Consider the following 115343-nt stretch of genomic DNA (forward strand, 5'->3'; position numbering starts at 1 on the left):
GCGTTTCAGTCCGAGAAATATAAGCGTAAGTATAGTATGAAACTTATACATTCTTATATTTTGAAAAATAAAAAACCGCCTCTTCGTCAAATGAACGATCATTTGACGAAGGACGGTTTTTTTTGCACTCGCCTTTATTCAGCTGCTGTTATTCCTGTGCGCTAACCTTGGCCTCTCTGCCGCTGGCATTCTTTTCTACCGTCCATTCCTCAGGCGACATGCCGCGCTGCTGGACCTGATCCACGATCTTCTCTAGCCTCCGCAGATGGTAGGCATATTCGAAAATAGCCGACGCAACGAACACAAGGCGCTTATGCTCGTCCCTCCCCTCGCGGAAATAATCCGTCAGGTCGGTAATGAGGCGGGCTTCACGCTCCTCCTCCGGCTCGAAGCTCAGGTTCGGCTTCATCTTGCCTTCGATTTTCAGCAAAATCGATTCGTGGTATTTGGTCAGCTCCTCAATCTGGTGATCGAAGCGCTGCGCCCATTTCCCAGCCTCGGCAGCGGCAAAATAATGCTCCTCCACAGCCTCAAGCAGATCAACGCCCTTTTGCAGCGCCTTGATTGTCTGCTTGGAGACGAGCAACTGCCTAGCATGGCTTTTTTTAGCCTGGGCAAGCACCTTGCGCTCTTCCTCAAACAGGGTGTAGCGATCCTCCAGCTTACGCACCGACACATGCAAGGTTTCCTTCTCCTGCCGGAACACGCTCTCCTTCATTTCGTTGGAAACGGCGGTTCGCAGCAGCAAAGACATTTGCCCGTAGGCGAGATGCACCTGTTCCGTGAATTGCTTGCGCGGGCGTGGAGGAAATACGAGAACATTAATCGTAAAAGCGGCCCCCATACCCGTAAGGACCATTAAAAATCGCTGCAGCGCCACGTCTAATCCTTGTCCATGCGCTTCCATAATAGCAATGACCATAACAAGGGTCACTCCGATGGTCGTTTCCATTTTCAACCGGATACAAATAAGGATAACGGCGATACAGACGAGGCCCACCGCAATCGGCGTATGACCAAATACCTTCATCGCAGCAAGGGCAATTCCTGCGCCAAGCAGGTTCGTCTGAATTTGATCGAGAATTTGCTGCCAGGAACGGTAGATGGAAGGCTGAATCGTCAAAATAGCAGCTACTGCCGTAATAAGGCTGGACGGAAAACCGAAAAACTGGCTCAGAAAAATCGCCAGCGTAACGGACAATCCGGTCTTCAGCACGCGGGCTCCAATATTCATTTGCTGCGCGCCTCCTCCAGCTGCAGCTCCGTATCCGCAACCTGCACCCCATTCACCCATAGCGTAATGCGGTGAAGTCCCGAGTAATGCTTGCGTGTCGTCAAGTCGGCGAAGCGGTGCACACGCGACAGCGTCACTTCCGCTCCTCCGCCATACTCGCGGTCAGACAGCAGGAAACGCTTCTGCGAAGGCTTGCCCGAAGCTTTAATAAAATCAATGCCGTATTCGATTCGCAGCTTGAGCGCATCTCCATCCCGCAGCTTCATTACGCAGCTTAACCGCGCTTCGTCGCCTATATGCAGGGCCCCAGGCACTGCCCGAAGCTCGGCATGCACCGTCAATGAAGCGCCACTCCCGCCAGCTTCGCCTTCTGCGGCGGCATAGCCGAACAGCTCCATCAGCGCTGGATTCGCCTGCTTCACCAGCGTGCGGCAGCCGCGCCTAATAATCCAGTCTGTCAGCGGATTATTGCCGGACCACTGCTGGGCGAGCGCCACGACCACATCGGGATGGTCTTTAGCGATATCATTGAGATTGTTTGCCACGCTTTTGCGGACATAGAGCGAAGGATCGGCTTTCAGCTTGTCCAGCAGCGGAAGAATCGGCTGTGGATTGCGCTTGAACATCGGCAGCGCCTGCGCCCAAGGCAGACGCGGGCGCGTCCCTTCACTCGCCAGTCGGCGTACATGCTCATCCTCATCATCAGCCCATATCAGCATTTGCCGCATCATGCGCTCAGGCTCAGCAAGCAGAAAGGGGCGTACGGCAAACTCCCCCGTCGAATAACGGGTGAACCGCGCCAGCGCCTGCATCGAACGGTCAAAATGCTGCGGTGCCATACCGTACACTTCCACAAAATCCGGGAAGAAAATATAAGGCAAACCACGGCACTGCGAGTCGATCTGCATCAGCACCTCAAGCGCGGCCTCGTAATCGCTCGGCAAGAAATCGCCAAGTGCTTCGGTAATCCGCCTTGAGCGCGCCTTGAGCGCCAGCTCCTCCCATTCTCCAGCCCTTACTGCCGCCGTAAAGCCTGCCAAATCAAAAGTCGGCAAAGCCGTGCGCACCAGCGCTCCAAAATCTTCTATGAATAAGCCATCGTATAAGGCTTTTAGCGGTTCTGCCATCGTAAGCTCCTCCAGTATAATCAATCATGCTCCATCTATTATGCCATAACCCGCAACCGGAAGTAATAGCAACAAATCAAACCGCCGTGCCTATCGTTATATTGAAAAACAGCCCGACCGCCGCGTCATAAACTCGCGGCGGGCAGGCTGCTGATATTTGCTTTGGCGCTTCTGGCCTCAGCACCTCAGATTCGGCGCTTCTAGGCTAAGCATGCCGGGCGATTATGTTTTCGAGCTGGCTCGCAATCGCTTGCGTCCCGGCTTGCAGATGCTCCTGCGTAAAAGCGACGCGGACGAACGTTTCATCCGTATTCATCGCTTCAGCGAAGAAGCCGCCAAGACCGCGCGCTTTGCGGTCAATTTGCAGCAGCAGCTCGATCTGTTGAGCCTCCGGATAAAGAATAACCTCCAGCTCGTCAAGCTTGCCGCGGAACTGCCCTCCGGTTGGAACAAATTCCAGCTCCTGCACGAAAGGCAGCGAGCGTCCCAGCCTTGAAGCGTATTCGCAATCTGCTTCACGCAGACGGAAGCCAAGCTGCTGAACTGCTTCCAGCACCAGGCCCATCGCTGCATTTGGCACGACCTCGATGCGATCGTTATCGCCAGGATCGATGGCACCGCGAATGTCCAGCTCGGTTCTCACCCATATTGGCGTTTTCCCTAATGTGAGCGGAGTTTGAAAAGGCAGTTGGAAGGAAAACGGCACTTCGCGATTTTCTCCGGCTTTCAGCTCAAATGGCTGGCTGACCGGATATTTTCCAATAACACAGTTATGTCTGTGCTTCTGGTCATTGCTCTCACGGATGTATTCGGTCATTACAGACAGCTCGATCTTCTCAATGCGCTGCTCCACGCTTCCGCCGCGAATTTGTACGACGCCGCGTACTTCCTCACCTGGCGAATAACGGGATTTTTCCAGCAAAGTATCAATTTTTGCCGAGCCAATGCCAATGCTTGCTAATAACCGATTAAACATAAGGACACCTCACCGAATAATTTTTTTGTAGCTATTCGGTTGTACGTCGAGCCTTCTCCTTGCGTTGCAAAAAATGTGCGGTTTCATATTCATGTATTTTCTTCCGGGTCTTTGCGATAGGGAAGCTGAATAATAAAGGTCGTTCCTTTCCCCATAATACTGTCCGCCTTGATGCTGCCGAGATGGTTGTCGACGATTTTGTAGGTAACCATGAGGCCAAGCCCCGTCCCTCTATCCTTCGTCGTATAAAAGGGCTGGCCGATCTTGGAAAGCTGCTCCTTCGCAATGCCGGGACCTTCATCCTGAATGCGAATGACGATTCGCGACTTTTGCGCAAGCTCTAGCGTAATGAGAATGAGACCGCCGCCAGCCATTGCCTCGATTGCATTTTTGATAACATTGATAAACACCTGCTTGATTTGATTTTCCACGCCGAAGACGTATAGCGGCTCCGCAGCCATATTCAGCCGAATTTCGATATTGTGCATAATGGCCTGCGTCTCCAGCAGCGTCACCGATTCCGCCATAATCGGGCGCACATCCCTGTAGCACAGCTGATAAACCTGCGGCTTCGACAGCATCAGCAGCTCGCTCACGATGGATTCAATTCGTATCAGCTCGGATTTCATAATTTCATAATAATGATTGTTGCTGCGCCCAGAAGCAATGAGCTGGAGAAACCCTTTCAGCGAAGTGAGCGGATTACGAATTTCATGGGCAATTCCCGCAGCCAGCTGGCCTGCGATGTACAGCTTCTCAGAATTGATCAGCAGCTCCTCATTTTTTTTGCGCTCCGAAATATCGCGGATAATGACTTGATAGGCTAGGCTGCCCGTATGGCTTGTACTTGTTCGTACCAATTCCGTATGCAGCAGCTTGCCATGCACAGTTCTCCAGTCCAATTCGACAGGCTTTTGGCGCAGCAAATCCTCGTTCTCCTCATCGCCCAGCAATTGGCGAATTTCCTCATGATGCTTCTCGTGAAGAAAATCGTAGATCGACTCGCCGATCAATTCATGCTCGCTGTCTGCCTCAAACATCCGTAAACCGGAAGGATTGAAATATTGCCATTTTCCCTCTTTAATAATCGCAATCGTATCGAGGGAGTTTTCGACCAGCAGCTTGTAATTGGCATCGACCATACTGTACTTGCGGCTGAACATCCAGGTGGATAGGCAGAAGCTGAATATGAGCATTGTGGCAATGCCCAGCAGAAACGACATGAGCATCATGGAATCGTTCATGCTGTCGGTCGTATAGACATTCACATACTCCACCTTCATTGCCTGCATGCCTATCGTGTGCATAATAATCATCGACAGACCGAGAATAAGGCAGCTAATCAGCTTGCCATCCTTTCCTCTGCTTTCATACAAATTAAAGGCGACCAGCGCTCCTAGAAAAGCAGCTATGATCGATACCATGAACAAATAATGATCCAGCTCATAGCTTTTCACCGGACTACCCAGCAGATTTAAATAGTGCAGCGTCGTTGAGCCAACAGCTAGCAGCAGGCTGCTTAACACCTTCCTTATAGATCTGGGCCAGCCACTTTCGTAAATGGATATTGAAGCATAGGTAAGAGCCATGCAGCACAACAAAGTGTAGAGCATAGTCCAATCCAAAACTAATGGATACGTCGATCCGAATATGGCCAGCACATGCATCGTCCAAACACCTAGCCCAAATACGAAAGAACTGCCGAACTTGCGGCTGAATGCTACTATTTTGCTGCCTGATGGCGGGTAGCCAATCATGCTGAACAGCGTAAAACAGGCAAAGCAAACAATCATAAATGAAAACAGTGTAAAAAAGGGATTCCCTATAACGAATTGGTGATTCATAAAACTCCTCAAATATCCATTAATTTACTCACAATACTGAAATTCGACAATATCCAATAAAATCCTCTCTTTTTACATATCTTTTTTCACAAAAAAAGCAGAAAATGATGCAAAATGGCGAATAAGTGTCGCTCCTAGACTAGGGTTCCACTACCATTTTCAGAAATGCACATCGTACCGAAGCTGATTCCTGTAACCAAAATGACAAGGAAAATTGTTATTTTATGTAATTTTAGGATTATCTTTTTATGCGACTGCTTTAGGAATGGTGTTTCTGGCTTGTTTTATATACAATAAAGAGCAATCAGCGCTTTTGCATGGCTGCATTTGTTGCGCTCGCTTATGCCATGTTTTCGGGCAAGCTCATTTTATAAAGGAGAGATTTTGATGAAAATCGTACAGGAATTTAAAGAGTTTGCGATTAAAGGCAACGTCATCGACCTCGCAGTCGGTGTCATTATTGGCGGAGCCTTTGGCAAAATTGTCACCTCGCTTGTGAACGACATTATTATGCCGCCGATTGGACGGGTTTTGGGCGGAGTCAATTTTAAGGACTTATTCATTAACCTCGATCCCAAGCATACAGAGGAATTGAAAGCTGTCGGTACCGTTGTCCGCTCGCTCGACGATGCATCGAAAAATGGCATTGCCGTTATCGCCTACGGCCAGTTTATTAATGTGATGCTGGACTTCTTCATCGTAGCTGCCTGTATTTTCTTCCTCGTTAAAGGCATTAATATGCTGCGCCGCAGCAAAGCAGAGGAGGCTCCCGCCGAAGCTGCTCCTACGGAAAAGGACTGCCCTTACTGCTTGTCCAGCATTCCGCTGAAAGCGACTCGCTGCAAGCACTGCACGTCCCAGCTTGAAGCTGTGGATACGGGACGCTCTCACTAAGGAGCTGCGATTAATTAAACGGTACTTTATTTCGTCGCAGTCTCTAAACGCGCAAACTGCCCTATTTTTTTATACAAAGGAGTTCGTGCAATGATAGAGGAATATTTTGACATTTATGACGAGCAGATGAATCCAATCGGGACAGCTACACGCTCGGAGACGCATGCCAAGGGCTACTGGCACCGCTCCTTCCACTGCTGGCTCACACGCAAGGAGGAAGACCGCCGCTACGTTCGGTTTCAATTGCGCCAGTCCAGCAAGGATACTTATCCGGACTGCTACGACATTACCGTCGCCGGCCATCTCTCGGTAGGCGAAACGATGCGCGACGCCGCACGCGAGCTGCAGGAGGAGATTGGCGTAACCGCCAGCTTTGGCGACCTGATCCCGCTTGGGCAGCTGCGTGAGGATACCGTAGGAACGGCTGGCGGCGTCAGTTTCATCGACCGCGAGGTCAGCGATGTGTTTGGCTTCGTCTGTTCCTTGCCGCTGATGGAATTACAGCTGCAAGCCGAAGAGGTGGCCGGCGTGTACGAGGCCGACCTGGAAGAGCTGCTCCAGCTGTTCGAGCACGAGCGGACGGAGCTGATCGTATCAGGGGTGGCTGTAAGCCCGGACGGCAGGCAGACGCCTTCCGTAAAGAGCGTGCGGGTAGAGCAGTTCGTACCGCGCAAAGCGGAATATTACGCAAGCGTAATGCGCGCCTTGCGCGATTGCACGTAGCAGCTGAAGCGGCCCCGCCAGTGGAGCGCTGCTGCGGCACAGGGCGGCTTTGACTTTGAATCTGGCCTTGGCTTTGCCTTTGGCCTTTAGCGTCAGCGCGCTGGCCCCAGGCATTTTCCCAGTTGCGATACCACTGGTCGATTAGCCCGTGAATTTGATAAAACGTCGTATGGCGCGGTGCCAAATCGAAATCATTGATTTCCGGCTCATTCATCAGCTGGGCCGAAATCATATGCATACAGCCATGAATGCCGCTGGATTCGATGTAGCTGCCCAGCTCATCCAGTGTATTAAAGGAGCGCGGATTATTTCGAATGCGATTTTCCGCAGCCGGATTATAGCAAGGAGCGCGGCGTATAGCCTCCGGAATTTCCGGCCACGGCGCAATCAGCCTGCTGTCATAGCCTTGGCTGTTATACCAGCTGTACACGCGGTTAATATAGTCACGGTGAAAACGCAAAAACTGATCACCGAATCCGCGAGGCGGAATGGTGCCGGGCGTTACATGATGCGTATGGTGCCATACAGCATGCTCCTGAAGCAAAGGTGCGGGGAAATTCGGAATTAGCGGCATCGTTCGTCCCCTCCATTATGATCGTTGTCCATGCTCGTTTTGTCTGCCTAACCTTGCTGTCCTATCGTATGCCGATTCGCGCAGCACGGTGACAGAATAGAGCATAACAAGCACCGCCAAGCCCTCGGAGGGCCTGGCGGTGCTTGTTTATTCTGGCATCTAATCGCGGGCTAGTAGCGGTTATTGTTTTCTCTTTTGATACAAATATCAAACGATATTGTAACCTCGTGGTCTCTGCCGAACGAGCAGCAGATTCTAACGCAATCGGAACGCTGCGTGCAGAAGAAGTGAACGACTTTACAATCGCAGCCGATAATGTTTTGAACGGCCCGGGCATCATGGCAGCGGATCGCTTTTACCAGCTTTTCGGCAACCTCTTCATTTTCCAGTCGTTTGAAAATTTTGCTTAATACTTTGCCAGCATCCTGTACCCCTTCAACTGCCGGATCTCTGCGATGACAACCATTGCTTCTGTTTTCATTTGCTGACTCTTGGCGTTGACAGGAGCAAGAAGAAGTACGAGCCCGTTTCGATTGGCGCGACGCTGATTTAATGTTTTTCACCTGGAATTTCGATTTAACTGACATTATATATGCCACCTCTCTCATGGTTTCTGATATATCATATGCAAATAGAGTAGAGAGGTATGGACATGTATGCTATGACAAGCGCATATCTGAGATTCCTTGATTTCCGCATAGGCAAGCGATTGACGGGGCATATTAAATGGCATCACTGGAAATGGAGGAAAACTTATGTTTATTCAAAAAACCATATGCGTCACAACGCTCTGCCTAGCACTAGGTGGCGCTTCCCTCCCTATGGCACATGCTGCTGTAAAATCGATCCCCACTACGGAGATCAAGCTGGACCTCATGAATAGCAAAGGTGCGGTCATTGGCAAAGCAAGCCTGCAGGAGCAAGCTGACGGTGTACATATTCGCCTTGCGGCGGAGCAGCTCGCACCCGGCATGCACGGCATCCATTTTCACGAAACCGGGAAATGCGAGGCTCCCGAGTTTACGTCGGCGGGGGCTCACTTCAATCCGCTAAGCAAGCAGCACGGGTTCAGCAATCCCAAAGGCTTCCACTCTGGCGATTTGCCCAATATTCAAGTAGACGCTACCGGAAAAATCGAAGCTGAGATCATTTCAAAAAATGTGACGCTCGCCAAGGACGCACCTAACTCGCTGATTAAATCAGGCGGCGCCGCTCTAGTTATTCACGAGAAAGCAGATGATTACGTCACCGATCCATCCGGCAACTCGGGTGCTCGCATCGCCTGCGGTGTGATTAAATAGCGGCATAAGGACGCTTGGTAAAGAACGAATCTATAAGAAACAGCGAAGCAAGTTGAGAAACGATGCGACAGCCCCATAAAAATAGCGCGGGCTCTGGTTTTTCAGAGTACCGCGCTTTTTAATTTCTGCAATGTTGAATAAACCCTGCCATACTTGGATAAGAATAATTACTACTTTCAGTTTTGTTTCAGTTTAATTTCAGTTCACTTGTAGTTTATTTAATTTTTCTATTAAAATAGGAGATGAGGTGATGTATGTGATTACGTATGAGGATCGCAAGCTCGTAGAGGAAGAGATTTTTCGCGACATTAAAAATAATCCCCAATATGGTTTAGCTGCTTTCAAACTAATTTATAACCTATTATATCGAATCAGCCCGGCCGATTTTCTAGAGCACCGCTTTGGCCGGCTAATCGCACTACAATCTGAAACTGAAATTTTCCACAATGAGCTATCTGAAGAAATGCCTCAGCTGCTTAACTTGGCCTTTCAATATGCTAGCGAATCTGACAAACCAACTTATTATACAACAGGACAAATGAGCCTATACTTTGGCGTCTCCACTACCACAATAAATAACTGGCTTCGTGACAAACGCATTACTTATCAAGGAATGGATGACAAGCCAACTTTCAAACAAGCCCGCATTCCAAATACAGCTATTTACAAAGCTCTAAATGGACAAGAAACGCTTATTCGCGACATTGTTCAAGATTTTGAGCAACAAAAATCTATCCCTTCCGATTTTGATGAAGTAGAACGAATAAAAGATTTAGTTAAATTTATTTTTGCATTTGAAGAAAAATACGGTGGCAAATACAATGAAGTGTTGAATCGCCTAGGTGATCCGATTACATCTTCAGACTGGAAATGGCGTCGTGATGCGAATGAGTGGCTGTATGTCATGAAGGAAATTGCTGGTGAACGGTAGGCCCCAAAGTAATTTGGATCGTATTAAGCGCGAACTGGGCCACGGGATTTTTAGCGAAATACGAGAGACGGATCGTTCCGGTATTCCTTCCAATTTATATGTTCAGAGAGTAACCATTACCTTCAGCGATTACTCAAAACTTTACGTAACATAGCACACCAATAAAGCTGGAAATATTGAAAAATATTATTACGACTGGGAAGATGCAGAAGGTCAGTTAAAAGCGCAATATCACAGCGAATCTCATGATAGAGATGAACGATATCAAACTAAAACGGAGCCTTATCATATTCACCCGCCAAAGGAACCATCACGTCCTTCTCTCCATTCTTGATTGTCTTACCCACTTCTTTTTTTAGCATCATCCCTTCCTCTCCCGCATATAGCTTAACTTAGGATGAAACTCCCTGCTGGCATACTGCGGGGCAAAGGAGCGATGTTCATATGACAGAGCAAGCAAAGGCAGCGGAGCAAGCGGCAGCTGTGCTGTATCAGGCAGAGCCCGCGCATACGGCTATGGTTCAACAAGTACGGGAGCAGATTCACCGTTTGTGCCACGGACATATGCACCGGCCCGTGCGTGTGCACACGATGGATGGCCAAGTGTACGAAGGCTATATTGCACATGTCGACCGCTGCCTGCTGTATTTGCATTGTACTGTGCAGGACCCGCGCGCCTTCATTCCTCCACAGAATGCCATTCTTCCACTCGTTCTCTACGAGCTGCTTGTCATTACCCTGCTTTACACGTAAAATGCTGTTCTTCTCCCGTTCATAACCCCATGCTATAATAGTCACAGCTTAGGGGGATGAATATGCAAATTATCGCAATGGTTACGATGCTGCTTGATCATATTGGCTTGATCTGGTTTCCCCAAGATGATACTTGGCGAATCATCGGCAGGCTTGCCATGCCGCTTTATGCTTATGCGTTAGTCATTGGGTATTTCCGCACGAAAAACATCAATCAATACTTGTGGCGTATGACCGCCATTGCCGCTTTATCGCAAATCCCATATTCCCTGGCCTTCGGCACTTGGGAAATCAACACGGTGGGCACTCTGCTCGTCTGTCTTGTCTCCCTCAAGCTTCTGGACCAATTGAAGTCGAGACCTGCCCTCCAAGTGTCTCTGGCTGCCTTTCTACTGCTGCTGCTTGAAGTCGTTCCGTGCAGCTACGGCGCCTATTTGCTAGTGCTCGTCCTCATCTACCGCTATGTCCCGAAACACGGTATGGCCCCGGCTCACCTGCTGCTCAACATCTTTTATTTATTCTATATGGGCTGGACCATTCAGTTGTTCAGCGTTGTCGCAACCCTGCTGCTTGTGTACTCGCCAAGCATGCTGCAAGCGGCTGATTCCATCAAAGTTCCTCGCAGTCTCTGGCGCAGCTTCTACCCATTGCATCTTGCCATTATTGCAGCCCTACAGTATGTAATCCTAGCTGGAAAGTAGCAGTTTTTCAGCTTACACTATATGTTAGAAATATATAAGCAAATTAAACAATATTCTTACGGCTGTTTCATAAGCGGCTAAAACGTTTAGGATAGAATAGGAAAAAACGATCGGAGGTGGACAAGGTCATGATGAAAATCATTACCTTCAAAAGTCGTTCTGTACCTGTTTATTATACTAACGAACAAGCCGCGTCAGTTGAGCAGCTTCATCATAAACTGCGTGAAATGGAACTCAATTTCGACTTTCGAAAAAAATGGAAACGGATCTCTAAGGTTGAAGTCGTACGTGAGGTTGCTATTTTTCAATACAGCGATGGTACTAAACTTTATCTGGAAGTTAGCTAAACACCCTCTGGCCCCCACTGGACTTAAAGGAACAACATCCCCAACCTAAACAAGCGTAAGCGACTTCTTCGCCTTGAAGCGAAAAAATGGCTGCGCGATGTAACCAAAGCATTTGCGGATTGCATCACTCATTTAATCCTATATTTCAGAAAAGCCTCCTACCGCTGCGACAGTGGATTTGGAGGCTTTAGTGCGTTTATTAGCATGTTCTCTCAACCCATATAGGAAAAAAGAGCCTGCCCTATCGCTCTCGCTCGGGCAAGCTTTATATTAGAAGCCTATGCGCCTGTTCGTTCAGGCTTGCGAATCATAGTTAAATCCAGCATATCTGGTCGTGCGGGCTGGCCCAGCAAATACCCTTGCATGTAATCACAGCCCCAGCCTCGCAGTAGCTCGTACTGCTTCACATATTCAACCCCTTCAGCAATGACACAAATGCCCAGCTTATGCAGGAGCCCAATCATCGCCTCCACGATATGATGTTCAACGCCTTCCTTATCTATCTCTCTAACAAAGGATCGGTCCAGCTTAAGGGCATGGATTGGCAGATGCTGCAAACTCGCCAGCGACGAATGCATAGAACCGAAATCATCCAGCGCAATAAATACACCGCTCGCATGCAGCCTAGTCAAAGCTTTAATGGATCGCTCGCAATTCGCATAATTATAGCCTGCTTTAATTTCCAGCTGTAGACACTGTGGCGGTATTCCTGCCTCCTCCAGCGTGTTGAGCACCATGTCAGCATAAGCGTACTCTGCAAGCTCTGTCGGCGAAATATTGACGGACATAATCAGTGCAGCTTGGTCCGGCAGGGTACCCAGCATGCGGCAGGCCTGCTTGATTACCCATGCGCCAATTGGCATAATCATGCCGTTTTTCTCGGCAAAGGGAATAAATTCAGCTGGCTGAATGCTGCCAAGCTCCGGGTGATTCCACCGCAGCAGCACTTCGAAGCCCCGCAGCTTGCCCGTCTCCACTTGATAGATGGGCTGGTAGTTTAAATGAAATTGCCCTTTATACAGCGCCGTCCGAATGGCGGTCTCCAGCTCCAAATGCCGGTTGATTTGCTCTGTTGCCGCCCGCAAATAATAGGAAATCTGCCCCTCTCCCTTTAAAACGCCGCTATACAGAGCCGTCTCCGCATGACAAATGAGCTGTTCGCTTGTCGCTCCATCCTGCGGGAACAGGCTCACGCCAATACTGGCCGTTAAATGAAATCGATCGGAACCAAAACCTACGGGGTGTTGCACCGTTGTTTTGAAACGTTCAAGCATGCTGTATCCATCCGCTTGACCGGCATCCAGCACTGCTGCAACCAGAAAAGTACTGTCATTCAATTGCCAGATGGCAGACCTGTCCGCTCCAGCCTCCACCAGCCGCTCCTCAATCAGCTGCATCACCTCGCAGCCATAGTCCATCCCTCTAGCTCCGATAATGCGATAAAAATGGTCAAGCTGCACCAGTACTGCAGCAAGCCCCTTGCTTGCATTCTGCACTTTCAGCAGCATATGGCCTAGCTCGCGGCAGGCATTCAGCTTTGCAGGCAATAATGCAATGACTTGTTCCCTCATATTTCCCATCCTTCGATCCAATAGTAAGTTAAATCTATATTCTCATACAATAATTAGGAAATAACGGCAATTACCTTTAGATAGTTGTTAGAATGTCATTTTCCATACAAAAAAAACCGTCTGGATAAGCCAGACGGTTCCTAATAAATGCATGCTATTATTTCTCCTGGCTGACTGAGGAATTCTGGGCTGTGTACTTGTAACCGAAGCCCCAAACGGTTCGAATGAGACGAGGCTCCTTTGGGTTCTGCTCGATTTTTTTCCGCAGATTCACAATGTGTACATCAATCGCACGGTCGGTGACAAAGGAATCAAAGCCGCGAATGGCATTAATGAGCTCTTCCCTGCTGAATACCTTGCCAGGATACGCCAAAAATAGCTTCATAATTTCATATTCCGAGAACGTTGTTTCTACCAGCATCCCTCTGACTAGCAGCAATCTCCGCTCAAAATCAAGCTGAATCGGGTTCCGCTCCTCTTCGCCTTGCTCTTGCTCCGTCTCCACTCCGGCCGGCTTAATGTTAGCTCTGCGAATCAACGCCTCGACTCTCGCTGTCATCTCGTGCATGCTGAATGGCTTGCACATATAATCGTCTGCACCAGACTTCAACGCCAGCACACGTTCTGACACCTCGTTTTTCATGGATAAAATCATAATAGGCACATTCGAACGCTCGCGAATCAATGCACATATCTCCATCCCATCCATATCCGGGAGCATAAGATCCAGCAAAACCAAATCAGGTTCGAATTCCGAAATAATACGCAAGCCGTCATTTGCCAATCCTGCTTGTTTGACAGAATAGCCTTCCTCTGACAAATACATAGACAGCATATCACTCATCATGACGTCATCTTCTATAACTATTACTTTATACATTGGCGTCACCCCTTATTGGGATTGAAGATTTCTGTCGAATTAAGTCTGTCCTCTTACTATACAATATAGCTATGACCGACTACAATAATTTGTTAGAGAATTGTTAGGGTTTTTTGTCGAACTTTTGTCACTTGTTTTTCTCCAAACATCTGAGCAAATGTATCAATTCTTCTTCCAGCTTTGCAAGCCTCAGGCTCCATTCCTCCTCGTCTATATCCTCCTGATTGAAGATCAGCTCCAGCTCCGTCGCTGCATTCGCCAGTTGATAAGCGGATAAATGGCTCGCCGCTCCCCTAAGCGTATGCACGAGACGCTTGGCGGTAACGAGATCCCTCTCTGTCATTGAAGCGATTAATCTGTCGATAAATGAAGGATAATCGGCCTGAAATTGTTCTAACATATGCATCAATATCGGAAGCTTGCCATTCACTCTGGCGAGCGCCTCCGGCAAATCCACACCCGGAATGACCGGCAGCGAGGAATAGGCTGCCTGTTCATATTGCGGCTGCACATGGGGCTCATCCTCCCATAACGTTGGTACCGGCAATATGCCCGTCTGATTCAACCAGTGCGAGAGTACGGAATAAAGAAAGCCGGCGCTGATTGGCTTCGTTATAATATCATCCATGCCAAGCTGCCTGTATTGCTCATGATCGGCACGCAGCACATTGGCGGTAACCGCAATAATCGGCAGCCCGTCATATTTGGGATTAGCCCGAATAAACCGCGTCGCCTCCATGCCATCCATTTCCGGCATATGAATATCCATGAGAATGAGATGCCATTCCTCCCGCTCCAGCATATCCAGCACCTCATGTCCATTTTCGGCAAGACCGACCTCGTAGCCCCGTTCCTTTAACATTTCCAGAGCGACGATTTGATTAATTTTATTATCTTCGGCAAGCAAGATTTTAGCATTGCGCTCTTCAAGCTGTACAACTGCCACTTCGCTCATCGCCCTATTCCAAGGAGGAATAAAGGAACGCTCCGTTAACATCCCTCTCAGGCCGTTAAGCATAGCTAAACGGGTTACTGGCTTTGTAAGCAGGGCAAGCGGACGATCCTTTTCTGGCATTTGCAGCATTTCGTCCCGACCGAATGAAGTGGTCAGCACGGCCGTCTTTACGCCAGCCGCTTCAGCTTCCTGATGGAAATCGAGCCAGGTTTCCGCGCCGTACATATCGGGCATCTCCATATCGAGCAAAATCAGCTTCGGCATCGCTCCGGCACCGATACGGCGCAGCCGTTCCCGCGCCGTCTTCCAAGAAGCGAAGGGAACCGGGGCCATTTGGAATGATTCCAGCCTTTCACACCAATGATGGCGCATCATCTGGCTGTCCTCGACGATCCACACTGGCTGTCCAATCATTTCCTCGCCTAGCTCCATGCTGTAAGGCGGGGCTTCTTCGAGCATAGGGAATGTAATAACGAAGCTGAATTTGCTGCCGCGTCCGACCTTGCTTTCCGCGACGAGATTGCCGCCCATCAGCGTGACGAGCTTTTGAGAGATGACAAGGCCAAGGCCTGTGCCCCCATATTTCCTCGTCGTAGATCCATCCGCCTGGCTGAATGGCTGGAACAGCCTGCCGAGCTGCTCCTCGCTCATGCCGATGCCTGTATCCTCAACGACAAAACGCAGCTGCACTTCCGCATCGCGTAGCTCTACCACTTCGAGACGCAGACTGACATGGCCTTTCTTCGTAAATTTAATCGCATTGATGCATAAATTCAGCAGCACCTGTTCGAGCCGCAACAAATCTCCAAGCAGCGTGCTAGGCAAATTGTAAGCTGTATGGATTAAAAATTCGAACTGCTCCTTGCCGCCCATAAAGACGCTGAGCTGATCCGCTACCCGGCCAAGCAGCTCCTCCGGATGGAAGGCGAGCAGTTCAACCTCGACCTTCTCAGCCTCTACTTTGGAGAAATCAAGAATGTCATTAATGATGCGCAGCAAAGATTCCGATGACGTGCTGATTTTGTCCACATAGTCCTTCTGCGAATAGGATAATCCCGTGCGTTTGAGTAGTTGGGTCAACCCGATGATGCCGTTCAGCGGCGTACGAATTTCATGGCTCATGAGGGCAAGGAATCTGCCCTTGGCCGCATTCGCCTCCGCCGCATCCTGCGACGCCTGAAGCAGCTCCTCCTGAATGATTTTTTGCTCCGATATGTCCCGCGCAATGCAGGAGAAGTAGTCCTCTCCTGTTCTGCGATTATGATGGGAAACGAGCACAAGCGATACATGCTTCAATTGCTTGTTCTTCGTCAAAATTTCGACATTGCCTTCCCAATACCCGTACTGCTTGGCCAGCTCTGAGCCATTCATGAGATAAAAGAACATTTCACTGCTCAGATGCCCACTCAGCGAAGAAAGATCCATTTCCTCCTCATGGATTCCGAGCATCTCCTTGCCCGCCTGATTAATGTAGATCATTTCGCCCTGGGAATCGACCGAAGCGATTAAATCCTTGGCAGAGCCAACGATATCAAGCAGTCGATTGCGCGATTTCTCCACTTGCAGCTTATCGGTTATATCCAGAACCATGCCAACAGCTCCGGTAAATTTGCCATTTGCATCCCGCAGGCCATTCGTGCTGAGCAGGATGGGAATGCGTTTGCCATTTTTTGAAATAAAGGTCCATTCCCGCTCGTAGGAAAACTGGTCATTGCGCAGCTCCTTGAGCACGTCAATCCCCGGTATCACTTCACGGCCCAATTTCTCCCCAAGCTCCTCTGCTGCTATGCGGATTTCCTCCATGTCCATGAACAGCAGCGGCGTCGCATGCCCCGATACTTCTTCTGTCTTGTAGCCAATCATTTCCTCGGCCTTCTTATTGAGATATGAAATACGGTACTGCTCGTCGAGGACAACAAAGGAATATTGATTTTGATTAATAACTGCCTCCAGCCGCTCAAACATTCCTCTTAAACGCACGACCATGCCGTTCACAGATCGCGACAGCTTTCCTACCTCGTCTCCTGGCATTTCTGACAGATGCTCTGCATTAAATTGGCCAGCGGCAGCCTGCTCGGTGACGATTAATATATTTTTCAATCGATTTACAATATTGGCAAAAAACAGATAGCACAGCAGCACGATGACAAGCTCTGAGCCTACAAGCGTCAGCAGCGTACTAAGCAACACCGGCAGCGTCCCGATCTCTAAATCCGACATCGGCATTTCCAGCATGAAATGCCAGGCGGCGATACCTTCTACCTTAGAGTGGAATACGGCGTATTCTTTCATATTAGACGATAAAATTTCCATGCCGGCCTGTTCAGAAAGCAGCTTCTGATTTACCTGTATTTCCTGTAAAGCTCCGTTCATCATTGCTGTCTTCGGCAATACGCCTTCTTCCGAGCAGAATAAAACGACGCCTTCCTCATTATATAGCCAGAAGGTAGCTTCATCCGGCTTGTCCATTTGCAAATAAGGAATAATCATATCCATATCAATGGATGCGTATACGATTCCGGTAATTTGATTGTCCTCATTGTAGACTGGAACAGCCATGACAAATTGTTCTTTAAGCGAAAAGCTCGCTTTGAAAGGGTCGCTAATTAGCACCTTCCCTTTAATGGCTGTCTGGAAGAAGGAATGCTGCTTAAAATTGAGTGCTACGCCATCCGTACGAATCGCCATGCCGTCCTTGTCCACAAAGCCAAGGGAACGAAAGGCAAAGCCTGCCCGCACTAGCTCACGGTTGAAATAGCTGAGCTTCTCTTCATCTTTTCCAAAACGCACGACATCGGTTCGGCTAATGACCAGCACTTCTGCCCGCCTGATTGCAAGCCAAGCTGACAAATTATTCGCACTGCTGTTTAATTGGCTTAATGTTTTCTCAGTAGCAGAATCGATCATTCCCTGCCTTAAGCCCATATAGTTAATAATGCCGGCAAACAGCAGTGGAATGAAGGTAATTAATACAATAACCAGCAGTCCCTTGACCCTTAGAGACATGTTGCTCAAGCGGCTCACTTCCCATCCGACAATGTTTGTCATTTGTCCCGTTTATTATACAGCCTTAACGAAAGCGAGAGAAGCAAAAACGCCAAGGCGCAGGGCCTTGGCGTTCGAAAAAAACAATTGCGATTTGGAATGGTTCATCATCACTGAATTAGCTTGTCTTAACCCTTTAAAATCGATTCAATACGAGCCAGCTCATCGCTAGAGAAATCAAGCGTACTGAGCGCTGCAACGTTATCATCAATTTGCTCCACACGGCTTGCGCCGATCAGCGCCGATGTTACACGGCCCCCGCGCAGTACCCATGCGAGCGCCATCTGCGCAAGCGTCTGCCCGCGCTCCGCAGCATGAGCGTTAAGCAGCTTGATTTTTTCAAGCTTTGCTTCCGTAATTTGATCGGATTGCAGAAATACGCTTGGTCCAGCTGCGCGGGAATCCTGAGGGATGCCGTTTAAATAACGGCTCGTCAAGAGTCCGCCTGCTAGCGGCGAGAACACGATGGAGCCGATGCCTTCCGCATCGAGAACATCCTGCAGACCATCCTCGATCCAGCGATTGAACATCGAATAAGAAGGCTGATGAATGAGGCATGGCGTGCCAAGACGCTGCAAAATAAGGGAAGCCTCAGCCGTCTGCTCCGCACTATAGTTGGACAAGCCAACATAGAGCGCCTTGCCTTGGCGAACGATATGGTCAAGCGCAGCCATCGTTTCCTCAAGCGGCGTATTCGGATCTGGACGATGGTGATAAAAAATGTCTACGTACTCCAGTCCCATACGCTTAAGGCTTTGATCGAGGCTGGCCACTAAATACTTACGCGAGCCCCACTCGCCGTATGGGCCTTTCCACATATAATATCCGGCTTTTGTGGAAATAATAAGCTCATCGCGGTAAGCAGCCAAATCCTGCTTGAGCAGTTGGCCAAACGTCTCCTCTGCGGAGCCGGCAGGCGGCCCATAATTGTTAGCGAGGTCAAAATGGGTAATGCCTAAATCGAAAGCGCGGCGAACCATCGCCCGTCCATTTTCTAGACGATCCGTACCGCCAAAGTTGTGCCAGAGGCCCAGTGATACCGCTGGAAGCAGCAGTCCGCTGCGGCCAGTACGATTGTATTTCATCCCATCATAGCGGGAATTTGCAGGCAAATACGTCATCGATTAACATCCTCTCTACTATTTAAATGAAAAGTCGCGAAACTTCTTTTTTATTTCAGATTCATATAAAGCGCTTGCTTCTTCCATTGTACACCGCTTGGTCGAACGGTGCAAAAAAAGCCGACCGTGTTCCAATCCCTTTATTTTTATTTAAGATTAAGGTTTTTTAACCTAAGTTTTGTTATAGTAGGTTAGACAAGCGTAAACGGTTACGGTGAGCTGACCCTGATCACTGCAACGTTTCGCGAACCCATTATAAAAAGCGTGTACGATGATGAAGGGAGTTTGAAGAATGGATAACCAAGAATCGCAGCGTAAAGAAGAAGAATTAAAAAATGCTGCGGAGCAAGAAACCAACACACACGAGGACAATCAACATACGACTGAACCAACAACAGCTTCACCATATGCAGCAGGAGGGGCGCCTTTGGGTGGATCAAATCCCCCGCCTCGTAAAAGCGGCAATACAGCATGGATTGCGCTTTCGGCTGTTTTGGCTATTTTGCTAGTAATCGTCGCTATTAAACCGGTATTCGGCGGTGGCAGCAATGCAGCCGTTGCAACGGTTAACAAAGTGGACATTACGAAAGAGGATCTTTACGAAGAAATGCTGAAATCAGGCGGCAAAACGACGCTCGACAATCTGATTACGCAGCAGCTGATTACGCAAGAAGCGAAAGCTTCCAATGTTACAATTACAGAAGCAGATATCGATGAAGAAATTAATACGCTAAAAGCAAGCTTCGGCACGGACGAGCAATTCAATGCTGCGTTGGCACAATACGGTGTAACGCTGGAGAGCCTGCGTAAAGATGCTGAGACGCAAGTGAAAATCCGCAAGCTGCTTGAGCCATCCATTACCATTACCGATGATCAAATTAAAGAAGCTTATGAGCAAAACAAAGCTTCCTATGGCACAGGTGAAGAGATTAAAGCTTCGCACATTCTGGTAGCTACGCAAGAAGAAGCAGACGCTATTTTGAAAGAATTGAAAGATGGCGGCGACTTCGCAACGTTGGCGAAAGAAAAATCGACCGATACAGGCACGAAAGACAACGGTGGCGATCTTGGTTTCTTCGGCAAAGGCGTCATGGACCCTGCTTTCGAGGAAGCAGCCTTCGCACTCGAAGTAGATCAAATCAGCGATGTCGTTAAATCGAGCTTCGGTTTCCATATTATTAAGAAAACCGGCTTTAAAGCGGCTACTTCCCCAACTTTCGAAGAGAAGAAGGAAGAAATCCGCAAGCAGCTGCTGAATCAGCAAATTCAAGAGAAATCAGCTACTTGGATTCAAGAGATTCGCGATAAAGCAACGATTACCAATACGCTTGAAGAGAAAACAGATGAAACGGAAACAGACGCAAGCGCTAATCCGGATGCAGCTGTTTCTCCAGAAGCTAGCGCAGCACAATAAGCCCAACCGAATAAGGTTAACATGCTTATGAACGGGCTTATGAATCAACAAAAAGATCGCTATCCGCCAGGCTTAATGCCTTGGGGACAGCGATCTTTTTGGTTTTCAGCCATTATTATACAAGCTGCTTAGCTGAATAGCACAAGCACAGGCATAGGCACAAGCTCATGCACCCGTTTAGCTTTGCAAGGCTGCCCCTTTGCTCACGGTCACTTCCTTGCCGCTAGCCTTCAGCCGCTCTACCACTTTATTGAGTGCCAGCTGCGCTGTATGATCCCATATGCGCGACTGGCTAAGGTCGATATGAATTTCATCGGCTTTGCAGTCCAGCTCAATAAGCTCTTCCAGACCAGAGGAGGAAGCGAAAAACAGCTGTCCATGCACTCGATAAGTCCGCTTGCTGCCTTCCCATTCGCTATGAATGTGCAGCTTGCGGGACACCGACACAACGAACCAGACGAAGCTGATAAGTACGCCAACCAGCACGCCAGCAGCCAAATCGTGCGTGAACAGTACGGCGGCTACCGTCGCCACCATCACGACCGTTTCGGCAAGCGGCACACTGCGCGGCTTGAACACCGAGCGCCAGTCGAAGATGGCGATACAGACCATAATCATAATGCCGACAAGAGCCGCCATCGGCACCTGCGCCAGCAAATCGCCAAACAGAACGGCGAGCAGCAAGAGGAACAAAGCGGAAACGAGCGTAGACAGCCTATGCTTCCCGCCCATTTTCACATTGAGCACCGATTCCGCGACGAGCGCACAGCCCGCCATGCCGCCGAAAAATCCCGCAACAACATTTGCAACGCCTTGTCCGCGCATTTCCTTATTTTTGTCCGTACGCTCACCAGTCATCTCATCGAGCAAATTATGCGTCAGCATCGTCTCCGTATATCCAACGACTGCCAGCGACAAAGAATAAGGAAAAATGATCGCAAGCGTCTCCCAGCTAAGCGGAATATTAGGCAGCAGAAACGCTGGCAGCGATGCGTCGATTGCACCAACTCGGGTAACTCCGTCCATGCCAAACACCCAAACGGCTAAGGTCAGCACAACAACGGCCACCAGCGGGGAAGGAATCGCCTTGAAGTAACGTGGTAGAAAATAAATAATGGCCAGCGTCGCCGCCACTAACGCATACATCAGCCAGGACTCGCCCTGAAAATACCGCAGCTGCGAAATGAGGATGAGGATCGCCAGCGCATTAATAAACCCCGTCAGCACGCCCTGCGGCACGTACCTCATTAGCTTGCCTAGCTTAAATACACCCATTAAATATTGCAAAATTCCCGTCAAAATCGTTGCTGCGAACAAATACTCAATGCCATGCTCCTTTACGAGCGTCAGCATCAGCACCGCCATCGAGCCTGCCGCTGCAGAAATCATCCCCGGACGACCGCCAAGAAACGTCGTAACGAGCAGGATACAAATTGAAGCATAAATACCGACAACGGGCGGCACTCCCGCCATAAATGAAAAAGCCAGTGAATCCGGCACCAGCGCGAGCGTAGCCGTCATTCCAGCCAGTACATTCACCCGCACATCCGTCATCCACTGCCGTTTCCAAGATAAACGACTCATACCCATTTCACCTAATACCCTTCGCCTTTACCGCCACTCGCGATGGCGATGCTTGCGCTTGCCCCAATGCGAGTAGCACCAGCAGCGAGCATTTTCAGTGCGGTTTCCAAATCGCGTACGCCTCCGGAAGCTTTGACACCCATGTCCGGCCCTACTGTACGGCGCATTAGCGCGATATCTTCCTCTGTGGCGCCGCCTTTACCGAAGCCCGTCGAAGTTTTAACAAAATCAGCGCCAGCCTCCTTGCAAATTTCGCAAGCCCGCACCTTTTCCGCATCCGTCAGCAAGCCTGTTTCCAAAATGACTTTAACGATCGCCTTGCCCTTGCAAGCTGCCACAACCGCTTCGACATCACGCTTCACGCCTGCTTCATCACCTGATTTCAGCAGCCCAATGTTCAGCACCATGTCCACCTCTGTGGCACCGCAGGCAATGGCGTCTTCCGCTTCCGCTGCCTTCGCCCTTGAAGTCGTTGCGCCAAGCGGGAAGCCCGCTACCGTCGTAATGCCGACGCCAGAGCCTGCCAGCTGTTCAGCTGCAAGAGCGACCCAGCCTGCATTCACGCATACGGTGGCAAAATGATACGTCTTGGCTTCGGCACAAAGCTGAATAATTTCCGCTTTTGTCGCGTCTGCCTTTAGCATTGTGTGATCAATAACTCCAGCTACATTCGCTGCATTCGTACTGCCCATTAACAAATCCCTCCACCTATCATCTCTCTAGCCCATCCCGTTCACGCTTCCGGCTTGTAATCCAGCAAATGCTTCGCCGTAATGTGATCGGTAATCAACGTATTCGCATATTGTCCAGCAAGCGCGCCATATACTGCTTCGACTTTGCTTGGGCCGCCAGCTACTAGTACTGACCATTCCTTGCGTTTCAGCTCGCCCAAATCAATGCCAATCGTGCGCAGGTCCAGCTCTTCGCTGACCAACTGCCCGTCGATATCTATGAATCTTGAGCAAATATCCCCTACGCCGCGCGAGAAAATAATGCCCAAATCCTCATCGGAAAAATAATTCGCCCGCATCAGCACCGAATCCTCGGTTGGCGCCCCTACGGTCACAACTGCGATATTCGCTTTTTTGCCCATATCAAGAATTTTGCGTATATGACGATCCGCTTCAATCGCATGCTTCACGACCGCATGGTCAACAATAGCTGGAAGCGGAATCAAATAGGGCGACGTCTGATAAGCTTTAGCGAACAGCTGCGCGATTTCGTGTGCATACGTATCGGTCTCGGAATGGCTGACACCGCCGTTGAGCTGAACTACCTTGACCTTCTTCGCATGCTTGTTCGGCAGCCTAGTTGCTACTTCATACAGCGTCGTGCCCCAGGTTACGGCTATCGTATCGCCATCCTGCACCGTTTCATTTAGAAACGCAGCGGCAGCTTCACCAATGACACGCTTGGCCATCGCATCCTCATATTTAGGCACCGTAGCTACAATAGCGCGCTTCAAGCCGAAGCGCTCCTGCAATTGCCGTTCGCGCTCCGCGTTGTCGGCTGCCGGGTCCATAATTTTGATCTGTACGATACCGTCAACCTTCGCCTGCTGCAAAAAACGCGAAACGGTTGGACGTGACACGCCAAGCTTCTTGGCAATTTCCTGCTGATTGTAGTCAAGCTCATAATACATCCGCGCTGCTTCAATCATTTTCATCTTTTTGTCGCTGAGTTCCTCCATCAGGCATCTCCTTTGGTGAGTCGCTCTTCCACATTTATCTATCTTGAGAATATGTTCAAAGAAAAATAAGCAATATTTCAGTTTCATTATATAAGGAAAAAAGCAAAACAACAACTACAGCTTTTGGACAGGATTTTCATGTCATCATGTGGAATACGTATAAGGCGCGACCATAAACGACATTCTGATGGGAGGTATCACCTGCTATGTTGAACAAGTTTAAGTGGTTCACATCTATTCTTTTGACCGCGGCTCTGCTTATAGGCGCTGCAAGCGTCTCGGCGGCTGCATCCACCCAAGAGAAGGCCGGCAAGCATATTACGCTGCTGCACACCAATGATATGCATGCCAGAGCAGTCGAATCCGAAAGCAATGGTGAACTCGGCTTTGCACGGCTTGCCGGAATCATCGACAGCTACAGGGCCAGCAATCCGAATACGCTCCTGCTTGATGGCGGCGATGCCATTCACGGCACTACCTTCGCAACCCTCGTAGAAGGCGAAAGCGTCGTGCGCGTCATGAACGCAATGGGCTACGATGCGGCCGTCCCCGGAAATCATGAATTTAATTATGGCTACAACCGCCTCGTGGAACTTGAACCCCAAATGGAATATCCGCTTCTGAGCGCCAACATTAGAGTAAAGAAAGACGATTCGCCGCTGTTTCATCCTTATGTTATTAAAGAGGTGGACGGCGTAAAAATCGGTATTTTCGGCCTGACTACACCTGAAACCGCCTACAAGACGCATCCGAAAAATGTGGACGGGCTTGTGTTCACCGACCCAGCCGAGGAGGCGAAGGCTATTGTCGCCGAGCTGAAGGATCAGGTAGACGTCATTGTTGCATTAGGACATATCGGACAGGATGAATCCAGCGCCGATACAAGCCTTGGCATCGCCAAAGAAGTCGCTGGCATTGATGTTTTTATTGATGGACACAGCCATACGGTGCTGCAAAAAGGGCTTGAAGCAGGCCAGGGCACGCTTATTGCCAGCGCTGGCGAATATACCAAATACATTGGCGTCGTCGATCTATGGATCGATCAAGGCAAGGTAGTCAGCAAGGAAGCCAAGCTGATTGATTACAAAGCCGCTGCTGCGATTGCACCCGACAAAAAAATCGCCGAGCTGGTCGATTCCATCGTCGCTGAACAGCAGGAAGTTCTCTCAAGCAAGATTGGCGAAACGGCCGTGAAGCTTGATGGCGAGCGGGAGCAGGTTCGCGCAGGAGAAACAAATCTGGGCAATCTGATTGCCGACAGTCTGCGTTCAATCACGAAGGCCGATATCGCCATAATGAATGGCGGCGGTATTCGCGCTTCTATTGATGTAGGAACGATCACGCTAGGCGAGATTATTACGGTGCTGCCTTTCGGTAATCAAATCGTGACGCTTAACGTAACAGGCGCCGATATTAAAGCCGCGTTGGAAAATGGCGTGTCGGATTATCCGAATCCGAAGGGCGCTTTTCCGCAAGTATCCGGCATCGCCTTCAAAATCGATACCGCCAAGGCAAAAGGCTTGCGCGTTCATTCCGTTAACGTAGGCGGCGCTCCTCTTGATGCGAAAAAACTATACACGCTTGCGACAAATGATTTTATGGCCGCAGGCGGGGATGAATACACGATGTTCGCTAGCTATCCCCAGGCCGGCATGTTTGGCGCGCTGGACGAAGCGCTAACGAGCTATTTGAGAGAGCTTGGGACAGCGGCAAGCCCCGCTGCTCAGGGCCGCATTACGGAGGGTGCTACTCCGTCTGCCCCGTCTGGCGGGACGAAGCCAAAGCCTGAAGTCATTCAACCCGCCCCATCGTCTACGGCGCCAAGCACCACTCAGGAGGAGCCTGCGACGGCTGCCGACTATGCCCATTACACCGTGAAAAAAGGCGATACGCTCTGGTCGATTGCGAAGCGCTATAACACGACGTGGCAAGCTATTCGCGACGTAAACCAAATTAAAAATCCCGACCGCATCTACATCGGACAGCAGCTCAAAATTCCGGTATAGCAGCAAAACAGCCCTCCGCCATTATAAATGGTGAAGGGCTGTTTCCGTTATAGCTTTGACATGTCAATGCTAGGCTTGTATGGGCTTTCTCATGGACTTGCGGCGCAGCCTGCGCTCAAAACCGACATAAAGCACAATGTAGAGGACGAAAAATCCGCCGGACAGCAAATACATCGTCGAATAATTCGTCACAGCGGCTACGGCTCCCAGCAAAATAGAACCGCTTCCGATACCGATATCAAAAGCATTGTAATAGGTCGCCGTCGCTACGCCTCTGCGCTCTGGCTCTACGAGATCGATAACCCAAGCCTGAAGCGCTGGGAATAGGGCGCCAAAGCCAAAGCCATAAAACAGCCCCGACAGCAGCAGCATCACTGTAGAATGCGTAAAATAAAGCATGACGCTAGCAATAATGCATAGTATGGCAGCAGGTAGCAGCACCCACATGCGTCCTTTGCGATCAAACAACGGGCCGCTAATAAAGCGGATCAGAAACTCGCTAATGGCCACGACAAGGAAGAAAATGCCAACACTGCCTAGGCCTTGCTCTTTGCCAAACAAGGCGATAAAGCTGAGCACCGTGCCGAAGGGGATGCCGATAAGCAAGCCAAGCAGCGAAGGCATGAATGCCTTGCGCTCCACGACGCTGTCCATCCAGTTTCCCGTTTCTATTACAGGAGCTGCGGCTGGCACTTTTTTCTCCACACGCGGAAAGCGCACAAAGCAGGTACTGATCAAGCTAAGCAGCATAACGACTGCTCCAATTAAAAACAGCGCCTTAAAGCCATATTCCGTCATGATCCAAATGCCAAAAAAGGGACCTAAAGCGAATGAAATCGAATTCCCTGTTGCAAAAAAGCCCATGCCCTCTCCTCTTCGAGAGGCTGGCACTAAATCGGATGCCGCTGTGCCAAACAGCGTCGTTGCAATACCAAATCCGACGCCGTGCACGACGCGCAGCACCAGCAGCACAGCAAGCGTCGCAGCTAAATAATAGCCGGTAAGCGCGATAAGACTTATAGCTACTCCGAGAAGCAGCAGCTTCTTTTGGCCCAGCCGCTTAATGCCATAGCCTGTTCCAAGCCGGGAAAGGACGGCCGTAAACGTAAATAAGCCCATAATCAGGCCAATTTGCGTTTGGCTGCCCCCCTGCTCCGCGGCAAACACAGGAAGTGTCGGCAGCAGCATTTCAAGGGCCATAAACAACAGCAGATTAGAGCCCATTAATAAAATGAAATTTTTCGACCATAGCGCCTCGCGCATTTGTCTCGCTCCTTTATGTTGACTGGCTAAGTATGTGACGTTCCGATCCACTTACGATTGGTTCATCATATAGCAGTTTCCCGGCCCTGTCTACGATGATAATTGCGGCTTTCAACTTTCTATTGCGGTCTTCTGCATGTGTGATAACCTGTAGAAGAGGTTGGTCTTCAGAAATCTCATTTTCCACTTGAAGTGAGGAGCCTGTCTATGAAACAAATGATAAGCGATGAACAGCCTGATGTAATTATTTTCAAAAAATTTCTTGTTCAGCTTATCCGTAATTATCTGTTTGGCGGGTCTGTCGCTGTACTTGGGGTTGGAAGCATTCTGATTTTTTCAACCTTGCAGCTGACCAGCATTGAATTTTTTCGGCTGGCGCTTCTGCTTATCGTTTCGCTGCTCATCATGTTCAGCTGTGAATGGCTGGCTTTCAAGCGGCACATTAAGCCTATTCGCGTTATTTTTTACATAGAAGCTACTTCTGCCCAGCTCCGAGAGGCCTATCTGCAAGTACATAACTTTCCGCTCCTATCGGTTAAGCGAACCGTCGGCCCCCACTTTCTAGGTCTGGCGATTCCCGTGGGCAGTCTCACTTATATAGGTATAAAGCTGCAATGGATCGTATTTCCTTACTACTATATTGCAATAGGTGCGGCATGTGCGGTGCTTATTGCGGCGATGCATGCCATGCTTGAGTTTTTTCTGACAACTAGGGCGATCCCACCGCTCATTACGCATATACGCGCGCTGCATATTAAACGGTTTAACGCTGATTTGACGCTCGAGGGGCAGGTTTTGATGACGATCAGGCGCAAGTTTTTGCTCAGCGCTTTTATTATTGGGACGCTTCCGATGCTTATGTTCAGCCTCGCAACGCAAATTCGCATAGAGGGTTTCGCCAGTACCGACTCCACTTCCGCCGCCTATTGGCAATGGGCCATCATCATTCTCGTAATTGGCATTTTATTTTCCTGGCTTAGCGCATCGCTGCTCGCCAAAGATATTCAGTCGCCCATTGAGACGCTCCAGCAGGCGATGGTCAGCGTTCAAGAGGGCAACCTCGACCATAAGGCCGAGGATATTTATTCGGATGAATTTTCTAAGCTCGTTGCAGGCTTTAATCATATGGTCGATGGATTGAAGGAACGTGAGAAGCGCAATGCCCAGCTGCTGCAAAGCTATTTCATTACACTCGCTGCGGCGCTTGAAGCCCGCGACCACTATACTGCAGGACATTCGGAGCGCGTAGCTGAATATTCCGTCCTCATCGGGCAGCTCGCTGGCTGGGACGATTCCGTACTGGATACGATTCGCAAATCGGCGCTGCTCCATGATATTGGCAAAATCGGTGTCCGCGACGCCGTGCTGCTGAAGGACGGCAAGCTGACCGATGAGGAATTCGACCAGATTAAGCAGCATCCGATTTTAGGCGAAAATATTTTGCGGCGCATTGAGCCGGCTGACGCAATGGAGCATCTGCTTCCGGGCGTGCGCTCCCATCATGAGCGCTTTGATGGCAAAGGCTATCCCGACGGGCTGACAGGCGAAAATATTCCGCTGCTCGGCAAGGTTATTGCCATCGCCGATGCCTTCGATGCGATGACCTCTGATCGCCCCTACCGCAAGGGCATGACCGTGAGCAAAGCGCTCAGCATTTTGGAGGAAGGCAAGGGAACCCAGTGGGACCCTGAACTTGCCGAGCTGTTCATCCGCTGGCATAGGAAGCAGGAGCAGCAAGCTTCTGAGGATACGCGTGCAGAGGCATGAGCGGGCTATTCCGCTTGCTTCAGGACATCCAGCTTATAATAAAAAAGGGGCTGTCTAATTAGTCCCCAAAATAAAAAGGTTGGGCGAGAAAACGTACAGTTTTCTGTCCAACCTTTTTGTGTAGCTGTTTTCTTAGAAAAGTGGAGAGGCGGATGCCCACCACCTTCAGAAGGTTATGGGCTAAAGCCACAAGAAGCGACGAAACGAGCGGTTGCCCTTGATGTGACCCAATACGCTCTCCACCTCGACTTTGCACCGAGCTATCCAATACCCCATAATCGGCCTCGGATCGTCCGGTGTGCTCGGACATCTCTTAGGGGCCGGATATATGCTAATTGCCAGAAGTGCGTTGCAATTGCAATCTTAAAGTTTTCTTTACATTTCACAAATGGGCAAATCAACCCTGCTAAGATAGAATCACTATGGTATTTAGTATCACTTTTTCGTAAGGTGTTACGAATGCAACAGCATTCACTTTTAAGAATCCCTATTTTGAAGCAGTGGTGTAGAATGATGTCGAAAGTAGTCGCAACTTGTGCAGTTTTGCTTTAGTTGTGAACGCCCAATCGTAATGGAGGAGAAGCAGTTGAGACAGATCAGAAGCATTCTAATATCCTTTTTCGTTGTTTGCCTGGCATTCACGGTCGGAGTACCTGTCAGTGAGGCTGCCGGCAGGGGACAGATAGGCTTCGTCAGCGACATAACGGGAAGCCCCGGAGATACAATCACGGTGAAACTTTATGTGGATCTGACCGCCGTGAACAACGCATATGTGGATTTCCAACCACTTCCTGAACTTGAGGGATGGGGCACCACTTTTTTTGACCATAGCTTTGGAGAAAATTGGGTTCAAGTCGGCAATCAGAACCGCTTTGTCATCGATTGGAACTTGAAAATAGCGGAAGATGCCGTGCCGGGCGTATACCACATTTCCATAAACAGGGAATTGACATTTTACGAAGTGGATTATCAAACTTCGACGAACTATGATACGGATAATAAAACGATCACGGTTCTCGGATATACGGTAGCGCCCATTGACAACCAGACGTTAAGTCCGCTGATCCAAGGGTATGATGCCGGGTCTCAGGAAACGCGAACGATTGAGACGCAACGTACGGGCAGCGGGAATCTCGCTAATTTGCAAGCACAGCTTAGCGGTGCGAATGCAAACAATTTCGTTTTGACGCAGCCGCAGCCGAATATGTTGAATACCGTAGAGGAAGGCACTTCCTTCACCGTCAAAGCAAAAGACGGCCTCACGCCGGGCACGTATACGGCGACGGTCAACGTATCAGCCAACAAGATGGCGGCGGGAGCAACATTTACGGTGACGCAGGTCGTGTACCAGCGTCTGTCGATTACTAGTCATCCGCAGAGCATACTCGCGAAAGTAGGCGACAGCGCAAGCTTCGGCGTGACGGCGACAGGCGGAAACCTTGTCTATCAATGGCAGGAGGATATAGGGGAAGGCTTCACGAACATGGCGGGTCAGAACGGAGCGACGTTGAATCTGTCGGCGGTAACCGGCGATATGTCGGGACGCCAGTATCGCGCCGTGGTCGCTAGCGGCGCCGGGCAAACCGACACGTCGAACGCTGCGCAGCTCACTGTGAAGAACGTGCCGGGCACGCCCGAGCTTGTAGCTTCGGAATCCGACGCCAAAGTTACGTTGACCTGGACGCCGTCAAGCGGCGCGTCCGTTTACAAAGTATACAAAAGCGAGACGGCAGGCAACTTTGCCGGGGCGGAAGAACGCACAGTAGCAGCTAATGTATACGAGTACGAGTGGTCGGGATTGACGAACGGAGCGACGTACTACTTCAAGGTGAAAGCCGAGAACGAGGTCGGAGACAGCGCGTCGAACGAGAAGAGCGCAACACCGCAGGTTGCAGCGCCTGGAGTACCGGTGCCGGGGCCAGCTACACCGGGAGATGCCCGAATAAGCCTAACGTGGAATCCGGTGATCGGTTCCACGGGGTACAAAATATTCAAAAGCACGACCTCTGGCGTTTATGGATCAGAGGAAGTCTCGGTAAGCGATTCGGTATATGGCTATGATGTAACCGGATTAACGAACGGCACAACGTACTATTTTGTGATCAAAGCGACGAACCCGGGAGGAGACAGTACTGCGTCCAATGAAGTGAGCGCAACGCCGCGAACGGTTCCATCGGCTCCAACGAGCGTAACTGCGGTAGCTGGCAATGGACAAGCGTCGGTAAGCTTCACTGCCCCGGCGAATGGCGGAAGCGACATTACTTCCTACAAAGTTACGGCTATGCCGGGAACGATAACCGTAACAGGGACGGGGAGCCCGATCACGGTAACAGGGCTATCCAACGGAGTTACGTATACGTTTACGGTGCAAGCTGTCAATAGCACGGGCAGCAGCGTGGCCTCCGACGCCTCTAATTCCGTAACGCCGAGAAAGCCGTCCAGCAGCAGTAATACATCGACGCCATCTTCAACGCCTGCGACACCTGATCCGGTATCGACACCTGGTTCTCCAGAGCCTACGGTTGATGTATTTAACAGTAGCATTGTGAATGAAACCAATTTAGTAAAGACGATTGAAGCCAAAGTAGCGGAAGCGAAGAATGCAAACGCTACAATTGATTTTGCTGACACGCAAGGGCACTGGGCTGAAAAGACGATCGATGTTTTCATCAAATTGCAACTGATTAAAGGCTACGAAGAGGGTACGTTTAGGCCGAATAGTCCGATCACACGCGCTGAGTTTGCAACGATTCTGAATCGCGTGTTCGATATCCAAGGTGGCAGCCATACGAGTATTGTAATGAAGGATATTGGTGATAGCTGGACGAAAGAAGCGATTGAGAACCTTGTAGCGGCAGGGGTAATCAAAGGCTACAAGGACGGTATGTTCAAGCCGGATAACACGATTACACGTGAAGAAATGGTTGTCATGCTGTCCCGCATTGTAAACCTTAACGACCTGGCGAAGGACCGGGCAAAAGGCAATTTCAATGATCTGAATGGTTCTTATGCAGCTAGCGAAATCAAAGCAGAAGCGCAAGCAGGTATCGTTAGCGGTAAAGGGGATGGGAAATTCGAACCCAAGAGCAATGCCACACGTGCAGAAGCGTTGCAGATCATCTTGAATGTGCTGGAGCTTAACCCACAGTTGAAGAAGTTGTTGGATTCACTTAGCTAGTATCTGTGAAGGACGCCAATCGGGGCGTCCTTCATTTCGTTGTAAACGTTCAAATAGCTTATAGCTATGAGTAGTCATCCCTTGACCTTCAATCTCTTTAAGGTGGCAGGCATCCGCCTCGCTACCTTTCTGCACAAGCACTCGCACAAAAAAAGTTGGACGGAAAACATTACGTTTTTCCGCCCAACTCTTTATTTAGGGACTTATTGGACAGCCCCTTTTAAAAAATCGTTTGAAAGTTTGGATTAACGTTTAATTAATTGGAAATCATCATAATGGAACCCCGGAGAAACAATACAGGAGAACAGCGATGGCTCATCGCCAATCGGCTGCGACATTTGCCACTCGCCTGCTGGCACTACCGCTTGCGGCTGCTGGCCGTTCAGCACATCGCCGCCTACAATAATTTCCTTTCTGAGCGTTGGATCGTCTGCAGTGCCGCCTAGGGAGAGCGTAATTGGGCCGCCCGAATGCCAAATCCACAGCTCATCAGATAGTACTTTATGCCAATCCGACATCTCATGCGGGTGCAATAAAAAATAAATCGAGGACGCTGCGGCACGCGGTCCAGAATAAGCTTCACCAAGCAGCTCCTGCGGAATTTGGAAGGAAGCCTTCCACAATTCTTTATACCAACCGCCCTCTACATGCGGTTTTAAGCCCAATGCTTCAACTAACGGCGAAATCGCCTTATTCGCTTCACTCATCATTCAATCTCCTTCCAACTGGAAAAAATGCTTATTTCATTTAATTCCCCCCAGTGTATCCTTCACTAGGGACAACGTCAATACCTTTCGCAGCAGCCTTGTGACATTCGGCCTACAATCATTTATAATAGTAATAAGAGACAGGGGGTGAACAGATGAACAACCATGTTTTGCAGCAGTTGGCAAGGCAAAGCCGGCTAGTGAAAGGCCTGATCATATTAGCCTTGCTATGCACAGCCATACTATTTGCTTATCAAGCGGAGGACTTGCCCGAACTGAAATCTCCCTCCGATCAATTAACGATTGCAACAGGCGATCATCATGGTGTGGCGATCCGATATCATTCCGGTATTTTGAAGCAGCTTTCCCAGACAACGCTTATAGGCATCACCCTCATTTTAGGCTTGCTCGCATGCCGAAAGCAGCGGCTGATCCCACTATCCATTCGCCGTGCCTTTATACCGCAGCAAATAAAGGATTTATTTTTGATGCCTGTTAAATTCACCGGAAGCTTTATATAGTCGATTGCCAGCATTATACGTATCCGTCCTATCACGATAACCACACAAACTCACGATATAGGAGCTGGCGAAAATGAATATTAGAGAATCGGATTTACCAGGCATTGGACGTAAGTATCAAATGGAGACGAGAGGCGGCGACAAGCTCGTTGTCGTCATCCATGATGACGGAAGAAGAGAAATGTACCATTTTGAATATGATGATCCGGATGACAGCATTTCCATGGTATCTATGGATGACGAGGAGGCCCGTCAGGTTGCTGCCATTATTGGAGGAATGACCTATACGCCGAAGGCGCTTGAGACGATTGAAGTCGCGCTCGACGATTTGACCATTGAGTGGTATAAAGTCGAAGCCGGCGCAAGCTGCGTAGGCAAAACGATCGGGGGTTCGGATATCCGCAAGCGGACGGGGACGACGATTATCGCCGCGATTGACAAAGATGGCAAGCATATTAATCCGGGTCCGGATTATATTTTCAAAGCCGACTCTACACTGATTGTTGCAGGTGAACGCCCGCATCTTAAGACGCTTAAGCAATTGCTCGTGAATGGGAGCCGTTAATTATGGATCATCTGGTGCTGGAGATTGGTCTCGCCGTCACTTTGATTGCCCTAGTCGGCTTATTAGCAAATAAAGTAAAATTTTCAGTCATTCCGTTTTATATTTTGATCGGGATGGCTGTGGGGCCGCATGCTCCAAAATTCGGCATTTTCGATTTCCGCTTTATCGAAAGCGCCCCCTTCATTGAATTTCTCGGCCGATTAGGCGTATTGTTCCTGCTCTTCTATCTCGGTCTGGAATTTTCGGTCGGACGTCTGATGAAATCAGGTAAAAACATCGCTGTAGGCGGTACCATTTATATTGTTATCAATTTCACGCTTGGACTTGTTTATGGCTTCTCCCTAGGCTTCCCGCTTGAGGAAACGCTCATAATGGCCGGTATTACAACGATCTCTTCAAGCGCCATCGTTGCGAAGGTGCTCGTGGACTTGAAGCGAACCGCGAATCGTGAAACCGAGATGATTCTAGGCATTATTATGTTCGAGGATGTTTTCCTCGCTGTGTATATTTCCATCCTCTCCGGGCTTGTACTCAGCGGCTCCAGCTCGGTTGGCGGTGTACTCCTCTCCGCATCCTATGCGCTTGGATTTATGCTCCTTGTACTCGTAGTTGGTCGCAAAGCTGTTCCTCTGTTGAACAAAATATTAAATATCCGCTCGAATGAGTTGTTTCTTCTGTTGATCTTTGGCGCGTTGTTTCTCGTTGCAGGCTTTTCCGAAACGATTCACGTCGCTGAAGCAATCGGCGCCCTTCTCGTGGGACTAGTACTTGCCGAAACCGCTCATATGAAACGGATCGAGCATCTGATCTTGCCTTTCCGTGATTTCTTCGGCGCAATATTCTTCTTCAGCTTCGGTCTGACGATTGATCCAACAGCGCTCGGAGGCGCAGTATGGTTATCGCTAGGTGCTGTTGCCCTTACGCTATTCGGGAACGTGCTCGCAGGCATGCTGGCGGGCAAAAGCGCAGGGCTATCGCCTAAAGCTTCTGCGAATATTGGACTGACGATCGTCTCGCGTGGCGAGTTTTCGATTATTATGGCGAATCTCGGCAAAGCCGGAGGATTAATGGAATTGCTTCAGCCCTTTGCTGCCTTATATGTACTGCTGCTTGCGATTTTGGGGCCATTGCTCACTAAGGAATCCAAGCTCATTTACAACGGCATGAACAAAGTATTCCGCTTTGACCGCAAGAAGGCTAAAGACAAAGAACCACTCAAAGAGCCGGACGTGTCCAATTAAACGACTTGTCTGCCTATGCAGCCTAAAAATTTAACAAGCCTGCCTCAACCGACGAAGTGTTATTTTCGCGGGTCAAGGCAGGCTTGCTTTTTTGTATAGTCGGGTTATTTAGCTTGGCACTCTAGTCGATGCCGTCTTTAAAGTTTTTGCTCCAGTTTTTATCGCCTTTGTGAACGTAGTCCTCCACTGTCTTATGCAAGGTGTTCACAAGCTCTTCCTTGATCTTGGCAATCGTTTCGTAAAAGACAACTTCCTCTGCGCCCGAAATTCTCACTCCGGCCACTGCCTGTGTGGCAGCGAAACGGCGGTGCTCCGACTCAAAGTTTTCCAACGCCTGAAGGGCATGCTCTACATAATGGGATAATTCCTGATGTTCCTTCGGAAGTTGAGCTTTAAGCTCTTGAATGCGTGTTTTTAATGGCATTAAAATCACCTCAGCGTTAGTATTTACCTCTGTATCATTACTATAACCGATTTTTATGCTTTGGGCATCCCAAAATATGCTAATCAGCGATTATGCGCCAGTTCATGACGGGTTAACTTGTACCATTACCTGCTTGCCGCTTACTTGAATGCCTGTCTGCGGCTTGCCTTGCTCTGCCAGATCAGCTAGCAGGCGCTCCAGCAGCGCCTTGCCAGCAGTCCCCTGCTTGCCTCCTTGAACGCGAACGACGAGCTGCACCGCATGACCCGACTCCAGCAGCTTCACTGCCTGGCGCTGCTTCGTGTCATAATCATGCTGTTCAATATCAATGCCAAGGCGCAGCTCCTTCACCTTCACTGGCTGGCCTTGCGCCTTCTCCTGCCGCTTGGCCTGGCTGGCCTCCTGCTTCGCAGTACCGCGTCCCATCAGCTTGCAGGGCGGCGGACTGCTCATAATGGACAAGCATACGAGATCTGCCTTGTGCTGCTTCGCCAGCGCGAGTGCCTCGGCGCGGGAAACGACGCCAAGCGGCTCGCCGTTTAGGCCAGTCAGCTCCACCTCAGAGGCTTTGATTTTCTCATTCATCAGCATCGTAACAACCTTCTTTCTGCTGCTTTGTTCTATTCTAGTCGCCCAGCTAATCGCAGCTCATGATGCAGCTATTCGCGCTGCTACTCTTGATGCTGCTGAATCAAATCCATCTTCATCTGCCACGTTTTCTCGCTTAGATGAATCGGATAAAATTCCGGGTTCAGCTTGCGCTTCACTTCCGGCAGAAAGCTGCTCAGCTGCTCCTGATGGAACTGCCTAACCTGCGCAAGGGACGGCAGCTCATAAACGAGGCTGCCCTTGTCGAAAATACATTTCAGCAGCGGAACAGCCTCATAGCCGTTCACGTATTTGTACAAATACGGGTGCAGCGGATCAAACAGCTTAAGCCTGCTGCCGTCCGGCTTCTCTTCCTCGCCGCATAATGCAATATAATCGGCACGCGCCTTCCCCGTATTCAGGTTGCGGATACGGAACACATCTTTGCGCCCCGGCGTCGTCACCTTCTCGGGGTTCGCAGACAGCTTGATGACGGGCACGTAACGCCCGTCCTTCCAGCGTGCGGTCAGCTTGTACACGCCGCCCAGCGAAGGCTGGTCCGCAGCGGTAATCAGCTGCGTGCCCACACCCCACGTATCAATGCGCGCCCCCTGCGCCTTGAGGTTAAAGATCAGCGTCTCATCGAGATCATTCGATGCGACGATTTTCACATGCGGCAGCCCCGCAGCATCCAACTGCTTTCGCGCCTCCTTGGACAATAGCGCGAGGTCGCCGCTGTCGAGGCGAATCGCGCTGAGCTGCTTGCCTTGGCTCTCGAGCCAGCGAGCCGTCTTAATCGCATTCGGCACGCCGCTTTCCAGCGTATCGTACGTATCGACGAGCAGCGTCACCTGATCCGGCAGCGCCTCGGCATATTTCATGAATGCTTCTTCCTCGGTATCATGCCCCTGCACCCAGGAGTGGGCATGAGTCCCTTTAGCCGGGATCCCGAACAGCATTCCCGCGCGCATATTGGACGTCGCATGGAAGCCGGCGATATAAGCGGCACGCGCGCCCCATACGGCGGCATCCGCCTCCTGCGCCCGCCTTGTCCCAAACTCCAGCAGCGTATCGCCGTCCGCAACCTGCACAATACGCGAGGCTTTCGTCGCAATCAGCGTCTGGTAATTCATAAAGTTCAGCAGCGCCGTCTCAATAAGCTGCGATTCAAATATCGTACCCTCTACGCGAATCAGCGGCTCATTAGCGAATACGATCGTGCCTTCCTCCATCGCATACATGCTGCCTTTGAAGCGGAACTGCCGCAGCCGTTCTAGAAAAGCCGGCTCGTACTGCTCCTCCTGCTCAGCCAAATAGGCAAGCTCCTCTTCGCCAAAGCACAGCTCTTCCATATATTTCACAATGCGTTCAAGTCCCGCAAATACAGCATATCCATTGCCAAAAGGCAGCTTGCGGAAATACGCCTCGAATACCGCTGGCGTATCTGCCGTTCCATTTTTCCAATGCGCATACATCATGTTGATCTGATATTTATCCGTATGCAGCGTTAAGTTTGCGCTATTCACAGACACAAGTCACTCCGTTCTAAATGATGTCTGACAGGGGCTGAGAAGAAGGATTGTCCAGGCCTGATGAACAGCGGCGCTGCCAAGGTGAAACGGCTGTCGCCGTTCTCTAGCGGAGCAGCGCGTTTCAGTCCGAGAAATATAGTGAAAGGATGGCGAAATCATATCCTTTCCTATATTTCAAGGTGAAACGGCTGTCGCCGTTCTCTGGCGGAGCAGCGCGTTTCAGTCCGAGAAATATAGTGAAAGGATGGGAAGAACATATCCTTTCACTATATTTTAATTTAACGCGACCTTCCTTTTCTGAAAAACAGCTTCACCATTGCCAGCAGAAGCAGGCACACCGCAATTCCGATGCACGCTCCTGTAAAATCAACGACCACATCCATACGGTTGCCCGTCCGGTTCAGGCTGGTTAATTGGTTGCGCTCATCAAGCGCCGCCAGGCTCACCGCCGCAAGAAGCGACAGAATCGCCGGTGCAAGCAAACGGCCCTTCATGACGACGCGCAGCAGCATAAACCAGATTGCTCCTAGCATAGCATAAACGAACAGATGGGCGCTCTTGCGAAAAATAAATTCGACAAAATGATACGGGTTCGATTTGGCCTCGATCGTCTTGCCTAAATACGTAATCGACAAATCAGGCAACAGCCGGATCAGCTGCTCCTGCCCAATCCACGCTTGCAGCTTCGGCTTAATCGTCTGCTGGTCGAAGGACTGTGAGGAGAGATGAAACACAAACAAAATCCAAGCGGCCAAAATAACAAGCCATATCCCTATTATATAACGGTTGCTCCTAGTTACCACCTTGATCAGCTCCTATCCCTTCATTCCGCTCTTTCGAAACAAATTGTTTCATTTTTGATCCTAATTGTATCAAATTTTCATTCCCAGCTACAACTTGCTAACACGGCACCTTGCAAGCAAAAACGACTTTGTCGTCCTTCTGGGACGAGCGAAGAGCTTTGCCCTAGAATTCTAAGCGGATATAAGGATGAAACTTATATCCGCTTAGAATTTAAAAAATAAACGAAAAGCCCCCGACAGTGGACCCGGGGACCTTTCATCGACTAGCTATAAAACGTTCAAAGCGACCTGCCCGCTTTAGAATGAGCTGCTTATTGTATACAGGGTATTACGCCAACGATTCAGCATAGGAAAGCACAGTCGCCAAATCCTTCTCAAATGCGGCGCGGTACTCTGCAATAACAGCTGTGCTGTGCCCGTTGGCCGTCAGCCTCGCTTCCGTATCCGCTAATATCGCTTCAAAATCGCTTTTAATTCGGGCAACCTCCGTCTGGGCTTGCAGCTTCACCTGCTCCTTAGTCGCTTCATCCCGCGCTGCCACAAATGTCATATACAAATTCGTCAGCGTCGAGGTAGCTTCGGTTTTGAGCGTATCAAGCTTGGCTTCCGCCTCGCTTGTAATGACCTCATACGCCAGCTTCGGCGTATTGTCGACTATTCCGCCGCCGGTCACAGGCTGGCCGCTTCCGCCTGTGCCTGGTTGGCTGCCTTCTGTGGTACCCGGTTGAGTATCGCCGCTGCCCGCCGAGCCTTCGCCGCTTCCTTCACTGCCGCCAGCTTCGGCCTGCTCCTGCTGATACGCAGCTGTTTCGCCTGTTACAGCGCCTGTCTTGCTGTCCCATTTAATCGCAGCACCGGATGCTTCCGCCATAAAACGGAGCGGCACATAGATCGAGCCTTTATAATAATAAGCGGACTGATTCTCGGGCAAAGCCTGCTCCTTCCCTTCAAACACGAAGGAAGCCTGCACCGCTGTAAGCCGAATCGAAACTGGTGTAGCAGCAGCCACAGCAGCTTCCTCTCCAGCAGCAATCACGCCAGCGAGCTGCTCTTTCAATGCCGCCGCTTCTTCCGCCGTTGGTACAGCTACCGTAACCGTCGCTGTCTCGCTATTCCATTTCACCGTCTTCTGTAGTGCAAAGGAGACGAATCGAACGGGCACATAAGTCCGGCTCTGAAATTCAAACACATACTGCCCGCTTGGCAGCTCAAGCTCCTCCCCGTCAAAAGCCAGACTGACTGAAAGCGGCTTTGCAACAATTGCTTTATTGGAACTGGAACCGCTCTGTGCTAAGGCCGTGTAAGGCAGCATAAGGCAAAGCATAAGGCCGAGAAGCATAACAGATTTAAATGTTTTCATAGGTTAGTCGTTCACTCCATTCCTCGCCAGGCTCCCTCGCTTGGAAATGGCTTAGCCAACAGCAAGCGAAAGGGAAACCGTGCTTTTCCTAAAATCATCGCTTATATCAGAGGCAGCAGCAAGGGCCTCGACTCTTATATTCAAAATCGGGTTTTGTTTGCATCCACCCCTCATTCGATTGAATTCGACAATATTCTTGCGTCCTATTGCATTTGGCCCCTATTGTCCTGGTTCCTCGCGGCCCACAGCAAGGCTTTGTGAAAAATGGAAAGTCTCTTGCGGCAAATTTTGCGCGTGGTACAATAACCTTATTATGTAATTCACATGAAAAGATAAGGCGGGATGTTGTATGTCATATTTATCGCTGAACAGCTGGAGCCTGCATAGACTGCTTGGCCCGCTTCATTGGACGTCTTGGGACGCTGAGACGCAAACCCATCAAACGACGGATCATGAGCAGCCCTTAGAGCTGACGCTGCTGGAGCTGCCAGCTGTCGCAGCAGCCAAAGGCTACCAAGCCATCGAGGTATGCCATTTCCATTTTCCATCTACGGATGCAGCCTATTTGCAGCAGCTAAAAGATTCTTTTTCGGCTGCATGTCTATCCTTTGACACACTGCTCGTCGATTATGGCGATCTTACATCTCCCGAGGCGGAACGGCGAGAAGCTGACTATCAGCTGATGCAGCAATGGATTGACGTAGCGGCAGCTTGCGGCGCCAAGCAGGTGCGCATTATCGCCGGGGAAGCGGAGCCAACTGATCACGCGGCCATTCGCCAGTCTGCCGAAGCTTTGGCTAAGCTGGTAGACTATGGCGCTTCGCGCAGGGTGAAGGTCGTAACCGAAAACTTTAAATTGCTGACGAGTATAGGTGACAGCTGTATGGAGCTGCTGGAGCAGGCAGGAGATTCGCTTGATTTGATTACCGATTTCGGAAATTTCAGCGGGCCAGCCAAATATGAGGATATTGGTCGCACAGCTCTGCGCAGCGTTTCGATCCATGTGAAAGCGATGAATAATGAGCATGGCCATCCCGATCAAGCCGAGCTTCGCCGCTGCCTCGATCAGGTACAAGCCTCCGGATTTGACGGCGCTTATGTACTCGTCTACGATGGGCCGGGAGATATGTGGGAGGGGCTCGAGCGAGTGAAAGCGGTTGTGCAGCCTTATATCGCCTAGTCATTCGTTATAGAGCGCTAGCGAGTAGGCGAACGGCTGCTCGCACATAGAGAAGCCTTCCCCTACCGTCATCCAAACGGTCGAGAAAGGCTTCTTTTGGCTTGATTGCCCATCAACGCTGCATTCGTTCTGCCGAGACGCTTTTCTTTTTGCAAAGCTCTTAATTAACGCTCTACAGGAATGCTGACGTTCACCGTTAGCGCAATGAATGTCGCCTTGGTGTGGTTCTTATTCATCATTTTTTTTGAAATTCCCGTTTCCAAAAAACTCTTGAATTCGGGTTTTCAATTCCTCGTTGTGGATGTAATAATGCCCGCCCTGCGAATTCGGAGTGAATCCCAGCTTGCTCTCGTGACCTTCCCGTAAAGATACCGCGTACAGGAAGCCGCTCCTGTCTTCTTGGTTCGGATCAGGCTCGAATTTCATGTTTTTCAACTGATCGATCCACTCTTGGATCTGTTTTTTGTTAGAGAACAATTTCCGCTCGCCCGAGCTGCCGTCAGTAATTTCAATGGAATCCACATTCGCAATATCCCCTGGGTAGAGTTCTTGCAATGTCTTTGTGGTCAGCTTCTCAGCTTGAGGTTCGCTGCAAGCTATGATCGCAAGCCCCATGAGTAGCACCAGTAAAACGCACCATATTATCCTCATGTTCCTCCCCCTTGTTTGTAGCATAGACGTACCAAAAGCAACTTATGTTGCTCTCAACATAACTGCCGCACATTGGATAAGTTGGTAATTAACTGATTGGGCAATGGATTGACGCTGCGGGAAGCTAGTCGTTTCGACCAAATGGACTCATTACTGCATGTACAGTAAATTGCTTTAAACAAATAGCTCCGGATCAATAATTCTACCTGGGCATTGTCCTGCTCCTTCTTTTCTCTAGCTTCATAAAACCTTCTCCCCTTCTCCAATCAACGCTAGCAGGCCTAATAATGGACTTGAATCCAACATGTCTGAGCGATAAATAAATTCGACAGGCAGCTCCCGGTAAGCCTCCGGCAGTCGATGGGAAGAGACTACTCCCTCCCTTTCCGCCTTGGCAATTGAGGATTTCGGCAGCAAAGAGATGCCAAAGCCTGCCGATACGCCCTTCACGATTAAATCCAATGTCCCGAACTCACGGATTTCATAGGAGGTTAGCCCGCTTGCGTGTAAAAAATGCTCCGCTCTGGCACGATGCGTGCAGCCTACGTCAAAAAAAAGCATCGGCTTAGCCAGCAGATCGCCCATATTGTCTCCGCCAGCTTCCGATATGAGCACCAGCTCCTCAGAAAATGCCCGTACATTGCTGATTCCCCGCTCCTCGATCGGACCATATACAAAGGCGCCATCAAGCTCCCCCTTCACAACCCTTTGCACGAGCGAATGGGTACCGCCTGTAGCTAGCGATAGCTGGACGTCAGGAAATTCAGACTGATAGCGGGTAAGCAGCGGAAGCAAATGAGTGGCTGCGGTCGTCTCAATCGAACCGATTCGCAGCGGTCCCGCTGGCTGCTCAGCATATTTGGTTGTACGAGCCGCTTCATCCAGCAAGGCCAAGATACGGTCTGCGTATTGCAGCAGATTTTCTCCCGCCTCCGTTAACGTCATCCCTCGATTGGAGCGGACGAATAGCGGGAGCCCCAGCTCCGACTCTAAATATTGTATTCGGGTCGTAACATTGGACTGCACATAATTCAGCGCCTCAGCCGCCTTCGTCGCACTGCCCTCGTGGGCAACCGCACGGAATATTCGCAAATCCCCGCTCTCCATCTCACCAACTCTTTTCCACTATGATTATTTATGATAGCGACTATCTAATTCAATCATTTTACCTAATGGTTTTCACTGTGTACAATGCGGTTAGCTAAGTATTTCATCAACCATTAATGGCAGGAGGACCTAAAATGAAGGCAATTTTACATAAGAATGCAAGTGGCTTAGAGGGGTTGAATTATGAAGAAGGGGCAGATTTGCTGCCCGGTGTGGGCGAGGTCAAAATAAGACTGAAGGCAGCCGGGATCAATCATCGGGATTTATTCCTAATGGATGTGCGAACTGCTGCCGATGCTCCGCTTATTCTCGGCTCGGACGGAGCTGGGATCGTGGAAGCGATTGGAACGAATGCCGGATTCTCCAAGCTTGGCGACGAGGTCATTATACATCCCTGCTTAGGATGGGAAAAAACAGCCGAGGTCCCTGCGGTGCCCGCCATATTAGGCGGCCCGACGAGCGGGACATTTGCCCAATCGGTCATTGTCCCTGCAGCAAATGTTTTCCCCAAGCCAGCTTATTTAAGCTGGGAAGAAGCAGGCGTGCTGCCCTTATCCGCCTTGACCGCCTACAGGGCGCTGTTCACTAAAGGGCAATTGCAGCGGGGCGAGCATGTTTTGATTCTCGGCATTGGCGGCGGGGTCGCTACCTTCGCCATGCTGATGGCATTAGCAGCTGGAGCAACGGTAAGTGCAACTTCCCGCAGCAAAGCCAAGCAGCAGGCAGCAATCGCCCAAGGGGCAAGCATCGCATTGGACAGCCATAGCGATTGGCGCAGCAGCTTGGGCCCGCATGCCGTTGATTTGATTCTGGACAGCATTGGACCGGCAACCTTCGGACAATATTTCGAGGTTATTAAGCCGAATGGACGCATCGTCACCTTCGGCGCCAGCTCCGGTGATGAAATCACGATACCGATCCGGGCGTTATTTTTCCCTCAGGTCAGTGTGATCGGCACTTCCATGGGCAGCCGCGAGGAATTCGCCGCTATGCTGGCATTTATGGAGCAGCACCAACTGCACCCTGTCATCGATCGCGTGTACGGGCTCCCTCAAATCAAAGAGGCCTTTAAACGTATGAAACGCGGCGAACAGTATGGCAACATCGGAATTAGCATGGCCCAGGGGCCACATGATCCTTCTTAAGCTTCATCACATACTTCTCCAGCTGGAGGGTGAGGCTCCTAAGCTCATGCTCCTGCTGAAGCAAACCAAGCAGCGCCTGAATAATGACCACTTTTGGCTGGTCACGTGCAAATTCCTCAGCAAGCGCCTCGGTCGCATCGACGAGTTGGGTCCGTCTGGAGCCTGTAATCGCCAGCTCCTTAATAACAGCGAGCAAGGCGTCCAGCAATTGGCTGCGCTTCTCTTCCATCGATATCTGTTTGCACTTCATTCCTTGGCTTATCCGATCGAACATCAATACGTCCGTTAAAATGGGCTTCTCCTGCTTGGCCAAAATATTTGCAGCCATCTCCTCCATCCGTTCTAAAACAAATAGGGTGATATCCCGGATGCGGATCGGTCTATTTTCAAAAATCATCAGGAAGTTAAACTCTTTAATGATCCCGCCATATACCGTCACCATATCCCAAATATGAGGCGTTATTTGTTCACCAAGCAGGCGAATCAGGCTGTTTTTATGAAGGTCGTACATCATCGTTCTCATTTGGATGAAAAAAGGGGCTAGCTCCTTTTTCGTTTTAATTAATTCCTTAATTTCCTGCATAATAAACTTATTGATCACAAAAAACTCCAGCGTCACTTCCGTTTCCCGCACAAAAACTTCACGAGGCGAGAGCCCCTCTTCCTTATGAATCCCTGCAAGCTGATCATCCAGCAGCTGCTGCCGACTTTTGTGAACTTCCTTGAATAGTTCTTCCTTCGACTGAAAATATTTATATAAGGAGCCTTTGGCGATTCCGCAATCATCGGAAATATCCTGAATCGATGTTGCCGCATAGCCCTTCTCCATAAAATGGCGGACGGCAGACTCAATAATTCTGTCTCTAATCAGGCTCAATAAAATCCCTTCTTTCAAAATCATTTGACTTTCAGCAAAAAATCGATAAAATAAAGCCTAGCGTGACCGACCAGTTTTACAAAGAAACCACTAGTCAAGTTTACGAAATCTACTCCTCCTTCGTCAAGGAGCAGCTCGCTAGGCTGACTGGTTCTTTGAGCTCAGATCGGTATACAAAACCCAAGAGAGGGCGAGGAGCCTACACATGTCTACACCAAATGCTTCACAGTTAGCCTCAGAACCGGAATTTTCCATCAAATCGATTTTGGCGCCGCTTCTGGCCGTCATTATTGGCATGATGATGGTTATTCTGGACAGTACCGTCGTCAATGTCGCTGTTCCTAACCTGCAAGAATATTTCGACAGCTCGCTCAAAACGATCCAGTGGACAATCACTGGCTATACGCTGGCTCTATCCGCTGTTATCCCGCTTGCCGGATGGATGACCGATAAATTTGGGGCAAAACGAATATTTCTTATTACTATCGCGCTGTTCACACTGGGCTCCATCCTATGTGCATTGGCGCAAACGCCTGAGCAGCTTGTTTTGTTTCGAATCATTCAAGGCGTTGGCGGCGGCATGGTCTCCCCTATCGGTATGGCCATGATCTTTAAAATGGCGCCACAGAGCAAACGCGGCGCTGTTATGGGGATGCTCGGAATTCCAATGCTGCTAGCCCCTGCCATTGGCCCGATATTATCCGGCTGGCTGATCGGCTTTGCGTCATGGCACTGGATTTTTCTAATCAATCTACCAATCGGTATTGCCGCTTTAATTGTTGGTAATAAATTCCTGCCGAATCTTGAACGTCAAAAAGCTCCTGCACTCGATATTTTGGGGATGATTCTTGCTCCTATCGCATTCGCTATGCTAGCATTCGGCGTCAGCGAAGGGGGAACAGACTGGGGCTCCACCCGAACCTTAACCGGATTAATCGTAGGGGGATCGGCTCTCATTCTGTTTATTATTGTTGAGCTATTACAAAAACAACCGCTGCTGGAGCTGCGCGTGTTCCGCTCCTCTGATTTTACTCGCAGTATTATTTTATCATGGATTTCACAAATTGCCTTGTTCGGATCGATGCTGATGATTCCTTTGTACCTACAAAATGTCCGCGGGTTCTCTGCGCTTGAGAGCGGACTGACTACCTTGCCGATGGCCATCTGCTCGATGATCTTTATGCCGATTAGCGGTAAGCTGTTCGACAAGTTGGGCGCTCGCCCGTTAGCTTTAACGGGACTATCCATCATTACAATCGCTTTGTTCTCCCTATCCCAAATTGGGGCGGATACCCCAATCGGTCTCGTTATGATCCCTATTGGCATGATGGGAGCGGGGATGGGCTTATCCATGATGCCGCTTAACACCCATGTGTTGAACTCTGCGCCGCGCAGACTCGTCAGCCGTGTAACGCCTTTGACATCAGCTAGCCAGCAGGTCGTTACATCCTTTGCCATTGCTGGTCTGACAGGCTATTTTTCGTCACAGATCACGGTCCATATGTCCGAGACAGGCGCTAGCAGCAACATGCTGGATAATATGTCACTCGCCTTTGGCGATACCTTCTTCCTATCAGCGGGCATTGCAGTAGCAGGAGTATTATTAAGTATCATCCTGCGCAAGCCGAAGCTGAGGGATGATCACGAGCAAGAAGAGGATGCACCGGACCCTGCGATGATGATGGGTCATTAGTTTTCACTACCTGATCCTTAATAAAAAAAGACATAGGCATCTAAACATTCTTGATTATCAAACAGACGCCTATGTCTTTTATTTATCACGTTGTAAGTCCTATATGACTAGACCTCTTTAACTACGCCTTCCGTCCTTCTCCGATAAATAAATTCCACAATGAATATAACCGTACAATCTTTCTAATCAGCCCATTTCGTTTGAAATTTCTGAAATAGCTTTTTACGGGCACGTGCAAGTTTTTGGCTAACCGCTTTTTCTGAAAGACTAAGTCTACTAGCTAATTCTTTATAGGACAATTCTTCTATGTAAAACAATTTAATCATTATTTGATAATTAGGATTCAGCTCAGCAATCGACTGATGCAATAAGTCATCTCTGAACCTATTCTCAACATTCTTGCTTACACTTATCTGGTCTGTAGTTAATTTCAAAACATTTTTAACACTATTAACGACAGGACAGTTCGCTACAAAATGGATTTTCGAGTTTTTTCTTAGGTAGTCCAAAGCCATATTTCGTGCAACCTTTCTCATCCAGGCTTGTAAATTTGTAATGTTTCCTTTTTGAACAGTTTCTAGAATTTTCAAAAAAGCCTCTTGAATAATGTCCTCTGCAGTGGCGTGATCATTCAAAATGAGGACGATATCTCTATATATTAGTTTATAAAAAGAACGATAAATTAGTTGTTGAGACCGCGGTGATAGGGTTCCAAATTCTTGACTAATCAAGCAGAGCCATTCCTTCATAATCGCATCCCATTCTTTTTTTGTGTTCATATAAAAGTATAATATCCCTAATTTGTAAATAAAAATACTATATGTAAATATTAAACTTTAAATAGATTGAAGTAAAGAAAACCAACCTTTTTAAAGTATGATTCAAACTAAACAATACTCCGAAATCCAGAGCAAAATAACAACAATAGTGAATAGACTTTTCCACAGATACGCCACTACCAAAAACCGAAGCTTTCAATATGTAATCATTACCATATAAGACTAATAATAAATCAAACCAGAACTATCACCTAAAAACCACATTAAAAAATAAATAATGTAATTTTTGAAAAAAAGCGTTAGATGAGCACCGGATTATCCGTCTATATAAATAGAAGTACTTAAACAGGTTTCAGTCTTCAAGATAAAGAAAGGAGAACTTTATTTTGATTAGTGTAATAGATATAAAAATAAGGGAGTGAGCTGTTCAATTATGACTAGTAAAAAAATGATATCAAAAATTAGTGTTTCAGTAGTTTCTTTCAGTTTATTATTTTCCACCAATGCATTCGCTGATTCCACGTCATGGTCAAATACCAATTCGACAAATTGGGATAAACCTTATTCCGGTACTTTTAAAGCAGAAAAAATTTCTTCTTCTCTTGCTTATAACCAGCTTGATTTTTGGTGGTCTTCCACACAAGTAAGCAATTTTCAAACTTTAACTAAAAATTACCCTACCTTTGATTTTAGAGATAACGGCAGAAGTTCTCTTGACTCAGGTGGTGGAGCTTCTACTAATTTACCAAATCCTAAATTCGATTTCGAAGATGACAATGGGGACGGTAAAGTTGATGAGATTGAAGTGGTTGCTCGTGGAAAAGATGATATTATAGCTTATCAAGATTATAATTTTTATGCATCTTGGTCAAGATCAGGCACAACCAATGCATACATGATAGCGTATTCATCACAGAGCATGGCTCCATTTTTGGGAACAGATTACAATACTGTTCCAGGCTCATCCGACTCACTTGGAGGCCACTACTGGAATACAATAAATACAATGTCTTTTCTATCAAAACCTGCTTTCCTAACTTGGGAAGAAAAGCAACAGATTGTAGCTCAGTTGGGCACAATTGATAGCAATCCTGCAGTAGATTACACATATACCGAGTTGCAAACCCCAGATGATTTGGCTCAATATGTTGGTGATGCAAATCGTACACTATCGTCTACTTTATCGGGACAAGAGTATGATTTCACAATTACATTTGAGAGTGCTTTAACCTTTGATGAAGTAGACTCCTTGGCTACTCTGTATAACTTGGATTCTTCCGTTTTTTATGCTCGCGCTTTCAATGATAGCGGTGAAAGGGTAACTGTCGCATTGAACGGTCTTAATCAAGAAGTGCTGGACTCTATCCTATCCGAGCAAAATCTTCAACTTTCTGGATTCATTGAAATTGATGGTCAATCTACAAGCGATGTGCTAAAAGAAATCAAGCAGCAAGAAGAAAATATTTTTGCTATTGAAGTAGCGACAGAAAACTTTCAATCAAACGGATTATACTGGAAATTAGAGGATATCGGTCAGTAAGGACAGAAGTTTTATACTCCTTGATGTAAATGTTCTAAGAAACATTTAAAAGATGACCCTTTAGTAAAAGGGGTCATCTTTTAAATTTTCATTACCATAACTTATGGTTATAATATTAATTGATATCATTTATCTTAAACGTTCAAATGAGTAAATACTAACTATAACTCCCCAAAAACCTAAAACTAACAGAATTAGATGCAGAGAAAAACCGAGTATATTAGACCAAGAAAAGGCAGTTATACTAACCAGTATCCACCAAAAAAGCGGTATGAACTGAGCTAAAATTAACAATACAGTAGCAAGTAATAGAACACTTAATACTATACGTTTTAAAATCAGAGTTTTTGATAATCTCAATAAAAAAGAGCTCATAAATAATAAAATGCCACCTGTAATAGCATATAACGCCCATAATTCCGCTGCTCTTTGTCCTTCTACTAGTTCAGGACCTAAGCTAATTGGTAAGGGAATACGAAATAACGAAGGCAAATATAATATTCCTACAATAACCGATAAGGCAGCAGCAGCCCTAATAAGCGCTGTATTGCTAAACTTCATTAACACCACAGTGTACCCACTCCTTCGTAACAGTGTATTTATTATTTATAGACGTAGCATCAGAAATAAAAGTTACTTTGAATCTACTTTTGTGTTCTGGGTCATTATGCTAGTAGTAAATCGTTATACCTTTCATGTACTTGAATATTAATCTTTAAATATCAACTCCTTATTTTGTCTGTTGGATTTTGAGGACATATTTCTGGCAAGGGTTTATTCGTCTGCTGCCCTACCCCATTTTCACATTTATATCTTTTTTTAGCAACATTTGGTTTGTTTTGGCGTACAAAACGAGGAAATGATCTTTAGAGAAATTGCTCTAGGAGGGATCATGATGAGATCCAAACTTTTCTTTACAATCTTACTACTCTGTCTTCTGCTTGTTGGGTGTGGTGCTGCAAATTCTGAAAAAGGGGATTATATTTTTGAAAAGAAAGTAGATGTGAATAAATCTAATACGATAGCCGTTGTACAGAACATTACCAAGAAGGAGGCATCTAATAGAACACTTTCAGAATTTTTGGAAAATGATGATCTAAATGATGTAATCTATTATGTAATAGAAGATAAAAAATTATTTGATGAACTTGTATTGGGAGAACGTGTTAAAGTTACTGCTCCTTACATGACATTTTCTTCTCCACCACATGCTATTGCTCAAAAAGTTGAAAGATACAATTAAGAAATTGAATATAAATTTGAAGGAGACAGGAAAATGAAGCGAAGTTTAACCGTATACCTATTATGTATACTAGCATTAGTATTATTAACAGGCACAGTTTATTCTGCAACAGACGAAAAACTATTTGACACCGTTAAAGAAGAAAACTTAACTGGAGATATTAAAATTAATCTTGGTCCTCCTCCATTGAATGCTATAACATCGCATATTCCATTTGAAGAGAGTAATGCTGAGAAGACACAAAGGGATGAAGATCATGGATTAATAGCTGTATATTTACAAAATCACTATAGTGAAATTTATGGTGGAACCTACACTTCTGTTGAAGGGCAAAAGTACTTCCTTTTGAAAGAGGTCACTCCGGAATTAGAAAGGGTAATAAAAGAAATCAGTAATTACCCTGATTCTTTTATTTTAAAAAAAGTAAGATATTCAGAGAATCAATTAGAGGCTGCAAAAAAACAGCTTTCCAGTTCGGCTAAAATAATGAATCTTCAAGGTGTTGGTTTAGATATAGAAAACAACCAAATTATTGCTATTACTACTAATACCCTTGAAGAAACACAAAAAGTTGCTTTGGATGAAGAAATAGACTCTAACATTATTCACTGGAAAGTAAACAAGGAAAGCGCTGTATATGAGCCATTAGCCTATCATTTGTACCCTGGTGAACAAATTGACATGCAGTCTACCCAGAGTACGGGAGTATGCTCTCTCTCATTTAATGGAAGAGCCAACTCTAAAGATGTTGGCGTAACAGCCGGACACTGTGGGAACCGTACTTGGTATGATCTGTCAGATGGAAATACTGCTATCGGTAAAATGAGCAATGCTGTTTTTTCAGACAACTCATTATTCGATGCTGGTTACATTGAATATGCTAGCGGAGTAACCCCAAGTTACTATCTTAATGGCAACACCATGACAATCGGAGCAACGGACTACTCCGGTGTTCACCGTGAAGTAGGTGATTATATATATATTCATGCTCGATCTGGTGGAGGAGATAGCTATGGTAAACTGAGGGTGCAGATAGTAGGATATGACTTACTTCAGGGGCCAACTGACATGGTCTTAACTGAAAATAACACTTCTCTGATAAATGGCGATAGCGGTGGTTTGGTATATTCCTTAGCATACAAAGGCACAAAAAACTATGCGCGAATTGAAGGCGTGTTTGGCGGAAGATACAAAGAAACACCTTCCAGCACTGCTTATCTAACATTCTCTAAGTACAGTCGTGTATTTGATGGACTTGGTATGTCAGGCGTTTACACAGATCCAACATTCAACTAGTTTCATTAAATATAAATGTAAAGAGAAGTCCAACATGTTTAAAAACAATGGATTTCTCTTTTTATTTGAAGCATAGTCTTTTGTCCAGCCATCCTCAGTTCGTTCTAACATTTCTATATATTAATATGTTACCCAAAACTATAAGGCATGGAAAATAGGTCAATCCTTCTGTTTGGCTCTCGTCCAAATAAAAGGCAAGATGACTTTTTGCTCCGAGAAGGGTACAATAAAGGGAAGTAAGCTAATATCAATTATTGATTAACAGACAAAAGGAGCGTTAACAATGACACAATATCGTGAAATAGATTCAGCAGAGCAATGGGATGCCGCTTTGGAGGGCTCCAAGGATCGTGCTCTGGTTGTTTTCAAACATAGTACAACTTGCCCAGTCAGCGCGAACGCGCACCGCGAATTTACAACTTATCTGGAAGCTAATCCGCGTCAGGATACCGATTATGTCCTTGTAAAGGTCATCGAATCCCGCCCTGTATCGAACAAAATCGCTGAAGACACGTCGGTTAAGCACGAGTCGCCGCAAATTATTTTCATCCAAAACCAAGAGAAGGTTTGGAGCGCTACACACTGGGCGATCACATCCGAGCATATTACGGCTGTTCTTGACTAATTGGATTGTAAATGCAACACAGATATCAACTGTTTTGCAAAAACTTAAAACCCGAGCCGCTTGTTTCCGCAAGCGGCTCGGGTTTTTTGAATCTAAATTAATTGAACAGGCTTCGCTTTCGTTCAAGTGACTGACAAAAAAGACGGTGTTCCGGTCGCTATCGACCTGGAACACCGTCTTCATTTACTGCCTAGCAGGCTTTGATGTTATTCGTATAATACGGAAAGCACCTTGGAAATTACGACTGCCGATTGTGCCCGAGTTGCCGTCGCCTGTGGCGCGAAAGCACCATTGCCCATGCCGGAAATCAGCCCAAGCTGCTTGATCGCAGCTACTGCTTCCTGCGCATAATCGGAGATTTGCTCGGCATCTGTGAATGAGGAGGATGCATTCGCAGGCTGCGCTGCTCCTGCATCAGCTGCGAATCCGCTTTGCTTCGCAGCGCGGTACAGCATAACCGCCATTTCTTCACGTGTAATGGAAGCATGGATGCCGAAGGAGCCATCCGCTCTGCCATTAATAATGCCGTTCTGCTCTGCGGCAAGAACTGACTGCTCATACCAGCTGCCAGCCTTGATGTCACTCAGCTTCGTTGTAGCGCCGTCTGTGCTCTTAAGGCCGAAGGCCTGAACGAGCATATGCACAAATTGCGTCCGGGTTACGCTGCCGGCAGGCTGGAATTTGCCTGCCGCTGTACCTTGAACGATGCCTTTGGCCGCAAGGCCTTCAATTGCAATCTTCGCCCATGGATACTGCGCGATATCGTCAAACGAAACATTTGCATAAGCCGCTGCATAACGACTGAAATGCGCCGCCTTGAATACGATCACTTGCTCCGACTCGCGGTACACACCGCTATGGACGGCTTCTACAGTGCCGTTGCTGTTCAAATAATAAACGACTGCCTGATGCGGCTGCTCGCCTGCTTTCAGTGTATAGGGCAAGGATACTTCAACTTGCCCTTCACTCCATGCGATCTGCTTGCCATCATGGACAAGCGTCAAATCATAAACCTGATTCGCGCCAACTTGCGCGCGCTCCTCAGCTGTAAGGGCAGCCGAGTCTACTTTCTCGGCTGTGAAGGCCAGCGTTGCAGCGGTGTTTTGCGCCGCTGCTCCGGCAAGGGCTTCGACGGAGACGCTGATGCGTACGCCGCCCAGCCATACATGCAGCACCGGAACGTTGTGATCGGTCAGCTCTTTAATTGCAGCCGCTGGCAGCTGTACGACTGCCTGCTGTGCTGCAGCTGCTGGAACGACGCGAATCGTGACGTCGTTCCCGCTTGCCTGCGTCGCCGCCTTGCCCAGCTCGCTGGCGGTGACAGTCGCGACCAGCTTGCCGGAAGCATCCGGCACGCCGCTTGCGATCGTAATCACAGCAGCCGATGGCGCTGCTGTTGGTTGTGGGCTAGCCGCCCCAGTACCCGACCCCGACGAGGTGCCCGGTGTTGACGCCGGAGATGCCGTTGGCGCCGGCGTCCCTGGTGTTGGCGACACCGGAGATGCTGTCGGTGTCGGTATCTCTGGCGATGGTGTCACCGGAGGTACCGTCGGTGTCGGCTCCCCTGGCGTTGGTGTCGGTGTTGGCGTCGGCACCTCTGGTTCCGTCGCCACTTCCAGCTCTGCAACCGCAGCTGTCACTGCTGCTGCGCTTGCAGCTACCTGCGCCTGATCGGCTTCCTGATCCGCGCTTACCCGCTGCGCAGCAGCCAATGCTTCAGCAAGCACAGACCAGCTTGCCGACGTGTATTCGCTTTGCGTCAAGCCAGCCGCTTCAGCGACTGCAGCATGCAGCTCGGCCTTATCGGCCAGAGCAAGCCCGAATGCCTTGAAGTCCATCATGCCGACCCAGCCTTGACCCTCAGTAATCGTCAGCTTGAGATATCGGCCCGTGTTGTTATCCGTCAGCTTGTGGCTGTCTGAAGGCATCGCCAGCGTTTTCGTATCCGCTGCGGTGCGGAACGTTACACCATCATCGGAAATTTCCACCTTGTAATGGACAACTCCCGCCCATTTGTTGAGCACTACTTTTTTTACCAGCGAGGCTTGGCCCAGATCGACCATCCACCAGCTGTCCACTCCTTTATCTGTACCCCATGATGTGCCTTCATTTTGATCGACTGCACCTTCTGGAGCATTGGTCTTGCCGCCGCCGCTACCTGCGTTGCTGGAAGAAGTCGCTGCTTTAAACGCTGCGATATCCTGCAATGGTTTAAGCTCTTGAATCGCTGCAGCAAGTGCTTCCGTCGCAGCCACAACCGCCGTTTGAACGGCCTGGCCATCGCTGTTTACCGCCTTCGCATTCCCTAATGCAGCTTGCAGCAATGCCCATCCGGCCGCATAATATTCCGCGCCGTCGAGCTGCTCAGCCGATACGATGGTAGTGACCAGTGTGCCTTTATCCACGTTAGACAAACCATTCAGCGCTGCCTGCAAGCCGGCAACCGCCTGATTGACGATCGTTTGTGTTGCTCTTGCATCACCAGACGCCGTCCGTGCGACAGCAAGCGCATTTTGCAGCGCCTGCCAGCTTTTTACTGACCAGTCCGCCTCTTGCTTCGTTTCGGCATCAGCAATCAGCTGTGTCAGCGCCGCTTTATCCGCCGCTATCACTTCAAGCCCAGCGACTACGGACGCCAGCTGTGCCTCAGCCGCGTCCACTTCAGCTTGCGTTACGCCTTGAGCCGTATACGCTTGATCATGAACGAGCTGCGCCTGATTGATAGCAGGTGCAAGCTGCGGCCAGCTCTGCGGCGTAAAATCCTCCTCGACGAGCGACTTGGCTTCAGCAATTGCTGCCGCCAAATGCTGACGATCTGCCGGAGCTGCCGTTAAGCCATGCTTATACACGTTCAAGGAATCCAGCGCATAGCCCTTGTATGCATATCCGCCGTTAGCTGGATATTCATCATAATCAAACATCGCATGATTTTCCCATGCGTCGCCCTCAGACGCAATCCAGCCTACATTCGATGGAATCCATGCCGGCTCCCAATAGAAAAATCCAGCTCCCTTGTTATTCTCCACATTGGAGATCAAATCCATAATCGTTTGAATCGCGTCATATTGACCTTGAACGGTTGCGTCCCATGTTGCCCCGCCTGTTTTCAGCTTTTGGTCGGAGCTGATAATATTTTCATGGGCATCGCCATTTTTATAAGAGAACGGATATGAGGTTTCAGCAATAACCACTTCTTTGCCGTAACGCAATGCCATATCGTCCATGTTGATTTTCACTGCTTCCAGCGTACCATGCCAGAACGGATAATAAGATAATCCGATAATATCGTAATCGACTCTACCGTTGATCCCGTCAAAGAAATAGCGGAAGGTCGCATTTTTTCCGCCTTCAGCAAGATGAATCATAATTTGCACATCATCGCCGCCAGGTATCGCGCGGACAGCGGATGAACCACTGTTCAGCAGCAGCGACTGATCGTCAAAATTAACCGAACCGCCTTTGCCCGTGAGCACACCACTGTTAATTTCATTACCAATCTGCACCATGTCAGGCATCGCATTTTCCGCCTGCAATTCGGAAATGACCTCATACGTGTAGTCATATACCGCCTGGCCCAGCTCAGGCATCGTCAGGTTTTTCCATGCCGCAGGGCGAACCTGCTGGCCCGGATGCGCCCAGTCATCCGAATAGTGGAAATCGACGAGCAGCTTAAGCCCCTTCGCCTTTACTCGCTTGGCGAGTCTCAGCACATCAGCCTTATCATTGTAGCCGCCTGAGTTTTGCGGATCATTCCATACCCGCAGCCGCACGTAGTTGACGCCGCGGTCTTTGAGAATGTCCAGCAGGTCGCGCTCCACCCCATTGCTGTCGTAATATTTGCCGCCGTTGTCCTCAATCGCGGTCAGCGTCGAAATATCAACCCCGCGAATAAAATCATCGCGGTAGCCAAGCACCGTTACTGACGCTTTCGGCTGCAAGGTTGCGCCCGCTACCGTTCCTGCTACTTCAAAGCTGCCTGCACCCGTATAGCTCTGTGGGTCAATAGCGTCCCATGCCACATCGACCAGCCCAAAGCTGCCATCCGCATAAGCGGCATTCACCTGTGCCGGAAGGCTCGGAGCGGTTCCGCTGTAGGTTTCTAAATTTACCGCGTCATAGCCGGTAATGTCCGCTGGATTTTTAACAATTTCCTTCTCTCCTACCTTTACTTCTTTAATACCCGGCCACCAGCCGCTTCCCGCATAAAAGGAAATCGTGACGCGCACATAACGCATGCTGTCCGCCTCGAAAGCAAGGCTTGCCGTCTGCTGCTTTGCCGCGTTAGCGGATTTATCGGCAGCGATCGTCCAGTTCGTATCGTCCGGCGATACCTCTACGATATACTTGACGATTTCATCATCCTTCCAAGTGATTTCCACACCAGAAAGATCAAATTCGCTGCCCAAATCCACCTTGAGCCAGTGTGTCGGATTAACAGCGCTTGCTGCGCTCCATGCTGTATCCGGATTGCCATCAACCGCGTTTTCCTTCGGCTGGCCCCACTGTGGATCTATATATTCTTGGCTTGCTGTAACGATTTTGCCAAGCGCCAAATTTGCTGCTGCTGCCTTTACGGCTGCTTGCGGCCAGGCCATTTGCGTCATAAAAAGCGCTACGACCAGCACGAGGCTGATGTACCCTTTCCCCTTTTTCATGTAAACCTCTCCCTTGATTATATTGTTTCTCCATGCTTCTTCTAATTGTAAGCGATTTTATGAAAAGCGATATACATACCAAAAGCAACATTCCAGCATTTTATACAACCTGTTTGACGCCGCACATTCCGAATATTGGGAGCGCTATCATTCATAGGGTTTTCATAAGCAATACCTGCGCAAGCAGACGCTTTAAAAACGAACTAGTAGAAAAATTCTGAAATAACGTGCTTAAGCCCCATCACGGGGATTTAACAAGAATTCCAGCTAATCGCTTGTTATTCGCAAGCCGATGTTTTATATTGACATAATAGAATGTCAAAAATAAAAGAGGTGGTCGGACGAGATGACTCCACGCACGAAGGAACAAAACGATGAGATCCGGCTGCGGCGTCTGGCGCAAATCCGGAGTGCTGCTGCCGATGTGTTTTTGAACAAAGGGCCTTTACTGGAAATCCGCGATGTGGCCGCGCAGGCAGGACTCGGCTATGGCACGGTATACCATTATTACAGCAATAAGGGCGATTTGCTCCAAGATCTGCTATGGGACGCATTGGAACGGGCCGGGGGATGGCTCGAGACGCCGCTAGAGGCTTCGCTGGAGCTTCCTCGCGCTTCGACTTTGGAGGAGGCGCCGGCGGGCGGGCGTTTAGGCTTGGCTGCTGCGGCGGACACCAGGAATTCGGCTGCCGCGGATTCCCGAAGCGGCAGCCACGAAACGGCCGCTGCCACAGAGCCTGGCCCTGTCGCCGCCGCCAGTGTTCGGCTGCTGCAGCTTTGGGCGGAGGACCACGCCCATTACCTGCTGTATAAGCTGGCCGGTGAGGGCTTTGCCTCGATGCCTGAAGCGCGCTCGGCCACGCTCTCGGCCGCCTTTCGCCGGGAGGTGCTCGCGCCGCTGGCCGCGCTGCTGGAAACTGGGCGTGCGACGGACGGGGCTGCCACTTCTGCTGGGAACGCAGCGGAGCCGCCTTATGGGCTACAGCACGCGGAAATGCTGCTGGCCGCCTTGGTCGGCTGCGCCTCACTTTCGCTTCGCCGCGGAAAGCTGCACGAGGAGGCGAGGGATATCGTCCGGTTTTTAAAATTATAGAATGGATAAGGAGCGAATAAACAAAGATGATCATTTTAAAATCACCTAGAGAAATCGAAGAGATGAAGCCGGCGAGCCAAATCGTTGCGGCCTGCTACCGCGAGGTGGCCAAGCTAATCGAGCCTGGGATCACCACCCGGGAAATCAATGACTTTGTTGCCAGACACATCACCAAGCTGGGCGGCAAGCAGTTTACGAAAGGGTATAACGGTTACCCCGCCGAAACCTGCATTTCGGTCAACGATGTGGTGGCCCACGGCATTCCTTCGAGCCAGGTGCTTATGGACGGCGACTTGCTGAAGCTCGACATCGTCGTGGAATACGGCGGATGGTTCGGCGATTCGTGCTGGTGCTATGCGGTGGGCAATATCAGGCCCGAGGCGCAAAAAATAATGAAGGTGGCAAAGGAATGCTTGGACCTGGGGATAGCCCGGGCGCTCCCTGGGGGCCGGCTCGGCGACATAACGTCGGCGATTCAACAGCATGCGGAAGCGAATGGGTTTTCGGTCGTACGCGATCTGCTGGCGCACGGGATCGGGCGGAGCCTGCACGAGGAGCCGAGCTACGAGCATATCGGCGTAGCCGGTAAAGGCATTCGGTTAAAGGAAGGCATGGTGTTTACGATTGAACCGATGATCAACGAAGGAACGTTCCGCATCAAGATCGATGAGGATCGGTGGACGGCGAGAACGGCCGACGGCAAGCTGTCAGCGCAATATGAGCATACGATCGCAGTCACGCAAGACGGACCGCTGATTTTAACGGCTCAGTAAAATATAGAAGCAAGCGGAAACGGCTGAAGCCGTCCTCTGGCGGCAAAGCTTCCGTTTCGCGTAGAAATATAGAGAAAGGATGGCGTTACGATATACTTTCCTATATTTCAAAAAAAGGCTGCTCTCCGTTTCCGGAAAGCAGCCTCCTGTACATCTTCTAAAACCCGCAAGATCGCCTTGGTCACGCTATTCTTTTACCGAGCCTACGACGAGGCCCTTAACGAAAAACTTTTGCAGAAACGGATAAATAATCAGGACAGGCAGCGCACCGATAAAAATTTGTGCTGCACTAACCGTCTTTTGCGAGATCAAGGCAAGTGATACCGGATCAAGGCTCATCGAGCTCATGTCGCGCGAAATAATGACCGTTTGCAGAAAGGTCGCCAGTGGATATTGGTGAACACCCTCTGTGTATAGCAGGCCGTCGAACCATGAATTCCAGTGGAACACGATGCTGAACAAACTGAGCGTTGCAATTGCTGGCTTCGATACGGGCAGGAAGATCGTGAACAGCACCCGGAAGTGCCCTGCTCCATCGATCATCGCCGCCTCCTCCAGCTCCTTCGGAATGCCCCGGAAGAAGTTCATCATCAGGATCGTTAAATAAATATTAACCGCTCCGGGAAGCACCAGTGCCCAGAAGGAGCCCATCAGGTTCAAATTCTGGATCATCATATAGAAGGGAACAAGCCCGCCATTAAAGACCATCGCGAAGACGAAAATCCAGGAGTAGTACGAACGTGCCTTAAAGCTCGTGCTTTCTCTGGAAAGCGGGTAGGCTGCCATAAAAGCCAGCAGCAGCGTAAGCGCCGTACCAATGGAGGTCCGCATGATCGATATCCAGATCGAGTTTAGAAAGATCGGGTTGTCGATCGTTTTGCGATAAGCCTCCAAAGTGAAATCTACTGGCCACAAATTAACGATATTGGCATCGGCCGCGGACTTCGCGCTGAATGAAATCGCCAGTACATGAACAAGCGGGATAATGCACAGGAGCGAGATAAACAGCAGCCCTGTATTATTGAGTATTGAAAATATGCGATATGACAGTGTTTTATGATACATTCTAGGCTCGCTCCATTCTTAGAAAATTCGATAGTTTGCCAATTTATAAGCCATGCGGTATGAGACGAATATCAAGATCATGCTAATAATGGATTTGAATAATCCGACCGCTGTTCCAAAGCCCATTTCCCCGCTGATAATCGCTGTGCGATAAACGAACGTATCAATAATGTCGCCTTTATCGTAGACAAGCGGATTATAAAGGTTGAAAATTTGGTCAAAGCCCGCATTCAAAATGTTGCCGAGTGCCAGTGTACCTACAACAATCGCCATCGGTACCATCGAAGGCATCGTAATGTGAAGCGTCTGCTTCCAGCGGCTTGCGCCGTCCACTTCAGCTGCCTCGTACAGCGAGGGGTTAATGTTCGATAGAGCTGCCAGAAAGACAATGGTTCCGTATCCGAACTCTTTCCACACCTCGGAAACAATAACCGTAAAGCGGAACCAGTTGCCTTCTCCAAGGAAGAAGATAGGCCCGATCCCGACCATGCCCAGAAGCCGGTTTACAAAACCGCCATCGCTAGACAGGATGTCGATCAAAATACCACCCAGTATGACCCATGACAGGAAGTGGGGCAAATAAACCATCGTTTGCACATAACGCTTGAAAAGCTCCTTGCGCACCTCATTTAAGAAAAGAGCAAAGATGAATGGAGCTGCGAGGTTAAAAATAATTTTCAAAACCGCAATGACCAGCGTGTTCCAAATAACCTCCAAGCTGTCCTCCCGCTCGAACATATAGCGAAAATTATCGAGACCGATCCATTCCGAGCCTGTAATGCCCAGCCGGGGCTTAAAGTCTTGGAAGGCCATGACAATGCCGGCCATTGGCAAATAGCTGAACAAAATCAGAAAAACAAGAGATGGCAAAATCATGAGATGGAACGGCCAGTGGCGCTTTAGCTGCCTCATATTGTAGTATCCTCCTGAACGCATTTGTATGAATTACTTCAATTATAGCAACGGCCCAAACCGCCTGAACACATGACGGAACCAACATTGATGGCACTATTGCAACTACTTTTCTCAGGAGCCTCTCAAAAAAACAAAAGCAGCCTGCCGGGGGCAGACTGCTTTGCTGACTTGCACTATTTTACAGATGCATACCAATCATTTACTTCTTTCGTAATTTGCTCGCCGCCGGATTTCTTCCAGTTGGCAACGAACGTATCGAATGCGTCAATCGGCTTCGTGCCGTAAATAATTTCGTTAAACGTTTGAAGCTCGATTTTTTTCAGATAATCCATTTTGGACTTCATTGTCGGCGTTGTAGGGCCAGTAAACATGTTCATAAGCGCAACATCCTTCTGGGACATGAGCACCTTCGCCGCCTCTGGCGTTTGCTTGCCGAAGCTGTTGGCAATATCTTTTTCCAGCTTCGTCTCCGGCTCCTTGCCATCTGCCAAAGCCAGCAAAGCTGTCATTTGCGCATCTGGAATACGGGCTCCATCGCGAACGAGGAAATAACGAACAATGTTGATATAGCCTCCAGGGATATCATCTTGATAAAGCGTGTTGCCATTGGCATCAACATCATAGTCATAGCCTTTGAACATACCAACCTCAAGCGAGCTGCCCTTCGCAGGGTTTGCGAAGTTGTCAAACATCCAGTTCTCATAAGTGAACAAAGCCTCAGGATGCTTAATATCTTTGTTGATCAAAATAACAGCGCTGGAAAATGGCGTGCCATGGCTTGTTGCTTTGCCATCAGGACCTTTTGGCAGTGCGATCGGTGTCCATTTTGCTGTTGGCACGTTTTTCGCTGTATCGGCAAGCGGCCAGCCGCTCATCCAGTAAGGTCCAGGGATAATACCCGCTGTTCCTGCAACTGCTGGCTCAGCCGTCTTGTTCTCATCCCATAGCGCAGCTTCTTTTGGAATAAAGCCTTTTTTGCTCCACTCCGAAAGCTTCTCCAGGCCCTGCTTCATGCCTGTATTAATAGAGCCATATTCAAGATTTCCGTCAGTTCCAACATTCCACTGCTCTGGCATCGCGCCATAAGCACCAAAAATCCATGATGGGTCGCCCATCCAACTGCTCAGCTTCGTTTTGAAGCCAATGCTAAGCGGCGTTACTTTATCCGGAGCCAAACCGTCCGGATTGTTGTTTTTGAAAGCTTCCATCACGGTTTCCAGCTCGGCAATCGTAGTTGGAACCTTCATATTCAGCTTGTCCAGCCAATCCTGGCGGATCCAAAGCAAGTAATCGTTGTTATAAGCATAATCTAGTACGGGAATACCCATTTTTTTGCCGTCGCGAATATAGGGATTCCATACGTTAGGATCAAGCTCCATCGCTTTTTTCCAAGTGTCATTTGCGTATTTGTCAAACAGGTCACCAGCTTCACCGAAATAACCGGAATCGACCAAATCAGCAACCAGCTGCGGATCATTATTGCCTACAACCAGCACGTCAGGCATATCCTGTCCTGAAGACATCGCCAGGCGCAGCTTTGTAGCTAAAGCATTGTTTGTATCCGTTACCGACCATAGCGATTTAATCTCGATGCCGAATTGCTCCTTGGCCCATTTTGTCGCTACATTGTTCTCAATCGTTTCACCATTTTTATATTTCACCTCAGGAGCTACGCCCCATACGGTCGTCAATGTGACAGGCGGATCATATTTCTCTTTATATTCATTTCCTGTTGAAGCTCCTGCGTTCGTGCTCTCGCCCGTGCCTGTGTTATCCTTGCCGCATGCTGCGAGCAGGCTGACAACGAGAATGAGGCTTAATACGAGCAGCAGCTGCTTTTTGTAAGCGCTAATCATTTTTGTTTTTCCCCCTCCAACTGTGTGGTGCAATTGTTTATGACTTAATTATAGGAGCATTGCTGGGGAAGTCATATGACAATAACCGAACATTTCTGCACCTTTGGCAACCTGTTCGCCATTCGCTATTGGTCGCGGAACTCCTGTGGCGTCATGCCGTAATGCTTGCGGAAAATTTTGCTAAAATATTGCGGATTTTGATAACCTAGCTCCGACGTAATCTCATAAATTTTCTTATTGGTCTGCTTCAGCAAATAATGCGCCCGCTCCATCCGCATCCGGGTAATATAGTCACTGATACTCTCGCCAGTCTGTGCTTTATAAATTTTGGACAAATAAACGGGGTGCAAAAACACCTTGTCAGCAATCGTCTTCACCGACGTATCATGACCAAGACTTGCGGACACAAGCTCCTGCACCTGCTTGACCAGACTGCTCTTGGCGTATTCCTCGGTGCTAGACAGCTCCGTGCGCAGCCGCTCCAGCATATCTGTCGACCAATTCCGCAGCTTGTCCAGCGAATGAATAACCGTATGGTCGAGCAGCATATCAAAGCCTGCGTGATCGATCTCATAAATAAATTGTCCCTGTTTATGGGCCGTATACATAAAGGCATTCGTAATGGAGAGAAACACCTCATACAGATGCTCCCGCGAAAACTTCACCTGCTCCAAATTGCCAAACACCTCATCGATCTTGAGCAGTGCCGTGTCCCATTGTTTGGACTCCAGTAAATGAATAAGCGTAGGCGGCTTATACAGCGCCTCCATCAGATTCACTCGCGTCTCCGGCTCCGCCTGATGATTTTCCAAGTAGACGGCAATGCCCGATTCATGAATTGCGCTCGACAAATAGACGCTCATTCCTGTCCGGTAGGCATTCGCCATGCCACTCGGAAAGGAGAACCAGTCGGAAATAATAAGCGATACTTCCGATCGGAGAAAATGGGAGATTTGCCGCCTAAAGACGTCCACCGCCTGCTCCAGCATCGCCCTCCGCTGTCCTTTGTAATCCGGCGAAAATTCCAGCAGCCGCTGCTGCTCCTCATTTGGCTGCGCAACGAAGATGAGGCAATTATGCGGCGCTTTGCCATACCATACGTTCATATGCTCGGCGAACACTTCCTCGCCAATATTGCCGACCGCATATTCCATCAGCTCCATGCTGCTGCGATTGCTTTCATCATAAGGATTGCTGTATTGAATCAGCAAAATGACCGAAGGAGCATCTAGCCGCAGCGGAATTTCATATTGCGCCAGCTTTGCGCCAATCGTCGTATCTGACAGCTGGCGACCCAGCAGCAGATCATGCAGCAAATTCCGGCGCAGCAGCCCATATTCCGATTTCATATTGTACACGAGCTGATGGTATTGCTCCGCCTGCTCCCACTCCACCTTCAGCTCCTCGATCGTATTCATCAGGCTGCGCACAAATTCCTTATCGTCCACCGGCTTCAAAATATAATCCGACGCCTGAAGCTGCAGCGCTTTTTTCGCATATTGGAAATCCGAGTAGCCGGTCATTAAAATACAGCGCAAATCCGGCCAAAGCTTCTTCGCCTGCTCGATCAGCTGCAAGCCGTCCATCCCCGGCATACGAATGTCGGTGACCAAAATATCAATGTCACCCGCCTCCATAATAGCCAGCGCCTCGGCAGCAGACTCGGCCCGGTACACCTTGCTGACGCCAAGCTCATCCCACGGAATGGTCTTCTCTAAGCTCAGCGTCACATAGGCCTCATCATCTACAAGCAGCAATTCAATCATTAGGATGCCCCTTTCCTGTCGTTGTCTGTTCGATCTGTTTCTCGCGGGTCACATTCCAGCGAATCTGCACCTTCAAGCCGCCTAGCGTCGAAGGCGACAGCACGATGCCTGAGCATGCTCCAAAACGCAAATGCAAGCGCTGATGGACGTTCCAAAGGCCGCAGCCCATCTCCTGCTCCATGGGCCGCGTCAATTGATACTGCAAGGAAAACAGCCGTTCAGGGTCAAGCCCTACGCCATCATCCTCCACCGTAATGGCAGCAAACTCGCCGTCAAATTCACCCGATATGCGAATACGCCCTGCATTTGGGGATTGCTCGATGCCATGGATGACCGCATTTTCCACCAATGGCTGAATGACGAGCGGCGGAATTTGAAAACGCAGCAAATGCTCCGGAATGTCCAGCTCATAAGACAGCCGACTCATTCGCATCTGCTGAATATCCAAGTAATTGCGGACAAAATCGATTTCCTCCCGCGCATCGACCAAATCCCGCTCCTGCCGGGTCGTATAGCGGTAGTAATTCGATAGGTTCTGACTCATCGCAATGACTGACTGATAGTTTTCCAGCTTCGCCATGCTCGAAATAAAGGAAAAGCAGTTATAGAAAAAATGCGGATTGATTTGCGATTGCAGCTGCTTGAGCCTCGCTTCGCGCACATGAATTTTTTCCAAATAAACATTTTCGAACAAATCTTGAATTTGCTGAACCATTAGATTAAAACGGATAAACACAAACTTGAATTCATTGTTGCCGCGCCCTTTCGGTGTAAGCCGGACGCCGTAATCGCCGTTTTTCAGCTTCTGGAAGCTGACAACGAGCTGCTTTATCGGCACCTGTACCTGCGCATAAAGCATATACGCGATCAAACAGCTCATCAATAGCAGCAAACCAACCGAATAATAAAATAAACGGTTCGTTTGGTTGATCGGCTGGAGCACATCCGATAAGGGGATATAATCAATCAAATCCCAGCCTATCGTTTCCGAACGGACAATATTGACCAGATAGCGCTCCTCATTTACTTTAACGGTATGACTGCCACTGGTCAGAGAGCCGCTCTCATCCAATTGGGCGATGAGCCGATTGCCAAGCTGCTGGTCAGCGGTACGATTGTATATCGTGCCCCATTCTTCATTGTAATAAAAAGGATCACGCCTGCCATCGCGCTTGAACTGATCAAGCATGCCCTGAATATTCGAGCTGTCAAAGCTGACCTCGATGAGCAGTCCCGTATCTGTAGCCTGGGATAAATTATTATAGGGCAGCGCCGTCATCAGCGAGAAACGGAAGCCCTCATCGCCAAGCGGCTTTACCTGCCAGCCGTGTTTCAGACGGGCGGCCAGCGTCTCTTTATTATAGGGCACGGCATCATTCACCGTGATGACGCGTGCCAGCGTAGGCGAATAAATCGCCAGATTGCTTTTCCAATTGGAGGAGCTTTCCTGAATGCTCAGCTTAGTCTGAATGCGCTTGACCATCGTAATAGCAGGAAGATCAAGATTATCCAGTTCAATGTAATAGTCGCGCAAATTCGCAATATCCGGGTCTTGAATGAGCAAATTTGGCCATAGCCCCAGCAGATCAATCGAGGAATTGACCTGATTTTGAAAAAAAACGAGCTGATTTGTATTCGAGCGGTTTAGCTCGGAATCTAGAACTTCTGTACTAATATGATTGGAATAGGAGTACAGTCCTATGATCGGCAGCAGCATAATAATGAACAACCCAACGATTTTGGAAAATAAATTTACTTTAGGCATCCGTACACCTGGCTTTCCTCTAATCAAAATGCTGCATTCAGTATAATGTCCCTCTCGAATTGGAGCAATGCCTGACCGAACCGAAGCAAAGAAAATATTCGGCTGGCCTGTCATTATATGTCGAAAATCTCACATAAAAATGATAAACTACTTAATAGAATTTCAACGAGAAGAGGTTTAGCATGTACAGCGCAATAAAACGCAAAAAAGGCTTTACTCTGGCATCCATCATCTCCTGCATCGTGCTTTTGTCCGTCCTCATTACCATCGTCATCAATGTCATTATCGCTTTCAAGTCCCAGAGGGAATCTCTATATCATAATACACTAGAATTAAATCGCATTACGGCCGGCGATCTTAGCAAGACGACACAATCACTGGTTGTCTCTATGAAGCATAGCCTTCAAATCGCAGCGAATTATTTATCGGGCGCCGACCTTGAAAGCAGCGCTGTGCTGGAGCAGCTTGATTTTTTCATGGGAACCAACCATTACTTCAACTCGATTGCTATTGTGGATGCTGAAGGCGTCATCGTCTCCAGCTCCCCTAATAATTTGGGCATAATCGGCCACAAGCTGTCAACCGAGGAATCGAAGCTTGCGCTCAAAGCGCAGACGCCGCATATTTCCAAGCCTTATATTTCTTCGACAAATCGGATGATCGTGCTGGTCAGCCACCCGATTTTCAGCCGGGAAGGCGCCTATCGGGGATATGTGGCGGGAACGATTTATTTGCAGCATGAAAATATTTTCCGTGAAATTCTTGGCGTGCAAAACGAGAACAACAGCGGCTCTTATTTTTACGTCGTGGATGGGGATGGCAATATGATCTATCACCCTCATATGGAGGATCATCCGGCAAATGTAAGCATGAATCCCGTTGTACAGCAGCTAATGCAGGGAAAAAGCGGGGAACAGCAGGTCGTCAACAGCCAAGGCGTCGACTTTCTTGCAGGTTATTCCGTTGTACCTGAAACCAATTGGGGAATTGTTTCCCAGACGCCGGTTAGCTACGTTGAAAGTAAAAGCTGGGATCTCATTACGGACATGCTGAAGGTTTCGGCGCCGTTCGTGCTCCTGCTGCTTATTTTAACCATGTGGCTGTCGCGCACGCTTTCCTCTCCACTGTACCGGCTGGCGAATTATGCGGCGCAGCTGACCAAGATGGATGATATCCCGGACACGCTGCCTTCGCGCGTTTACTGGAACTATGAGGCGAATCAGCTAAATGCTACCGTTGCACTAGCATTTCATGAGATGAAGCGGAGAAATGAAGCGTTGTTCCAAGAATCGCAAACGGATGCCCTCACAGGACTTCCGAACCGCCGGACGCTCAAACTGATTACCGAGGATTTAGAGCTCAGACAAATCCCATTCTCTGTCATTATGCTGGATTTGGATCATTTCAAGTCGGTTAATGACGAATTCGGGCATCCTAAGGGCGATGAAGTACTGCGCCTGCTTGCAGCAAAGATGGTGGAGCTCAAACGCGAGGGCGATTACTGCTTCCGTTACGGAGGCGAGGAGTTTACAATTGTCCTGCCGCACACGTCGGAGGAAGAGGCCTTTGACGTGGCCGAACAGCTGCGAATACAGATGGAGCAGGCGATTACGCCAATCGGCAGGCAGGTCACCCTGTCACTCGGCATTGCTTCCAATACAACCCGTTTAAAGGATACGAACGATTTATTCAAGCAAGCTGACGATGCATTGTATGCAGCCAAGCATAGCGGCCGCAATCAAACGATTTTGCATAGTCAGATTTCGGAGTAGCCGCTTAGGAAATAACTGGAATGGAGTAGTGTTCCATCGAAAATAGGTTTACAATGGAAATAACGATGGAACCTACAGGATGTGACTGCACATGGATTTTTCTTGGAAAAGAAACTTATATGTATTGTGGATTGGCGTGTTTTTTACGAGTACGGCTTTCACCACCTCCATTCCTTTTATTCCGCTGTTTCTCTCAACCGAGCTCGGTATAGACCAGCATCTGGAGGCTTGGTCCGGTATTTCATTCGGCATTACCTTTCTGGCAAGCGCGCTTATTGCACCTTATTGGGGCTCGCTCGCCGATAAATATGGCCGCAGGCCCATGCTCATTCGCTCAGGGTTCAGCCTAGCTGTCCTTTACATGTTGACCTACTTTATTTATGACCCGTATTTGTTCGTCGTGCTTCGGATTTTCCAAGGCCTGCTTGCCGGCTTTGTTCCAGCGGCGATTGCACTTGTCGCTACCAACACGCCGGAGCAGAAAACCGGCTATGCCCTTGGCATTATGGCGACAGCCGGTGCGACAGGCGGTATTATCGGCCCCGTCATTGGCGGGGTCGTCAGTCATTACATCGGCAATCGCGAAGCATTCCTTTTCTCGGGAGGCATCGTTCTTATTGCCGCGCTTATTGCCGTCTTCTTCGTGCGTGAAAAGAATTTCAACCGCTCGGCCGCCCGCTCCTCCATCAAAGAGGACTTGAAGCTTGCGCTGTCCAACCGCTCCTTCACCACGCTGCTGATTTTGGCCGCTCTGGCAACGTTCTCGGTTATGATTCTGGAGCCGCTGCTCACCGTCTACGTCATGCAGCTTGGCGTCAGCGGCAGTGAAGCCGCCCTGCAGTCAGGCATTGTCTTCTCGGCGGTCGGGATTGCCACGCTCATTGCCGCACCGCAGTGGGGAAAAATAGGTTCAAGGATCGGTTTTTCCAAGGTGTTGTTTATTGGACTTCTCGGCGGCGGGATCGGCAATTGCTTGCAATTTTTCGTCAATGATTACGTAGAGTTTGGTGCACTGCGATTCGTCTATGGGCTGTTTTTCGCCAGCGTTTACCCTGCTATTAATGCCTTGATCGTCAAGGTAACGGACAGCAGCTTTAGAGGACGAGCCTTCAGCCTTAACCAGTCAGGCACCATGTTCGCCACGATGCTCGCTCCCGTCATTGGCGGTGTGCTAGGAGGCATCATCCCGATTCGCTGGGTGTTCATCATCAATGGGCTTATGCTGATCGCAGCTGCCCTGTTTCTGAAAACCCATGCGCTTGGCGGCTCCGCAAGGAATGCAGCAGCAGACACAGGCAAGCAGCCTGCCCGTCCATAACCAAAAGCCCCGCTCCCGCTGACAAGGCTAGGCCTTCGGTCAGTAGGGGCTGGGCTTTTGTTGCTAAATCACTATATGACTCGACGAGCGGTTACATATGTTTTATCCCATGTGCTTCCTGAAAAAGTAGAAATCGTTACGCCGATTCCTTTCCGATACGTATGCAGCAGCTTGCCATTGCCCATATAAATGGAGACGTGGTTAATGACGCCGTCCCTATTCGTATCGGAGAAAATCAGATCTCCAGCCTTCAAATTGCTTTTAGATACATATTTGCCGGCTTTGGATTGGCTCACCGAGGAGCGTGGCAGCGTAATGCCGTTCTTCTTGAAAACATATTGTGTGAAGGATGAGCAGTCGAACGAGCTGGTGCTGCCCGTCGTTGCCCCAAATTTATAATTAACGCCCAGAAATTTCTGTCCCGTTGCAATGACGCTGCTGGCTGTAGAAGACGTTGCGGCCTCTACCTTTGCTGCTGGTACAGCCAAACTGCCGGTCAAAGCGACGGATAGGCTTAGCGTGACACTAAGTAACGTTTTGCCTAGCAGGGTTTTGCCCATAAGGGTTTTCTTCGTGCTGTTCATGATGTTCATGATGTATCCTCCTTGGTAAAAATAGATGCGGTATAATTCCTGCTAATACCATACCACAGCTATTTCCCCCACCAATTACCAATGAGAGGACAACCCTTACATGCGCCTTGACCCTATCCATTTCATTAAAAATCCATTTTAATTATGAAAGCACTCTTGCTTGACTTTTATTATAAAGGGGCAATTTGCCAAGAAGCTCATGCTCCGCCTGCTAAACCTTCATCTCAGAATGCTGAATCTGCGACTTTTCTATCTGAATCGTCGTATGCGAAATGCCAAACTGCTGCTCGATTCTCCCAAGTGCCTGCTGCAGAATATGCTGGCTGTCACGGTCATCCTCCACTAGCAAATGGCAGCTCAGCGAGTCAAGTCCTGATGTTATCGTCCAAATATGCAAATCATGCACATCTATAACGCCTTCGATATCCGCAAGCACCCGCTTCACCTTCTCGTGATCAATGGAAGGTGGTGTGCCTTCCATGAGAATATGCAGAGTTTGTTTAATAATATTCCAGGCACTGCGCAAAATAAGCACCGACACAATCACTGATATAATCGGATCGGCAATATTCCAATCAAACAAGTAGATGAGCAGTCCAGCAAGCACAGCCCCGACCGAGCCCAGCGCATCGCCCAAAACATGCAAATAGGCGCTGCGTACATTCAAGTTATTATGGACATCGCCTTTTCGCATTAAAGCCCATGCACTGGCCAAATTCGCCAGCAGGCCAACAAGCGCAATGAGCATCATGGAGCCGCTGGCCACAGCAGGAGGATCGAACAAGCGATGGTAGGCCTCCCATACAATAAACCCGGCTATGACGAACAAGGCGATGCCGTTGAACAGCGCGGCCAATATTTCAAAGCGGTAAAAGCCGTAGGTTTTCGTTTTGGAAGCAGGCTTGCTGGCGAACCAGACGGCGACAAGGCTAAGGATAAGCGCACTCACGTCGCTCAGCATATGGCCAGAGTCAGCAAGCAGTGCGAGACTGCCCGTCAATAAGCCGCCGAAAAATTCAAGAAACATAATTCCGACTGTAATCGACAGTGCAATGATCAAGCCGACCTTATTGCCATTGACATCAAAATGATGGTGGCCGCCCGGCCCATGTGAATGATCGTGCCCATCGCCATGACTGTGGCCATGGGCGTGATTATGATCATGGTGGTCACCTTCGCTGTGGCTATGCCCATGGTGATCAGTCTGGTCATGACTGTGCTCCTGACTGTGCCCCTTGCTGTGCTCATGATCGCATTTTTGACTGTCCTGCCGTCCAGCTGCCTGCTGTTGCTTTTTCTTTGTATCCATATCCTCTACCTCCTGCTGCTATTAAAAGCGAAGCCATTCGCTTTTTCAAATAAACTAACATATGAGCATGTATTCATATATTATATAATGAACCAGCTGGACACTTTTGTCAACTAGCGTACTGCCTTATTTTTCTCCACTCTTGCTCAAAGCATTCCTTTCCCTGCGCACCACGCTTCCAATAAAAAAACGAGTGTGCGCAGCCCAGCTTTTTCAAGCTTAGACGCGCACACCCGGGCTACCTATTTATTGCAAGGAAACAACGTCGCCTTCCTTCAAGCCTTCCAGCACTTCCACCTTATCTCCGGCTGACATTCCGACCTTGATGTCCTGACGCTCATATTGGCCTGCGCCTTTTTCCAGCATGACATAAGACGAAGCCTGATCGCTCATAATAGCAATGGACGGGAGGGCCAATGCGTTCTCCTTACGGCTCGTCTCAATGTCGCCAGTAAGCGACAGTCCTGCGATTAAATATTCGCTTGGCTCAAGCGAAATCACAACCTCGAATTGCGCAGCTTGATTGAGGCTGTTTTGATCGGTGCCGGTTTTCGCAAATTTGGATACCCGCAGCACTTTGCCGTCAAGCACAATATCCTTCATCGCTGTCATCTTCACTTTGACCTGCATGTCCGACTTGATACGGAACACATCCTGCTCCCCGACAAGGGCAGTGAATTGCAGCTTGTTCAAATCTACAATTTTGCCGATCAACTGGTTGTCGCCAACAGCTTGCAGCTGCTTAGCCGCTTGATCAAATAGAAAAATGCCATCGCCCGGCGAACGATACTGGGCTTCATTCAGCTTCAGCCGCTTTTGCGTCAGCGCTTTGCGCCCAATCGATTCCTTCACATCGTTCAGCTCCTGCGTCAAACGGGCCATTTCCTTGGCAGCCAGCGCCTTCTTGCGCTCAACCTCCGTTGCCTCAAGCATGCCAAGCTCATCTTCCGTATTCGTTACAAAAGCTTGCAGCTGCGCCTCTAGATCAGCCTTATGAAGCTCAGCTTCCTCCTGCGTAATCTGATTTTGCAGCTCGGTCTGGTCAAGCGTGAACAATACCTCGCCCTTTTTTACCTGCTGTCCGTCCTTTACCTTCCACTGCGTCACCTTGGAGCTGAAAGGCGCATAGACCGACGTTTCCTGCTCATATAGCGACTTGCCCTTAACCTGAATCGTATTGACGAGCGTCCCCTTGGTCACCTGAAATGTAATGGCCTGTGAATCGCCCGACATATCGACCATCTCCGGCGGCTTCGACATGGAGTAAAGCACCACGCTTATTCCGATTAATACAATCCCGATGATGATCCATTTAATCTTTTTCTTCATCTCTTGTTCTCCCCCTGGTTGCTCGCTGGCTCAGACTTGCCCTGACCATAGCGCATGGCCTTCTCTAATCTCTCTTGATTGCGGTCAATGCATCGGTACGCGAAGCGCTGACTGCCGGATATATCCCCGATATAATGCCCGTCATCACGGCAAACGCCAATCCGATCGGAATAGCGGTCAACGGAATAAAGATAGACATATTTTCCTCGCCGGTAGACATCGATAAAATAAGGGCATTAATTCCCCATACGATCCAGTATGAAAATAAAACGCCGAGCAGACCGCCCAGCAATCCAAGCAGGGCTGCCTCTACAATAAACATATTGCGGATTTGCGCCAGATTGGCACCGAGCACCTTCATAATGCCGATTTGACGGCGCCGTTGGTATGTGGACATCGTCATCGCTACAATAATGGAAATCGAAGCGATTATGAGAATGAATACGCCTGCGCCTACTGCGATGCTTTTGAACACAGCGAATTGCTCTTCAAGGCGCTCCTTTTGCAAAAGATTGGATTGGGTGTTCAAGGTGAGCTTCTTAATTTGCTCCTCCACCTGCTTCACATTTTCCTCCGCATCCACCTTGACCGTAACTTGATTATAGGTATCGTTAGCCGTCGCCTCACCGCTGCTTTGCATCAGCTGCTCTCGCAGCTTGTTCGCCGTTTCAATTGAAACGTAAATTTTGCGGTCATTGGCAATTTGCATATCTGATACACCTTTAGGCTTCTTCAATACCCCTACAACTCGAAGGCCCTCGCTTATCTTTTGCTTGTTATCCTGATCGTAGTTCACCAGCTGAATCTGATTCTGGTACAAGGCGGATGGTGTAGTCATCATCGTATTGTATTGCTCTTGCAGTGCTGGATCGCTTGGATTAAGATTCATGGCTTCAAACAATTTATTCTGCTCTTCCTGATTCATTAGTCCAAGCGTCGTACCGTAGCTTAATACGACAGAGTTTGGAGCATCTGACGCCGAGCCCTGCCAATACGTATTGCCGAAGGCTTCCAGACTGTTTAGATCCGTTCCAATAATTTCGGCATACGCCTGTTTATCGTCCGAGGTCGTCATTTGCATGTAGTTAAGCTGCTGCATAGCCGCTACGGCCTTGACATGCTTAATATTGCGCATAATTTCGACCTTTTGATCAGAAAGCTTGCCCCGATTTTTCACTTCATCGCTTGCCGTGCTTTGGCTTCCGGGACCGGCGGATGCGCCATTATCCGGCATAACCGTAATTTCATCCATTTTCAAATAGCTCGTGAGCTGGGTTTCGACAATTTTCTGCGTAGATTCCCCAATGCTCATCGCCAAAATAATAGCGGCACAGCCAATCGACAGGCCGGCTGCACACAGCATGGTAACTACTTTACGGCGTCTGACCTGATCCCATGACAGCCTCGTAAGATCGCTTACTCTCAATGGACAGCCTCCTCTACCGGAAGCTTCTCTAACTCGACAGCAGGCGACGATTTTTCCAGCAGCCCATCGCGAAGCGTAATAATGTGCTGGGTCTGCTGTGCAACCTCGCGCTCATGCGTAACGATAATAAAGGTCGTGTTCATCGTCTTGTTCAAATGCTTGAGAATGGCCAAAATCTCCTCTTCCGTCTTCGTATCCAAATTCCCCGTAGGCTCATCAGCGAAAATGACCGATGGCTCTGTAATGAGCGAGCGCGCAATACTGACACGCTGCTGCTGTCCGCCCGACAGCTGGGAAGGAAACATTTCCCCTTTATCCGGTATGCCGACCTGTTCCAGCAGCTTTAACGCCTTCTGCTTGCGTATTGAAGGGCGCGTCGATTGAAACACGAGCGGTAGCTCGATATTTTCACGAACCGTCAAGTTCGGAATGAGCTCATACGCTTGAAAAATAAACCCGATATGCTCACGGCGAAACTCCGCCAGCTTGTTTTCATTCATATTTACGATATTGTGATCAGCAATGTAAATACTGCCCTCCGTCGGCTTCATCAGTCCCGCCATCAAATTCAGCAGCGTCGACTTTCCCGAGCCTGAGCTGCCCAGCAGCGCAACCATATCCCCTTTATTTACGCGAAAATCGATCTGTTGAAGAACGCGCGTCGTCTCATTTCCGTTCTTAAATGCATGGGACAAGCCCTCTACACGAAGCAATTGCTCCACTCCCCTTGTCTCTCTAACTCTATCAAGCGTAAACGGCTGTCGCCCTCTTCTGGTGGCAAAGCTACCGTTTCGCGATGAAATATAGAGAAAGGATGAAAAACCATATACTTTCCTATATTTCAAGCGTAAACGGCTGTCGCCCTCTTCTGACGGCAAAGTTACCGTTTCGAGGGTGAAATATAAGCCCATTGTAAACGTGAAACTTATAAATGCTTATATTTAAAAACCTGCTGATGGCTACTATTTCTGCACACAACACAGCCAAAGCAATTATCGCTTCAACTGGTATATTCCATAATTATCCTCGCTTTTCAATCGTACTATAACTACTGCAAAAGAACAATACAACTGCCGCTGCTCCCTGTTTCCCCTAAATTCCCGATCAAATTACAACGAGGTCGGTGGACTTCAGATTTCAACAGTTTGATCTTTTTGTACGCGAAGAAGTCCATGTCGGTAAGCAAATTCTTTGTACATCCGAGATGTTACTAGGCAGAACTACCCACTTCGAAAATCGTACCAACGGATTGTGGTCTTCCACAATCCGAAAAAAGGCGATCGACAAAAGTTACTTATAGTGCTCGGTAAAGCATTGCTTTAAGTCCGCCGCGCTTCACGAGGCGATCAAGTGGGCCAATTGCTTCGATGGAGTCAATCCACCGGTTAGTGGATCCAGTTTCCCGACGTAAATTCGACGGCTGCGCGATTGCCAAGGTATATAAACAAAAAACCGCACCGTTACAAGGATTTTATACGATCCTCGTTAAAATTTCACAGTAATGTAGGATTAATCATCATAAGGAAAATATGTATACTTTTTTCATGTATATTTGCAATCAAAAAAAGCTGCTCCCCGGTCGAAAAACCGAAGGAGCAGCTTATTTTCAACCATTCACCGCGCCACCAATGAAAGTTTACGCGGCAGGAGTCAGCGTCTTACCTGAATCCGAAATTATCTGATCCTCAAAGAACACCTATCACAAATTCATGTATGTATTCATAGGACTAACCTACTATTGAAATATTTTCCATGGTAAATTATAATTGCAATGTAATTGAAATCAAATTAAATAATGTAATTGAAATCAAATTAAAAGTAGTTTTCGGAAATAGTCAGAAGATTAAATCGCGATGAAGGTTGTTTCTATTTTTTGTAGTTTGAGTTCATTAATGGGAATTTCTGCGGTGCGCAGGCACTGTTAATTTTCAGGCTCCTCCACCAAGCCGTGCAATCGAGTATAAGCATAACTAGCAAATTTAAAAAATACAGCCGAAATTAAATAAATATAGAACATGACATATTCTATTCGGAGTCAACCTTGGTATATTTTCGGTTTGGGAGTAGCCCGAAGAAGCACAAACTAGTACTTTCGGCAAAATAGTTCAATAAGGCTTACGAATTACTGCACTTGTGTATCAATCAATTGTGATTCGTTGAATGCCTTGTTTTTTTTCGCACAAATCTGACAACGAGTATGGAAGAAGCTGCGAACCATTATGGGTCGTTTGCGAAATCATGAAAATCACAAACAGTTACATGGCTTTTTTAGGCATATCACGGCGGCGATCTAATATTCCCAACTTATAAGGAGCGATCATTCATGCAAAATCAACTGTTTGAACTGGATTTTAAAGTACAAAGCTTTAATAGCGATGTTGTTGACCCGGATACGATTAGAACTGTTTTATGCTGGGTGACAAAAGTAACGTGTAAGGCATCATGCGGATGTGGCTTTACACAATATTGCACCCCAGGTTGCCCATTCTAATATCAGTAACACAGCTACCAGTTCGTAAGTAATAAAACGCCGTGATATGTCTAAAAAAGCCATGTAGCCATTTCAATTGGAGGATAGAGACAAATGCAAAAAGATTCAAGAGACAAATACGTACCTTTAGATTTGTTTATGATTAGAACTCCGCTTTTTCCAGTAGATCATATTAAAGCCTACTTTAATAGTGAACAAGACATTGCTCAGAACCTTGAGGAAATCTTGAACTGTCCTGAAATTGTTGAGGCTATTGCCATCGCAAGCCCTTCGCTATATAAAAGTTTATTGAAACCGGATAAGAATGACAGGCAACAACAACAAATGATAGGAAGCTTATTCAAATATATGAATCGCATGTCTACCAGAGCGACTCCATTCGGGCTATTCTCTGGAGTAGACATTGGAGTTTTTGGAAGCGAGAATGCTATTCAAGTAGGTACTGTTGAACAACATGTTAAACGAGCTAGACCGGATATGCAGTGGCTATTAAGAATTATTAAAAATATAGAAGAAGATCATAATATTGTCAAGGAGCTGGACGTCAGATTCAACCAAACGGCCTATAAAATTGGCGATCGAATTAAAATTCCTTTTATCACTTCATATGGAGATTATACAGATAGCAATAAGGATTTCACATATGCCTCCGTTAATTGGAATGAAATTGTGGATTTTGTCTCGAAGCAGACATATGAGCCTATTAATATGACGGAATTGAATCAAATTATTCATAATCGTTATAACCAAGTAGACAGAAAGACAGTCGAAAATTTCACATTCGGTTTATTCAAGAACGAGTTTCTGTTAAGCACGCTTCGGCCGCCGTTAACGGATGAGAATGCCTTTGACTATTTGATCGAGAAAATTAGACGCATAACAGAGCTTCATCTCTTATACGAAAGGTTACTAGTTATAAGACAGTCCATTCATTCATACAATCAGCAAAAAATTGGAGAGGGTTTGTCGATCTACGAGACGACGGTTACCTTGATGAATCAATTGGCGGAAGTGAAAACGCCTTTGCAAATCGATCTGAAATCATCCCTCAATCATAATATGTTAAATGAAAGTATAAAGGGTGAGTTATCTCAGGCAGCGGATATTTTGCTCAAGCTTTCGCCCCAAACGTCATGGTATAAGCATCTTAGCAAATATCACGAGGAGTTTATAGAGGCTTATGGGGTAGCCAGAGAGGTACCTTTGTGCGAACTGTTGGATGAGGATATCGGTTTGGGGGCACCTCCAACTTATGAAAATCCGAAAAGCGACTATGTACTGCATAATGACTATGAAGAGGAAATCGTTTACTCTAGGAAGCTGATGAATTATGCGCAGGAAGCAATCTTGAAGAGAGAAGAGCTTCAATTAACGGATGCTATTGTTGATGACCTCAAAGTTAGTTACGAGGATGATTTTCTATCGCCTCCGGATTCAATGGAATTATATTTCTCCATAATCAGCCCAGAACAAGATGCTTCAGATTATGAGCTTATAATGGGTCCGAACCCTGGTTCCGCCGGAGCAGGTAAAAGCTTTGGAAGGTTTCTGGATATGATAGACCCTGCTGTAACGGACCAAATTAAAAAAAGTGTAAAAGAGCATCCCAATAAAATATTTGCAGAGGTTGTATATTTGCCTAGGCATTCTAAGGCAATTAATGTGGTCATGACAAGGAATCTAACCAAACATCAAATTGTCATCGGAACTAGCAGCAATAATCGATTTGAGGAAATTTCGTTAGACGATCTGGTCGTAGGCAGTTACGGATACAGGTTCTATCTTAAATCAAAGAAATTGAACAAAGAGATCGTTCCTGTAACGAATCATATGCTTAACTTCACCAGCGGCACTCCTAACCTATACAGGTTTTTATGTGAGCTGGGAATATCGCAGTATAAAAATTGGCGCGGCTTCTATTGGGGCATGTTATCTCGGCAGCCTTATTTGCCGAGGGTAAGATACGGAAAAATCGTATTTTCTCCTGCGACTTGGAATGTTGATCGTAAGATCATAGCTTTTGCTTCCAATCATACAGAACAGGATAAAGTGACCCTGCTTAGACAGTGGAGAGAGCAATATCAAGTACCTCAGTTTATATACTTAACAGAAGCAGACAATCGAATTATGTATGACTTATCCAGCGAATTCCATTTAAAGCAATTGGTTGGCGAAGTGAGTAAACTGCCTGAAAACGGTTACCTTGTCTTGACGGAAATCGAATCTAAATTTAGTAACTTTATTACTAAGTCCGAAGATGGAAGGCCCTATTATATGGAAGCAGTATTCCCTTTAAGTAGGAAAATCCACATAAATGCTCAAGACAAGTATATTCAAAATGAAAAGGAAGCCTTACAGGCTTATTCAACCGTAACGGATACAATAAGAGTATACCCGCCCGGCAGCGAGTGGATGTACTTCAAAATTTACGGCGTGAAAAGCAGAGCGGATGAGTGGGTAGGAACTGAGTTACTGAAATTTATTGATGAAATGCAGGGAGTAGCCTTTGACTCTTTCTTCTTTATGCGATATGCAGATCCACGCGCTCATGTACGTCTTCGATTCAAAGGAAAACAGGAGCTTCTAATAAATAAATTATTTCCAGCCTTTCACGACTGGATAGAAAACTTGCGCTCCAGGGGGATAGCAACTAAATATTCTTTGGATAGCTATGAGCCTGAGATCGAAAGATACGGCGGACCATTTCTTGTTAGCAGAGCTGAAGAACTGTTTTCTGCAGATAGCCGGTTTGTTGCCAATTGCATAAATCACGCTCAGAAAAAAGATACTATTCTATCCATTGAGAATATCGGAGTCATTAATGTAATCAGTTATGTTGCTGCATTTTATCCCCATTTTGAAGATCAATTGAACTGGCTGAATCGTATGACTTCAATTAAGAAGTATACGAAAGAGTTCAGGGAACAGCGCTCCTTTTATATGAAAATGGGCAACGACTCGGACAATTGGCGTAACTTGCGCACCCTAAATGAAGGCGAATTTTTGTATGAGCAGATCCGGCATCGTTCTATAGAGATGAAAGCTTATATAGAGGAAATGAGAAATGCTAAGACATTATATAATAAGCCAGATCAAATACTGTCCAGTTTCATTCACCTTAGCTTGAATAGATTGATAGGTATTAACCAGAGCTTGGAGGAAAAAATCATGACTTTTGCCTGCCATACTCTACATAATCTAAGCTATATCAAGAAAGAGAAGGGCTTAAAAATTCATGTTGAAATTTAAAGATGCCAATTTGCAGATGAATATAAACCAAATCGACAAAATCGAAACAATTATTAACCATTTAAAGCAAACATATGGAAACGTTGACAAGGTTATGGACTTTTATGAGGAGCAAAGATTTAGTCAAGCGGATCTTTGCTCACTTGCTGTCGGACTGCCAGGGTTAATTATATTAACGGTGGAGTTAGGCAAGCTGTTTCCTGAAGAGAACTGGCAGGAAGTCGGGCACGAATATGTGCGCAGGCTGCAAACATTGATTAACGATGGCAATGTTTATTCTTTATCATTATGGTCGGGACTTACAGGCATCGCTGTAAGCACGGAATTGTTGGCATGTACAAATAAAAAATATTTGAAGATGAAGGAAGCACTGCACAGTTTTATTTTATTCAATCTGCCGCAAGAGATTGAACGGGCAACCGAAAATTTACACGGTAACGTAGATATGCTGGACTACGACTGCATGGAGGGTCTAGCAGGAATTGGGCGATACTTGCTTCAGTTTGACGATGAAGAGAGTGTTTCCAGTACGAAGGCTATCTTAGACTATCTAGTTGCATTGAGCAGTGAATACGATAGGCACGGAGAATTTGTTCCAAGCTGGTATATCCCCCAATCCAATCAATTTCTAGAAGCGGAGAAGGTAAAGTATGAACAAGGGAACTTCAACTTGGGCATTTCCCATGGGATTGCAGGACCGCTTTCGTTGCTAAGCTCTGCCTATACAAAAGGGATTAGAGTCGAGGGGCAGCTTGAGGCTATTGAAAATATAGTTGCCTTTTTTAAACGGTGGGTACAGCACGACGATTATGGAATTGTATGGCCTGATCGAATATCGTTGGAAGAGTACACTGCGGGTACTAAGAGCGGAGTGACAGTTAATAACGAATCCTGGTGTTACGGCATTCCCGGGATTAGTCACGCTTTATCTTTGGCAGCAAACGCACTCAACGATGTCTCTTGCGAGAATTTGGACATCCGTGCTTGTAATGAAATGATGAAGCGGCCAATTGACATTTGGTCTATTAAGTCGCCAACGTTCTGTCATGGATTTGCTGGGTTATTATATCTGTTGCATAAGTTTCATCTTAAGCATAGTGCGGATTGGGACAGGAAACCGCTCTATGACACGTTGGAAGCTATACTGGGTGAGTACGATCCAGAGTTAGCTTTTGGATTTCACGATTATGACCATGGACCGATGCAGAATCCAGGGCTTCTTGTCGGGACAGCAGGAATTGTACTCGTGCTGATAAGCATATTGAAACATCAGGATTATGAGTGGGACTATATATTCCTTATTTCATAACGGATAAAGAGGGTGAAAAATTGGACGGAAATATTAATTACAAGACGATACTGCATACGTTTTCTTATTGGCCCAAATTATTAATTCTATTTTATAAAACGAATAAGATTTACTTCATTGGAATAATTATTCTCACTTTGCTACAGGGTGTTAGCCCGGTCATTTCGCTATATTTGACTCAATTATTCGTGAATACGATTGTAACAACGAAAGACAGCAGCATTGAAGGGGTTTTAATCGTATTTTTATTTTTCGTCGGATTTGTTGTCGTACGGGATATACTGGGGCTTATCCGCGAATATATAGAGGGGCTTTTTCAGACGTTATTGTCCAATCATATGAATATGCTTGTGTTGACAAAGGCCAGCACGTTGGAGCAAGAGGATTTCGAGAACGTCGAAGTACAGGATCAGCTTAAACGCGCTCAACAAGAAACCAGCTTTCGACCTTACCAAATTTTCCAACAAATATTAGCTTTTATAACTAGCACCACTACGTTAATTTCTTCCGTTATTTTCTTATTTCAGTGGAATTGGTGGATGAGCTTGCTTTTGCTTCTAACACCACTTATTTCAATCCCATCCTATATGAAACTAAGTAACTCTGAATTTGTACTCCATTGGCAGCGTGCGCCAAGGAACAGAATGAGTTGGTACTATACGCATCTATTGACTCACGACAAAGCCTTTAAAGAAGTAAAGCTGTTTGGGGTTGCCGACTATCTCTTACGCAAGTTTGAAGGGATTGTGGAAGGCTTCTATAAGGAAGACAAAAATTTGGCTAAGAAGAGACTCCAGCTCACGTTAGTATTTAGAACGCTGAACTTAATCTTAATGGGTTTCGCAATCTTTATGGTAGCTAAAGCTACCATGCTGAAACAGCTCTTAGTGGGCAGTTTTATTAGTTACATTCAGGCGATTACGCTTACGCAATCGAACTCGCAGCATTTGGCTCAAAGCTTAGTTGGATTATGTCAGCACAACCTCTATATCGAACAACTTTTTCATTTTTTAAATATGCAAGCAGCCCAACCGCAACCAAATTCCCATGAAGGAAAAGGAATCGAACTTATTAAAATCGAGTCAATCGAATTTAAAAACGTTTCATTCACCTACCCTGGCACAGACAGATATGCATTGAAGGGTATTAATTTGTTTTTGAAGAGAGGCGATGCCATTGCGATAGTCGGTAAAAATGGTTCCGGAAAATCAACCCTGATAAAGCTTATTGCTCAATTGTATAAGGACTATGAGGGTGAAATTTTAATTAACGATATTAATATTCATGATTATACGACGGAGTCCATTCGAAGTAACATCGGCGTAGTCTTTCAAGATTTTATGCAATATGAAATGCCGGTAAGAGAAAATATCGGAATCAGCGATTATCAAAACATGGATAATGATGACAAAATATATGAATCTGCATTTAAATCGGGAATATCGGATTTAGTTAAAGCATTGCCCGCTCAAATCAATACGCAGCTAGGGAAGTGGTTTCCTGACGGAATTCAGCTCTCTGGCGGCCAATGGCAGAGGATAGCTATCGCTAGAGCATTCTTTAAGGATGGGAGTATCTTTGTGTTAGACGAGCCGAGCGCTGCGCTTGATCCCGAATCCGAAAAGGAAGTTTTTGAAAAGTTCACCAAACTGATTGATGACAAGATTGGGATCTTTATTACACATCGTTATACATCTACCAGATTTGCCGATCGCATTATTTATATGGAAAATGGTGAACTAAGCGCGATTGGGACCCATCAAGAATTAATGCAAGTATGTAATGAATATCGATATCTATACAACCTGCAAATTGAATCTTTCCAAGTACCAGCAGCTGTAAATACATAAGGGATATGGAGGAAGGAAATGTTAGCGCTATTGAGAGAACTGTTAGAAAGTCTTATTAGAATTGGCTCGATCAAATTGTCGCTCCTAATCTTTGTGCTTTTAGGCGTAATCACGGGGATAACGATGATTATTAAAAAAAAAAAGAAAAGCGAGGAGTAAACTAATATCTTCTTAAGTTGAAGTCATATGTTAATTGCTTGCAGCACTAAGGAGGTACAAAGATATGGGATTATTTGAGAGCTCCAATAAGAAATATTTAGATGAGGGCAGCTGGGTTAGAAGAAATACCGTTCGACTTCCTGAACCTGAAGGATGCACGGACTCCGATTTTGAGCCTATCCGTCAGTATATCGGCGATAAGCGAATCGTATGGCTTGGAGAGAACAGCCATGGCATATCTCAGAATAATACATTGAAATCGAAACTTATTTCATTTCTTTACACTGAGATGAATTTTAAAGTAATTGCCTTTGAGAGCGGTTTAAGTGAGTGTTACAGTGTCAATGGTATGAAGAATCAACTTAGCTCTGAGGAAATCATGCAGCAATCTATTTTTTCGCTATGGAGAACGAAAGAGACGTTGCCATTATTCGAGTTGATCAAGTCGACAGATTTAAACCTGACTGGGATTGATTTTCAACCTTCCTCAAAAGTCAATCCATTAAGAGAAATGCTGCAAACACAAGGAGAATTAGAAAAAGCAACTATAGAGGAATTGAATCGACTGGCTGAATATTCTGTTCAATGGTACGCCCGAATTGGGGAGTTTCGAGCGAAACGAAAAAGAATACCGAAAGGGATTCTTGCAGAATATGAAGACAGTAAAACCGAGAAATTGGGAACCATTAAGCAGTTAAGAAGCGAATTATTAGCTCGTCCGAGAAACCAGGTATTGTTGGTGTTGGATCGTTACCTTGAAAATACAGCAGTATTCTTAAATAGTATTGCGCTTCGTTCTAGAGAGTATGCAAAACGCAGAGATCAAATGATGGCTGACAATCTGGAATGGCTTCTTACTGTCCTATATCCTTGTGAAAAAGTGATTGTGTGGGCGCATAACGCTCATATTTTCAAAAATTTCAAATCATTCACAGGATACAGGCCTATGGGATCGCTGGTTTCAAAACAAATAGTCGAAGACTCTTATTATGTAGGGTTATTTATGTACCAAGGGACGGCAGCTTTGAATCATGGGAGCGATTATACACTTATCAAGCCACGCAAGAAGAGCTTGGAAGATTATATGAACCATCAAGAGGCGGAAGTCGGTTTAATAGATTTTAGCCAGGTTGAAGTAAAGCCTGAGAACAAGTGGATCAGCCGAAGAACGATCATATTAGAGTCAGGAAGCTTTGAACGTTTAATTGTGCCAAATAAGCAGTTGGATGGGATCTTCTTTATTAAGAATGTTTCACCTCCAAATTATTTATATAATTCGAAGGAGAAATAAAATGAAACAAATAACGTCCAGACTATTAAAATCTCTTATTATTACAGCAATATTGTTATTAACGCTCACGAACAACAATCTTTTATCGGCGAATGGTACTGATACGACTCAACAGCCGGTAACGTCCCATGAACTCATTGTTGTTAAGGATAAATACTTTGTGAATTTATTAATCAAATTTATATCCAATAAATATCCGGATTTGAAACTCGATTACATAAAAGAAATAGGAGTCATTCAAATTGAACATCCTCAAGAAAAAGTCTTAGAAAATGCAAGCAAGTATATTCATAAAAAATTTAAACGGTTTATCGTTCAAGAATCGGAAGTTATGAATCCACTCGATTTAGATGCAGTGCTAGCTGCTCAATTTGCGACTGATGCTGAATCAAACGGAATGCCTAATTTCCAGAATGATCCTAACGTATTTTCTTACTGGCAGTGGGGCGTTAATTATGTTACTGAAAATAAGAAAAGCTATTCTATAACTAAAGGCAGCCATGATGTTAGCGTAGCAATTTTGGATAGCGGAATAGATTTGAACCATCCGGATCTGGCAGACAATATTATTTCACCTGGACAATCCTTTGTACCAGGAGAACCGACTGCTATGGATTACAACGGCCATGGAACTAAGGTGGCTGGCATTATAGCTGCGAATGGAAACCTAACGGGTATTGGCCCCGAAATTGGAATTGTACCCTATAAAGTATTTAGCCGCGAGGGCGGAAGAGCCTTTTGGATGATCCAAGCGATGGTGAAAGCAGCAAACGACGGACATGAGGTGCTTAATATTAGTTCGGGGATCTATCAGACTTACAGCGAAAAATCAGGAGGCGCCGTTGTGGAAGCTTTCCAGCGAGCGATTGACTATACGAATAATAAAGGTAGTGTAATCGTAAACTCAGCCGGTAACGAAGGAGTTGATATTGACCAAATCATTCCGACAGGAGAAGATGGAAGAGGCGTTATTCGGTTGCCTTCTGTTTTTTCAAAAGTAATAACTGTAGGTGCTTCAACATTAGAACGAATGCCAGCTCCTTACTCGAATTATGGCAAAAAAGTTGATTTCTACGCACCAGGAGGAAGTTACGGTCCGATTGCGCATGAAGATGAATTTGATTTCAGTTTTCTTCTATTAACCACATATCCAACTTATTTGGAGCAGTCAACTATTGCACAATTAATCAGCTTGCCGAAAGGGTATGATCTGGATATTGGTACAAGTTTGGCAACTCCCGCTGTTTCAGCTACATATGCCTTGGTTATTCATAAACTTAAAGAGAATAAGCTGAACAAGGCGCCTGAAGAAATATCTAGCATGCTTAGGGAAATGGCAACTCAACTATCTGTAAATGATCCCGCAGGCAAAACGGTCGGAATGGTGAATGCTTTTAAGGCGCTGCAGTATGTTGAGAATGAAAGCATGCCTCTTAAATGAAAATAGCGTCTGGAAAACGTTCCTACCCTTTTTATAGTGGTAGGAACGTACGGCAAATTCGATTGCTCACCAAACAATAGCGCCAGATTCATTTGCGGGAGCGGATCATGTAGTCGCATTGTAAGCTCAGTACTCTTTTTCCGCCCGCCGCCTAGCTGCCAACTGCTCCGATTTCTACAAATCTATACGCAGTAAAAAGCGGACGGGTTTAAAAATATCATTTTTGCTATTTAATCGCTAATCTGCTGTTTTGTACCGTAGACAGCCACTCGCGGGCGAGCAGCTCATGCCCCGCCGCTGTCGGATGAACGCCATCCCACAGCCAGTAGGCCGCGCCGGTCACTTCGCTCGCTTTGTCGAATACATGCTGCACACGTACAAGAACCGCATTATACTCTGCTGCAAAAGCAGCTGTTTTTTCCTGATATCCCTTAATAATTTGCTGCCACTCTTCCCAGCGCTCCAACGGCACGCCAGTTTTCAGGATGAAGGGCTCGACAAGAACAAGCCGCGTCTGTGGCAGCACCTCGGTTGTCTCCTCCAGCAAATGCCGGTAAGCACGCTCGAAACGGTCTGTTGCGCCGCTCGCTTCGCCAGACATCGTGCGCCCCGCATCATTGACACCAACCAAAATACTGAGTATATCCGGCTTCAAGCTGAGGGTATCCTCGTTCCATCTAGCGTACAAGTCAGAGACCCGATCGCCGCTAATGCCCCTATTAATGAAATGGGGAGCTTTCTCCGCCAATTCATAGCCAAGTCGTGAGGCAATTAAATACGGATAGCTATGGCCTAAAATATGATTTAAATCATCATTGCGCCCTCGCGAACCATCTGTAATGGAATCCCCTTGAAATAAAACGGTCAATTGCTGCTCGCTCATCTCGTCCCAACTCCTTAATAGTGGATAAAAAAAATGATGCATGTTCGGTTGAAATATTGAAATGCTCTGCTCTGTTGCCTATTCAAGCCCCGGCTCCTCACGCTGCAGTTCTGCAAAGCAAGCCGCTGTTTCAAGAGCAGCAGCGCTATCACCAACCCCATCTTCGACACACCATGCTGCGGATAGCACCATATGGCTGAAGCCATAGGCGAGAACACGCTCCTGCTTGAGGCACAGGGCCTCGCTGAGGATATGGACGCGATTACGCAGCAGCTTGATTCGCTCCTCCCGTGTCTCAGGCAGCTGATTCATCAGCAGCGGAATGACGCCATAAGCCGCCTCGCCGATGACACCTTTGGGATCAATCGCCAGCCAGCTGGCAGATGCTTCCCCATCACGCACGGCGGACAAAATATTGCCCTGATGCAGGTCGCCATGCAGCAGCAGCTGCGGCTCGCTCTTGCCCGTTGCGAATAGCTGGCCGAAGGTCAGCTGTGCCTGTCGGACGAGCGGCTCCGGCAGCGGCCCGGTGCCGCCATCATAGCGCTGGCGCAGCCGCTCCAGCCCGCGCGCCCACTGCAGAGCCCTAGGGAAGCTCACGCCTCCGGCCGCTTCCCCTACAGCCACTGCGTCCGCTGCTGGCACAGCCAGCTTACGCATCACTTCCGCAGCGATGCGGATGGCCGCCGCATCGTCTGCCACTTCCGAGAGCAGCTGTCCCGGCCTCAGCCGCTCCAGCAGCATAACGCCGCGCTCCTCATCCGATGCCAGCAGGCGAACCGCTCCGCGCCCTTCATATAGCTGAAGCGCTGCCAGCTCCGTCCGGCTTTCCCCTGACGGTACGCCCAGCTTCAGCACAGCCTCGCTCCCGTCCTTCCGCAGCGCCGGAAGCACCAGATTAAAGGTCAGCTCGTACGGCGTGTGATCCGCCAGCCGCAGCTCCCACCGCTCCGCACAGCTTGCCAGCAGCAAATCCAGCTCAACCAGCCACTTCTCGCCGCGTTCTCCATGTACGCTTTTGACAGTCTGTACCCATGCTGATGGCCATTTCATCTCCGCTGACCTCTCTTTTCCGCTTGTCGCCGTATTCAAGGCATGTTCAAGGCACGTCCACCTTAACTATTTCCTGCTGTTAGACTAACACCGGCTGCACATACACGGGCCCAGATACCGTAACGGAATGTCCGGTATACACAGGCAGCCCTGTTGCCACATCTATGCGGAATACAGCCAAATTATTCGTATCGCGGTTAGCCGCGATTATATATTGGCCGCCCGGCACAAAAGCAAAATGGCGTGGATGCTCGCCCTCAATCGGCACATGACCAGCAAGGGTAAGCTTGCCGTCTGCTTCATTAATGGCGTACACTACGAAGCTGTCGTGCCCGCGATTCGAGCCATATACATATTTGCCATCCTCGGAGACGGCAATTTCAGCACATGTATTTTCACCATCAAAATCAGACGGCAGTGTTGGAACGGTTGCCAGCGTCGCAAGCCTGCCTGCCTCAGCATCGTAACGGAACGCAGTAATCGTCGAATCTACCTCATTAATAACATAAGCAAATTGCCCATTCGGGTGAAAAGCCATATGCCTCGGGCCAGCGCCTGCATGAAGCAATGTCTCCCCATGGAAAACCAGCTTGTGCGCTTGATTATCAATGCGATAAGCCATAATGCGGTCAATGCCCAGATCCGGCGAGAACAGGTAGCGGCCGTCCGGGCTGAATTGGATGCTGTGGGGATGCGGCTGATTTTGGCGCTCTGGGTGCTGGCCGACTCCCGTATGCTGAGCGATATCCAGCAGCTCTCCCACCTCGCCATTGTCCGTCAGCGCAACAAGGCTGATTCTGCCGCCGTGGTAGCTTGACAGCAGCAAGTAGCGATTGGATGGATCGCGTTGAATGTGGCAAGCCGGAGCCGTAATGGCTTCGCTGCGGTTAAGCTCGGTCAATTCTGTTTTATCCGTATCGATGGCAAAAGCTACAGCATCGCCGACTTTGGCGCCTTCTGCGGATACTCCTTCTGCAATGGCGTACAGCCTCTTGCTTGGAATATCCACATTCAGAAACGTAGGATTTTTAAGGCCGGATACTTCATCCAGCAGCGAAAGCTTGCCTTCCTTTTCATCAAAAGCGTACGCATATACGCCGCTTGCCGCAGCCTCTGCATAGGACCCGACAAATACGACAACTCGTTCATTATGTACAGACACGATTTATATTCCTCCTTCAAATTAGCGGGACCTGCCCCGCTGCGTGTAATGGCCGACGTTATGACAGCGAAGCTTGCCGCTTGCCGCTTGCCTTGCCAGCTTTCCCGCATTAAAGCTTTCCCTCCTATTGTACTAGCAGTCAACGCACAAACCAAGTGCTGTTAAGGCGGTTTTTATCCCATTTGAATAAACGGCTGAATATGAGGCACATTGTTGCAACGGGCCGCTAGCTGGTCTATCATAGCGCTAGGGCATACCGCTTTTATAAGGTTTAATTTTAATGGGCAAAGGAGTCTGAGGATGGCGATAAACCGTAAATTGATAACGGATGCGGATTTCGAGGAGGCTCTTCAGCGGGAGCTTCGGCTGCGCGTCTTTGAAAATGATTATATTGTGTGCTCTGGCGGAAACATCGTCCGTTTCGACGATACGCAGGTCGTCATTCAAACAAGCGTCAGCGATATTACTTATTTTTCCCGGGAGCAATGCGAGTTTTTTGAAATGAAACGCAAATAGCCGCTTGTCAGCGGCTCGTTCATGGCCCGCAGCCGGGAAAGCGCTCGCCTTTCCTTACGTCTGCAACCGTACTATAATTAAGTAATAAGCTTGGAAAAAGCATTAACCCTAGCTTTTCGCAGCATTATGCGGCCGTAGATGCAATCTGCTCCCGCATGATGGTGCGAAATTTTTCCGTTAAAGGAGATTGCACCTGATGGATGCTGGCCCAAATATTTTAATTATGACCCCCGTTACTGCCGAGAAGGATGCGGTGTGTCGGGGCTTACAAAACAACCCGCGCTTTCATGTGACAGAAGCCGGAGTTGGCCCAGCGGAAGCCGCTGTCCGCACGACACTTGCTCTCACACGGGGCAGCTACGATCTTGTCATTTGCATGGGCATCGCCGGAGGATTCGAAGGCCGGGCGGCCGTAGGCTCGCTCGTCATTGCCGATGCTATCATTGCCGCCGATCTCGGAGCAGAGACACAAGACGGCTTCAGCAGTCTGGACACACTCGGCTTCGGTTCTTCTACAATCGCGGCCAATGTACGAGCCGCAGCTATTGCCGCAGCACTTGCTCAGGCTGGGCTTGCTGCAGCGCTGGCTCCCATTTTAACGTTGTCTACCGTCACCGGAACTGCCGCTACCGCCCAGGTGCTGAGTGAGCGCTTTCCTCGCGCCGCAGCTGAAGCGATGGAGGGCTTTGGCGTTGCAACAGCTGCACAAAGCTTCGGCATTCCCGTTCTTGAAATACGCGCCATTTCGAATGCTGTCGGCCCAAGGGACCGCAGCGCATGGCGAATTGGCGAAGCTTTGCAGGCTTTGGAAGCTGCGGGCTCCACACTATTGGAGGTGCTTGTATGAAAATCGCTTTTTCTCCATGTCCGAATGATACTTTCGTCTTTCACGCTTGGGCGCATGGGCTTATCCCGGATGCTCCAGAGCTGGAGATTACGTATGCCGATATCGACATCACCAATCGTCTGGCAGCCAGTGGCGACAGCCCGCTTGATGTGCTGAAAGTTTCCTACGCTGCCCTCCCATGGGTGCTGGAAGATTATGCCCTGCTTCCGTGCGGCGGAGCGCTCGGCAGAGGCTGTGGCCCGCTCGTCTTGACAGCCGGAACCCGCACAGATGCGGCAGCGTTGTCAGGCAAACGCGTAGCGGTGCCAAGCGACCGTTCCACTGCTTATTTGCTGTTCAGGCTTTGGGCCGCTAAGCACGTTCCAGGAGGGGTAGGCGATATCGTCATCATGCCATTCCATGAAATTATGCCTGCCGTTCGCGACGGACATATTGATGCTGGCCTCGTCATTCATGAGGCGCGTTTCACGTACCCAAGCTTTGGCCTATCCATGATGACGGATCTGGGCAGCTGGTGGGAATCCGACACGGGACTGCCTATACCGCTCGGAGCCATCATCGCCCGCCGCTCGCTCGATCTGCCTGCCATTACGAAGTGGATTCAGGCTTCAGTCGCTTATGCATGGGCAAATCCCGAGGCGCCTCGCGAATACGTCATGCAGCATGCCCAAGAGATGGACGCGGCCGTTGCGAAGGCGCACATTGATCTATACGTGAATGACTTCACTGCCAACCTTGGCGATAGCGGATATGAGGCAATTACGACGCTGCTGAACCGCGCTGCGCAGGAAGGGCTCGTTCCTGCCATCGATCCTGAGCTGCTGAAATTTCAGCCTTAGCTTAAGGAAAGGCTATTGCGACGTTTGACTTGTGACGCACACTCCTTGTGAAATTGTGGGCTCGTCGATCTACGTCCCTATATCCTGATCGGAATCGTCCCATTTTTTCGAATACGCTTTTTTCGTTACCCAAAGTGTCATCCATGTCAGTAAAATAACGATTATTCCGGCAAAAATCCAAACGCCTATAGGTACATTCATTCGCCGCTTCCTCCCTTTCGTCTCTTTTCCTATTATCATACAGGAGAATGGGCAGGGGGAACAGCCCTTCCGAAAGAGCTTGACGAATGGCCTTCCTTTTAGTATATTTGGAAATAATTATTTGAATAGCAGCGGCTTACGATGGAAGCACCCGTAAGAGAAGACGCCTCAGGCGTCCTTCTTGCGGGTGCTTTTTTGCGTACATTCGGGACTATGCCCTCTATCGCTGCCCTTCAACGTCTTTTCTTTTGTGCTTGATTTCCATCATTTTAAAGGAGGGCTCCACATTGTTTATTTTCAAGCCGCTGCATCTATTTACCAGCCTTATCGCATTATCCTTATTTTTGACGCTGCCATCTGTTTCGACCGCTGCCACATCGATCTTGCCCTTTTCGCCCACCGTTCAGACAGCCTTCGACAAGCTGACCGCTAGTACCGACTCTGCGTCAGCCTCCCAGCTCAAGAAGCAATACGACAGCCTGCTGTCCGCCCAGCAGCAGGAAGACACTTGGGAGGGGAAAATCACCGCCAGCCACTATCGCAATGAAGAAGCGCTTGTTGCCATCCGGCAGCGCATCAAGCAGTTGAATGAGGAGAAGCTTGCCCAGTTGGCGGCTGACGTTAAGCAGACGAAGGAGCGCTATCAGCCGCTCTTTGACCTGTATGCTTCGCTGCGAAAGCAGCAGGAAGCCGCCAAGCTGCTGCAAAGCAAGGAGCTGAATGCCGTGCTGAAGGCACAGCTGGCGCAAACGAAGCAAGCCGTCCAGCTCGCCAAGCTGGATATTAAGAATAAAACCGAGGCCTACAGCAAGCTTAAGGCCTCCACAGTGCTGAAAGCGAAGCAGACACGCGCCATATTAGAGACAGCTTCCTCGCAGCGCATTAAGATCCGTTCCGCCAAAAGCAGCATATCCAGCAGCCGCAAGCTTATAACGGCCGAAGGCAAGCTATTGACCCAGTCCGTGAAGAAAGGCGATGCCGCAGCAGCTTCGCGCTCCTTCGCTAAACTGCTGACGCTGCAGCAAGGCATTTTGGATAAGAAACAGACGATCTACAGCAGCGAGGAACAGATCGCCGCTATTATTACGAAGGGTAATGTATCACTTTCTTCATAAAAAAGCCTATCCCCAATTTAGAATGTGACCAGGATCATGCCCTGCGGCATAGCTGTGCAGACGCCTTGCGATATGTTGTTTTATGCTTGAAGAAGCCTCTCGATAATCGAGAGGCTTCTTCGGCGGTGTGTGACGCGGCTGCTATAAGTTTTAGTTCGATTTTCTCTTATGATATTCCCATCTGATTACGTTTATAATGGCTAGTGCAGTATACATTACTATAAATAGGGACAGAATAACATACCATCCTGATTGAATGCCCTTCGCAAATAACTCATTCGCGAATAATTGTCCATAATCGAACCACATGAACAAGTATTGAGCGCCGACTACAAAAATGGTTGAAACCCCTGAGGTCAGCATAGGCTGAATCACAAAATTGTAGGTTCTACCTTTCGATTTCATGTGGTTAAATGTGTTATTGCCTGTTCCCATGATACTAATTCCATGAGCTTTGTCTTAAGAATTCAGTAAAATTCCCAATAAAGCCCACCTTTCCACCTATTTCTCTAGTTGATTCTCCTGGACCGGACTGATTCATTACTCTAAGATATTGGGTACCTTGTTGTGCATAATAGGAATTCGCATTAACGATAGCTAACCAACTCTCCCACTCTATTTTTATATGCACATTGACATCCACATCCTTGGTGAAATATCCATCTAATATCCAAGCACCTATGCAGGCTATAATAGCACCTGTAGCTACAGCAACAGTTACCGGACCAGAAAATAATGCGATAATTAGTGAAACTCCAACCCCAATTGAGGTACTTCTTAAAAAACTTACCTTCTGGGAAGAAGTGTATGTCGGTGCCTCATTCTTATAATAACCATGCGCGTACATTTGCCTTTGATCATTATTATAAGTATTTCTATAGGTATATCCTTGGTTATAAGGCCATGTTGGAGGGTAGGTATAGATTGGGTCATAGGCTGCTGCCGAAATTAAACTTGCAGCTTCTAGTTTCTCTGCTACGTCTACAGTTGGATCAACAACAACATCTTCTTTAATAAGATCGTCTATTTTATAAATAGTCTTTTTTTCTTGCATGCCTATTTTATCTTTATCAATATTTTTCTCTTTCTTGCCGTTTGCTATCATGCTGTGCTTATCTTGTTTCCCAGTGGGATCGATATATTCCGTCGACTCAACTGTACCCGTAGTTAAGTCTGTTTTTGCACTATGGTCCAATACGCCATTAATATAAACTACGATTGTACCATCAGATTCTTCTAACACCTCAATTATATTTCCTGCTGCGTCATAGAATGCACTCTCATCTAGAGCGCTTACAGCACTATCCCCACTATTGGTGCTTGCTGAAGCGATTGTAGGTAATACTATTACAAGACACAGTAGTAAAAAGCTAATTTTCTTACGAAATCTTGTCATTATTACACGCTCCTAATCATCTTTTTAGTTTTCTTAACTGAAAGTAAAATCGCGAAAGACCTCCATAATCTTACCACAAATCCCAAAATTTTTAAAGTTTTTCAAACTGGATTAATAGATACATTTGCAACTTCTCTCACAATTCTATTTCTTCGTTATTTACTCCCGCTTGCTTGATAAACAAAAGCAAGAGTCAAACTCAACTCCTGCTCATCAAGTTTTTTTTCAATAAAGAATGTAAAAAAGCCGTGAAACCCATTTTCCAAAGGTTTCACGGCACTATGCATTCGTCTCTCTTTTTTTCCACAAAATTTTCGGAAGTCTTCACAAAATGTCGTAGAGGAAACCGAAACATAAAAAAAATTATAAGCTCAATAGACAAACCGTTAGATGAACGGCCTGCGATCCAATACAAGCTGGAGCGGGCGATCAGTAAGGACAAGCTCGGGTGCCAGCTGTTGAATGACGGCAAGGCCGCTTACGGCGCCGCATAGCGAATGCAGGTCTTCAAACGGCTCTGCTGGCGATTGTTCGCCCAGTTTCTCGATATAGGCAAGGAACGGTGCTGCCGATTCCCGAATAACAGCCAGCACTTCATCCCGCCGATAATCGGTTTGCTTCAAGCAGCAGCCCAGGACATATACCCAATCGATTTCGAAAAAAGAAAGCTGCTCCTTCGGCTGCTCCCACTGCTCGCTGCGGAACAAGGCGATGCAAGTATCGACCAGCGCCTCCACATAAGGAATCGGCTGATTGCGATAAGCCATATTAAACAGGTAATGAAAGCTGCCGGCCAAATGATGAAACAGCGGCGCACCGCGCAGCTCGCCATCTCCATCGACAATGCAGCCTTTACGCCACAAGCCCGTTGCCGGATCTGCCTGCTCCTTCAACCAGTCGAAGTACCAGGTTTCCCACGCAGAGTCTACTTCCTGCGCGAGCACCAGACTTGCGAAGACGCCAGAACCCTTCTGCGATTCTCCCCAAGGCTGCTGTACCCAATCCAGCTGCTCCAGCAATTCGTAAAGCCCCTCTTTGCTTCTATAGGCTGCAAATTGCTGAAGCGGATAGAGTGGCTTTCCATCAAAAAGCTCTAGAGCCGATATTGCGAAAGCCGCGCTATGCAGCTCATTATGGTAAAGCCCGCGGAACATGCCGCTGCCTTGCTCCTGAAAGCTTTGCAGTTCCTTTACCCAGGCGGCTTTATCCGCCTCCAGCTCCGGCATTCCGTTAACCGTGTATAACAGATTGGCGGCATCCGCCGTTCCATAAACATCAGTTCGGCCTGCCTGCTTGTCCGCATGAAGGAAACGCTCATAATAGACACCATCGGCATCCTCTACAAGATGTGCCTTAAGCGTCAGCAGCACTCGACGGATGAATGCTTGCGCCTTTATAGCCATTGCCTCATCTCCCTATGCCTATTGCAAAATCTGATCGATCAGCGTCAGCTCTTCATCGGTGAAATGAGCAACAGCAAGCGCCTGAACGGCATCCTCAATCTGGCTGACTTTACTTGCCCCAATAAGCGCAGAAGTCACGCGGCCGCCACGCAGCACCCATGCGAGTGCCATTTGCGACAGCTTCTGGCCACGGCCAGCCGCCAGTTCATTCAATTGGCGCAGCTTAGCGATAAGCTCATCGGTAATTTCCTCTGGGCGCAAAAACACGCTCGGTCCAGCTGCGCGCGAATCCGGAGCAATGCCATTCAAATAGCGATCGCTCAGCATGCCCTTCGCAAGCGGGGAAAATACGATGGAGCCAATACCCTCCTCGTCCAGCACGTCCAGCAAGCCATCCTCAACATGGCGATTAATCATTGAGTAGCTTGGCTGGTGAATCAGACAAGGTGTGCCCAGCTGCTTCAAAATGCGCGATGCCTCACGCGTCTGCTCCGGCTTATAGTTGGACAGGCCGACATACAGCGCCTTGCCTTGGCGCACAATCAGGTCAAGCGCAGCCATCGTTTCTTCCAGCGGCGTATTTGGATCTGGACGGTGATGATAGAATATATCAACATAATCGAGTCCCATCCGCTTCAAGCTTTGGTCAAGGCTGGACACCAGATATTTTTTGGAGCCAAAATCGCCATAAGGCCCTTCCCACATGCCGTAACCGGCTTTAGTCGAAATGATCAACTCATCGCGGTAAGCTGCAAAGTCCGCTTTCAAAATGCTGCCGAACGTTTGCTCAGCTGAGCCCGGAGGTGGGCCGTAGTTATTCGCCAGGTCGAAATGTGTTATTCCGAGGTCGAATGCCCGTCTAACCATTTCTCTGCCTTTCTCTAACGAATCAATACCGCCAAAATTATGCCACAGCCCTAACGAAATAGCGGGCAGCTTCAGTCCGCTTCTTCCACTGCGATTATATGTCATAGTGTCATATCGATTATGACTTGCCAAATAGCTCATTCATTTGTTCCCCCTCAGGTTGAATATAAACCTATTGTAGCGGGAAACGACTATGAATCCTATGTCAGCAAGGATGATATTTATGGAATAATGTCTTTTTTAATGAGCTATTCAAAATTACGCGGAGGTGTTCCCTTTACCTTTTTGAACATTTTAGAAAAAAGCAGCGCATCTTGATACCCTACGGAACGCGCCACCTCACTAATGCTGTATATGCCCTTGCCAAGCAGCTCACAGGCTTTATTCATGCGATAGTTAAGCAAATACTGCTGTGGCGGCATGCCTACAGCCTCTTTGAACAGAAAAGACAAATATTTGCGATCCAGACCGAGCACATCAGCAAGCTGCTCCATCGTAATTCTTTCACTGTAATGGGCGTGTAGAAACTCCATGCTTCGGTGAATGTAAACTTCCTGCTTGCGCGCGGCATTGCTGCTATTGCTGTCCGTTAAAGGAACGAACTCGACAAGCAGCGATAAAAACTCATACAAAATAGCTTGAAGGCGCAAATCACTGCTGGAACGGTGGGCGACCGCTTCCGTTAACTGATCATACAACGTTGGCATCAGCTTCATATCCATGGGAAATATGGGGTTTTCTGGTGTAATCGATGTCCGAGCGATAATTTGGGCCGCCTGCTCTCCAAAAAAACCGATCCAGGAATACGTCCAAGGGTCCTCCTCGTCCGATTCATAGGAAATGAGCACCTGCGGATAAATGAGGAATGCTTGTCCGGCTGTCAGCGTATAGGTTTTGCCCGCCACCTTCACAGTCCCTTTTCCTCTATGGATAAAATGCATTTTAAAGTTTTCCCTAACAATCGGTCCTACGAGATGGCAAGGCTTACATGCCTCTTTGCCCCAATAAAGCAAATACATATCCGGACTATCACGAAAGGGACGCTCCGGATTATACTGAAACACTGCCATGATGACCTTCATCCCTCTCTACGCTATCTTGCATCGTGATGTGGCGAACGACCGCTGCAACAAGGCAATACCACTCATGATTTCTCTATATAAAAACAGCCCCTATAGTGGGGGCGCTGCTTTTGGGTGCTTTCCGATAATAATAGCACAGTTTTCAAACATCTGACACAATTAAACGGATGCAATTTTTTAATAATAAATGCCCTTTTCGACCATATTAAACAATGATTAATTTAAAAAATATAATTGTCATTCGATTTCAATTGAATTCAATAAAAAAAGCAGAGTGAGGTTTTCCTCTCCCTGCTTTTATGGTTTATTTACTATACTATTTTCTCTGCTTTGCTAACCGCGTGCTTTCCTTATTCGTGGCTCTCGAATAAAGCAGCCAATTTCTCAATCGCCTGATCCTCATCTGGACCTTCAGCAGTAAGCTTAATCGGAGTGCCCTTCATAATATCAAGCGCCATTAAGCCCAAAATGCTTTTGCCATCGGAAATAATGTTTTTCGCTTGCCAAATGACGCGGATCTCGGATTCGAAAGAAGATGCAAGCGTCGTGAATTCTTTCGCAAACAACACATTAAAGCCATTTTGTTTCGTTAACGTGTCATGTGATTTCATCGTTTTCCAGCACCTTTCATTCTGTATAAGTTGAACAATTGATTAGCATGGGGCTATGATCGCAACTGCGAGAAAGGTTGGACTTCCAGCCGCTGTTGTTTTCTGATTTCTTTCTTTTATTCCTCTTTGAGGATGAAATCTGAAAACAAAGGCGGACGCTATCGCTCTCTCCAGTTCCAACCTTTCTCTCCGTTGCTCCACTCCCCATCGCTTTCTTACGTTCAACTTATAAAATAATTGTTTATTACCTCTTATTAACCTTTTTTAACAGCCTTCAGATCAGCAACAATTTGCGGATACAATTTATCGAGCTTATGGAAATACAGGATGACAATCTGGATAACCGCCAAAATAATCGGCAAGTAAATAAACATGAAGTGAATTGCACCGCTTGCGGTAGAGCTAATCGATTCTTGTCCGCCGATATAGCCGCCAATCGCCAGCCCCCAGCCAATAATGGCTGCGCCAAGACCACTGCCTGCTTTTGTACCAAAGCTTCCTGCACTGTATACGAGTCCTTCTGTACGTACGCCTGTTTTCCATTCGCCGTATTCTACGGTATCGGCCAGCATGGCAAAAATCGTACCAATGATTGGCGTCATACCGAGCGCCTTGATTACCAAACCAAGAATAACAAAGGTTACATTCGTTGGATCAATCAATACGACTAGCGAGCCTAAAATCATAATAAAGCTTCCGACAATTGCAACGTTCCGTTTACCATACTTTTTAATAATCGGAGCAATCAAGAACAAACCAATTGCAATTGGAATCAATCCGGCAAAGCTGAGAATACCCAGCAATCCAGCATCCTTCAGCAAATATTGTGCGTAATAAATGTTCAATCCACTCATGCCGTTGTTTGTATAAACAACGACAGCAAACATCAGCATAATCCCCCAGTATTTGTTGCGGAATAACGCTCCCAAGCCTTGCTTGAAAGGAATTTCTTTTTGGGACACGGATGGCTTTACGCGCTCACGCGTCGATTTAAAAGTGATGTAGAACATAAAGAGCGACAGAACGCCATACAGGGAGAAGGTTAAAATCCAGCCTTTTTCCCCGCCGCCAAATGCTTGTACCAGCGGCTGAGTCGCGAAGCTGACACCGATTGCCCCTGCAAGCGCACCAAGCATACGAACGATGTTGAGCACCGAGCGCTGGTAGCCGTCTTGCGTAATAAGCGAATTCAACACCCCATAAGGAATGTTAATGAACGAGTAAATAAAGTTCATGAGCAAATAAGTGACATAGGCATAGACGAGGGCTCCGCCTGGTCCTACATCCGGGAATGTAAAGAGCAGTACGCCTGAAGCGGCAAACGGGATCATCATCCATAGCAGCCATGGACGTGCTTTACCATGCTTGTTTTTCGTTTTGTCTACCAATGCCCCTACACCGACGTCAAGGAAGGCATCCAATATACGGGCAATCAGCATCATCGTTCCGATTGCGCCTGCGGCAAGTCCCATGACGTCCGTATAATAATACGTTAGAAACGTTGCCGCTCCTGTGAAGATAAGGTTGCTGGCTGCATCACCAAAACCATAACCAATACGTTCCGACCATCTTACTTTGTGGTACGCGTCGTCTTGAACGCCACTTGCTGTTTGATTCGCACTCATCGCATATTCTCCTCATGTACCTGGCTTTAACGCTAATTTATAAGCTGTTCAACTCTACAATTAATTGGTCAAGCATGTCTTTGGTGAAGGCATCGCCACCGAATGCCATCAAGTTGCGAAGCGGCATGTATTGCATCATTTTAACCATCATTTCCGCATGAGCATCATCTTCATCTACGCTGGTGAGCGGGCTGTTTTCTTGGAATTTCTTCATATATGGCTGCAGAATAGCCGTTGCTTCTTCGTTGTTATACAGATCGCCAAGCGTCGTATTTTGCGAATAATGCTTTTTCAATTTAACAGTAGATTCAACTGCAAGTGTCGCTTCAAGAACGATTTCCTGCGAGGAATGTCCCACCAAAATCGCGAATTCGCCGCTTTCCACATGCCAATCCTTAATATCTACATTGTAGTAGGCGAAAGAGCGCTTATTCAGCACAAAGCTTACCGTCTTTGTCTCGCCAGGTGCGAGTGCAACCTTCTTAAAGCCTTTCAGCTCTTTCTCTGGGCGAATGACCGTGCTTGCAACATCCTTCACATAAAGCTGTACAACCTCTTTGCCTGCTACGCTGCCTGTATTGGTTACGTTAACCGTTACTTCAACCTCGTCTGTATCCTTGATGCTGGCCGCGCTTAGCAACAAATCACTGTAAGCAAACGTCGTGTAGCTCAGACCAAATCCAAACGGGAACAGAACATCTAGTTCCTTTTTGTCATAATAACGGTAGCCTACGAAAATGCCTTCTTTGTATTCAACGCGGTCGCCTTCGCCCGGGAAGTTCAGGAATGAAGGATTATCGCTCAGCTTCAGCGGGAACGTCTCTGCCAGCTTGCCGGATGGATTCACTTCTCCGAACAGCAAATCTGCTACGGCTCCGCCAACAGCTTGACCGCCAAGATAACCTTCAAGCACAGCATCTACTTGATCCAGCCATGGCAGCAGCACTGCCGATCCATTGAGTAACACAACTACGACGCGGCTTTGAACGCTGGCAACCGCTTCGATCAGCTTATTTTGATTTTCAGGCAGGTTAAGGTGTTCGCGATCATAGCCTTCTGATTCATAACGATCAGGCAGGCCGGCAAAAATAACAGCAACCTCCGCCTCGCTTGCAGCACGCTTCGCTTCTTCGATCAGCGCTTCATCAAGCGCATCATCACCTGCGTGATAGCCTTGCGCATAAACAACAGCCGATGCATCGCTAACGAGCGCTTTAATTTCTTCAACTGGGTTATCCAGCTTTGTCGGTACGATATGGGAGCTGCCGCCGCCTTGGAATCTTGGTTTCTCGGCGAAAGCGCCGATAACCGCTACACGGCTGTTTTTCGCAAGTGGAAGCAAGCCGTTTTTATTTTTCAGCAATACCATGCTCTCGCTAGCAACCGTTCTTGCCAATTGGTGATGCGCGTTTTTGTCATACGTAGCATCCTTGACTTTCTCATCCACCGATTTGAAAATAATGCGAAGCAGACGAGTTACGGCACGATCCAGCGCTTCCTCAGTCAAAGTTCCATTGCCGATCGCATCAAGTACTTTTTTCTCGCCTACGCCGTTGCTTGCGGGCATTTCCAGCTCCATGCCTGCCGCAAGCGATAGGTCACGCTCATTAACTGCGCCCCAATCGGAAACGACAAAACCTTCATGACCCCACTCATCCTTCAAAATATCCGTAAGCAGCTTTACATTCTCGGAAGCAAATGCGCCATTTACTTGGTTGTACGAGCACATAACTGTCCAAGGCTGCGCTTTTTTCACTGCGCCCTCGAAGCTTGCCAAATAAATTTCGCGAAGCGTGCGCTCATCTACGACCGCATCGGTCGACATCCGGCGATGCTCCTGATTGTTTACCGCAAAATGCTTCAGCGACGTTCCGACGCCTTGGCTTTGTACACCGTTGATATGGCCTGCCGCCATCTCGGAGGACAAAAACGGATCTTCAGAAAAATATTCGAAATTGCGTCCACATAGTGGGGAACGCTTAATGTTCACGCCTGGCCCAAGCAAGACGGCAACATCTTCAGCCTGGCATTCTTCACCAAGCGCGACGCCGACTTTACCAATCAGCTCTTCATCCCATGAGCAGGCAAGTCCTGCAGCGGAAGGGAAGCAGGTTGCCGGTACGCTGTCGAAAATTCCCAGATGATCCGCACCTGTTTGCTGCTTACGCAAGCCGTGTGGTCCATCCGTTACTATAATGGAAGGTACGCCTAGACGCTCGACACCTTTCAAATGCCAGAAGTCCAAACCCGAGCAAAGTCCTGCCTTTTCCTCCAGCGTCATTTGAGCTACGATATCCTGTATGTTTCTCGTCAATGTAAAAACCTCCAATTCGATATAGGTGATGATGAGTCCCTGTTCTGCCCCACAGAAAAAAATGGATGACTTAGAAGCTTAAGTTGCTCCAATCCCCATTTCCTTATCAACTAATTTAAGTATATTGCGTTTGTTTAGCGCTTTCCTTCCCTCGTTTCATTGAAAACAATGTCACTTTTTATGATTATCCTTGCGCGTGTTTCTTACCCCTTCAAAAAGAAAATGAAAAAGGCTATATAGCTGCCACCTATTTGTCTGCATTTTATAGGTATAATGGAAGAAAGATCATTCAGACGCAGGGGAGAAATAGCATGTTGAGAGGACAGGCCGCAAAGGGCGGTTTTTCAATTTTTCAAAAGCTGGCGCTCGGCTTAATGCTGATGTTTTTGTCTATCGTCATTATCTTCTGGTGGATTTATCAGCTTAATGTAAAGGATATTCAATCCGAGCTGCGCAAAAACAAGCTTGGCGAGGTGAAATTCATGACCTCTCAGCTATCCAACCAGTTTGAACAAATTTTAATGAATGCAATCATTTTGTCGGAGGATCAGACGGTACGCAGTTACCCGTATGTGTTGGAGCGGGGTGATGATTATGCAAAATATGAGTTGAAGCTCGCCATTATTGACAAGCTTGCTTTAAACAGTGCTTCTACCTCCTGGAACAATACCGTTATTTTATATTATCCCGACCAGAGGGAAACCGTATCCTCTGATCCCAGCTTCTCATTCCAAAAATTTGAGCTTCCGGATGAACCGCTTAATCAGTGGACAATCCATATGGAAGCGGATGGAGAGGGTTACTATTCCCATTTAACCAAAGGCCATCTCGGACCGCTGTATATTGAGACTAGAATTTCACTCGACAATTTGCGGAAAATGATGAATCAATACCTCTCGGGAACGCCGCTGCTTTACGACGCTCATCAATCGGTGTCGATCCGCAATGACGAGTCATCCGCCTTGGCGAATGCCGACAGCCGAATTCTTCCGCTCATCAAAGGACACAGCGGCTTCATCACCTTGGAGGAAAATCAAACGGAATATTTGCTCAGCTATATGAAGCTGGACATGCTGGAGCTTTATTTTATTGACTATCATCCGATTACCCAGCTCATTAAGCCGATTTCACGAAATAATACACTGTTCGTTATCGCCCTTGTCGCGCTGCTGCTTATATCGCTTATATACAGCCTCATTCTTCACAATCAAGTACGTACGCCCATTATAGGCCTGAGAAAAGCGATAGACCGCTTTGATCGCGGCGATTATTCCAGCCGGGTCGGGTCCTTGCATACGAAAGAATTTGGCATGCTGGGGAATTCCTTCAACCGAATGGCCGAGCATACCCAGTTTCTCATTGAGCAGGTGCTGCTAGGCGACTTATCCATTCAGGAGGCGAGGCTTAAGCAATACCAAGCACAAATTAATCCTCATTTTCTGTATAACTGTCTAAATTACATCCAGAGCAAAGCCAGCATAAAAGATCACGCTGCGGTGACAGCAATGACGCTGGAGCTCGCTTCTTACTGCCGTTACATTAACAAAATCGAAGATATCGACTCTACGCTTCAAGAGGAGTTGAATTTTGTTAAACATTATCTTTCCATCATGCATATGCGAAAAAAATCGATCAACTTCACGATTGAAGTTGACGGAAGCCTATCATTCATTCGCATACCCAGAATGATTCTTCAGCCGCTGGTTGAAAACTGCATTAAGCACGGAATTGAGCCTTCCTTACATCCCGGGCTTATAGAAATCCAAGCCGAGGAAGACGATCAGGAAATTCGCATTTATATCAGGGATAACGGAGTAGGTATAAGCGAGGATCGGCTGACCGTCATTGGTAAGCATATGGAGGAGTTTATGCATCATGCGGAGGATGCCATTGGGACTGGCATTCGTAACGTCAACCAACGGCTGCGGCTTTATTTTGGCAAAAGCTCAGGGCTAGCGTTACAGCTTCCTCCGTCAGGCGGCACCTGCTATATCATTACCATTCAAAAACTGGAGGAAAAGCATGCTGCAAATATTGTTAGTTGATGATGAATCTTATGTAATTGATGATTTGGAAATCGCTTTCCCATGGAGCGACTATGGGATAGATAAAATTCATAAAGCCTATTCAGGTATAGAGGCGCTCCAAATCATTGACAGCCAGTCCATTGACATTGTCATTACTGACATTGCCATGCCTGGCATGAATGGATTGGAGCTAATAAAACAAGTTAGAGAGCGCGGGAGAAGCATCCCCTGCATTTTGCTGACCGGCTTTGCGGAATTTGAATATGCGAGAGAAGCAATTGAGCAAGGGGTTGTTGAATATTTAATTAAGCCTCTAGATCAGGAAAAGCTTGCCGTCTGTCTGACAAAAACGATACGTCTAATCGAGCTTCAGCTTGAGAAAGCAGCCTCCTATGAGCAAGCAATGATTACATTTCGCGAGCATCTGCCTTCATTAAAAGACAAGCTGCTGAATCAGCTGATTCAGGGAACTCGTTTTAGCACGGAAACCTTAAATGAGAGGCTGTCAGGCTACCAGCTCGCTTTTCGCGATGGGGATCACGTATTTTTGGTACTCGTTCGTCTGGAGGAGCAGTTCACCCGCTACAGCTTGAACAGCCTGCAGCTCTTCGAATATGCAGTAACCAATATTGCCTGTGAGCTGTTTGAGGACAGCTTTGATATCTGGCATTGTCGGGACAGCTACGACTATCTTGTTTTTCTGCTGCGACCCAAGCAGGCTGAAGTACTGCCTACGACCGATTTTCTGAATAAGCTGCTCAAACACCGCTCGCTTCAGCTCCATCACAATGTCAACGAATATTTGAAGGGAGGCATTTCGGTCATTCTTGCCTCTCCGGGCAAGCTTCAGCAGGACATTCGCGGCATGTATGAGCATGCTACCTCGGCTTTGAAGAAGCAGGTTGGCAAGGGAAGCGGGTATTTTCTATCGCTTTCGGATCAGCCACAGGCTGTGTTCATTCGCTCGCTGCATGTGCTTTATGAGCCTCCAGCGCTCAATCATTTGCTAGAGCTGGGACAATGGGAGGCCTTCGAGGAGCGCTTGCGGCAAATCGAAACGGCCTATTCTTCCTTATCCGAGCAAACGGAGGAGCATCTAGAAGAGATCAGAAGCCTGCTAATGTCCGCCTTTCATTATATCGCGCATAAAAATCATTCGCTGTTATCCGATCTGGTTGGACAAGAGTTGGTTTATAGGCTGATGTTTCGATCGGTAACCCAACTGATTGAATGGGCGAAGGAGCTGTGCAATACACTTCGCACAAGGCTGGAGGAGCAATCCCTCAACGAGCAAAATGCCGTTATTCAAGCCATTCAGGTTTTTGTTTCCGCTCACTTGCCTACGCTCAGCCTTCAGTCGATAGCCGATCATGTTGGGCTGCATCCGGTCTATGTATCCAAGCTGTTCAAGCAACTAAAGGGCATTAGTCTAAGTGAATACATTCTCGGAGTTAAAATGGATCTTGCCATCTACTTGCTTCGCCATTCCAGCGATAAAGTTTATGAAATTTCCGATAAGCTCGGCTATTCCAATTCGCAATATTTCATTAAGGTTTTCCGTGATAAATTCGACATGACACCGCAGGAATACCGGGAACTGGCATAAGCTACATTAGAAAAGCATAGCGAATAGGGCGGCTCCCAAGCAGGAGCCGCCCTTTCTTCTTTCCCTATTCGCCTATTAATACGCCGATCTTAAGCTCATGCTAATGCTAATGCTAATGCTAATGTTCAAACTTACTTAACCGTAGCGTACCACTCATTGACTTCTTCAGTAACTTTCTTACCGCCGGAGGCGAGATACTGCTCAACAAAGCTGTCAAACTCGTCCACCGATGCTTTGCCGTAAATGATTTTATTCAAAACTTCCTTCTCCAGCTTAGTCAGCATATCGTTTTTCGACAGCTGTGTTTTCGTAGGAACGCCTGTAAACATCTGTGGCATCGTGGTAGCCTTCTGATCTATGACGATTTTAGCTGCCTCAAGCTGCTTAGGAAGCGACAACGACATATTTTTCTCGAACCGTGTCGTTGGCTCTGCTCCACCTGCCAGCTTAGCTAGCGTGTTGAGACGCAGGGATGGAATAATAGCACCGTCGAACGTCAATGTGTAACGAATCGGATCGACCCAGCCGCCAGGAACTTTATCGGTTTCCGTAGCAGGATAAGGTTTTCCATTTGGATCGAGCGCAAAATCATAGTTTTCAGCGAAGCCATTTTCAAACTCTCCACCTTCTTTCGGATTCGCCCAATTGTCGAACAAATAATTCTGGTAAACGAAAAAGGCATCTTTATTTTTCATATCTTTATTAATCAGAACCGCGCCTGTACTCGTTGAGGTGCCATGACGTCCAACCTTGCCGTCCGGGCCTGCTGGCAGTGGATAAGCTTTGTAATCCGCGCCTTTAACGTTTTTCAGTAGATCAGGATTCGGCCAGCCTGTCATCCAGTAAGGACCGACGATAATACCGGATTTACCTGCCGTGAATGCTTCTGTCGCCTTAACCTCATCATAGAGGCCCGCTTCTTTGTCAATGTAGCCCTTTGCCATCCAATCCTGCATTTTAGCCAGCGCTGGCTTCATTTCTGGTTGGATAGAGCCATACACCAGCGTTCCGTCCGCTCCCAAGTTCCATTGATTCGGCATAGCGCCAAACATGCCAAAAATCCAGCCTGAGTCAGACATCCATGTATTCAGGTTGACTTTGAAGCCTACAGAAAGGGCCGTCGTATCTTTCTTTCCATTTTTATCTGGGTCCTGATTGACGAATGCGTCCATGACCTTCTCCAGCTCATCCAACGTAGTTGGCGCTTTAAGGTCAACCGCCTTCAGCCAGTCCTCACGAATGTACATTACCGGGTCGTTATTGTAGGCGTTCTCCAATATTGGAATACCCATACGCTTGCCATCGCGAATATATGGGTTCCACACCGTTGGATCTTCCGCCATCGCCTGCTTATACGTTTCGGACGCGTATTTGTCGAATAATTCTCCCGCATCCGTAAATTGTCCGGATTCAATCAAATCGCTGATAAGTGTCGGCTCGCCGCGGAAGGCAATAATATCCGGCATCTCCTGACCTGATGTAAGCATTAAACGGAGCTTTGTTTGATAAGCATTATTTTGCTCGCTGACGGTCCATAAATATTTAATGTCAATGCCGAGTGTCTCTTTTGCCCATTTCGTATGAATATTATTATCGATGTTTTCGCCATTTTTAAACTTCACATTGCTGCCGATTGGAAATACGGTAGTAATGGAAACTGGCTCGGTATACTTCCCATTCTCAAAGCTTGCAGAATAAAAGCTGTCGCTGCTGCTATTTGTTGTGGCTACCTCTGTGTTATTGCCGCAAGCTGCAAGTACGCCAGCAAGCATCGTAGCAGACATCAGTACGGTAAAAGGCTTTTTAAGCTTGTTCAACATTGTTGTTTCCCCCAATTTAATATCTTTTTGAAAGCTGTAATCGCTTCTACTTCCTCATCTTGCTATTCCTTGACCGCCCCAATGACGATGCCCTTTACGAAAAAGCGCTGCAGGAACGGATATACGAACAATATAGGTGCCATCCCGATGAAGATTTGTGCTGCCTTCACCGTTCTTTGTGAAATACTTTCCAAATCCTCGGGACGTACCGACACTTTGCTGAAATCCTGCTGGACGATGATCGTTTGCAGGAAGGTTGCCAGTGGATAGTTTTTATGATCGGTCATAAAGATCAGTCCATCGAACCATGAATTCCAGTGACCGACCATCGCAAACAACGAAATGGTAGCAATTGCTGGCATGGAGACCGGGAGATATACGCTGACCAGCGTTCTTAAATAGCCCGCCCCATCGATAAATGCAGCCTCCTCCAGCTCCTTCGGCACGTTCTTGAAGAAGTTAAGCAGCAAAATCATATTCCATACCGACACCGCTCCTGGCAGGATAAGTACCCACAGCGTATTCATCATATTCAGCTTCTGAATCAGAATATAGAAGGGAATGAGTCCCCCGTTGAAAAGCATCGTGAACACAAAAAACCATGTATACACTTTTTTGCGTTTGAAATTACTATTTTCCTTGGACAATGGATAAGCCGCACAGATCACGACGATCATGCTGATCAGCGTTCCGAGCCCCGTTCTGACAAATGAAACCCATAGCGATCGTAAAAAATTTTCATTGGCCAGCGTTTGGGAGTAAGCATCAATTGTAAATTGCACCGGCAGCAGCCCAACGAGATTGGCATTTGCCGGGGCTTTGCCGCTAAACGAAACGGCGAGAATATGGATGAGCGGAATCAGACAGACCAGCGACAGTACAGCAAGAAGCGTATAATTAAAAATGGAAAAGACTTTATAAGACTTGGTTTTGTGGTACATAGGTTCAGCTCCTCCTCTCTAAAAAATGCGGTAATTGGCGAATTTGTATGCAGCGCGATAAGCTGCGACGATCAGTACGAAGCCAACGACTGATTTAAACAGTCCAACCGCAGCGGAGAATCCGAACTTGCCATCCACAATTCCGACGCGATACACAAAGGTATCAATAATATCGCCTTTATCAAATACCAATGCATTATACAGGTTGAAAATTTGATCGAAGCCCGCGTTCAAAATGTTGCCTAGTGACAGCGTTCCTACTACGATCATAATCGGAATAAGTGATGGCAGTGTAATCGACCATGTTTGCTGCCATCTATTCGCGCCATCTACTTCCGCCGCTTCATACAGCGAAGGATTAATACCGGCAAGCGAGGCTAGAAAAATAATGGCGCCAAATCCAAATTCCTTCCAAATATCACTCACAACAACGACGAAGCGGAACCAATTGCCTTCACCAAGAAAGAAAATCGGCTCGATGTGAAACACTGCTACTAAAAACTGATTGATTAGCCCCTTAGTCGAAAGCATGTCGATCAGAATGCCGCCCAAAATAACCCATGAGAGAAAATGCGGCAAGTAGACGAAGGTTTGCACGGTCCGTTTAAATGCCGCTTTTCTAACTTCATTTAATAGAAGAGCAAATACGAGCGGGGCAATCAGCCCGCCAACAACCTTCATTCCGGCAATAATGAGTGTATTCCAGATAACCTGCATATTCTCTTTTGTGCTAAACAGGTATTCGAAATGCTCAAGGCCAATCCACGATGATTTGGCGAAGCCCAGCCATGGCTTAAAGTCCTGAAAAGCAATAACAAGACCGCTCATCGGAATATAAGCAAAAACTAATGTTAAAATGACCGCCGGCAGCAGCAGCAAATCCAGCACAATTGTCCTTCTCCACTTCCCACTCTTGCCTGAGCCTGGAAGCGATAGTACGCTTGCTGTTTTTTCCACTACCTGGGTACTTGAATGCTTCATAATTGCGCTCCCCTTCTGTTCAAATTCCGTACTACAAACGATGTAAATTAACGTCTGTACTCAGTATAAGGACAAAAGGGTTGCGCCTATATGATAAAAGAGTGGCTCTTATAACAAATTATTAATATACCATTTAGTGACCCTTTCCAGGGCCATGTCCGGGACCAGGGCCATGTCCAGGACCGTGTCCAGGGCCGTGTCCAGGACCATGTCCAGGGCCGTGTCCAGGGCCGTGTCCAGGACCATGTCCAGGGCCGTGTCCAGGACCGTGTCCGGGGCCATGTCCTGGGCCATGTCCTGGGTCAGTTTCAGGTAATACAAACGTTAAAATGCCAAATTTCGAGGTATTTCTCCACGTTTCATTCGTCGGATCATTCCATTTTGCATTGCTGTTTTGTCCAGTTCCTTTATCGTCATTCACTTGCAAATCAAGGCCCATTACGGATCCAGGAATGGGCTGAAGGCTGTTTAATTTGATCTTCAACTCAACGTTATAGCCATTATCCGTGCGGGTTACCGCGCTTTCCAGCCGCGATGGCGCAGCCCCTCCGCCAAACGTTGCTACATTATCGGCATTCACACGGAACTGCACATCATCATATTGATAAAAAGGCGTCCGCTGATGGTTTTCATCTATAAAAATTTCTACCGAGTCTTGATCCCAAGGGTTGAGTCCGGTAGTCAATACAATAGGGTCTTCCACCTCGACAAACAAATATAGGCTGTCATTCGACCACATTGAGCGTGCAGTTCCAGTCGCCCCTCCAGGTTGATTCAAAATGTCCAGCTGGAACGGTGCTGCTTGGCTCCAAGCTGTCTCCATAATTCCGTCAATTTGCGCTTCACCTTTAACCGACTCTGCGATTTTCGGCATGCCGTCCAGTTGAATGATACCGAACTTGCTCGGATCATCCTGCTGGCTAAGCGTACTGTCATTCCAATAAATCATTTGCTCCCCATTAGCTGAATCTTTATCCGTTATCCGAATATCAAATCCAACATCAGCACCCAATGACCCTTGGACACTTTCCCATGGAATAGATGCTTCCATAGTGTAGCCTCCGGGAATTTCTCTCGTCATGGAGGTGATTCCATTGGGCGCTTGCCCGGATCGTTTGAGCGTAATATGGCGGTCATCTTGCTCATATTCGCTTGATTTAGCATTATTTTCATCAATAAACAGCTCAACTTTATCATTTGTATTAAAAGTCACGTCGTTTACGTCCACCAAAACATGCAGGTAGTCTTCATCCCAGAACGTACGGAACGTGCTAGACAGCGAATGGCTCCCTTTCAGCTTACTCACAACCGCATGACTCCACTCTTTAGCCAGCACAGCACCAGCTGCCGGTGTTCCTGCGAGTGAAACAACACGATTCGTCTCCACAGGCAGCAGCGACGGATCAATCAGCCCCCAATAGGCTTGCTTCGCTTGCAGCTTGGCATCAAACAGCATCGCTTGATTGTTATAGGACTTCTCATCCTGAAGGCCCCAAAGCGTAACGGAAGAAATGTGCGTCTTGTACTCTTTATAAAGCTCAAACAGCTCCTTATAGCGATGTGCCTGCTTGACCGCTATATCATAGGGCATCGTCTGACCAAATGGAATGACGCTATCAACATCAAGCTCAGTAATTTGAATATCTAGTCCCAGGTCAATAAACATATTGAGCGTTTTCTCAACTTCATCGATTGGCGGCGAGTATAGACCATAGTGAGATTGCAGGCCTACACCGTCGATCAGCCCTTTCTCCTTCAACCCTTTTACAAGCTGGTACATATATGCTCGTTTTTCTGGAACCTCTGTATAATATTCGTTATAGTACAGCTTGGCATCGGGATCAGCCGCACGTGCAAACTCAAACGCCTTCTCGACGTAATCAGGTCCAATTAGTGTGTAAAAAGGACTGATCCGCATGCCGTTCTCATCGCCGCCGTTGTCGGCTATCGCTTCGTTAACAACGTCCCAGGCATCAACCTTGCCCTTATAACGTGTCATTACCGTTTCAATATAGCTTTGAATGCGGCCAAGCAGCAGCTCCCTGCTTGCTGGCTGACCCGCACTATCCTTTAGCATCCATTCTGCGGCGTCAATATGCCACAGAAGCGCATGCCCCCGTATCTGCATATTATTGTCCTCTGCGAACTGGACGTAGCGATCCGCTGCATCAAATACATATTGACCTTCAGCTGGCGAAATAAATTTCGGCTTCATTTCATAGGTTGCTGTCAAGCTGTTGAAATGCTTTTTGAGCAGCTCGCCATAAACGCCCTCCAGCTGCCACGTATAGACTGCTGCGCCGATTGGAAAATCATCTGTGAAATGCTCCTTCAGCGCAGGAATTTGCTCTTCTATGACAAGCGGCGAAGCTCTCTGGATCGTAAAATTATCGACATAAAAAGACAGTGTATCAACCGCTTCCTCCGATATATACGGCGTCTCAATGAACAGATTCAGCTCTGCCGGATTGTCGCTGTATTGGAACTGTCCCTTTAATTCATGCCACTGCTGCCAATTTGCTTTCTCAATGACTACCGAGTCGAGTGCATTCCAGCTCTCCGCACCCGCATTTTTATAAGCAGTCATTTGCAGCGTCTTGTTCTCCGTCGGCTCCTCCTTTAAGCGAACATATGCTTTAAATTCATATTCCTCATTGCGTTCAAGCACATTGACGAGCTCAAGCTTCGGCCCATAATAAGAGCGCTCCCGCTGCTCAACCAGCATACTATAAGTGCTATCATTTGCCGTTTGGTTTGAAACCGTCAGCAGCTCCCCGCCGATCCGAGGCTTCCAACCCTGCAAGGTAGCATCCTCAAAATCTGAAGTGAAAATAATTGTGGGCTCTTCCTCTGCATAAGTGACTACCGGCCCAGCAAACGCTGTTGCGGCGAGTAATGAAAATACAAGTACGATAGCTGCGAGTTTTCTGGTGTACCTTCCTGTGTACAACATGAAACGATCTCCTCCTCATTTCGATTGGTTAACTCCAAAAGAAAGCGCATACATTATCCGAATGACTGAACGAGAGGGAAAGATAACGAGAAGTGCCTAGCGATCTGGGGGGCCTTCCGAGGTGCCCCTCTCGATTCAGCATAGCCCGGCTGACATATACGCTTCATAGCCGAACACTTGCATTATAGATCATCTGGGTGATGCTTCCATATAACAAATTGGTAAATAAAATAATAAAATGTAAACATGTAGAAATTTTTTCTTAAGAAAGTATCGATCTGCTATAAAAAAATGCCCCACCACCAATTTTGCAATCGGTAGCGAAGCATTTGAATAAAAGAAGGGACAGCTCTGTTTCCAGCTGTCCCTTCTTATCGTATCCTTAGGTTGGCTTCCATTCTCGCTTGAGCTCCAGCAGCCTCACCTCATGGGGTGCAAGAAGAAATTTCAGCGTCAAAGCATCCCCTGCCATCTCGGTACACATATACTGCTTCGGCACACTGCACTGGTTCAAATAGTCAATATCGGGTTGCATCAGCCCTGCGGGCGCTCCCATCCGCAGCCATTCATCATAAGAGCTGCCCGATTCCCGGTTAATGGTATGCCGGTGAATGCGGTAAGCCCCCGGCTCCAACCCCTCGAGCTGTATGGTCAGCTCCAACTGGTCGTTATGATTAAATACCGCATATCGATTATGCGGCTGAATGCCTGAAACGTCATTTTTAAGATACATCTGGTCAAAATGAGCGTAATGAAACAGCAGCAGCTGATACGCGCCATCCTTCGACATCGTCAGGCAATAGCCGTCGCCGCGGTCCAGCAGCTTGCTGCCCAGCTTGGCAAGCAGCTCGTAGGCATAGAAGGCCGCTTTTTTGAGTCCATTATTTGTTATCATCCCGAGTCCGCCATGGAAGGTCTCCTGCGGCAGCGGCAGCTCCTCCAGTAAATCCGTTACCGTCCAATAGCCTAGACTGCTTATCTCGTCGAACGTTTCCACGATGTTTTTGGCAATGTATGCTGCTTTGAAGCAAGTATCATTCGTCAGTTCCCGATGATGGGGAGTGGCATTCCATTCCGTCACATGCAGCTCGGAGCCTGACCAGCCAAGCTCCAGCAGCTTGCGCTTCACCTTGCCGAGCATCTCGGCAACATAATCTTCCCCCGCGTAGCTGAAATCGCTCATCTGGACTTCACCATTATCCTCGGTTTCTTCAATCCTATATTCGAACGGATACATATGGATCGTCAGAAAATCTGGCAAGCATTCCCTCTCGGTACAATAGGCCAAATACCGTTCCATCCAGCGGCCCCGATATACGAGCGTATCGCCCTGCACGCAGGGACCACCGATTTGCGCCTGCGGAAACACCTGTTTAATCGCCTTAAAGCTCGCTTCATACAGCTCCAGAAATTGGTTGAAGGATCCCGGCCAGAACAACCCACCATCCGGCTCATTCCAAAACTCAAAACGCCAGCTGCCCACCTCTGCGCTGCCATAACGATTTAAGAGATGCTGCATGAAGGCTTCCAGCAGCGCGGTCCAATGCCCCATCTCCTTAGGCATGCTCATATAACTTTTTTTATGGAAGAAAAACTTTGTCTGGTCTGCAAAATCGCCCGGCATAAAACCAAGCTCGAAGAAGGGACGAAGCCCGATGCTCCTGAAAAAATCAACCACCTGATCCACATAGCCAAAGCTGAATACGGGCTTGCCGTCTGGCCCCAGCCGCGCCACCATCATTTCGTCATCGAAGATGCCGTGGAAGCGAATGTATTGAAAGCCAATGGACTGCTGCACCATCCGCAAATGCTGCTGAACGGGAGCAAACAACGCTTCCTTTGCCTTGCCAATTGTACATAGGTTGCGCCAAGTGTGCTTGAGCGTCCGACCGCTGCCAGAGGCGCGGATTTGTATGGACCGGCAGATGGAGCCTTGATCAGCAGCGACGATCGTTCCAGCATTCGCTTCCGTTGGCAAATATTTAAACAAGCTGGTGTAGGCATTTTCCCGGTCAAAAGCCAAGTAATTGTCGCTGGAAGGCTCGGACAATTCCGCCTCCGGGGAAGGCTGCCCGCGATGGCCGCGATATTCCGTGGGCGTCATCTGGTAAACCGCTTTGAACGCCTTGTGAAAAGCTTTTAAATTGGGAAAACCGCTGTCCAGCGCGATTTTGATGATCGGCTCCTGTGTCGTCAGCATCGCTTTGACCGCATGCTCCAGCCGAATGCTCGTAATATAGGTACGGAAGGTTACACCCATGCTTTTCTGAAAAAAGCTGGATAAATAGGAGACTGAAAAATTTTCGCGCTCAGCAAGCTCATTAAGAGTCAGCGGACGATTGTAATGCTCCTGAATGTATTCATTCAAATGAAGAAGCCTCGCCATCGTGCGGCGATTAATGGGGTATTCCCGCGTTTCCTGCGTGCTTCTGAATTTGCGCAGCAGCAAATAAATCAGCTCCAGCAGCAGGGAGCGGACTTTAATTTCATAGCCATATCCAGCTTTATTAAAGTTCCACATAATGGTGGACAGCAGCGTGCGAACCTCAATGAACTTCTGCTGATCGCCTTGCGCATGCAAGCAGGAATTGCACTCAAAGGCGGTCTGCTCCGTGTCTACCCCCTGCTCGCGCAGAAAGGAATCGGGAATTTGCAGCGCCAGCAGCAGATTTTCCTGCTCCGATTGAATCGTGTGAATATCATTGCTATTGATAAGGATAATATCCTCTTCATTAAGCACGAATGGCTTGCCTTGTACAGCAATAATCGCCTTTCCCTTCAGCACAAACAGCAGCTCCATGCTATCATGCCAATGATTTGGAACATATCTGACGTTATGAAAAAATATATGCAGCGGAAGCTCATGATCCGTCTGAATGATTTCATAAGTATGATCCATCTGTGTCCTACCTGCCTCGTCCATCTGACCTTATGCTATCGTATACCCAACGTATCACCTGCTCACAGGACTGTCAAATCCAGTCATGCGAAGATAGCGTAAAATCATAGTCTGCGCTTGATTATAGGGGAGGTTAGGAGTAAGATGGGTAGGGATGTTTTTTCCAATATTTGAATTTATTCAGGAGGGTTTATTATGTTAGCTGCAATATTCGTCGGCCTTGTGGCTGCCGAGCATTTGTACATATTGGTTATGGAAATGTTCCTGTGGACGAAACCTCGGACGCGCAAAACATTCAACACTACGCTTGAGTTTGCCCAGCAAACCAAGTCTCTGGCCGCCAATCAAGGGTTGTATAACGGATTTCTGGCCGCCGGCCTGATTTGGGGTCTTGTGCATCCGAATGCCGATTTCGGCTATCAAATCCAGCTGTTTTTCCTCATTTGCGTGCTCGTTGCTGCTTTGTACGGCGGTCTTACTACTAAACGCTCCATCCTGGTAATGCAGGGGCTGCCTGCGCTAATTACGCTGCTGCTTGTACTATTTACGTAGAGCGTGCAGACTGCACAACCGTACTAAACAGCTAATAATCAATAAGAACAACTAAAAAAATCTCCAGCCGGTCGCTGTTAAAGCGAGGCTGGAGATTTTTTCAACTTCATGAACCCTATGATTATCTCGTAATCGTCTCGCCGTCCTCTGGCGCAAGGATTACGCCGCTGAGCCCTTTGCTGGCTGCATATTCCCGCAAATCAGCTCTAGACAGCATGCAATGATTGACCGCCTCCATATGGGAGGAGAGGATGACCGCCTGCGGCGCCGCAAGATGCGTGGCATAAATATCTTCCTTCGTCATAAGAATAGGCTCACCTTGCAAAAAGCGGGCCGCGCCTCCATTTACGACGATGACCGACGGCTCATAGCTATCGATCGCCGCCCCCGTCTCCTCACACCAAATCGTATCGCCCGCCACATAAAGCGTCTGCTCCTGCGTATGCTGAAAAACTATCCCCGACACCTC

At 47.8% G+C, this 115343-nt stretch carries 91 protein-coding genes and 1 pseudogene (1 of these 92 running past the window's edge); 40 read left to right on the top strand and 52 right to left on the bottom strand.

The window, feature by feature from the left end; all coding sequences use genetic code 11:
* Positions 1 to 148: 148 nt before the first annotated feature.
* The 4 genes from ACSR9A_RS08950 to ACSR9A_RS08965 form a co-directional block, all read right to left on the bottom strand.
* The gene (locus tag ACSR9A_RS08950; RefSeq protein WP_473756825.1) at positions 149 to 1234 is read right to left on the bottom strand and encodes an FUSC family protein; all 1086 of its coding nucleotides are present in this window, start codon (positions 1232 to 1234) and stop codon (positions 149 to 151) included.
* Positions 1231 to 2361 carry a DNA alkylation repair protein gene (locus tag ACSR9A_RS08955; RefSeq protein ID WP_473756826.1) on the bottom strand — a complete coding sequence of 377 codons (1131 nt, stop codon included), beginning with the start codon at positions 2359 to 2361 and terminating at the stop codon, positions 1231 to 1233. Before ACSR9A_RS08955 ends, ACSR9A_RS08950 begins: the two co-directional genes overlap by 4 nt.
* A 205-nt stretch (positions 2362 to 2566) precedes the next feature.
* Positions 2567 to 3337 (bottom strand): sporulation protein, encoded by a 771-nt coding sequence (locus ACSR9A_RS08960; protein ID WP_341280710.1) that lies wholly within the window; start codon positions 3335 to 3337, stop codon positions 2567 to 2569.
* Between the two features lie 89 nt (positions 3338 to 3426).
* Complete coding sequence (locus ACSR9A_RS08965) at positions 3427 to 5181, bottom strand: ATP-binding protein (RefSeq protein ID WP_473756827.1); 1755 nt, start codon at positions 5179 to 5181, stop codon at positions 3427 to 3429.
* Between the two features lie 387 nt (positions 5182 to 5568).
* Here ACSR9A_RS08965 and mscL point away from each other — a divergent pair, with 387 nt between their 5' ends.
* The 9 genes from mscL to ACSR9A_RS09010 all read left to right on the top strand — a co-directional run bounded on the left by mscL (position 5569) and on the right by ACSR9A_RS09010 (position 11405).
* Positions 5569 to 6075 (top strand): large conductance mechanosensitive channel protein MscL, encoded by a 507-nt coding sequence (gene mscL, locus ACSR9A_RS08970; protein ID WP_473756828.1) that lies wholly within the window; start codon positions 5569 to 5571, stop codon positions 6073 to 6075.
* Between the two features lie 90 nt (positions 6076 to 6165).
* The gene (locus ACSR9A_RS08975; RefSeq protein ID WP_473756829.1) at positions 6166 to 6798 is read left to right on the top strand and encodes an NUDIX hydrolase; all 633 of its coding nucleotides are present in this window, start codon (positions 6166 to 6168) and stop codon (positions 6796 to 6798) included.
* A gap of 148 nt (positions 6799 to 6946) precedes the next feature.
* Positions 6947 to 7366, top strand: coding sequence for a hypothetical protein (locus ACSR9A_RS08980; RefSeq protein WP_473756830.1), 420 nt, complete (start codon positions 6947 to 6949; stop codon positions 7364 to 7366).
* Positions 7367 to 7515: 149 nt separating this feature from the next.
* Positions 7516 to 7782 (top strand): hypothetical protein, encoded by a 267-nt coding sequence (locus ACSR9A_RS08985; protein ID WP_473756831.1) that lies wholly within the window; start codon positions 7516 to 7518, stop codon positions 7780 to 7782.
* A 345-nt stretch (positions 7783 to 8127) separates the two neighbouring features.
* Entirely contained in the window at positions 8128 to 8673 is a 546-nt protein-coding gene (locus ACSR9A_RS08990) for a superoxide dismutase family protein (RefSeq protein WP_473756832.1), read from the top strand.
* Positions 8674 to 8923: 250 nt separating this feature from the next.
* Positions 8924 to 9604: a hypothetical protein gene (locus ACSR9A_RS08995; protein ID WP_473756833.1), complete on the top strand. Its 681-nt coding sequence runs from the start codon at positions 8924 to 8926 to the stop codon at positions 9602 to 9604.
* A 444-nt stretch (positions 9605 to 10048) separates the two neighbouring features.
* Positions 10049 to 10357, top strand: a complete 309-nt coding sequence (locus tag ACSR9A_RS09000) for a hypothetical protein (RefSeq protein WP_473756834.1) — start codon at positions 10049 to 10051, stop codon at positions 10355 to 10357.
* A 62-nt stretch (positions 10358 to 10419) separates the two neighbouring features.
* Positions 10420 to 11058: a TraX family protein gene (locus ACSR9A_RS09005; protein WP_473756835.1), complete on the top strand. Its 639-nt coding sequence runs from the start codon at positions 10420 to 10422 to the stop codon at positions 11056 to 11058.
* 128 nt (positions 11059 to 11186) lie between these two features.
* On the top strand, positions 11187 to 11405 hold the full coding sequence (locus ACSR9A_RS09010; protein ID WP_046229519.1) for a hypothetical protein: 219 nt from the start codon (positions 11187 to 11189) through the stop codon (positions 11403 to 11405).
* A 278-nt stretch (positions 11406 to 11683) separates the two neighbouring features.
* Here the strand turns inward: ACSR9A_RS09010 and ACSR9A_RS09015 are convergent, their stop codons facing one another.
* The 4 genes from ACSR9A_RS09015 to mgrA (ACSR9A_RS09030) form a co-directional block, all read right to left on the bottom strand.
* On the bottom strand, positions 11684 to 12976 hold the full coding sequence (locus ACSR9A_RS09015; RefSeq protein WP_473756836.1) for a putative bifunctional diguanylate cyclase/phosphodiesterase: 1293 nt from the start codon (positions 12974 to 12976) through the stop codon (positions 11684 to 11686).
* A 157-nt stretch (positions 12977 to 13133) separates the two neighbouring features.
* A complete protein-coding gene (locus ACSR9A_RS09020; RefSeq protein WP_473756837.1) occupies positions 13134 to 13856 on the bottom strand; it encodes a response regulator transcription factor in 723 nt (240 codons plus the stop codon).
* Between the two features lie 127 nt (positions 13857 to 13983).
* Entirely contained in the window at positions 13984 to 17817 is a 3834-nt protein-coding gene (locus ACSR9A_RS09025) for a response regulator (RefSeq protein ID WP_473757068.1), read from the bottom strand.
* Positions 17818 to 17984: 167 nt separating this feature from the next.
* Entirely contained in the window at positions 17985 to 18977 is a 993-nt protein-coding gene (mgrA, locus tag ACSR9A_RS09030) for an L-glyceraldehyde 3-phosphate reductase (protein ID WP_473756838.1), read from the bottom strand.
* Positions 18978 to 19269: 292 nt separating this feature from the next.
* Here mgrA (ACSR9A_RS09030) and ACSR9A_RS09035 point away from each other — a divergent pair, with 292 nt between their 5' ends.
* The gene (locus tag ACSR9A_RS09035) at positions 19270 to 20391 is read left to right on the top strand and encodes a foldase protein PrsA (protein WP_473756839.1); all 1122 of its coding nucleotides are present in this window, start codon (positions 19270 to 19272) and stop codon (positions 20389 to 20391) included.
* A gap of 177 nt (positions 20392 to 20568) precedes the next feature.
* Here ACSR9A_RS09035 and ACSR9A_RS09040 read toward each other — a convergent pair whose 3' ends face one another.
* From ACSR9A_RS09040 to deoR, 3 genes are read right to left on the bottom strand one after another with little or no spacing between them, the layout of a single operon-like run.
* Entirely contained in the window at positions 20569 to 21975 is a 1407-nt protein-coding gene (locus tag ACSR9A_RS09040) for a SulP family inorganic anion transporter (RefSeq protein WP_473756840.1), read from the bottom strand.
* A gap of 11 nt (positions 21976 to 21986) precedes the next feature.
* Positions 21987 to 22667, bottom strand: a complete 681-nt coding sequence (deoC, locus tag ACSR9A_RS09045) for a deoxyribose-phosphate aldolase (RefSeq protein WP_473756842.1) — start codon at positions 22665 to 22667, stop codon at positions 21987 to 21989.
* A gap of 41 nt (positions 22668 to 22708) precedes the next feature.
* On the bottom strand, positions 22709 to 23665 hold the full coding sequence (gene deoR / locus ACSR9A_RS09050) for a DNA-binding transcriptional repressor DeoR (RefSeq protein ID WP_341280694.1): 957 nt from the start codon (positions 23663 to 23665) through the stop codon (positions 22709 to 22711).
* A gap of 209 nt (positions 23666 to 23874) precedes the next feature.
* Between deoR and ACSR9A_RS09055 the strand changes: the two genes are divergently transcribed.
* Positions 23875 to 25671, top strand: a complete 1797-nt coding sequence (locus tag ACSR9A_RS09055; protein ID WP_473757070.1) for a 5'-nucleotidase C-terminal domain-containing protein — start codon at positions 23875 to 23877, stop codon at positions 25669 to 25671.
* 69 nt (positions 25672 to 25740) lie between these two features.
* Here ACSR9A_RS09055 and ACSR9A_RS09060 read toward each other — a convergent pair whose 3' ends face one another.
* Positions 25741 to 26934 (bottom strand): MFS transporter, encoded by a 1194-nt coding sequence (locus ACSR9A_RS09060; protein WP_473756843.1) that lies wholly within the window; start codon positions 26932 to 26934, stop codon positions 25741 to 25743.
* Positions 26935 to 27141: 207 nt separating this feature from the next.
* On the opposite strand from ACSR9A_RS09060, the gene ACSR9A_RS09065 reads away from it, so the two are divergent.
* Together ACSR9A_RS09065 and ACSR9A_RS09070 are read left to right on the top strand one after the other, a co-directional pair.
* On the top strand, positions 27142 to 28701 hold the full coding sequence (locus tag ACSR9A_RS09065; RefSeq protein ID WP_473756844.1) for an HD domain-containing phosphohydrolase: 1560 nt from the start codon (positions 27142 to 27144) through the stop codon (positions 28699 to 28701).
* A gap of 586 nt (positions 28702 to 29287) precedes the next feature.
* Positions 29288 to 31879: an S-layer homology domain-containing protein gene (locus ACSR9A_RS09070; RefSeq protein ID WP_473756845.1), complete on the top strand. Its 2592-nt coding sequence runs from the start codon at positions 29288 to 29290 to the stop codon at positions 31877 to 31879.
* 245 nt (positions 31880 to 32124) lie between these two features.
* Here ACSR9A_RS09070 and ACSR9A_RS09075 read toward each other — a convergent pair whose 3' ends face one another.
* On the bottom strand, positions 32125 to 32586 hold the full coding sequence (locus tag ACSR9A_RS09075; protein WP_046229529.1) for a cupin domain-containing protein: 462 nt from the start codon (positions 32584 to 32586) through the stop codon (positions 32125 to 32127).
* 155 nt (positions 32587 to 32741) lie between these two features.
* Between ACSR9A_RS09075 and ACSR9A_RS09080 the strand changes: the two genes are divergently transcribed.
* The 3 genes from ACSR9A_RS09080 (at position 32742) to ACSR9A_RS09090 (ending at position 34913) form a co-directional block, all read left to right on the top strand.
* Positions 32742 to 33107 carry a hypothetical protein gene (locus ACSR9A_RS09080; protein WP_341280684.1) on the top strand — a complete coding sequence of 122 codons (366 nt, stop codon included), beginning with the start codon at positions 32742 to 32744 and terminating at the stop codon, positions 33105 to 33107.
* A gap of 73 nt (positions 33108 to 33180) precedes the next feature.
* Positions 33181 to 33672 (top strand): cation:proton antiporter regulatory subunit, encoded by a 492-nt coding sequence (locus ACSR9A_RS09085; RefSeq protein WP_046229531.1) that lies wholly within the window; start codon positions 33181 to 33183, stop codon positions 33670 to 33672.
* Between the two features lie 2 nt (positions 33673 to 33674).
* Complete coding sequence (locus ACSR9A_RS09090) at positions 33675 to 34913, top strand: cation:proton antiporter (RefSeq protein WP_473756846.1); 1239 nt, start codon at positions 33675 to 33677, stop codon at positions 34911 to 34913.
* A 121-nt stretch (positions 34914 to 35034) separates the two neighbouring features.
* On the opposite strand, the gene ACSR9A_RS09095 is transcribed toward ACSR9A_RS09090, so the two are convergent.
* From ACSR9A_RS09095 to ACSR9A_RS09115, 5 genes are all read right to left on the bottom strand, one after another.
* A complete protein-coding gene (locus ACSR9A_RS09095; protein ID WP_473756847.1) occupies positions 35035 to 35337 on the bottom strand; it encodes a hypothetical protein in 303 nt (100 codons plus the stop codon).
* Between the two features lie 102 nt (positions 35338 to 35439).
* Complete coding sequence (infC, locus tag ACSR9A_RS09100; protein WP_473756848.1) at positions 35440 to 35928, bottom strand: translation initiation factor IF-3; 489 nt, start codon at positions 35926 to 35928, stop codon at positions 35440 to 35442.
* 80 nt (positions 35929 to 36008) lie between these two features.
* On the bottom strand, positions 36009 to 37451 hold the full coding sequence (locus tag ACSR9A_RS09105) for a nicotinate phosphoribosyltransferase (RefSeq protein WP_473756850.1): 1443 nt from the start codon (positions 37449 to 37451) through the stop codon (positions 36009 to 36011).
* Positions 37452 to 37735: 284 nt separating this feature from the next.
* On the bottom strand, positions 37736 to 38260 hold the full coding sequence (locus ACSR9A_RS09110; protein WP_473756851.1) for a VanZ family protein: 525 nt from the start codon (positions 38258 to 38260) through the stop codon (positions 37736 to 37738).
* A 328-nt stretch (positions 38261 to 38588) separates the two neighbouring features.
* Positions 38589 to 39620 carry a stalk domain-containing protein gene (locus ACSR9A_RS09115; protein WP_473756852.1) on the bottom strand — a complete coding sequence of 344 codons (1032 nt, stop codon included), beginning with the start codon at positions 39618 to 39620 and terminating at the stop codon, positions 38589 to 38591.
* Positions 39621 to 39969: 349 nt separating this feature from the next.
* Between ACSR9A_RS09115 and ACSR9A_RS09120 the strand changes: the two genes are divergently transcribed.
* Positions 39970 to 40800, top strand: a complete 831-nt coding sequence (locus ACSR9A_RS09120; RefSeq protein WP_473756853.1) for a sugar phosphate isomerase/epimerase family protein — start codon at positions 39970 to 39972, stop codon at positions 40798 to 40800.
* 228 nt (positions 40801 to 41028) lie between these two features.
* Here ACSR9A_RS09120 and ACSR9A_RS09125 read toward each other — a convergent pair whose 3' ends face one another.
* Together ACSR9A_RS09125 and ACSR9A_RS09130 are read right to left on the bottom strand one after the other, a co-directional pair.
* Positions 41029 to 41451: a hypothetical protein gene (locus tag ACSR9A_RS09125; RefSeq protein ID WP_473756854.1), complete on the bottom strand. Its 423-nt coding sequence runs from the start codon at positions 41449 to 41451 to the stop codon at positions 41029 to 41031.
* 240 nt (positions 41452 to 41691) lie between these two features.
* Positions 41692 to 42558, bottom strand: coding sequence for a LysR family transcriptional regulator (locus tag ACSR9A_RS09130; RefSeq protein WP_473756855.1), 867 nt, complete (start codon positions 42556 to 42558; stop codon positions 41692 to 41694).
* A gap of 134 nt (positions 42559 to 42692) precedes the next feature.
* Between ACSR9A_RS09130 and ACSR9A_RS09135 the strand changes: the two genes are divergently transcribed.
* Entirely contained in the window at positions 42693 to 43703 is a 1011-nt protein-coding gene (locus tag ACSR9A_RS09135) for a zinc-binding dehydrogenase (RefSeq protein WP_473756856.1), read from the top strand.
* Here the strand turns inward: ACSR9A_RS09135 and ACSR9A_RS09140 are convergent.
* On the bottom strand, positions 43669 to 44580 hold the full coding sequence (locus ACSR9A_RS09140) for a TetR/AcrR family transcriptional regulator (protein WP_473756857.1): 912 nt from the start codon (positions 44578 to 44580) through the stop codon (positions 43669 to 43671). The two genes, ACSR9A_RS09135 and ACSR9A_RS09140, sit on opposite strands and share 35 nt — an antisense overlap.
* Before the next feature lie 205 nt (positions 44581 to 44785).
* Here ACSR9A_RS09140 and ACSR9A_RS09145 point away from each other — a divergent pair, with 205 nt between their 5' ends.
* Entirely contained in the window at positions 44786 to 46273 is a 1488-nt protein-coding gene (locus ACSR9A_RS09145) for a DHA2 family efflux MFS transporter permease subunit (RefSeq protein WP_473756858.1), read from the top strand.
* Positions 46274 to 46455: 182 nt separating this feature from the next.
* On the opposite strand, the gene ACSR9A_RS09150 is transcribed toward ACSR9A_RS09145, so the two are convergent.
* Positions 46456 to 47052 carry an RNA polymerase sigma factor gene (locus tag ACSR9A_RS09150; protein ID WP_473756859.1) on the bottom strand — a complete coding sequence of 199 codons (597 nt, stop codon included), beginning with the start codon at positions 47050 to 47052 and terminating at the stop codon, positions 46456 to 46458.
* A gap of 433 nt (positions 47053 to 47485) precedes the next feature.
* On the opposite strand from ACSR9A_RS09150, the gene ACSR9A_RS09155 reads away from it, so the two are divergent.
* Positions 47486 to 48592, top strand: a complete 1107-nt coding sequence (locus ACSR9A_RS09155) for a hypothetical protein (RefSeq protein ID WP_473756860.1) — start codon at positions 47486 to 47488, stop codon at positions 48590 to 48592.
* A 129-nt stretch (positions 48593 to 48721) separates the two neighbouring features.
* Here the strand turns inward: ACSR9A_RS09155 and ACSR9A_RS09160 are convergent, their stop codons facing one another.
* Complete coding sequence (locus tag ACSR9A_RS09160) at positions 48722 to 49162, bottom strand: hypothetical protein (protein WP_473756861.1); 441 nt, start codon at positions 49160 to 49162, stop codon at positions 48722 to 48724.
* Positions 49163 to 49484: 322 nt separating this feature from the next.
* Here ACSR9A_RS09160 and ACSR9A_RS09165 point away from each other — a divergent pair, with 322 nt between their 5' ends.
* The 3 genes from ACSR9A_RS09165 (at position 49485) to ytxJ (ending at position 51756) form a co-directional block, all read left to right on the top strand.
* Positions 49485 to 49835: a DUF3221 domain-containing protein gene (locus ACSR9A_RS09165; RefSeq protein WP_473756862.1), complete on the top strand. Its 351-nt coding sequence runs from the start codon at positions 49485 to 49487 to the stop codon at positions 49833 to 49835.
* 33 nt (positions 49836 to 49868) lie between these two features.
* Complete coding sequence (locus ACSR9A_RS09170; RefSeq protein WP_473756863.1) at positions 49869 to 51131, top strand: chymotrypsin family serine protease; 1263 nt, start codon at positions 49869 to 49871, stop codon at positions 51129 to 51131.
* Between the two features lie 283 nt (positions 51132 to 51414).
* Positions 51415 to 51756, top strand: coding sequence for a bacillithiol system redox-active protein YtxJ (ytxJ, locus tag ACSR9A_RS09175; protein WP_341280672.1), 342 nt, complete (start codon positions 51415 to 51417; stop codon positions 51754 to 51756).
* Between the two features lie 206 nt (positions 51757 to 51962).
* On the opposite strand, the gene ACSR9A_RS09180 is transcribed toward ytxJ, so the two are convergent.
* Complete coding sequence (locus ACSR9A_RS09180) at positions 51963 to 56411, bottom strand: glycosyl hydrolase 53 family protein (protein WP_473756864.1); 4449 nt, start codon at positions 56409 to 56411, stop codon at positions 51963 to 51965.
* A gap of 346 nt (positions 56412 to 56757) precedes the next feature.
* Here ACSR9A_RS09180 and ACSR9A_RS09185 point away from each other — a divergent pair, with 346 nt between their 5' ends.
* Positions 56758 to 57504: a TetR/AcrR family transcriptional regulator gene (locus tag ACSR9A_RS09185; RefSeq protein WP_473756865.1), complete on the top strand. Its 747-nt coding sequence runs from the start codon at positions 56758 to 56760 to the stop codon at positions 57502 to 57504.
* 26 nt (positions 57505 to 57530) lie between these two features.
* Complete coding sequence (map, locus tag ACSR9A_RS09190; RefSeq protein WP_473756866.1) at positions 57531 to 58277, top strand: type I methionyl aminopeptidase; 747 nt, start codon at positions 57531 to 57533, stop codon at positions 58275 to 58277.
* A 186-nt stretch (positions 58278 to 58463) separates the two neighbouring features.
* On the opposite strand, the gene ACSR9A_RS09195 is transcribed toward map, so the two are convergent.
* The 5 genes from ACSR9A_RS09195 to ACSR9A_RS09215 form a co-directional block, all read right to left on the bottom strand.
* Positions 58464 to 59342 carry a carbohydrate ABC transporter permease gene (locus ACSR9A_RS09195; protein WP_046231688.1) on the bottom strand — a complete coding sequence of 293 codons (879 nt, stop codon included), beginning with the start codon at positions 59340 to 59342 and terminating at the stop codon, positions 58464 to 58466.
* 18 nt (positions 59343 to 59360) lie between these two features.
* Positions 59361 to 60254, bottom strand: a complete 894-nt coding sequence (locus tag ACSR9A_RS09200; protein WP_473756867.1) for an ABC transporter permease — start codon at positions 60252 to 60254, stop codon at positions 59361 to 59363.
* A 176-nt stretch (positions 60255 to 60430) separates the two neighbouring features.
* A complete protein-coding gene (locus ACSR9A_RS09205) occupies positions 60431 to 62113 on the bottom strand; it encodes a type 2 periplasmic-binding domain-containing protein (protein WP_473756868.1) in 1683 nt (560 codons plus the stop codon).
* Positions 62114 to 62238: 125 nt separating this feature from the next.
* On the bottom strand, positions 62239 to 63879 hold the full coding sequence (locus ACSR9A_RS09210) for a response regulator (protein ID WP_473756869.1): 1641 nt from the start codon (positions 63877 to 63879) through the stop codon (positions 62239 to 62241).
* Entirely contained in the window at positions 63872 to 65644 is a 1773-nt protein-coding gene (locus ACSR9A_RS09215) for a sensor histidine kinase (RefSeq protein ID WP_473756870.1), read from the bottom strand. The genes ACSR9A_RS09210 and ACSR9A_RS09215 overlap by 8 nt, the downstream gene beginning before the upstream one ends.
* A gap of 182 nt (positions 65645 to 65826) precedes the next feature.
* On the opposite strand from ACSR9A_RS09215, the gene ACSR9A_RS09220 reads away from it, so the two are divergent.
* Entirely contained in the window at positions 65827 to 67416 is a 1590-nt protein-coding gene (locus tag ACSR9A_RS09220; protein ID WP_473756871.1) for a sensor domain-containing diguanylate cyclase, read from the top strand.
* A gap of 91 nt (positions 67417 to 67507) precedes the next feature.
* A complete protein-coding gene (locus tag ACSR9A_RS09225) occupies positions 67508 to 68734 on the top strand; it encodes an MFS transporter (RefSeq protein WP_473756872.1) in 1227 nt (408 codons plus the stop codon).
* 71 nt (positions 68735 to 68805) lie between these two features.
* On the opposite strand, the gene ACSR9A_RS09230 is transcribed toward ACSR9A_RS09225, so the two are convergent.
* From ACSR9A_RS09230 to ACSR9A_RS09255, 6 genes and pseudogenes are all read right to left on the bottom strand, one after another.
* A complete protein-coding gene (locus ACSR9A_RS09230) occupies positions 68806 to 69327 on the bottom strand; it encodes a C40 family peptidase (protein ID WP_473756873.1) in 522 nt (173 codons plus the stop codon).
* Positions 69328 to 69538: 211 nt separating this feature from the next.
* Positions 69539 to 70636 carry a cation diffusion facilitator family transporter gene (locus ACSR9A_RS09235; protein ID WP_473756874.1) on the bottom strand — a complete coding sequence of 366 codons (1098 nt, stop codon included), beginning with the start codon at positions 70634 to 70636 and terminating at the stop codon, positions 69539 to 69541.
* A gap of 246 nt (positions 70637 to 70882) precedes the next feature.
* Positions 70883 to 71965, bottom strand: a complete 1083-nt coding sequence (locus tag ACSR9A_RS09240; protein WP_473756875.1) for an efflux RND transporter periplasmic adaptor subunit — start codon at positions 71963 to 71965, stop codon at positions 70883 to 70885.
* A gap of 64 nt (positions 71966 to 72029) precedes the next feature.
* Positions 72030 to 73391: an ABC transporter permease gene (locus tag ACSR9A_RS09245; RefSeq protein ID WP_473756876.1), complete on the bottom strand. Its 1362-nt coding sequence runs from the start codon at positions 73389 to 73391 to the stop codon at positions 72030 to 72032.
* Positions 73388 to 74104, bottom strand: coding sequence for an ABC transporter ATP-binding protein (locus ACSR9A_RS09250; protein WP_473757072.1), 717 nt, complete (start codon positions 74102 to 74104; stop codon positions 73388 to 73390). The genes ACSR9A_RS09245 and ACSR9A_RS09250 overlap by 4 nt, the downstream gene beginning before the upstream one ends.
* A 505-nt stretch (positions 74105 to 74609) precedes the next feature.
* Positions 74610 to 74822: pseudogene (locus tag ACSR9A_RS09255) on the bottom strand (IS1634 family transposase); the annotation flags it as partial.
* 892 nt (positions 74823 to 75714) lie between these two features.
* On the opposite strand from ACSR9A_RS09255, the gene ACSR9A_RS09260 reads away from it, so the two are divergent.
* The 6 genes from ACSR9A_RS09260 to ACSR9A_RS09285 all read left to right on the top strand — a co-directional run bounded on the left by ACSR9A_RS09260 (position 75715) and on the right by ACSR9A_RS09285 (position 85181).
* Complete coding sequence (locus tag ACSR9A_RS09260; protein ID WP_473756877.1) at positions 75715 to 75882, top strand: FDLD family class I lanthipeptide; 168 nt, start codon at positions 75715 to 75717, stop codon at positions 75880 to 75882.
* Positions 75883 to 75975: 93 nt separating this feature from the next.
* Entirely contained in the window at positions 75976 to 79131 is a 3156-nt protein-coding gene (locus ACSR9A_RS09265) for a lantibiotic dehydratase (RefSeq protein WP_473756878.1), read from the top strand.
* On the top strand, positions 79118 to 80440 hold the full coding sequence (locus ACSR9A_RS09270) for a lanthionine synthetase C family protein (RefSeq protein ID WP_473756879.1): 1323 nt from the start codon (positions 79118 to 79120) through the stop codon (positions 80438 to 80440). The genes ACSR9A_RS09265 and ACSR9A_RS09270 overlap by 14 nt, the downstream gene beginning before the upstream one ends.
* Before the next feature lie 20 nt (positions 80441 to 80460).
* Entirely contained in the window at positions 80461 to 82290 is a 1830-nt protein-coding gene (locus tag ACSR9A_RS09275) for an ABC transporter ATP-binding protein (protein WP_473756880.1), read from the top strand.
* Between the two features lie 223 nt (positions 82291 to 82513).
* The gene (locus ACSR9A_RS09280) at positions 82514 to 83740 is read left to right on the top strand and encodes an erythromycin esterase family protein (protein WP_473756881.1); all 1227 of its coding nucleotides are present in this window, start codon (positions 82514 to 82516) and stop codon (positions 83738 to 83740) included.
* Position 83741: 1 nt separating this feature from the next.
* Positions 83742 to 85181 (top strand): S8 family serine peptidase, encoded by a 1440-nt coding sequence (locus tag ACSR9A_RS09285; RefSeq protein WP_473756883.1) that lies wholly within the window; start codon positions 83742 to 83744, stop codon positions 85179 to 85181.
* Positions 85182 to 85407: 226 nt separating this feature from the next.
* Here the strand turns inward: ACSR9A_RS09285 and ACSR9A_RS09290 are convergent, their stop codons facing one another.
* The 3 genes from ACSR9A_RS09290 to ACSR9A_RS09300 all read right to left on the bottom strand — a co-directional run bounded on the left by ACSR9A_RS09290 (position 85408) and on the right by ACSR9A_RS09300 (position 88279).
* A complete protein-coding gene (locus ACSR9A_RS09290; RefSeq protein ID WP_473756884.1) occupies positions 85408 to 86064 on the bottom strand; it encodes an SGNH/GDSL hydrolase family protein in 657 nt (218 codons plus the stop codon).
* A 78-nt stretch (positions 86065 to 86142) separates the two neighbouring features.
* On the bottom strand, positions 86143 to 87117 hold the full coding sequence (locus ACSR9A_RS09295; RefSeq protein WP_473756885.1) for an aminoglycoside phosphotransferase family protein: 975 nt from the start codon (positions 87115 to 87117) through the stop codon (positions 86143 to 86145).
* Positions 87118 to 87196: 79 nt separating this feature from the next.
* Positions 87197 to 88279: a lactonase family protein gene (locus ACSR9A_RS09300; RefSeq protein ID WP_473756886.1), complete on the bottom strand. Its 1083-nt coding sequence runs from the start codon at positions 88277 to 88279 to the stop codon at positions 87197 to 87199.
* A 300-nt stretch (positions 88280 to 88579) separates the two neighbouring features.
* Between ACSR9A_RS09300 and ACSR9A_RS09305 the strand changes: the two genes are divergently transcribed.
* From ACSR9A_RS09305 to ACSR9A_RS09315, 3 genes are all read left to right on the top strand, one after another.
* Positions 88580 to 88795: a hypothetical protein gene (locus ACSR9A_RS09305; RefSeq protein WP_341280655.1), complete on the top strand. Its 216-nt coding sequence runs from the start codon at positions 88580 to 88582 to the stop codon at positions 88793 to 88795.
* Positions 88796 to 88991: 196 nt separating this feature from the next.
* On the top strand, positions 88992 to 89642 hold the full coding sequence (locus ACSR9A_RS09310) for a futalosine hydrolase (RefSeq protein WP_473756887.1): 651 nt from the start codon (positions 88992 to 88994) through the stop codon (positions 89640 to 89642).
* Positions 89639 to 90481: a 1,4-dihydroxy-6-naphtoate synthase gene (locus ACSR9A_RS09315; RefSeq protein WP_473756888.1), complete on the top strand. Its 843-nt coding sequence runs from the start codon at positions 89639 to 89641 to the stop codon at positions 90479 to 90481. Before ACSR9A_RS09310 ends, ACSR9A_RS09315 begins: the two co-directional genes overlap by 4 nt.
* A 69-nt stretch (positions 90482 to 90550) precedes the next feature.
* Here the strand turns inward: ACSR9A_RS09315 and ACSR9A_RS09320 are convergent, their stop codons facing one another.
* Positions 90551 to 90682: a hypothetical protein gene (locus ACSR9A_RS09320; protein ID WP_341280652.1), complete on the bottom strand. Its 132-nt coding sequence runs from the start codon at positions 90680 to 90682 to the stop codon at positions 90551 to 90553.
* Positions 90683 to 90969: 287 nt separating this feature from the next.
* Between ACSR9A_RS09320 and ACSR9A_RS09325 the strand changes: the two genes are divergently transcribed.
* Positions 90970 to 91797, top strand: a complete 828-nt coding sequence (locus ACSR9A_RS09325) for a hypothetical protein (RefSeq protein WP_473756889.1) — start codon at positions 90970 to 90972, stop codon at positions 91795 to 91797.
* A gap of 439 nt (positions 91798 to 92236) precedes the next feature.
* Here ACSR9A_RS09325 and ACSR9A_RS09330 read toward each other — a convergent pair whose 3' ends face one another.
* The 7 genes from ACSR9A_RS09330 to ACSR9A_RS09360 form a co-directional block, all read right to left on the bottom strand.
* Positions 92237 to 93193: a hypothetical protein gene (locus ACSR9A_RS09330; protein ID WP_473756890.1), complete on the bottom strand. Its 957-nt coding sequence runs from the start codon at positions 93191 to 93193 to the stop codon at positions 92237 to 92239.
* Positions 93194 to 93579: 386 nt separating this feature from the next.
* Complete coding sequence (locus ACSR9A_RS09335) at positions 93580 to 94596, bottom strand: hypothetical protein (protein WP_473756892.1); 1017 nt, start codon at positions 94594 to 94596, stop codon at positions 93580 to 93582.
* Positions 94597 to 94614: 18 nt separating this feature from the next.
* A complete protein-coding gene (gene mgrA / locus ACSR9A_RS09340) occupies positions 94615 to 95604 on the bottom strand; it encodes an L-glyceraldehyde 3-phosphate reductase (RefSeq protein WP_473756893.1) in 990 nt (329 codons plus the stop codon).
* 107 nt (positions 95605 to 95711) lie between these two features.
* Positions 95712 to 96533 carry an AraC family transcriptional regulator gene (locus ACSR9A_RS09345; protein ID WP_473756895.1) on the bottom strand — a complete coding sequence of 274 codons (822 nt, stop codon included), beginning with the start codon at positions 96531 to 96533 and terminating at the stop codon, positions 95712 to 95714.
* A gap of 362 nt (positions 96534 to 96895) precedes the next feature.
* Positions 96896 to 97156 (bottom strand): HPr family phosphocarrier protein, encoded by a 261-nt coding sequence (locus tag ACSR9A_RS09350; RefSeq protein WP_341280646.1) that lies wholly within the window; start codon positions 97154 to 97156, stop codon positions 96896 to 96898.
* A 254-nt stretch (positions 97157 to 97410) separates the two neighbouring features.
* Entirely contained in the window at positions 97411 to 98781 is a 1371-nt protein-coding gene (locus ACSR9A_RS09355; RefSeq protein ID WP_473756896.1) for an MFS transporter, read from the bottom strand.
* A gap of 37 nt (positions 98782 to 98818) precedes the next feature.
* A complete protein-coding gene (locus ACSR9A_RS09360) occupies positions 98819 to 101095 on the bottom strand; it encodes a glycoside hydrolase family 3 C-terminal domain-containing protein (RefSeq protein WP_473756897.1) in 2277 nt (758 codons plus the stop codon).
* 311 nt (positions 101096 to 101406) lie between these two features.
* Between ACSR9A_RS09360 and ACSR9A_RS09365 the strand changes: the two genes are divergently transcribed.
* The gene (locus ACSR9A_RS09365) at positions 101407 to 103140 is read left to right on the top strand and encodes a sensor histidine kinase (RefSeq protein WP_473756898.1); all 1734 of its coding nucleotides are present in this window, start codon (positions 101407 to 101409) and stop codon (positions 103138 to 103140) included.
* Positions 103118 to 104728 carry a response regulator gene (locus ACSR9A_RS09370; RefSeq protein ID WP_473756899.1) on the top strand — a complete coding sequence of 537 codons (1611 nt, stop codon included), beginning with the start codon at positions 103118 to 103120 and terminating at the stop codon, positions 104726 to 104728. The genes ACSR9A_RS09365 and ACSR9A_RS09370 overlap by 23 nt, the downstream gene beginning before the upstream one ends.
* A gap of 131 nt (positions 104729 to 104859) precedes the next feature.
* On the opposite strand, the gene ACSR9A_RS09375 is transcribed toward ACSR9A_RS09370, so the two are convergent.
* The 5 genes from ACSR9A_RS09375 to ACSR9A_RS09395 all read right to left on the bottom strand — a co-directional run bounded on the left by ACSR9A_RS09375 (position 104860) and on the right by ACSR9A_RS09395 (position 114322).
* Positions 104860 to 106548, bottom strand: coding sequence for an extracellular solute-binding protein (locus ACSR9A_RS09375; protein ID WP_473756900.1), 1689 nt, complete (start codon positions 106546 to 106548; stop codon positions 104860 to 104862).
* Between the two features lie 62 nt (positions 106549 to 106610).
* Positions 106611 to 107489, bottom strand: a complete 879-nt coding sequence (locus ACSR9A_RS09380) for a carbohydrate ABC transporter permease (protein ID WP_341280640.1) — start codon at positions 107487 to 107489, stop codon at positions 106611 to 106613.
* Positions 107490 to 107507: 18 nt separating this feature from the next.
* A complete protein-coding gene (locus ACSR9A_RS09385; protein ID WP_473756901.1) occupies positions 107508 to 108470 on the bottom strand; it encodes an ABC transporter permease in 963 nt (320 codons plus the stop codon).
* Between the two features lie 133 nt (positions 108471 to 108603).
* Positions 108604 to 111423 (bottom strand): endo-1,4-beta-xylanase, encoded by a 2820-nt coding sequence (locus ACSR9A_RS09390; RefSeq protein WP_473756902.1) that lies wholly within the window; start codon positions 111421 to 111423, stop codon positions 108604 to 108606.
* Between the two features lie 382 nt (positions 111424 to 111805).
* On the bottom strand, positions 111806 to 114322 hold the full coding sequence (locus tag ACSR9A_RS09395; RefSeq protein WP_473756903.1) for a GH39 family glycosyl hydrolase: 2517 nt from the start codon (positions 114320 to 114322) through the stop codon (positions 111806 to 111808).
* A 195-nt stretch (positions 114323 to 114517) separates the two neighbouring features.
* On the opposite strand from ACSR9A_RS09395, the gene ACSR9A_RS09400 reads away from it, so the two are divergent.
* Positions 114518 to 114874 carry a DUF1304 domain-containing protein gene (locus tag ACSR9A_RS09400; protein ID WP_473756904.1) on the top strand — a complete coding sequence of 119 codons (357 nt, stop codon included), beginning with the start codon at positions 114518 to 114520 and terminating at the stop codon, positions 114872 to 114874.
* Positions 114875 to 114995: 121 nt separating this feature from the next.
* Here the strand turns inward: ACSR9A_RS09400 and ACSR9A_RS09405 are convergent, their stop codons facing one another.
* Positions 114996 to 115343: the end of an MBL fold metallo-hydrolase gene (locus tag ACSR9A_RS09405; protein WP_473756905.1), read on the bottom strand. Its footprint extends 411 nt past the window's final position; only the last 348 of its 759 coding nucleotides appear in the window; its start codon lies off the right edge, out of view; it ends in the stop codon at positions 114996 to 114998.

This window comes from Paenibacillus sp. R-74696 (genome assembly GCF_055814915.1).

Bases quoted from the DNA above. Each gene is read 5' to 3' on its own strand.
- ACSR9A_RS09010 (WP_046229519.1), top strand. From the start codon at position 11,187: ATGATGAAAATCATTACCTTCAAAAGTCGTTCTGTACCTGTTTATTAT.
- ACSR9A_RS09335 (WP_473756892.1), bottom strand. From the start codon at position 94,596: ATGGCTATAAAGGCGCAAGCATTCATCCGTCGAGTGCTGCTGACGCTT.
- ACSR9A_RS09260 (WP_473756877.1), top strand. From the start codon at position 75,715: ATGCAAAATCAACTGTTTGAACTGGATTTTAAAGTACAAAGCTTTAAT.
- ACSR9A_RS09090 (WP_473756846.1), top strand. From the start codon at position 33,675: ATGGATCATCTGGTGCTGGAGATTGGTCTCGCCGTCACTTTGATTGCC.
- ACSR9A_RS09165 (WP_473756862.1), top strand. From the start codon at position 49,485: ATGATGAGATCCAAACTTTTCTTTACAATCTTACTACTCTGTCTTCTG.
- ACSR9A_RS09385 (WP_473756901.1), bottom strand. From the start codon at position 108,470: ATGAAGCATTCAAGTACCCAGGTAGTGGAAAAAACAGCAAGCGTACTA.
- ACSR9A_RS09280 (WP_473756881.1), top strand. From the start codon at position 82,514: ATGGGATTATTTGAGAGCTCCAATAAGAAATATTTAGATGAGGGCAGC.
- ACSR9A_RS09170 (WP_473756863.1), top strand. From the start codon at position 49,869: ATGAAGCGAAGTTTAACCGTATACCTATTATGTATACTAGCATTAGTA.
- map (WP_473756866.1), top strand. From the start codon at position 57,531: ATGATCATTTTAAAATCACCTAGAGAAATCGAAGAGATGAAGCCGGCG.
- ACSR9A_RS09180 (WP_473756864.1), bottom strand. From the start codon at position 56,411: ATGAAAAAGGGGAAAGGGTACATCAGCCTCGTGCTGGTCGTAGCGCTT.
- ACSR9A_RS09220 (WP_473756871.1), top strand. From the start codon at position 65,827: ATGTACAGCGCAATAAAACGCAAAAAAGGCTTTACTCTGGCATCCATC.
- ACSR9A_RS09015 (WP_473756836.1), bottom strand. From the start codon at position 12,976: ATGAGGGAACAAGTCATTGCATTATTGCCTGCAAAGCTGAATGCCTGC.
- ACSR9A_RS08950 (WP_473756825.1), bottom strand. From the start codon at position 1,234: ATGAATATTGGAGCCCGCGTGCTGAAGACCGGATTGTCCGTTACGCTG.
- ACSR9A_RS09135 (WP_473756856.1), top strand. From the start codon at position 42,693: ATGAAGGCAATTTTACATAAGAATGCAAGTGGCTTAGAGGGGTTGAAT.
- ACSR9A_RS09320 (WP_341280652.1), bottom strand. From the start codon at position 90,682: ATGAATGTACCTATAGGCGTTTGGATTTTTGCCGGAATAATCGTTATT.
- ACSR9A_RS09310 (WP_473756887.1), top strand. From the start codon at position 88,992: ATGGATGCTGGCCCAAATATTTTAATTATGACCCCCGTTACTGCCGAG.
- ACSR9A_RS08995 (WP_473756833.1), top strand. From the start codon at position 8,924: ATGTATGTGATTACGTATGAGGATCGCAAGCTCGTAGAGGAAGAGATT.
- ACSR9A_RS09305 (WP_341280655.1), top strand. From the start codon at position 88,580: ATGGCGATAAACCGTAAATTGATAACGGATGCGGATTTCGAGGAGGCT.
- ACSR9A_RS09040 (WP_473756840.1), bottom strand. From the start codon at position 21,975: ATGAGTCGTTTATCTTGGAAACGGCAGTGGATGACGGATGTGCGGGTG.
- ACSR9A_RS09330 (WP_473756890.1), bottom strand. From the start codon at position 93,193: ATGACAAGATTTCGTAAGAAAATTAGCTTTTTACTACTGTGTCTTGTA.
- ACSR9A_RS09035 (WP_473756839.1), top strand. From the start codon at position 19,270: ATGGATAACCAAGAATCGCAGCGTAAAGAAGAAGAATTAAAAAATGCT.
- ACSR9A_RS09315 (WP_473756888.1), top strand. From the start codon at position 89,639: ATGAAAATCGCTTTTTCTCCATGTCCGAATGATACTTTCGTCTTTCAC.
- ACSR9A_RS09150 (WP_473756859.1), bottom strand. From the start codon at position 47,052: ATGAACACAAAAAAAGAATGGGATGCGATTATGAAGGAATGGCTCTGC.
- ACSR9A_RS09390 (WP_473756902.1), bottom strand. From the start codon at position 111,423: ATGTTGTACACAGGAAGGTACACCAGAAAACTCGCAGCTATCGTACTT.
- ACSR9A_RS09370 (WP_473756899.1), top strand. From the start codon at position 103,118: ATGCTGCAAATATTGTTAGTTGATGATGAATCTTATGTAATTGATGAT.
- ACSR9A_RS09355 (WP_473756896.1), bottom strand. From the start codon at position 98,781: ATGAGTGCGAATCAAACAGCAAGTGGCGTTCAAGACGACGCGTACCAC.
- ACSR9A_RS09395 (WP_473756903.1), bottom strand. From the start codon at position 114,322: ATGGATCATACTTATGAAATCATTCAGACGGATCATGAGCTTCCGCTG.
- infC (WP_473756848.1), bottom strand. From the start codon at position 35,928: ATGCTGATGAATGAGAAAATCAAAGCCTCTGAGGTGGAGCTGACTGGC.
- ACSR9A_RS09195 (WP_046231688.1), bottom strand. From the start codon at position 59,342: ATGTATCATAAAACACTGTCATATCGCATATTTTCAATACTCAATAAT.
- ACSR9A_RS09240 (WP_473756875.1), bottom strand. From the start codon at position 71,965: ATGAAGAAAAAGATTAAATGGATCATCATCGGGATTGTATTAATCGGA.
- ACSR9A_RS09380 (WP_341280640.1), bottom strand. From the start codon at position 107,489: ATGTACCACAAAACCAAGTCTTATAAAGTCTTTTCCATTTTTAATTAT.
- ACSR9A_RS09350 (WP_341280646.1), bottom strand. From the start codon at position 97,156: ATGAAATCACATGACACGTTAACGAAACAAAATGGCTTTAATGTGTTG.
- ACSR9A_RS09375 (WP_473756900.1), bottom strand. From the start codon at position 106,548: ATGTTGAACAAGCTTAAAAAGCCTTTTACCGTACTGATGTCTGCTACG.
- ACSR9A_RS09230 (WP_473756873.1), bottom strand. From the start codon at position 69,327: ATGAACATCATGAACAGCACGAAGAAAACCCTTATGGGCAAAACCCTG.
- deoR (WP_341280694.1), bottom strand. From the start codon at position 23,665: ATGGAGGAACTCAGCGACAAAAAGATGAAAATGATTGAAGCAGCGCGG.
- ACSR9A_RS09005 (WP_473756835.1), top strand. From the start codon at position 10,420: ATGCAAATTATCGCAATGGTTACGATGCTGCTTGATCATATTGGCTTG.
- ACSR9A_RS08965 (WP_473756827.1), bottom strand. From the start codon at position 5,181: ATGAATCACCAATTCGTTATAGGGAATCCCTTTTTTACACTGTTTTCA.
- ACSR9A_RS09130 (WP_473756855.1), bottom strand. From the start codon at position 42,558: ATGGAGAGCGGGGATTTGCGAATATTCCGTGCGGTTGCCCACGAGGGC.
- ACSR9A_RS09095 (WP_473756847.1), bottom strand. From the start codon at position 35,337: ATGCCATTAAAAACACGCATTCAAGAGCTTAAAGCTCAACTTCCGAAG.
- ACSR9A_RS09295 (WP_473756885.1), bottom strand. From the start codon at position 87,117: ATGAAATGGCCATCAGCATGGGTACAGACTGTCAAAAGCGTACATGGA.
- ACSR9A_RS09265 (WP_473756878.1), top strand. From the start codon at position 75,976: ATGCAAAAAGATTCAAGAGACAAATACGTACCTTTAGATTTGTTTATG.
- ACSR9A_RS09120 (WP_473756853.1), top strand. From the start codon at position 39,970: ATGTCATATTTATCGCTGAACAGCTGGAGCCTGCATAGACTGCTTGGC.
- mgrA (WP_473756838.1), bottom strand. From the start codon at position 18,977: ATGACGTATTTGCCTGCAAATTCCCGCTATGATGGGATGAAATACAAT.
- ACSR9A_RS09215 (WP_473756870.1), bottom strand. From the start codon at position 65,644: ATGCCTAAAGTAAATTTATTTTCCAAAATCGTTGGGTTGTTCATTATT.
- ACSR9A_RS09290 (WP_473756884.1), bottom strand. From the start codon at position 86,064: ATGAGCGAGCAGCAATTGACCGTTTTATTTCAAGGGGATTCCATTACA.
- ACSR9A_RS09080 (WP_341280684.1), top strand. From the start codon at position 32,742: ATGAACAACCATGTTTTGCAGCAGTTGGCAAGGCAAAGCCGGCTAGTG.
- ACSR9A_RS09025 (WP_473757068.1), bottom strand. From the start codon at position 17,817: ATGTCTCTAAGGGTCAAGGGACTGCTGGTTATTGTATTAATTACCTTC.
- ACSR9A_RS09155 (WP_473756860.1), top strand. From the start codon at position 47,486: ATGACTAGTAAAAAAATGATATCAAAAATTAGTGTTTCAGTAGTTTCT.
- ACSR9A_RS09345 (WP_473756895.1), bottom strand. From the start codon at position 96,533: ATGGCAGTGTTTCAGTATAATCCGGAGCGTCCCTTTCGTGATAGTCCG.
- ACSR9A_RS08990 (WP_473756832.1), top strand. From the start codon at position 8,128: ATGTTTATTCAAAAAACCATATGCGTCACAACGCTCTGCCTAGCACTA.
- ACSR9A_RS09235 (WP_473756874.1), bottom strand. From the start codon at position 70,636: ATGGATACAAAGAAAAAGCAACAGCAGGCAGCTGGACGGCAGGACAGT.
- ACSR9A_RS09115 (WP_473756852.1), bottom strand. From the start codon at position 39,620: ATGAAAACATTTAAATCTGTTATGCTTCTCGGCCTTATGCTTTGCCTT.
- ACSR9A_RS09060 (WP_473756843.1), bottom strand. From the start codon at position 26,934: ATGCGCGAGGCGCTATGGTCGAAAAATTTCATTTTATTAATGGGCTCT.
- mgrA (WP_473756893.1), bottom strand. From the start codon at position 95,604: ATGAGCTATTTGGCAAGTCATAATCGATATGACACTATGACATATAAT.
- ACSR9A_RS09365 (WP_473756898.1), top strand. From the start codon at position 101,407: ATGTTGAGAGGACAGGCCGCAAAGGGCGGTTTTTCAATTTTTCAAAAG.
- deoC (WP_473756842.1), bottom strand. From the start codon at position 22,667: ATGGGCAGTACGAATGCAGCGAATGTAGCTGGAGTTATTGATCACACA.
- ACSR9A_RS09205 (WP_473756868.1), bottom strand. From the start codon at position 62,113: ATGATTAGCGCTTACAAAAAGCAGCTGCTGCTCGTATTAAGCCTCATT.
- ACSR9A_RS09225 (WP_473756872.1), top strand. From the start codon at position 67,508: ATGGATTTTTCTTGGAAAAGAAACTTATATGTATTGTGGATTGGCGTG.
- ACSR9A_RS08955 (WP_473756826.1), bottom strand. From the start codon at position 2,361: ATGGCAGAACCGCTAAAAGCCTTATACGATGGCTTATTCATAGAAGAT.
- ACSR9A_RS08960 (WP_341280710.1), bottom strand. From the start codon at position 3,337: ATGTTTAATCGGTTATTAGCAAGCATTGGCATTGGCTCGGCAAAAATT.
- ACSR9A_RS09125 (WP_473756854.1), bottom strand. From the start codon at position 41,451: ATGAGGATAATATGGTGCGTTTTACTGGTGCTACTCATGGGGCTTGCG.
- ACSR9A_RS09270 (WP_473756879.1), top strand. From the start codon at position 79,118: ATGTTGAAATTTAAAGATGCCAATTTGCAGATGAATATAAACCAAATC.
- mscL (WP_473756828.1), top strand. From the start codon at position 5,569: ATGAAAATCGTACAGGAATTTAAAGAGTTTGCGATTAAAGGCAACGTC.
- ACSR9A_RS09020 (WP_473756837.1), bottom strand. From the start codon at position 13,856: ATGTATAAAGTAATAGTTATAGAAGATGACGTCATGATGAGTGATATG.
- ACSR9A_RS09075 (WP_046229529.1), bottom strand. From the start codon at position 32,586: ATGAGTGAAGCGAATAAGGCGATTTCGCCGTTAGTTGAAGCATTGGGC.
- ACSR9A_RS09200 (WP_473756867.1), bottom strand. From the start codon at position 60,254: ATGAGGCAGCTAAAGCGCCACTGGCCGTTCCATCTCATGATTTTGCCA.
- ACSR9A_RS08975 (WP_473756829.1), top strand. From the start codon at position 6,166: ATGATAGAGGAATATTTTGACATTTATGACGAGCAGATGAATCCAATC.
- ACSR9A_RS09000 (WP_473756834.1), top strand. From the start codon at position 10,049: ATGACAGAGCAAGCAAAGGCAGCGGAGCAAGCGGCAGCTGTGCTGTAT.
- ACSR9A_RS09085 (WP_046229531.1), top strand. From the start codon at position 33,181: ATGAATATTAGAGAATCGGATTTACCAGGCATTGGACGTAAGTATCAA.
- ACSR9A_RS09285 (WP_473756883.1), top strand. From the start codon at position 83,742: ATGAAACAAATAACGTCCAGACTATTAAAATCTCTTATTATTACAGCA.
- ACSR9A_RS09210 (WP_473756869.1), bottom strand. From the start codon at position 63,879: ATGATTGAATTGCTGCTTGTAGATGATGAGGCCTATGTGACGCTGAGC.
- ACSR9A_RS09185 (WP_473756865.1), top strand. From the start codon at position 56,758: ATGACTCCACGCACGAAGGAACAAAACGATGAGATCCGGCTGCGGCGT.
- ACSR9A_RS09145 (WP_473756858.1), top strand. From the start codon at position 44,786: ATGTCTACACCAAATGCTTCACAGTTAGCCTCAGAACCGGAATTTTCC.
- ACSR9A_RS09065 (WP_473756844.1), top strand. From the start codon at position 27,142: ATGAAACAAATGATAAGCGATGAACAGCCTGATGTAATTATTTTCAAA.
- ACSR9A_RS09400 (WP_473756904.1), top strand. From the start codon at position 114,518: ATGTTAGCTGCAATATTCGTCGGCCTTGTGGCTGCCGAGCATTTGTAC.
- ytxJ (WP_341280672.1), top strand. From the start codon at position 51,415: ATGACACAATATCGTGAAATAGATTCAGCAGAGCAATGGGATGCCGCT.